The 115343-nt window shown below is 64.9% G+C and carries 104 protein-coding genes, 1 pseudogene and 1 riboswitch (2 of these 106 only partly in view); of the genes and pseudogenes, 53 read left to right on the forward strand and 52 right to left on the reverse strand.

The genetic code is table 11. The annotated features are described in order from the left end of the window. Positions 1-2339 carry the 5' portion of an autotransporter outer membrane beta-barrel domain-containing protein gene (locus tag J7359_RS01610; protein ID WP_209054767.1) on the reverse strand. 12478 nt of this gene lie to the left of the window's left edge, so 2339 of the gene's 14817 nt are visible here — the first part of the coding sequence; it begins with the start codon at positions 2337-2339; the stop codon falls past the left edge of the window. Positions 2340-2875: 536 nt separating this feature from the next. After that, complete coding sequence (locus J7359_RS01615; protein ID WP_209054768.1) at positions 2876-3556, reverse strand: GntR family transcriptional regulator; 681 nt, start codon at positions 3554-3556, stop codon at positions 2876-2878. Between the two features lie 124 nt (positions 3557-3680). Between J7359_RS01615 and J7359_RS01620 the strand changes: the two genes are divergently transcribed. The 6 genes from J7359_RS01620 (at position 3681) to J7359_RS01645 (ending at position 10809) form a co-directional block, all read left to right on the forward strand. Then, positions 3681-4379 (forward strand): aspartate/glutamate racemase family protein, encoded by a 699-nt coding sequence (locus tag J7359_RS01620; protein ID WP_209054769.1) that lies wholly within the window; start codon positions 3681-3683, stop codon positions 4377-4379. Between the two features lie 29 nt (positions 4380-4408). Further along, positions 4409-5764: an NCS1 family transporter gene (locus J7359_RS01625; protein ID WP_209054770.1), complete on the forward strand. Its 1356-nt coding sequence runs from the start codon at positions 4409-4411 to the stop codon at positions 5762-5764. 167 nt (positions 5765-5931) lie between these two features. Then, positions 5932-7188: an imelysin family protein gene (locus J7359_RS01630; RefSeq protein WP_209054771.1), complete on the forward strand. Its 1257-nt coding sequence runs from the start codon at positions 5932-5934 to the stop codon at positions 7186-7188. 34 nt (positions 7189-7222) lie between these two features. Beyond that, positions 7223-8746: a di-heme oxidoredictase family protein gene (locus J7359_RS01635; protein WP_247740130.1), complete on the forward strand. Its 1524-nt coding sequence runs from the start codon at positions 7223-7225 to the stop codon at positions 8744-8746. After that, positions 8747-9736: an imelysin family protein gene (locus tag J7359_RS01640; protein WP_209054773.1), complete on the forward strand. Its 990-nt coding sequence runs from the start codon at positions 8747-8749 to the stop codon at positions 9734-9736. Further along, positions 9736-10809 carry a DUF1513 domain-containing protein gene (locus J7359_RS01645; RefSeq protein WP_209054774.1) on the forward strand — a complete coding sequence of 358 codons (1074 nt, stop codon included), beginning with the start codon at positions 9736-9738 and terminating at the stop codon, positions 10807-10809. The genes J7359_RS01640 and J7359_RS01645 overlap by 1 nt, the downstream gene beginning before the upstream one ends. 52 nt (positions 10810-10861) lie before the next feature. Here the strand turns inward: J7359_RS01645 and J7359_RS01650 are convergent, their stop codons facing one another. From J7359_RS01650 to J7359_RS01660, 3 genes are all read right to left on the reverse strand, one after another. After that, complete coding sequence (locus J7359_RS01650) at positions 10862-12031, reverse strand: nucleotide sugar dehydrogenase (protein ID WP_209054775.1); 1170 nt, start codon at positions 12029-12031, stop codon at positions 10862-10864. 114 nt (positions 12032-12145) lie between these two features. Next, positions 12146-14833, reverse strand: coding sequence for a DNA translocase FtsK (locus J7359_RS01655; RefSeq protein ID WP_209054776.1), 2688 nt, complete (start codon positions 14831-14833; stop codon positions 12146-12148). A gap of 20 nt (positions 14834-14853) precedes the next feature. Next, a complete protein-coding gene (locus J7359_RS01660; RefSeq protein WP_209054777.1) occupies positions 14854-16053 on the reverse strand; it encodes an aminotransferase class I/II-fold pyridoxal phosphate-dependent enzyme in 1200 nt (399 codons plus the stop codon). Between the two features lie 381 nt (positions 16054-16434). Here J7359_RS01660 and petA point away from each other — a divergent pair, with 381 nt between their 5' ends. The 4 genes and pseudogenes from petA to J7359_RS01680 all read left to right on the forward strand — a co-directional run bounded on the left by petA (position 16435) and on the right by J7359_RS01680 (position 20880). Further along, positions 16435-16995: a ubiquinol-cytochrome c reductase iron-sulfur subunit gene (petA, locus tag J7359_RS01665; protein ID WP_209054778.1), complete on the forward strand. Its 561-nt coding sequence runs from the start codon at positions 16435-16437 to the stop codon at positions 16993-16995. A gap of 12 nt (positions 16996-17007) precedes the next feature. Continuing rightward, entirely contained in the window at positions 17008-18330 is a 1323-nt protein-coding gene (gene petB, locus J7359_RS01670; RefSeq protein ID WP_209054779.1) for a cytochrome b, read from the forward strand. Positions 18331-19047: 717 nt separating this feature from the next. Beyond that, a pseudogene (locus J7359_RS19855) lies at positions 19048-19767 on the forward strand (cytochrome c1); the annotation flags it as partial. A 231-nt stretch (positions 19768-19998) separates the two neighbouring features. Then, on the forward strand, positions 19999-20880 hold the full coding sequence (locus J7359_RS01680; RefSeq protein WP_209054781.1) for a ribokinase: 882 nt from the start codon (positions 19999-20001) through the stop codon (positions 20878-20880). Positions 20881-20883: 3 nt separating this feature from the next. On the opposite strand, the gene phoB is transcribed toward J7359_RS01680, so the two are convergent. The 9 genes from phoB to mutS form a co-directional block, all read right to left on the reverse strand. Beyond that, positions 20884-21573 carry a phosphate regulon transcriptional regulator PhoB gene (gene phoB, locus J7359_RS01685; protein WP_209054782.1) on the reverse strand — a complete coding sequence of 230 codons (690 nt, stop codon included), beginning with the start codon at positions 21571-21573 and terminating at the stop codon, positions 20884-20886. Positions 21574-21579: 6 nt separating this feature from the next. After that, positions 21580-22302 carry a phosphate signaling complex protein PhoU gene (gene phoU, locus J7359_RS01690; protein ID WP_209054783.1) on the reverse strand — a complete coding sequence of 241 codons (723 nt, stop codon included), beginning with the start codon at positions 22300-22302 and terminating at the stop codon, positions 21580-21582. Between the two features lie 18 nt (positions 22303-22320). Further along, positions 22321-23118, reverse strand: coding sequence for a phosphate ABC transporter ATP-binding protein PstB (gene pstB / locus J7359_RS01695; RefSeq protein ID WP_209054784.1), 798 nt, complete (start codon positions 23116-23118; stop codon positions 22321-22323). Positions 23119-23139: 21 nt separating this feature from the next. Then, complete coding sequence (pstA, locus tag J7359_RS01700) at positions 23140-24489, reverse strand: phosphate ABC transporter permease PstA (protein WP_209054785.1); 1350 nt, start codon at positions 24487-24489, stop codon at positions 23140-23142. After that, on the reverse strand, positions 24486-25943 hold the full coding sequence (gene pstC / locus J7359_RS01705; protein ID WP_209054786.1) for a phosphate ABC transporter permease subunit PstC: 1458 nt from the start codon (positions 25941-25943) through the stop codon (positions 24486-24488). Before pstC ends, pstA begins: the two co-directional genes overlap by 4 nt. A 66-nt stretch (positions 25944-26009) precedes the next feature. Then, the gene (locus J7359_RS01710; RefSeq protein ID WP_209054787.1) at positions 26010-27053 is read right to left on the reverse strand and encodes a substrate-binding domain-containing protein; all 1044 of its coding nucleotides are present in this window, start codon (positions 27051-27053) and stop codon (positions 26010-26012) included. Positions 27054-27241: 188 nt separating this feature from the next. After that, positions 27242-28831 carry a BCCT family transporter gene (locus J7359_RS01715; protein WP_209054788.1) on the reverse strand — a complete coding sequence of 530 codons (1590 nt, stop codon included), beginning with the start codon at positions 28829-28831 and terminating at the stop codon, positions 27242-27244. Positions 28832-28947: 116 nt separating this feature from the next. After that, a complete protein-coding gene (gene aroC / locus J7359_RS01720) occupies positions 28948-30048 on the reverse strand; it encodes a chorismate synthase (protein ID WP_209054789.1) in 1101 nt (366 codons plus the stop codon). Beyond that, the gene (mutS, locus tag J7359_RS01725) at positions 30045-32675 is read right to left on the reverse strand and encodes a DNA mismatch repair protein MutS (protein WP_209054790.1); all 2631 of its coding nucleotides are present in this window, start codon (positions 32673-32675) and stop codon (positions 30045-30047) included. Before mutS ends, aroC begins: the two co-directional genes overlap by 4 nt. A gap of 100 nt (positions 32676-32775) precedes the next feature. After that, positions 32776-32876: riboswitch (TPP riboswitch) on the forward strand. A gap of 34 nt (positions 32877-32910) precedes the next feature. Here mutS and J7359_RS01730 point away from each other — a divergent pair. Genes J7359_RS01730 through thiQ form a run of 3 tightly spaced genes read left to right on the forward strand, consistent with a single transcriptional unit; the run spans position 32911 to position 36114 of the window. Continuing rightward, a complete protein-coding gene (locus tag J7359_RS01730) occupies positions 32911-33909 on the forward strand; it encodes a thiamine ABC transporter substrate binding subunit (protein ID WP_209054791.1) in 999 nt (332 codons plus the stop codon). After that, positions 33885-35429 (forward strand): ABC transporter permease subunit, encoded by a 1545-nt coding sequence (locus tag J7359_RS01735; RefSeq protein ID WP_209054792.1) that lies wholly within the window; start codon positions 33885-33887, stop codon positions 35427-35429. Before J7359_RS01730 ends, J7359_RS01735 begins: the two co-directional genes overlap by 25 nt. Continuing rightward, complete coding sequence (gene thiQ / locus J7359_RS01740) at positions 35422-36114, forward strand: thiamine ABC transporter ATP-binding protein (protein WP_209054793.1); 693 nt, start codon at positions 35422-35424, stop codon at positions 36112-36114. The genes J7359_RS01735 and thiQ overlap by 8 nt, the downstream gene beginning before the upstream one ends. Here thiQ and J7359_RS01745 read toward each other — a convergent pair whose 3' ends face one another. Further along, positions 36115-36453 (reverse strand): carboxymuconolactone decarboxylase family protein, encoded by a 339-nt coding sequence (locus tag J7359_RS01745; RefSeq protein WP_209054794.1) that lies wholly within the window; start codon positions 36451-36453, stop codon positions 36115-36117. A gap of 246 nt (positions 36454-36699) precedes the next feature. On the opposite strand from J7359_RS01745, the gene J7359_RS01750 reads away from it, so the two are divergent. Beyond that, entirely contained in the window at positions 36700-38649 is a 1950-nt protein-coding gene (locus J7359_RS01750; protein WP_209054795.1) for a calcium-binding protein, read from the forward strand. Positions 38650-38681: 32 nt separating this feature from the next. Here J7359_RS01750 and J7359_RS01755 read toward each other — a convergent pair whose 3' ends face one another. Genes J7359_RS01755 through J7359_RS01765 form a run of 3 tightly spaced genes read right to left on the reverse strand, consistent with a single transcriptional unit; the run spans position 38682 to position 41494 of the window. Next, on the reverse strand, positions 38682-38942 hold the full coding sequence (locus tag J7359_RS01755; RefSeq protein WP_209054796.1) for a DUF2783 domain-containing protein: 261 nt from the start codon (positions 38940-38942) through the stop codon (positions 38682-38684). After that, a complete protein-coding gene (locus J7359_RS01760) occupies positions 38930-40510 on the reverse strand; it encodes an FAD-dependent oxidoreductase (protein WP_209054797.1) in 1581 nt (526 codons plus the stop codon). The genes J7359_RS01755 and J7359_RS01760 overlap by 13 nt, the downstream gene beginning before the upstream one ends. 24 nt (positions 40511-40534) lie before the next feature. Then, positions 40535-41494 carry an MBL fold metallo-hydrolase gene (locus J7359_RS01765; RefSeq protein WP_209054798.1) on the reverse strand — a complete coding sequence of 320 codons (960 nt, stop codon included), beginning with the start codon at positions 41492-41494 and terminating at the stop codon, positions 40535-40537. Positions 41495-41582: 88 nt separating this feature from the next. On the opposite strand from J7359_RS01765, the gene J7359_RS01770 reads away from it, so the two are divergent. Next, entirely contained in the window at positions 41583-42338 is a 756-nt protein-coding gene (locus tag J7359_RS01770) for a helix-turn-helix transcriptional regulator (protein WP_247740103.1), read from the forward strand. A 120-nt stretch (positions 42339-42458) separates the two neighbouring features. Here J7359_RS01770 and J7359_RS01775 read toward each other — a convergent pair whose 3' ends face one another. After that, entirely contained in the window at positions 42459-42881 is a 423-nt protein-coding gene (locus J7359_RS01775; RefSeq protein WP_209054799.1) for a MarR family winged helix-turn-helix transcriptional regulator, read from the reverse strand. Between the two features lie 143 nt (positions 42882-43024). On the opposite strand from J7359_RS01775, the gene hmgA reads away from it, so the two are divergent. The 9 genes from hmgA to J7359_RS01820 all read left to right on the forward strand — a co-directional run bounded on the left by hmgA (position 43025) and on the right by J7359_RS01820 (position 54172). Further along, entirely contained in the window at positions 43025-44386 is a 1362-nt protein-coding gene (hmgA, locus tag J7359_RS01780) for a homogentisate 1,2-dioxygenase (RefSeq protein WP_209054800.1), read from the forward strand. 115 nt (positions 44387-44501) lie between these two features. Further along, positions 44502-45542, forward strand: coding sequence for a glycosyltransferase family 4 protein (locus J7359_RS01785; protein WP_247740104.1), 1041 nt, complete (start codon positions 44502-44504; stop codon positions 45540-45542). Beyond that, positions 45539-46162: a glycosyltransferase family 29 protein gene (locus tag J7359_RS01790; RefSeq protein WP_209054801.1), complete on the forward strand. Its 624-nt coding sequence runs from the start codon at positions 45539-45541 to the stop codon at positions 46160-46162. Before J7359_RS01785 ends, J7359_RS01790 begins: the two co-directional genes overlap by 4 nt. A 212-nt stretch (positions 46163-46374) precedes the next feature. Next, entirely contained in the window at positions 46375-46728 is a 354-nt protein-coding gene (locus J7359_RS01795) for a cupin domain-containing protein (RefSeq protein ID WP_114350713.1), read from the forward strand. 217 nt (positions 46729-46945) lie between these two features. Beyond that, on the forward strand, positions 46946-47506 hold the full coding sequence (locus tag J7359_RS01800; protein WP_209054802.1) for a hypothetical protein: 561 nt from the start codon (positions 46946-46948) through the stop codon (positions 47504-47506). Beyond that, positions 47448-48926: a DNA polymerase Y family protein gene (locus J7359_RS01805; RefSeq protein ID WP_209054803.1), complete on the forward strand. Its 1479-nt coding sequence runs from the start codon at positions 47448-47450 to the stop codon at positions 48924-48926. Before J7359_RS01800 ends, J7359_RS01805 begins: the two co-directional genes overlap by 59 nt. A gap of 8 nt (positions 48927-48934) precedes the next feature. Next, positions 48935-52312 carry an error-prone DNA polymerase gene (locus J7359_RS01810; RefSeq protein WP_209054991.1) on the forward strand — a complete coding sequence of 1126 codons (3378 nt, stop codon included), beginning with the start codon at positions 48935-48937 and terminating at the stop codon, positions 52310-52312. Between the two features lie 235 nt (positions 52313-52547). Then, the gene (locus J7359_RS01815) at positions 52548-53570 is read left to right on the forward strand and encodes an aspartate-semialdehyde dehydrogenase (RefSeq protein WP_209054804.1); all 1023 of its coding nucleotides are present in this window, start codon (positions 52548-52550) and stop codon (positions 53568-53570) included. Positions 53571-53572: 2 nt separating this feature from the next. Next, on the forward strand, positions 53573-54172 hold the full coding sequence (locus tag J7359_RS01820) for a DedA family protein (RefSeq protein ID WP_209054805.1): 600 nt from the start codon (positions 53573-53575) through the stop codon (positions 54170-54172). Positions 54173-54250: 78 nt separating this feature from the next. Here the strand turns inward: J7359_RS01820 and J7359_RS01825 are convergent, their stop codons facing one another. The 4 genes from J7359_RS01825 to J7359_RS01840 form a co-directional block, all read right to left on the reverse strand. Continuing rightward, a complete protein-coding gene (locus J7359_RS01825) occupies positions 54251-55318 on the reverse strand; it encodes a Hint domain-containing protein (RefSeq protein ID WP_209054806.1) in 1068 nt (355 codons plus the stop codon). Positions 55319-55820: 502 nt separating this feature from the next. Beyond that, the gene (locus J7359_RS01830; RefSeq protein ID WP_209054807.1) at positions 55821-56048 is read right to left on the reverse strand and encodes a hypothetical protein; all 228 of its coding nucleotides are present in this window, start codon (positions 56046-56048) and stop codon (positions 55821-55823) included. A gap of 180 nt (positions 56049-56228) precedes the next feature. Further along, positions 56229-56675, reverse strand: coding sequence for a Hint domain-containing protein (locus J7359_RS19860; RefSeq protein WP_247740105.1), 447 nt, complete (start codon positions 56673-56675; stop codon positions 56229-56231). A 137-nt stretch (positions 56676-56812) separates the two neighbouring features. Further along, positions 56813-57460, reverse strand: a complete 648-nt coding sequence (locus J7359_RS01840; RefSeq protein ID WP_209054808.1) for a carbonic anhydrase — start codon at positions 57458-57460, stop codon at positions 56813-56815. A 143-nt stretch (positions 57461-57603) separates the two neighbouring features. Between J7359_RS01840 and J7359_RS01845 the strand changes: the two genes are divergently transcribed. The 3 genes from J7359_RS01845 (at position 57604) to J7359_RS01855 (ending at position 60265) form a co-directional block, all read left to right on the forward strand. Continuing rightward, complete coding sequence (locus tag J7359_RS01845) at positions 57604-57981, forward strand: hypothetical protein (protein ID WP_209054809.1); 378 nt, start codon at positions 57604-57606, stop codon at positions 57979-57981. An 86-nt stretch (positions 57982-58067) separates the two neighbouring features. Then, complete coding sequence (locus J7359_RS01850) at positions 58068-59450, forward strand: leucyl aminopeptidase family protein (protein ID WP_209054810.1); 1383 nt, start codon at positions 58068-58070, stop codon at positions 59448-59450. Continuing rightward, entirely contained in the window at positions 59447-60265 is an 819-nt protein-coding gene (locus J7359_RS01855) for an NlpC/P60 family protein (RefSeq protein ID WP_209054811.1), read from the forward strand. The genes J7359_RS01850 and J7359_RS01855 overlap by 4 nt, the downstream gene beginning before the upstream one ends. Before the next feature lie 44 nt (positions 60266-60309). Here J7359_RS01855 and truB read toward each other — a convergent pair whose 3' ends face one another. The 3 genes from truB to rbfA all read right to left on the reverse strand — a co-directional run bounded on the left by truB (position 60310) and on the right by rbfA (position 62467). Next, positions 60310-61203 (reverse strand): tRNA pseudouridine(55) synthase TruB, encoded by an 894-nt coding sequence (truB, locus tag J7359_RS01860; RefSeq protein ID WP_209054812.1) that lies wholly within the window; start codon positions 61201-61203, stop codon positions 60310-60312. A 69-nt stretch (positions 61204-61272) separates the two neighbouring features. Continuing rightward, the gene (locus J7359_RS01865; protein WP_247740132.1) at positions 61273-61989 is read right to left on the reverse strand and encodes a phosphodiester glycosidase family protein; all 717 of its coding nucleotides are present in this window, start codon (positions 61987-61989) and stop codon (positions 61273-61275) included. Between the two features lie 31 nt (positions 61990-62020). After that, positions 62021-62467: a 30S ribosome-binding factor RbfA gene (gene rbfA, locus J7359_RS01870; protein ID WP_209054813.1), complete on the reverse strand. Its 447-nt coding sequence runs from the start codon at positions 62465-62467 to the stop codon at positions 62021-62023. A 69-nt stretch (positions 62468-62536) separates the two neighbouring features. Between rbfA and dapB the strand changes: the two genes are divergently transcribed. Further along, a complete protein-coding gene (dapB, locus tag J7359_RS01875; protein WP_209054814.1) occupies positions 62537-63373 on the forward strand; it encodes a 4-hydroxy-tetrahydrodipicolinate reductase in 837 nt (278 codons plus the stop codon). A 9-nt stretch (positions 63374-63382) separates the two neighbouring features. Here the strand turns inward: dapB and J7359_RS01880 are convergent, their stop codons facing one another. Continuing rightward, complete coding sequence (locus J7359_RS01880) at positions 63383-63979, reverse strand: SH3 domain-containing protein (protein WP_209054815.1); 597 nt, start codon at positions 63977-63979, stop codon at positions 63383-63385. A gap of 91 nt (positions 63980-64070) precedes the next feature. On the opposite strand from J7359_RS01880, the gene tsaE reads away from it, so the two are divergent. The 5 genes from tsaE to trxA are packed head-to-tail and all read left to right on the forward strand — an operon-like array spanning position 64071 to position 72820. Further along, positions 64071-65480, forward strand: coding sequence for a tRNA (adenosine(37)-N6)-threonylcarbamoyltransferase complex ATPase subunit type 1 TsaE (tsaE, locus tag J7359_RS01885; protein ID WP_209054816.1), 1410 nt, complete (start codon positions 64071-64073; stop codon positions 65478-65480). After that, positions 65468-66136 carry a nucleotidyltransferase family protein gene (locus tag J7359_RS01890; RefSeq protein WP_209054817.1) on the forward strand — a complete coding sequence of 223 codons (669 nt, stop codon included), beginning with the start codon at positions 65468-65470 and terminating at the stop codon, positions 66134-66136. The genes tsaE and J7359_RS01890 overlap by 13 nt, the downstream gene beginning before the upstream one ends. Next, the gene (gene addB, locus J7359_RS01895) at positions 66129-69077 is read left to right on the forward strand and encodes a double-strand break repair protein AddB (protein WP_209054818.1); all 2949 of its coding nucleotides are present in this window, start codon (positions 66129-66131) and stop codon (positions 69075-69077) included. The genes J7359_RS01890 and addB overlap by 8 nt, the downstream gene beginning before the upstream one ends. Beyond that, positions 69067-72441: a double-strand break repair helicase AddA gene (gene addA / locus J7359_RS01900; protein WP_209054819.1), complete on the forward strand. Its 3375-nt coding sequence runs from the start codon at positions 69067-69069 to the stop codon at positions 72439-72441. Before addB ends, addA begins: the two co-directional genes overlap by 11 nt. Positions 72442-72445: 4 nt before the next feature. Then, positions 72446-72820 (forward strand): thioredoxin, encoded by a 375-nt coding sequence (gene trxA / locus J7359_RS01905; protein WP_348524322.1) that lies wholly within the window; start codon positions 72446-72448, stop codon positions 72818-72820. A gap of 65 nt (positions 72821-72885) precedes the next feature. Here the strand turns inward: trxA and J7359_RS01910 are convergent, their stop codons facing one another. Together J7359_RS01910 and J7359_RS01915 are read right to left on the reverse strand one after the other, a co-directional pair. Further along, on the reverse strand, positions 72886-73266 hold the full coding sequence (locus J7359_RS01910; RefSeq protein ID WP_209054821.1) for a cupin domain-containing protein: 381 nt from the start codon (positions 73264-73266) through the stop codon (positions 72886-72888). 22 nt (positions 73267-73288) lie between these two features. Further along, positions 73289-74188 (reverse strand): hypothetical protein, encoded by a 900-nt coding sequence (locus tag J7359_RS01915; protein ID WP_209054822.1) that lies wholly within the window; start codon positions 74186-74188, stop codon positions 73289-73291. A 97-nt stretch (positions 74189-74285) separates the two neighbouring features. Here J7359_RS01915 and hslV point away from each other — a divergent pair, with 97 nt between their 5' ends. The 3 genes from hslV (at position 74286) to J7359_RS01930 (ending at position 76464) form a co-directional block, all read left to right on the forward strand. Beyond that, on the forward strand, positions 74286-74843 hold the full coding sequence (gene hslV / locus J7359_RS01920; RefSeq protein WP_209054823.1) for an ATP-dependent protease subunit HslV: 558 nt from the start codon (positions 74286-74288) through the stop codon (positions 74841-74843). Positions 74844-74919: 76 nt separating this feature from the next. Further along, complete coding sequence (gene hslU, locus J7359_RS01925; RefSeq protein ID WP_209054824.1) at positions 74920-76227, forward strand: ATP-dependent protease ATPase subunit HslU; 1308 nt, start codon at positions 74920-74922, stop codon at positions 76225-76227. Positions 76228-76284: 57 nt separating this feature from the next. After that, complete coding sequence (locus J7359_RS01930; RefSeq protein ID WP_209054825.1) at positions 76285-76464, forward strand: PLD nuclease N-terminal domain-containing protein; 180 nt, start codon at positions 76285-76287, stop codon at positions 76462-76464. Here J7359_RS01930 and J7359_RS01935 read toward each other — a convergent pair whose 3' ends face one another. Together J7359_RS01935 and J7359_RS01940 are read right to left on the reverse strand one after the other, a co-directional pair. Next, complete coding sequence (locus J7359_RS01935) at positions 76465-77088, reverse strand: Smr/MutS family protein (protein ID WP_209054826.1); 624 nt, start codon at positions 77086-77088, stop codon at positions 76465-76467. Further along, positions 77088-77747 carry a Tim44/TimA family putative adaptor protein gene (locus J7359_RS01940; protein ID WP_209054827.1) on the reverse strand — a complete coding sequence of 220 codons (660 nt, stop codon included), beginning with the start codon at positions 77745-77747 and terminating at the stop codon, positions 77088-77090. Before J7359_RS01940 ends, J7359_RS01935 begins: the two co-directional genes overlap by 1 nt. A gap of 112 nt (positions 77748-77859) precedes the next feature. On the opposite strand from J7359_RS01940, the gene J7359_RS01945 reads away from it, so the two are divergent. Genes J7359_RS01945 through J7359_RS01955 form a run of 3 tightly spaced genes read left to right on the forward strand, consistent with a single transcriptional unit; the run spans position 77860 to position 79595 of the window. After that, positions 77860-78408 (forward strand): FxsA family protein, encoded by a 549-nt coding sequence (locus J7359_RS01945; protein ID WP_209054828.1) that lies wholly within the window; start codon positions 77860-77862, stop codon positions 78406-78408. A 57-nt stretch (positions 78409-78465) separates the two neighbouring features. After that, positions 78466-78978 carry a protein-export chaperone SecB gene (gene secB / locus J7359_RS01950; protein WP_209054829.1) on the forward strand — a complete coding sequence of 171 codons (513 nt, stop codon included), beginning with the start codon at positions 78466-78468 and terminating at the stop codon, positions 78976-78978. 11 nt (positions 78979-78989) lie between these two features. Further along, on the forward strand, positions 78990-79595 hold the full coding sequence (locus J7359_RS01955) for an HD family hydrolase (RefSeq protein WP_209054830.1): 606 nt from the start codon (positions 78990-78992) through the stop codon (positions 79593-79595). Positions 79596-79653: 58 nt separating this feature from the next. Here the strand turns inward: J7359_RS01955 and J7359_RS01960 are convergent, their stop codons facing one another. The 3 genes from J7359_RS01960 to J7359_RS01970 all read right to left on the reverse strand — a co-directional run bounded on the left by J7359_RS01960 (position 79654) and on the right by J7359_RS01970 (position 81298). Continuing rightward, positions 79654-80013 carry an H-NS histone family protein gene (locus tag J7359_RS01960; protein ID WP_247740106.1) on the reverse strand — a complete coding sequence of 120 codons (360 nt, stop codon included), beginning with the start codon at positions 80011-80013 and terminating at the stop codon, positions 79654-79656. 28 nt (positions 80014-80041) lie between these two features. Next, a complete protein-coding gene (locus J7359_RS01965) occupies positions 80042-80596 on the reverse strand; it encodes an ActR/PrrA/RegA family redox response regulator transcription factor (RefSeq protein WP_209054831.1) in 555 nt (184 codons plus the stop codon). 72 nt (positions 80597-80668) lie between these two features. After that, positions 80669-81298 (reverse strand): SCO family protein, encoded by a 630-nt coding sequence (locus tag J7359_RS01970; RefSeq protein ID WP_209054832.1) that lies wholly within the window; start codon positions 81296-81298, stop codon positions 80669-80671. Positions 81299-81388: 90 nt separating this feature from the next. Here J7359_RS01970 and J7359_RS01975 point away from each other — a divergent pair, with 90 nt between their 5' ends. Then, positions 81389-82714, forward strand: coding sequence for an ActS/PrrB/RegB family redox-sensitive histidine kinase (locus tag J7359_RS01975; RefSeq protein ID WP_209054833.1), 1326 nt, complete (start codon positions 81389-81391; stop codon positions 82712-82714). Between the two features lie 67 nt (positions 82715-82781). Continuing rightward, entirely contained in the window at positions 82782-84377 is a 1596-nt protein-coding gene (locus J7359_RS01980; RefSeq protein WP_209054834.1) for a PAS-domain containing protein, read from the forward strand. Positions 84378-84401: 24 nt separating this feature from the next. Here the strand turns inward: J7359_RS01980 and J7359_RS01985 are convergent, their stop codons facing one another. The 3 genes from J7359_RS01985 to J7359_RS01995 form a co-directional block, all read right to left on the reverse strand. Then, positions 84402-88880, reverse strand: a complete 4479-nt coding sequence (locus tag J7359_RS01985) for a translocation/assembly module TamB domain-containing protein (RefSeq protein ID WP_209054835.1) — start codon at positions 88878-88880, stop codon at positions 84402-84404. Continuing rightward, a complete protein-coding gene (locus tag J7359_RS01990) occupies positions 88880-90742 on the reverse strand; it encodes an autotransporter assembly complex family protein (RefSeq protein WP_209054836.1) in 1863 nt (620 codons plus the stop codon). Before J7359_RS01990 ends, J7359_RS01985 begins: the two co-directional genes overlap by 1 nt. 115 nt (positions 90743-90857) lie before the next feature. Next, complete coding sequence (locus J7359_RS01995; protein WP_209054837.1) at positions 90858-91784, reverse strand: ROK family protein; 927 nt, start codon at positions 91782-91784, stop codon at positions 90858-90860. Between J7359_RS01995 and J7359_RS02000 the strand changes: the two genes are divergently transcribed. Both J7359_RS02000 and J7359_RS02005 read left to right on the forward strand, forming a co-directional pair. Then, entirely contained in the window at positions 91783-91983 is a 201-nt protein-coding gene (locus tag J7359_RS02000; RefSeq protein WP_209054838.1) for a hypothetical protein, read from the forward strand. The two genes, J7359_RS01995 and J7359_RS02000, sit on opposite strands and share 2 nt — an antisense overlap. 3 nt (positions 91984-91986) lie before the next feature. Next, positions 91987-92415 carry a hypothetical protein gene (locus J7359_RS02005; RefSeq protein WP_209054839.1) on the forward strand — a complete coding sequence of 143 codons (429 nt, stop codon included), beginning with the start codon at positions 91987-91989 and terminating at the stop codon, positions 92413-92415. Here the strand turns inward: J7359_RS02005 and J7359_RS02010 are convergent, their stop codons facing one another. Genes J7359_RS02010 through J7359_RS02020 form a run of 3 tightly spaced genes read right to left on the reverse strand, consistent with a single transcriptional unit; the run spans position 92416 to position 94585 of the window. Continuing rightward, positions 92416-93156, reverse strand: coding sequence for an amino acid ABC transporter ATP-binding protein (locus tag J7359_RS02010; RefSeq protein ID WP_209054840.1), 741 nt, complete (start codon positions 93154-93156; stop codon positions 92416-92418). It lies immediately after the preceding gene. Next, entirely contained in the window at positions 93153-93827 is a 675-nt protein-coding gene (locus tag J7359_RS02015) for an amino acid ABC transporter permease (protein ID WP_209054841.1), read from the reverse strand. The genes J7359_RS02010 and J7359_RS02015 overlap by 4 nt, the downstream gene beginning before the upstream one ends. Beyond that, positions 93827-94585, reverse strand: a complete 759-nt coding sequence (locus tag J7359_RS02020; protein ID WP_209054842.1) for an amino acid ABC transporter substrate-binding protein — start codon at positions 94583-94585, stop codon at positions 93827-93829. Before J7359_RS02020 ends, J7359_RS02015 begins: the two co-directional genes overlap by 1 nt. A gap of 292 nt (positions 94586-94877) precedes the next feature. Between J7359_RS02020 and J7359_RS02025 the strand changes: the two genes are divergently transcribed. From J7359_RS02025 to J7359_RS02040, 4 genes are all read left to right on the forward strand, one after another. After that, positions 94878-95846 (forward strand): TRAP transporter substrate-binding protein, encoded by a 969-nt coding sequence (locus J7359_RS02025; protein ID WP_209054843.1) that lies wholly within the window; start codon positions 94878-94880, stop codon positions 95844-95846. Between the two features lie 7 nt (positions 95847-95853). Beyond that, a complete protein-coding gene (locus J7359_RS02030; protein WP_209054844.1) occupies positions 95854-96360 on the forward strand; it encodes a TRAP transporter small permease in 507 nt (168 codons plus the stop codon). Beyond that, complete coding sequence (locus J7359_RS02035) at positions 96353-97642, forward strand: TRAP transporter large permease (RefSeq protein ID WP_209054845.1); 1290 nt, start codon at positions 96353-96355, stop codon at positions 97640-97642. Before J7359_RS02030 ends, J7359_RS02035 begins: the two co-directional genes overlap by 8 nt. Positions 97643-97727: 85 nt before the next feature. Further along, positions 97728-98069 (forward strand): DUF2853 family protein, encoded by a 342-nt coding sequence (locus J7359_RS02040; protein ID WP_209054846.1) that lies wholly within the window; start codon positions 97728-97730, stop codon positions 98067-98069. Here J7359_RS02040 and J7359_RS02045 read toward each other — a convergent pair. Next, on the reverse strand, positions 98060-98683 hold the full coding sequence (locus J7359_RS02045) for an enoyl-CoA hydratase/isomerase family protein (protein WP_209054847.1): 624 nt from the start codon (positions 98681-98683) through the stop codon (positions 98060-98062). The two genes, J7359_RS02040 and J7359_RS02045, sit on opposite strands and share 10 nt — an antisense overlap. Positions 98684-98759: 76 nt before the next feature. On the opposite strand from J7359_RS02045, the gene J7359_RS02050 reads away from it, so the two are divergent. The 4 genes from J7359_RS02050 to J7359_RS02065 all read left to right on the forward strand — a co-directional run bounded on the left by J7359_RS02050 (position 98760) and on the right by J7359_RS02065 (position 103369). Continuing rightward, positions 98760-100388, forward strand: coding sequence for a DUF2125 domain-containing protein (locus J7359_RS02050; RefSeq protein WP_209054848.1), 1629 nt, complete (start codon positions 98760-98762; stop codon positions 100386-100388). A 102-nt stretch (positions 100389-100490) separates the two neighbouring features. Further along, on the forward strand, positions 100491-101864 hold the full coding sequence (locus tag J7359_RS02055; RefSeq protein ID WP_209054849.1) for a TldD/PmbA family protein: 1374 nt from the start codon (positions 100491-100493) through the stop codon (positions 101862-101864). Continuing rightward, the gene (locus J7359_RS02060) at positions 101851-102633 is read left to right on the forward strand and encodes a 3'(2'),5'-bisphosphate nucleotidase CysQ (protein ID WP_209054850.1); all 783 of its coding nucleotides are present in this window, start codon (positions 101851-101853) and stop codon (positions 102631-102633) included. Before J7359_RS02055 ends, J7359_RS02060 begins: the two co-directional genes overlap by 14 nt. A 268-nt stretch (positions 102634-102901) precedes the next feature. Beyond that, positions 102902-103369, forward strand: coding sequence for a hypothetical protein (locus J7359_RS02065; RefSeq protein WP_209054851.1), 468 nt, complete (start codon positions 102902-102904; stop codon positions 103367-103369). A 98-nt stretch (positions 103370-103467) separates the two neighbouring features. Here J7359_RS02065 and J7359_RS02070 read toward each other — a convergent pair whose 3' ends face one another. The 7 genes from J7359_RS02070 to J7359_RS02100 all read right to left on the reverse strand — a co-directional run bounded on the left by J7359_RS02070 (position 103468) and on the right by J7359_RS02100 (position 110504). After that, positions 103468-104106 (reverse strand): PqiC family protein, encoded by a 639-nt coding sequence (locus tag J7359_RS02070; protein WP_247740107.1) that lies wholly within the window; start codon positions 104104-104106, stop codon positions 103468-103470. Between the two features lies 1 nt (position 104107). Continuing rightward, positions 104108-106465, reverse strand: coding sequence for an MlaD family protein (locus tag J7359_RS02075; RefSeq protein WP_209054852.1), 2358 nt, complete (start codon positions 106463-106465; stop codon positions 104108-104110). Further along, positions 106462-107154, reverse strand: coding sequence for a paraquat-inducible protein A (locus J7359_RS02080; protein WP_247740108.1), 693 nt, complete (start codon positions 107152-107154; stop codon positions 106462-106464). Before J7359_RS02080 ends, J7359_RS02075 begins: the two co-directional genes overlap by 4 nt. After that, positions 107151-107837 (reverse strand): paraquat-inducible protein A, encoded by a 687-nt coding sequence (locus tag J7359_RS02085; RefSeq protein ID WP_209054853.1) that lies wholly within the window; start codon positions 107835-107837, stop codon positions 107151-107153. The genes J7359_RS02080 and J7359_RS02085 overlap by 4 nt, the downstream gene beginning before the upstream one ends. Before the next feature lie 66 nt (positions 107838-107903). Next, entirely contained in the window at positions 107904-109697 is a 1794-nt protein-coding gene (locus J7359_RS02090; protein WP_209054854.1) for a histidine kinase dimerization/phosphoacceptor domain -containing protein, read from the reverse strand. Between the two features lie 12 nt (positions 109698-109709). Beyond that, the gene (locus J7359_RS02095) at positions 109710-110276 is read right to left on the reverse strand and encodes an RNA polymerase sigma factor (RefSeq protein WP_209054855.1); all 567 of its coding nucleotides are present in this window, start codon (positions 110274-110276) and stop codon (positions 109710-109712) included. A 36-nt stretch (positions 110277-110312) separates the two neighbouring features. Further along, on the reverse strand, positions 110313-110504 hold the full coding sequence (locus J7359_RS02100; protein WP_247740109.1) for a NepR family anti-sigma factor: 192 nt from the start codon (positions 110502-110504) through the stop codon (positions 110313-110315). 52 nt (positions 110505-110556) lie between these two features. Between J7359_RS02100 and J7359_RS02105 the strand changes: the two genes are divergently transcribed. Continuing rightward, on the forward strand, positions 110557-111360 hold the full coding sequence (locus J7359_RS02105; protein ID WP_209054856.1) for a response regulator: 804 nt from the start codon (positions 110557-110559) through the stop codon (positions 111358-111360). A 7-nt stretch (positions 111361-111367) separates the two neighbouring features. Here J7359_RS02105 and J7359_RS02110 read toward each other — a convergent pair whose 3' ends face one another. From J7359_RS02110 to J7359_RS02125, 4 genes are all read right to left on the reverse strand, one after another. Beyond that, the gene (locus J7359_RS02110; RefSeq protein ID WP_247740110.1) at positions 111368-112240 is read right to left on the reverse strand and encodes a YihY/virulence factor BrkB family protein; all 873 of its coding nucleotides are present in this window, start codon (positions 112238-112240) and stop codon (positions 111368-111370) included. A gap of 66 nt (positions 112241-112306) precedes the next feature. After that, complete coding sequence (gene dnaQ, locus J7359_RS02115; RefSeq protein WP_209054857.1) at positions 112307-113014, reverse strand: DNA polymerase III subunit epsilon; 708 nt, start codon at positions 113012-113014, stop codon at positions 112307-112309. Further along, positions 113007-113591: a dephospho-CoA kinase gene (gene coaE, locus J7359_RS02120; protein ID WP_209054858.1), complete on the reverse strand. Its 585-nt coding sequence runs from the start codon at positions 113589-113591 to the stop codon at positions 113007-113009. Before coaE ends, dnaQ begins: the two co-directional genes overlap by 8 nt. Beyond that, on the reverse strand, positions 113588-114442 hold the full coding sequence (locus J7359_RS02125) for a shikimate dehydrogenase (RefSeq protein WP_209054859.1): 855 nt from the start codon (positions 114440-114442) through the stop codon (positions 113588-113590). The genes coaE and J7359_RS02125 overlap by 4 nt, the downstream gene beginning before the upstream one ends. A gap of 478 nt (positions 114443-114920) precedes the next feature. On the opposite strand from J7359_RS02125, the gene J7359_RS02130 reads away from it, so the two are divergent. Then, a protein-coding gene (locus tag J7359_RS02130; RefSeq protein ID WP_209054860.1) for a CopD family protein crosses the window boundary here: on the forward strand, positions 114921-115343 show its 5' portion. The gene runs 24 nt beyond the window's last position; the window shows 423 of its 447 coding nt (coding positions 1-423); it begins with the start codon at positions 114921-114923; its stop codon lies beyond the right edge, outside the window.

The following is a 115343-nucleotide window of genomic DNA, read 5'->3' on the forward strand; positions in this document are numbered from 1 at the left end:
ACGCTGCCGGAAAATCCGGGCGCGGTCAGATTGCCGCCGCCGTCGATCGTGCCGACGCGCACCGCGCCGCCCGCGCCACCAGCCGCGCCCGACCCGCCGACGCCCACCGCCAGCGAGCCCGAAACCGGTCCGCCCGATGCCGCCGCCGCGACCGAATAGCCGCCATTGCCGCCGCCGCCGCCCACGGATTGCATCAGGATGCCCGTGGCGTCGTCGCCGCCGGTCTGGACTGAGGCATCGCCGCTGCCGGTCAGGATTGCCGTGCCACCCGCGCCACCGGCGCCGCCGGACCCGCCGACCGACACCGAGGCCGCGCCGAACGCACCCACAGCGACCGACACCGCGCCGCCGCCATTGCCGCCGCCGCCGCCCACTGACTGCACGAAGACGCCAGTTGCGCGGTCGCCTTCGGTCCGGATCTGCGATGGCTGGCTGGCATCCGTGTCGGACAGAGTGACATTCGCGGTGCCGCCCGCGCCACCCGCCGCGCCGCCACCGCCGATGGCAACGCCGACAAAGGCGCCGACTGCACCGGCCGATCCGCCATTTCCGCCGCCGCCGCCGATGGATTGCGCAAGAATGCCCATCGCGTCGTCGCCGCGCGTGGTGATGACACCGTCGTTGACGATGGTCACGGTGTTGCCGCTGCCGCCGCCAGATCCCGATCCGCCGACCGCGACCATGCCCGCCGACGACCCGCCATCGCCGCCGCCGCCGCCGATGGATTGCGCGACGATGCCGCGCGCGCCGTCACCAGTGGTCTCGATACGTCCCAGATTGGTGACGCTGACCGCCGCGCCGCTGCCGCCGCGCGACCCGGTGCCGCCGATGCCGACAAGGCCGAACGCGTTCGCGCCCTGCCCGCCGCTGCCACCGATCGATTGCGCCATGATCCCGTCAGACAGCAGACCGGTCGTGACGATCGACCCAGTGCCGGTATTGGTGACGCTGACCGCGCCGCCCGAACCGCCATTCGAACCCACGCCCCCCAGCGCCAGCGAGACCAGACCGGCCGCCGTGCCGCCCGCGCCGCCACCGCCGCCGATGGACTGCGCCATGATCCCGCGCGACAACGCGCCCTGGGTCTGGATCGCGCCCGCGTTGCTGACATTGACCGCAGATGCGTTGCCGCCGTTGTCGGCGCTGCCGACCAGCGAGACCAGCAGGTTGCCACTGATCCCCGCCGACCCGCCAGAGCCGCCGATCGATTGCGCCAGAATGCCGTTGGCGAAATCGCCGGTCGTCAGGATCGTGGCACCCGCCAAGGTATTCACATCGACCTGCCCGCCGTCGCCGCCAAAGCCGCCGCTGCCGGACTGTCCGACAAGCCCCCACTGGTTGCCGCCGTTTCCGCCGTTGTTGCTGACACTGAGTGCATAGATGCCATGCGCGTTCGTGCCGCTGGTCGAGATTTCGCCAGACTGGTTCACGGTGACATGGCCGCCGTTGGAACTGTGCCCGCCGGTGCCGCCGCCGGGCGCCGCAAAGCCGCTGCCGCCATCACCCGCGCGGCCGCTGCGGCTGTAGGCGAAGATGCCGTAATTGTTGGTGCCGGTGGTCTGGATGGTGCTGGCTGCGCCTTGAGTGGCGATCACCCGACCGCCCGCACCGCCATCGCCGCCGTCGCGACCGTCCCAGAAGCTGAGATAGGAATCGCCGCCGCGCCCACCCGCGCCACCGACGCTGCCGATTTCCCAGCCGATATTCGAGGTCGCATTGACGTCGCTGCTTAGTGTCTGGACCTGGGTCGGTCCCCCAACCCCGTCACCGCCCGAACTGGGCGGCACGAACAGCGCGCCCGCGCGTCCATTGCTGCCGTCGCGACCGAAGACCACTTGCCGCACGCCGTTCGGACCGCTGACATCCACCGGCGGCGTCAGGTCTCCGGGCGTTCCGGTGCTGTTGAAATCATCGTTGAACGCAGTCGTCGTCTGTCCCAGCGGGAAAGCCTGCGTGCCTGTCGCGCCGGGGCTGGAAACCTCGGCGTCGCCGCCGCTTATGCTGCCGATGGTGAAGGCGACGGGCGGACTGTCGCTGTTATAGAACGTCTCGCCCGCCGCCTTGACCAGGAACGTATATCCATCTGCGGTCTGGACGAACGCCGTGTCGCCGGCTGTCGGTGTCCCCGCCGGATCGACCAGCAGCGCGCTGACCGTCGTCTCGGTTCCCGTGACCGGGTTGGTGACCGGATCGCCGACAGCAGATGTTTCGGAGGGATCCGGGGGGGGCGTGGTCTGTGCCTGAAGGGGCTGGGCGCCGGCACCGACCGATATGGCAAGCGCTGTCACCATCAGCGTTCCGGGGGCGTATGCACCCAGCGGAACCAGCGAAGAAAACATCAACAGCGCACCCCGTGCGGTTGTGCAGACGAACCGTTGCATAACAACCTACCGATTTGATTTCGCGGTGTCGCGGCGTTGGGGTGATGCCGCGAACTCGCCTTTCAAAAAGCTCTGCTAAGCGTGCCATGTCAATAAATTTTCTGATAATTCTTCGGATTTTTTAGCTTGAAATCCGCGCAAACACGAATTTTCGCAATCGCGAGTCGCGCCCAGACCTCGGCGGAATGCCGCGCAAGCTGCCTGCGGGGTAAATCCTTTCCCTACATGGGTTTCGCATGATCATGCCAGTGCGCGAAGATACCAGGGCAGCAGAAATCCGCCGCCTTTTTCCGCTGTTGTTTTCAAGAAGCCAGAGAAATTCTGACGCGGGGATGGGTGCTTGGCAGAAGTGACCGAAGCAACACCCTTCGGATGACAGCGCGAAGTCCGCGATTAATCTGCGGGATCGGAAAAGATTATCTCCAGACGATCAAAGAACCCGGTTTGCTGCCAGATTGGCGGTTGCCGTCACCCGCGATGGGCGAGTCGACGGATCAGCCGCGCCAGTCGCCAAGCACGGCCGACAGTGCCCCCGTCGCCGGCGGATTGTCGTCGAACGCAATGCCAGCCTCGATATGGCGCAGATGCTGGTCCAGCAGGCGCTGCGCATCGGCCTCGTCACGCCGTTCAATCGCCTCGACGATCCGCGCGTGTTCGTCTTCGGCGCACAGCGTCGCCTGGCCCGAGGCATAAAGTCCGATGATCAACGAACTGCGCATCGTCAGCTCTTCCAGATAGCGGGCCAGTACCGGGTTTCGTCCGATCCGCCCCAGCAGCACATGGAACCCTCGCGACAGCCTGACAGCGGCCGGGCGGTTGTCGCGGCCCTTCGCGGCGTCTTCCTCGGCCAGATGAGCGCGCAAGGCGATGATGTCGTCATCGGTGGCCTCGCGCACCGCATTGCGGCAGATCACCGTCTCGATGGCGCGGCGGGCCTGGAAGATATTGCGCGCGTCCTGCGGTGTCGGCGTGGCGACATAGGCGCCGCGATTGGGCAGGTGATCAACCACCTGATAGGCGGTCAGCGTCGCCAGTGCCCGGCGCACCTGGGCACGGTTGCAGGCGAACAGGTCTGACAGCGCCTGTTCGCCAAGCTTGGTCCCGGCGCGCAGCCGCTGATCGGCGATCGCGTCCAGGATGCTGTCAACGATGATTGTCTCAAGCGGCTTGTCCATTGGACTCAGATTGCACGCCGGACGGGCGCACGCAACAGCCTCGCGCACAGCGCTTTGGCAGAAAAATAATATTGGATTGTTAACAATCTGTGTTATCAATAATGCGACTCACGGAGGGAAACGCATGAAACTAGTTGTCATCAACCCCAACTCGACCCAGTCGATGACCGACAAGATCATCGCCTCGGCCCGCGCCGCCGCCGGCGATCATGTGCAGGTCGAAGGCCGCACAGCCCATGGCGCCCCCGCCAGCATCGAAGGCCATTTCGACGAGGTGATGTCGGCGGCCCATCTTCTGCGCGAAGTCCAGGAGGCCGAGGCCGCGCATGCCGACGCCATCGTCGTCGCGTGCTTTGACGATCCGTCCATCGGCGCATGCCGCGAAATCGCCACCGGCCCCGTCCTGGGGATCTGCGAGGCAGCCTGCAAGGCGGCCAGCATGATCGCGACATCGTTCTCGGTCATCACGACCCTGCCCCGGTCGGTCCCGATCATCGAGGAACTGGTCCGCAAATACGGGCTGGACCATCAGTGCCGGAAGGTCCGCTCGGCCGCGATCCCTGTCCTTGCGCTGGAAGAACCCGGATCGAATGCCCGCCAGCTTGTCCGCGACGAGATCCTGCGCGCCATCGACGAGGATAACTGCGAAGCGGTCGTCCTTGGCTGCGCCGGGATGTCCGACCTGACCGAATGGCTGTCCCAGGAAACCGGCATTCCGGTCATCGACGGCGTGACCGTCGCCACGAAATTTGCCGAGGCGCTGGTGGGCGCCGGGCTGAAGACCAGCAAGATCGGCGCCTATGCGGTGCCCAACAAGAAATAATCCACATCACCCAAGACAGGGAGTCTGATATGACCCAGACCGATTTCACCGCCGGCGCCGTGCCGGTCGAAGATCACGAAAAGGGCGTGGGCGAGGAATCGCTGGCCCCGCAGCAGACCCGCATCATGGACCCTTGGTCCTACCTGTTCGCCTGGCTGGGCGGCTGCGTGTCGATCGGCACATTCACCATCGGTTCGGGCCTGGTCGGCACGCTGAACCTGTTGCAGACCTTCGTGGCCATCGCCATCGGCTGTACAGTGATCGGCGTCGCGCTGATGATCAACGGCCGCGCCGGCCACAAATACGGCATTCCCTTCATGGTGCAGGCGCGGTCGGCCTTCGGTTTTTCCGGCACGCGGCTTCCGGCACTGGTCCGGTCGGTGCCGGCGATCGTCTGGTTCGGCTTTCAAAGCTGGATCGGCGCGGGCGCGCTGAACCTGGTCAGCGAGACGATGTTCGGCTACTCGAACATCTGGGTCTTCTTCATCGGCTTCCAGTTCCTGCAGATCGGCCTGTCGGTGCTGGGCTTTCACGGCATCAAATGGCTGGAAAACATCGGCTCGGTCTTCATCATCGGATCGCTGGTCTACATGTTCTTCAGCGTCATCAGCAAATACGGCACCGAGATCAGCGAAAACCTGGTCAACGTGGACGGCACCTGGGGGGCACCGTTCTGGGGCGCGACGATGCTGTTCCTGGGCATCTATTCGACGATGATGCTGAACGTGTCCGACTACAGCCGCGAACTGCGCCACGAGGTCGGGTCGGTGCGTCAGGTCGTGATCTATGCGAATTCGATCCTGCCCGCGACGCTGTTCATGGGTCTGATCGGCCTGATGGTGTCGGGCGCCACCGGCCAGGTCGATCCGATCAAGGTTTTCTCCAGCGCCGTGGACAACAAGCTGCTGCTGGTCGTGACGCTGCTGTTCATCGCCTTCGCTCAGGTCACGACGAACATCCTGAACAACGTCGTCCCGCCCGCCTATGCGCTGATGGACATCTTCAAGCTGAACTTCCGCACCTCGGCGGTGGTGGTTGGCCTGCTGGCCTTCTGCACCTTCCCGTGGATGCTGGTCCGTGACGAATCCGCGGCGGGCCTCAGCCTGTTCATCCAGACCTACAGTGCCTTCCTTGGCCCGATCTTCGCGATCCTGGTGGTCGATTACTATATCATCCGCAAGCAGACCCTGAACCTGGGACATCTGTATGACGAGACCGGACCTTATCGGGGCTTCAACCCGGCCGCCGTCATCGCCACGGTGATCGGTGTCGTCGCGGCGCTAATCTTCTCGGGGATCAGCTGGTATGCCAGCCTTGTCCCGGCGGGCGTCAGCTACTGGCTGCTGATGCAGTACCTGCCCGCCGCGCGCCGGTTCCGCGACTGATATCACCTACACGCACAAGTCCGGGCGAGCCTTCCTCCGAAGGCTCGCCCTTTGCTTGCGAATTGCACCGAATTGACCCAGCAAAGCTGTCAGGAATTGACTTGCGCCCCCGAACCGGCCCACAAGTGGCGCAACACGCGCTTGCCGCACCTGACAGGAGGACAGTCATGAAAACCACCCTCGCCATATCCGCACTGGCCTGTGCGATCGCCGCACCCGCCCTTGCCGGCAAGCCGGAAGTGGTCGCGAATTATGTCGCGATCGCCCATGCAAGCTATGACGACAGCCTGACCACCGCCCGCGACCTGCAATCCGCCATCGACGCGCTGATCGCGGACCCGTCGGCCAACAACCTGACAGCCGCGCGCGCCGCGTGGAAGGCGGCGCGCGTGCCCTATATGCAGACCGAGGCGCTGCGTTTCGGCAATGCGATCGTCGATGACTGGGAAGGCAAGGTGAACGCATGGCCGCTGGACGAAGGGCTGATCGACTATGTCGATCCGTCCTATGGCGGCGCGTCCGATGAAAACGAATATGCCGCGCTGAACGTCGTCAGCCAGAAAAGCTTCACCTTGTCCGGCAATCAGGTGGACGCCGAACAGATCACCCCGGAATTGCTGTCCGACACGCTGCACGAGGCCGACGCGATCGAGGCGAATGTCGCGACCGGATACCACGCCATCGAATTCCTGCTGTGGGGTCAGGATCTGCACGGCACCGATCATGGCGCCGGCGAACGCCCCTGGACCGACTATGCGCAGGGCGAGGACTGTACCGGGGGCAATTGCGACCGCCGCGCCGCCTATCTGAAGGCCGCCGCCGATCTGCTGGTCAGTGATCTGGAATGGATGACCGCGCAATGGGCCGACGGCGGCGAGGCCGCGACCGGCCTGACCGCCGATCCCGATGCCGCGATCAGCGCGATGCTGACCGGGATGGGCAGCCTGTCCTATGGCGAACTGGCGGGCGAGCGGATGAAGCTGGGGGTCATGCTGAACGACCCCGAAGAGGAACATGACTGTTTCTCGGACAACACCCATGACAGCCATTACTATGACGGGATCGGCATCCGGAATGTCTATCTGGGCGAATATACCCGCGTGGACGGCAGCGTCGTGACCGGCGAAAGCCTGTCATCGCTGGTCGCCGCCGCCGACCCCCAGATCGACGCCTCGCTGCGCGCGGGCCTGAACGACAGCGTCGCCAAGTTGGGTCGTCTGAAAACCGTGGCCGAAGCCGGCACGTCCTACGATCAGCTTCTGGCGCGCGGAAATCAGGATGGCGAGGCGCTGATCCTTGCCGCAGTCGATTCGCTGATTGCCCAGACCCGCGACATCGAACGCGCGGTGAACGTTCTGGGCCTGCAGGATATCGGATTCGAAGGGTCCGACAGCCTGGATAACCCGGATGCCGTCTTCCAGTAGGATCCCTGCGATGTGGCGGCTGATGCCGCTGGCGATGGTCGCCCTGACGGGCGCGGGGCTGGCCCAGACGCCGGCCCCGACGCTTTCAGATCCGCATCTGAACATGACGGCGCGGACACCCGTAGAAATCGGGCGGATCGCGGATGTCGTCGCCCCGACCGACGACTTCACCAAAGCCGAGCCGTTCGAGGCCAATCCCGGCGGCGCCGCCACGGTGCGCGCCCGCGACGATGCCGACGCATTCTCGCTGTCATCGGCCAATATCTCGTTTCAGGACGAGCTGCGCTTCAAGGTCGGCAACGGGCTGTTTCGCAAGCTGTGGGTCTCATCCCCGTCGTCCACGCTGGCCTCCGACGGGCTGGGGCCGTTATACAACGCGCGCGGATGCCAGAACTGTCACCTGAAGGACGGGCGCGGCCATCCGCCGGACGCGCCGGGCCAGCCCGGTGGATCAATGTTCCTGCGCCTGTCCGTGCCCGCCGACGACAACGCCGAACGAACCCGGATCGAGGATTATCTGGCGGGCACCGGCAATCCCTATCGCCCGACGCGCCCCGATCCGGTCTATGGCGGGCAGTTGCAGGATCTGTCGGTTGCGGGCGTTCCCGCCGAAGGGCGCATGGTCGTCACCTATGCCGAGGAAGCGGTGGAATTGTCGGGTGGCGAGATCGCGCATCTGCGCCGGCCGACCTACAGGATCGAGGATGCCGCCTATGGGCCGTTGCGCGACGACCTGATGATCAGCCCGCGCGTGGCACCGCAGATGATCGGGCTCGGGCTGCTGGAATCGGTGCCCGCCGCCGACATCGTCGCGGGCGCGGACCCGGACGATGCCGACGGTGACGGGATCTCGGGACGGGCGCAGATCACATGGTCGGCGCGCTACGACAAACCGATGCTGGGCCGCTTTGGCTGGAAGGCCGGGATGCCGACGATCGAGGAACAGTCGGCCAGCGCCTTTTCCGGGGATATCGGCATCTCGACGCCGCTGCATCCCGCGCCGTCGGGCGACTGCACCCCGGCGCAGCATCCCTGTGTCAAGGCCCCGCACGGCGATGGCGATGCCCGCGTCTCCGAGATCGACGCCGAAGGGCTGGATCTGGTCACCTTCTACAGCCAGAACCTTGCCGTACCCGCCCGCCGCGACCCGGAGGATCCGCAGGTTCTGCGTGGCAAGCAGGCCTTCTACAAGGCCGGATGCGCCGATTGCCACCGCCCGAAATTCGTCACCGCCCGGATGCAGGACCGGCCCGAACACAGTTTCCAGCTGATCTGGCCCTACAGCGACATGCTGCTGCACGACATGGGCAAGGGATTGGCCGATGACCGCCCCGAGGGGTTGGCGGACGGGCGCGAATGGCGCACCGCGCCCCTGTGGGGCATCGGGTTGACCCGGCAGGTCAACGGGCACAGCATGTTCCTGCATGACGGTCGCGCGCGATCCATCCTCGAAGCCATTCTGTGGCATGGCGGCGAGGGCCAGGTGGCGCGCGACCAAGTCACCAGGATGCCGCCCGAAGATCGCGCGGCGCTGATCCGATTCGTGGAAAGCCTTTAGATGCGCGCAGCCCTTCTTCCCGTCTTCGTCCTTGCCCTTCTGCCGCGGCCCGCCTTGCCGGACGTGACGGGGGCGGTGAACGATCATGTCCTGCCCGCGACCCGGCATTTTGCCGAAACGGCCGGCGCCTTGGCCGACGCCGCCACCGCGGATTGCCGCGCCGTGTCTTTGCGACCTGCCTATCAGGACGCCTTTGACGGCTGGATGGGCCTGTCGCATCTGGGCTTTGGCCCGTTGGAGCAGGACGGGCGCGCCCTGACGATCGAATTCTGGCCCGATCCGCGCGGCCTCGTGGCGCGCACGGTCAGGGGCCTGATGGCGGACGCCGATCCGGTGGTGGACGATCCGCAGGCTTTTGCCGAGGTGTCGATTGCCGGGCGCGGCCTGATGGCGCTGGAGCGCGTGATCCACGGCGACAATGCGGACTACGGGCCTGACGATTATGAATGCCGGTATGCCCGCGCCATCGCCGTCGATCTGGCGGCCATCGCGGCGGCCATCAGGACCGACTGGGCCGATCATGCGCAGTTGATGCTGACCGCCGGCACGGCGGACAACAGCCGCTATCTGTCGGCGAAGGAACCGGAACAGGCACTGTACACCGCGCTGCTGTCGGCCATCGAATTCGACGCGGATCAGCGGATCGGCCGCCCCATGGGCACGTTCGACAAACCGCGCCCGAAATCGGCCGAGGCATGGCGGTCGGACCGCCCGTTGCGCAATATCCGCCTGTCGCTTGCGGCGCTGCGCGATCTGGCGATCCACATGTCCGACACCCCGATCCCGGTGACCGAGGCGGCGTTCGAGACCGCGCAGCAGACGGCGATGGCGCTGGACGATGCACGTCTTGCAGGCGTCGCGGATCCGCAATCCCGCCTGAAGATCGAGATCCTGCAACAGCAGATCCGCGCGATCGGCGATGCGGTCCGGGGCGAGATCGGCGGCGGGCTGGGCCTGACGGCAGGCTTCAATTCACGGGATGGCGACTGATGCGCCGGCGCAGCTTCCTGACCGCGCTGATGGCGGGCGCGGTCGCCCCGCGCCTGTCATGGGCCGACGCCGGCAGCCCGGCGATCCTTGGCGCGGCGCGCGAGGCGGACGGAACCTATGCTCTGTTCGGTCTGACCGCACAGGGCGCGGACACGTTCCGCATCCCGTTGCCGGCGCGAGGCCACGCCGCCGCCGCGCATCCGACCGCCCCCGAGGCCGTCGCCTTCGCGCGCAGCCCCGGCACCTTCGCGCTGGTTCTGAACTGCGCGACGGGCAAGGTCATGGCCCGTCTGCACGCCCCTCAGGGCCGGCATTTCTATGGCCATGGCACGTTCATTGCGGACGGCGACATCCTGTGCACGTCCGAGAACGATTATCAGGCCGGGCAGGGCAGGATCGGACTGTGGTCGCGCAGCCAAGGCTGGCGGCGCGTGGGCGAGATCCCGACCCACGGCACCGGCCCGCACGAGATCCGGCGCATGCCGGGCGATGTTCTGGTCGCCGCGAATGGCGGGTATCGCAACCACCCCGACAGTCCCGGCATCAAGCTGGGCGTGGCAGAGATGCGGCCGAACCTAGCCTATGTCAGCGCCGATGGCGATCTGCTGGACAAGGTGGAACTGGACGAATCGCTGCGGCGGAACTCGATCCGTCATATCGCGCTGGGTCGCGACGGGCTGGTCGCGTTCGGCATGCAATGGCAGGGCGATCCGGCCGAGGGCGTGCCCCTGATGGGCCTGCACCGGCGTGGCGGCCCTGCCGTGCTGGACCGCATGCCGATCCACGAGGCGGTGGCGATGGCCGGCTATGTCGGCTCGGTCGCGTTCGACGCCGCACGGCGGCAGGTCGCGATCAGTTCACCTCGCGGCGGGCGGGTCCAGATCTTCGACGATACCGGCGGACATCTGCGCACCATCCTGCGCGAGGATGTCTGCGGCCTTGCGCCAGCGGGGCGGGGTTTCTTCGTCTCGGACGGGCTGGGCGGGCTGACGCGCGCGGACGACCGGATCACGCCGCTGGCCAAGCGGGGCGGCCGCGCATGGGATCACCATCTGGTCCCGGTCACGGCCTGACGCGGCTCAGCCCCCCGCCGACGCAGCGATCAAATCCACCCCGACGCGGCGATCAATCCACGCCGAACAGGTCGCGGGTATAGACCTTGTCGGCGACATCCGACAGCAGATCGGTGCGGCGATTGGCCAGGATCAGGTCGGCCTCTGCCTTGAACGCATCCAGATCGCGGACCACCCTGCTGTTGAAGAACCGATCCTCTTTCAGCACCGGCTCATAGACGATCACCTCGATCCCCTTGGCCTTGATCCGCTTCATCACCCCCTGGATCGAGCTGTCGCGGAAATTGTCCGATCCCGCCTTCATCACCAGCCGATAGACGCCGACCACACGCGGTTTCCGGGCCAGGATCTGATCGGCGATGAAATCCTTGCGCGTCGTGTTTGATTGCACGATCGCGGAAATCAGGTTTTGCGGCACGTCCTCGTAGTTCGCCAGAAGCTGCTTGGTATCCTTGGGCAGGCAATACCCGCCATATCCGAAGCTTGGATTGTTGTAGTGATTGCCGATTCGCGGGTCCAGGCCGACGCCCTCGATGATCTCGCGCGTGTTCAGGCCGTTGCGGACCGCATAGGTGTCCAGTTCGTTGAAATAGGCGACGCGCAGGGCAAGAAAGGTGTTCGAGAACAGCTTGACCGCCTCGGCCTCGACCGGGCCGGTGAACAGCACCGGCATGTCCTTGCGGATCGCGCCCTCGACCATCAGCTTGGCAAAACGCCGCGCGGCCGGACCGTGATCCCCGACGACGATCCGCGATGGATACAGGTTGTCGTAAAGCGCCCGCCCCTCGCGCAGGAACTCGGGCGAGAAGATGATCCCCTCGTATCCGGTTTCCGCGCGCATCCGCATCACGAAACCGACCGGCACCGTGGACTTGACGATGATGGTGGCATCGGGCGCGAGTTGCCGGGCCCGTTCGATCACCGAAACGACCGTCGATGTATCGAAGCGGTTGGTCGCCGGGTCGTAGTTCGTGGGCGTCGCGACGATGACGAATTCCGCGCCGTCGAACGCCTGCTCGGGATCGGTGGTTGCGGTCAGTTGCAAGCCCCCCGCCGACAGATGCTCGGTAATCTCGACATCCTCGATGGGCGACTTGCCGGTATTGACCGACGCCACGCGCCCGGCATCGACATCAAGCGCCCGCACATCATGCGACTGCGCCAACAGGACGGCGTTGGACAGACCGACATATCCCAGCCCCGCAACGGCGATTTTCGTCATCTTGTCTTCCGCCCGCCTTGTGTCGCCGCCGGTGATGCCACAGGCCGACAGGTGATGTCATGTGCCACCAGCGGTGGCCCGGCAACCGGCCGACCGCCGCCATCTGCGCAAATCTCAGACCTCTGGCACAAGAACTTCGCGCTTGCCGACATGGTTTGCGGACGACACGACGCCCTGATCCTCCATCTGCTCGACCAGCCGCGCTGCCTTGTTATAGCCGATGGCCAGCTTGCGCTGGATATAGCTGGTCGAACATTTGCGATCCTTGGCGACGATCATCACCGCCTGATCGTAAAGCTGGTCGTCGCCGCCGTCGCCGCCGCCAAGCCCCAGAACGGCATCGATATTGTCGGCCTTCTCTTCGTCCGGCCCCTCGACGACACCCGACTGATAGCTGGGCGGGCCAAAGGATTTCAGCTGCGTCACGACCTCTTCGACCTCTTCATCGCTGACGAAGGGGCCGTGGACGCGGGTGATCCGCGCGCCGTTGCCCATATACAGCATGTCGCCCTGACCCAGCAGCTGTTCGGCCCCCTGTTCGCCCAGAATCGTGCGGCTGTCGATCTTCGAGGTCACCTGGAAGCTGATCCGGGTCGGGAAGTTGGCCTTGATCGTGCCGGTGATGACATCGACGGATGGGCGCTGCGTGGCCATGATCAGGTGGATGCCCGATGCACGCGCCATCTGCGCAAGGCGCTGGATGCAGGCCTCGATTTCCTTGCCCGCGACCATCATCAGGTCGGCCATCTCGTCGACGATCACGACGATATAGGGGAAGGTCTCGGGCTGGAATTCCTCGGTCTCGAAGATCGGCTCGCCGGTGTCCTCGTCAAAGCCGGTCTGGACGGTCCGCTTGAACATCTCGTTCTTGGACAGCGCCTCGCGAACACGGCCGTTATAGCCCTCGATGTTGCGCACGCCCATCTTGGACATCTTGCGGTAGCGGTCCTCCATTTCGCCCACGACCCATTTCAGCGCCACGACGGCCTTCTTGGGGTCGGTGACGACCGGGGACAGAAGATGCGGGATACCATCATAGACCGACAGTTCCAGCATCTTGGGGTCGATCATGATCAGCCGACATTCATCCGGCGTCAGCTTGTAAAGCAGCGACAGGATCATCGTGTTGATCGCGACCGATTTCCCCGAACCCGTGGTGCCGGCAATCAGCAGATGCGGCATCTTGGCCAGATTGGCCACGACCGGATCGCCGCCGATATCCTTGCCCAACGCCAAAGGCAGCGGCTGGGTGCCGTCGCCAAAGGCGCGGCTGGCGAAGATCTCGCGCAGCAGCACCTTTTCGCGCCGCGCATTGGGCAGTTCGATCCCGATCACGCTGCGCCCCGGAACGGTCGAGACACGCGCCGACAGCGCCGACATCGACCGCGCGATATCATCCGCCAGGCCGATGACCCTGCTGGCCTTCAGGCCCGGCGCGGGTTCCAGTTCGTAAAGCGTGACGACCGGGCCGGGGCGAACCTCGGTGATCTGGCCCTTGACGCCGTAATCGTCCAGCACCGCCTCCAGCATGCGGGCGTTTTCCATCAGCGCCTCTTCCGAGATCTGCGTCCGGTCGCTGGTCGTGGGCGCGGTCAGCAACGCCAGGGGCGGCCGCTCATACGCGGTCTCGGTCTCGTCGAATCGCAATTGCGGCTCGGCCTCGGCCCGGGCCTGTTTCGAGCTGCCCGAGATGGGCTTGCGGGCAGGCGGCACCACCACGCGCTGATGATCCGCACCGAACGGCACGGGTTCGGCGGGCTCGATCGCGAATTCCTCGTCCTGGGACGGCGTGGCGGCGGTCACCGGCGGTTCGGCGCGGGGCAGGTCGCGCGCGCCTTCGCGTGCAAGGCGCGCGGCCACCGCGGCCAGCACCGAAGGTTTTCCGGTCCGGTTGCGGATCGCGTCGCTGATCCTGCCGCTGACCTCTTCGGCGGACGGTCCGTCGCCATCGTAGTCGGCATCACGCTCGATCAGTTCGGGTTCCGGCATTTCTTCCTGCAGCTCGAAATCCTCTGGCTGCGCCTGTGCCGCACGACGCGCGCGCACACCGATGCGGGGCGACGGCCCGGACCCCGTCCGAGGCGACGTATCCGCCGCGGCCACCGGCTGAGCCCGCCGCGCACGCACCCGCTGCGCCATTCCCGCCGACGCGACCGCGCCGCGCCCTGCCAGCCGCATCGCCACGTCATAGGCGGTGACAAGCCCGATCAGGAAGCGCCGCCAGATGGCGCGGATTTCGGTTCTGTCGAAGCCAAGCACGAACACCACGGCAGCCAGCGCCCCCGCCGCGACGATCAGCGCGGCAAGACGAATTCCGATCTGCGCCTTCATCGGGATGATGGTCAGCATCGCGCCCATCACCATGTCGCCGAAATGACCGCCAAGGCCGTAATTCTGCTGCCAGTCCGGCGTCGGCGTCAGGGTGCTGCAATACACCGATGCCAGCGCGACCGCGATCGGCGTGAAGATCCCGCGCATGATGCGTTCTTCCGACCGGTGCAGCATCAGCCGCAGCCCCCAGACGAACGCCGCCAGAACCAGCACCCACGACCCGTACCCCGCGATCATCATCAGCGGCGAGGCGACATAGGCCCCGAAACTGCCCAGAAGATTCTGCGCCGGGGCATCGGTCGCCGACAGGAAGCTGGGGTCCTCGGCCGACCAGCTGCCCAGCATCATCGCGACCAGCACACCCAGCACGATCAGCCCGGCGCCTGCCAGTTCCTTGCCGCGCCGTTCCAGCGCCGCCTGCGTGTTCTGGTCGAACAATGGATCGCGGTGTTTCGCCTGCCAGCTTGCCATGCCGTTATCCTTCCCCGCACTCAATCCTGATCGTCATCATACAACACCTCTCGCAGCCGCGTCAGGGCGGTCTCGGTCTGATCCGGGCTTGCGACCAGCGCCACCCGGACAAATCCGCGACCGGGGTTCTCACCATCCACCTCGCGCGACAGATACGCGCCCGGCAGCACCTGTATGCCTGCACGACGCCACAATTTCACCGCGGCTTCCTCGCCATCGGCGACCGGTAGCCACAGAAAGAACCCGGCTTCGACCGGACGATAGCCCGGCACATTGCCAAGAACGCGGTCCGCGATGCGGTATTTCTGCTGATACAGCGCGCGGCTGGCCGCGACATGCGCCTCGTCCTGCCAGGCCGCCTCGCTGACGGCCTGGGCCGGCAGCGACAAGGGCGCGCCCGCATAGCTGCGCAACCGCCGCATCTGAGCGATATTCGCGGCGCTGCCAGCAGCAAAGCCCGACCGCAGCCCCGGCAGGTTCGACCGCTTGGACAATGAATTGAACATCACCACACGGTCGGCCAACCTCATCTCGGTCGCGACCGCCAGCGCGCCGGGCGGCGGCGTGTCGCGATAGATCTCGGAATAACATTCGTCGGCGAAGATCAGAAAATCATGCGCCTCGGCCAGCCGCAGCAATGTCTGCAGGTCATCGCGCGACGCCACCGCACCTTGCGGATTGGCCGGCGAACACAGATAGGCGATGGCAACCCGGTCCAGCAGATCGGCGGGCAGCGCGGCATAGTCGGGCAGGTTGCCGGTCGCGGGCGTCGCCGGGACAAAGATGGGGTCGGCCCCGACCGCCGCCGCGGCGACCGCATAGACCTGATAGAACGGGTTCGGAACAAGGATCGCCGGACGCTGGCCGTTCTTCTTTTCGGGACACAGCGCCAGCGCGGCGTTGAACAGGCCCTCTCGGGTGCCGTTCAGCGCCATGATCCGGTCGGCAGACACGGTGATTCCATAGCGACGCTGCAACCAGTGCCCGATGGCCTCTAGCAGGGCAGGCGTGCCCTCGTTGCTGGGATATTTCGCGAACTGGCCGATATGCGCTTCCATGACCCGGCCGACGAATTCCGGCATCTCATGGCGCGGCTCTCCGATGGTCATGACCATCGGAGCATCGCCGGCCCGCAGGTCCGGTTCGATACCCGACAACAGCGCCCGCAGGCGCGGAAACGCGTATTCCGGCAGGTTCGAGAACCGCTCGGGAATTGCCATGACTGCCTCGCTTTCGGGGTCTTGTGCCCCGCTATTGCGATAAACATTAGCGTGATCGCGGGCTTGCGTCCAGCGAAAGCCAAGCCACGGCCGCGATCCGGGTTCGATCGGCAACGGGTCTGGCGCGAAGAACGCCCTTGAACGGGAATCGTCGCATCCGGGGGCTGCGACGCGGGTAACACCATCAGGCCGCGAAGCTGGCGGTCGGCCATCGCCGCGACAAAATTCCAACAGATGCGGCGATATGCGCGCGCATGGACGGGGTTACCGGCTGGACTGACGAAGAATTGACAGCTAGAACCGCCGTCGCGAAGGCTGCGATGATACGCGGCCCGGATTGTCGTATCGGCCGGGCTTCCGGCCCGAATTGGAGAATGACCCGTGTCCCACGCAGATGACCACGTAGGCACCCGGAGGGATTTCCTCTATTATGCCACGGCGGGCGCAGGCACGGTGGCTGCCGGAGCCGCCGCCTGGACGCTTGTGAACCAGATGAACCCATCGGCCGACGTCCAGGCATTGTCCTCGATCCAGGTTGATGTCAGCGGCGTCGACACCGGCACCCAGCTGACCGTCAAATGGTTGGGCAAGCCCGTGTTCATCCGCCGCCGGACCCCCGAAGAAATCGAGGCCGCGCGGGCCGTCGATCTTGGCGAGCTGATCGACCAGAACGCCGAGAACGCCAACAAGCCCGGCGAACCGGCCACCGACGAAAACCGTTCGCTGGACGAAGCGGGCGAATGGCTGGTGCAGATCGGTGTCTGCACCCATCTGGGCTGCGTTCCCATCGGTGACGGCGCGGGCGATTTCGGCGGCTGGTTCTGTCCCTGCCACGGGTCGCATTATGACACGTCCGGGCGTATCCGGCGCGGGCCCGCCCCGCAGAACCTGCATATTCCCGTCGCCGAGTTCCTCGACGACACGACCATCAAGCTGGGCTGAGGAGGGTTCCACATGGCCGGTATTCCGCACGACCATTACGAGCCCAAATCGGGCTTCGAACGCTGGCTGCACCGCCGTCTTCCGGTGGCGGGCATCCTGTACGACACACTGATGATTCCCACGCCCAAGAACCTGAACTGGATGTGGATCTGGGGCATCGTGCTGGCATTCTGCCTTGCCTTGCAGATCATCACGGGCATCGTTCTGGCGATGCACTATACCCCGCATGTCGATCTGGCCTTCGCCAGCGTCGAACACATCACCCGCAACGTGAACGGCGGCTACATGCTGCGTTACCTGCACGCCAACGGTGCATCGCTGTTCTTCGTCGCCGTCTATCTGCACATCTTCCGCGGCCTGTATTACGGCAGCTACAAGGCCCCGCGCGAGGTGACCTGGATCATCGGCATGCTGATCTATCTGTGCATGATGGGCACCGCCTTCATGGGCTATGTGCTTCCCTGGGGCCAGATGTCGTTCTGGGGCGCCACGGTGATCACCGGCCTGTTCGGTGCGATCCCCGGGATCGGGCCGTCGATCCAGACCTGGCTTCTGGGCGGACCGGCCGTGGACAACGCCACGCTGAACCGCTTCTTCTCGCTGCACTACCTGCTGCCGTTCATCATTGCCGCGCTGGTCGTGGTCCATATCTGGGCCTTCCACACCACCGGCAACAACAACCCGACCGGCGTCGAAGTCCGTCGGACCAGCAAGGAAGAGGCGGAAAAGGATACGCTGCCGTTCTGGCCGTATTTCGTGATGAAGGACCTTTTCGCGCTTGGTGTGGTGCTGGTCGTGTTCTTCGCGATCGTGGGCTTCATGCCGAACTATCTTGGCCACCCCGACAACTATATCGAGGCAAACCCGCTGGCGACGCCCGCCCATATCGTGCCGGAATGGTACTTCCTGCCGTTCTACGCGATCCTGCGCGCCTTCGACAGCGAGGTGTGGCTGGTGCAGCTGGTCAGCTTCCTGTCGTTCGGCATCATCGACGCCAAGTTCTTCGGGGTGATCGCCATGTTCGGTGCCATCCTGGTGATGGCGCTGGTGCCGTGGCTTGACACCAGCCGCGTTCGCTCGGGCCGCTATCGCCCGCAGTTCAAGTGGTGGTTCTGGCTGCTTTGCGTCGATTTCGTGGTGCTGATGTGGGCGGGCGCGATGCCGGCCGAGGGGATCTATCCCTATATCGCACTGGCTGGCGCGGCCTACTGGTTCGCCTACTTCCTCGTGATCCTGCCGCTTCTGGGGGTGATCGAGAAACCCGAACCGATGCCCGCGACGATCGAGGAAGACTTCAACGATCACTACGGCGCCAAAGCGCATCCGGCCGAGTAAGGAGAGCCATAGATGACCCTGAGAACCAAGACGCTCACGGCCGTTGCGGCCCTGACGATCTCTGTGGCCGGCTTCGCGATGGCGCAGGACGGCGCGACCACCGCAAGCCCCGAGCAGCAGCCCGAGACGGCACAGACCGCGCCGTCGGGCGAGGCTGAGGCCCCGGCATCGGACGACGCGGCGACCCAAGAGGCAGCGTCCGAGGACGCGGCATCCGAAGACGCAGAAGAGCCGGCGGCGGAAGACGCGGCCGCGCAGGAACCGGCGGCTGAAGAAGAACCGGCAGCGGACCCCCCCGCTGCCGAAGAGCCTGCTGCGGAAGAACCTGCTGCAGACGAAGCAGAGGCAGAGGCGCCCGCAGCAGAAGATGCGGCCGAAGAAGATCAGGCGGCCGACGCGGCGCCGGATGAGACTGTTGCCGAGGAAGAAGCCGCAGAGACACTGCCGGCTGACGAATCGGCCGATCAGCCCGAGGCCGAGGAAGAGGTTCAGGACGAACCCGCCCCTGCCACGGATGAAACCGCGGCCGAGGAAACCGAGGCACAGCAGGAACAGCCCGCAGGCGCTGACGCCGAAACCGCCGTCGAGGCGGAATCGGCCGAGGAGCCGACCGTGGCCGAGGATTCCGCTGCCGAGGACGAGGAACATGCAGCCGAGGCAGAAGCCGAGGAGCACGGCGAAGCCGCAGATCATGGCGACGGCGGTGGCCATGGCGGCGGCCATATCGAGGACATCTCGTTCAGCTTCGAGGGTCCGTTCGGCAAATACGACCAGTTCCAGCTGCAGCGCGGCCTGCAGGTCTATACCGAGGTTTGCTCGGCCTGCCACGGCATGAAGTTCGTGTCGATCCGCAGCCTTGCCGACGAGGGCGGCCCCGCCCTGCCCGAGGATCAGGTCCGCGCCTATGCTGCCGGTCTGGCCGAGATCACCGACGAAGAGAACGGCGAAGACCGGCCCCGCCTGCCGACCGACCATTTCCCGACCGTCAGCGGCATGGGCATGGGGCCGGATCTGTCGCTGATGGCCAAGGCCCGCGCCGGATTCCACGGACCTTACGGGACCGGCCTCAGCCAGTTGTTCAACGGGATCGGCGGACCTGAATACATCCACGCCCTGCTGGTTGGCTATACCGGCGAAGAGATCGAGCAGGCGGGCAGCATCTTCTATGGCAACACCGCGTTTCCGTCGGGCGCCATCTCGATGCCGCCCCCTCTGTCCGAGGATCTCGTGACCTACGAGGATGGCACCCCGGCGACGGTGGATCAGATGGCCCGCGACGTATCGGCCTTCCTGATGTGGACCGCCGAGCCGAAGATGATGGACCGCAAGATGGTCGGCCTCGTGTCGGTTCTGTTCCTGATCGTGCTGACCGCGCTGCTGTATCTGACCAACAAGCGTCTCTGGGCGCCGCACAAGCACAAGAAGCTGGAGCGGTAATACCCGCTTCGGTCGATCAGTGATCGCAGAAAGGACGCGCCCCGGATCGGGGCGCGTCTTTCGTTTGGGCGGCAGCGTTCCGTCATCGGGACCTTGGCGGAAACGCCCCGTGCGCCGACCGGGCACATCCGGGCAAGGAAGAAGCCGGCGTCGCGACGGTGACTTGCCGCGCGGCACTGGACAAGCGACGATGACGGCGATCATCTGGTGCAGGTCCAAAAGGGAAAGCGCATGTCAATCTGGAACCTGGGTTCGATCAATATCGACCATGTCTATCGTCTGGATCACCTGCCGCAGCCGGGCGAGACATCGGCCGCGACGGGCTATGCGGTGGGCTTGGGCGGCAAGGGTGCAAATCAGTCGCTGGCTGCCGCAGGCGCGGGAGCTGTGACGCATCATCTTGGCGCAATGGGTGCGGCGGATGGCTGGGTGATCGATCGTCTGGCAGGGGCCGGGATCTGCACCGCAGCGATCCAGCGGCTGCCGCGCGACGCGACCGGACATGCGATCATCCTGCTGGATGGCGCGGGCGAGAACTCGATCGTGATCCATCCCGGCGCCAACCGGGCGATCGCCCCTGCCCCCCTGCGCGAGGCGATGGCCCTGATCGCGGCGGGCGACACGCTGCTGTTGCAGAACGAAACCAACTGCCAGGTCGAGGCGGCGCGCGCCGCCCGCAATACCGGTGCGCGCGTCATCTATTCGGCCGCGCCGTTCGACATCGAGGCGGTTCGCGATGTCCTGCCCCATGTCTCGATCCTGGCGATGAATGCAGGCGAGGCGGAACGCCTGTTCGCCGAGATGCCGGGACCGCTGCCGGTGGACGGATTACTGATCACGCGTGGCGGCGACGGCGCCGAATATCGCGACCTGCGGGGCGGCAGCACGGAATTTCAGCCGGCCTTCCGGGTGACGCCGGTGGACACGACCGCCGCGGGCGACACCTTCGCGGGGTATTTCGCGGCCTCACTGGACCGCGGCTGCGACATCGCCGAGGCGTTGCACCTGGCATCCGCCGCCGCCGCGCTGAAGGTGACGCGGCCCGGCGCGGGCGACGCGATCCCGAAGCTGGAAGAGGTTCAGGACTTCATCCGCCAGCACGAGGCCGGCTGAGCGTTATCCCAGCGCATATCCGGTGCCACGCACCGTGCGCACCGGGTTGTCGCCGCCGTTCTGCATCAGCGCCTTGCGCAGCCGCCCCACATGCACGTCGATGGTGCGGGTATCGACATAGATGTCGCGGCCCCAGACCCGGTCCAGCAACTGTTCGCGGGTCCAGACACGACCCGGCTTTTCCATCAGCGTGGACAGCAGCCGAAACTCGGTCGGGCCAAGATGCAGCGGCTGCCCGGCCCGGAACACGCGATGTTCCGACGCGTCCAGAATGATATCGCCGAAGCTGAGCCGTTCGCCCATGCTGGCCGGGCGGGTGCGGCGCAGCTGGGTGCGCAGCCGCGCCATCAGCTCGACCACCGAGTAGGGCTTGACGACATAATCGTCGGCGCCGGTTTCCAGCCCGCGCACCCGGTCGGTTTCCTCGCTGCGCGCCGACAGCATGATGATCGGGATGCCGCGGGTCGCGGGATCGGCCTTGACTTGCCGGCAGACCTCGATCCCCGAAACCTTGGGCAACATCCAGTCCAGCACCATCAGGTCCGGCTGTTCTTCCTGCACCAGAAGCAACGCATCCTCGCCATTGTCGGCCACGACAACCTCGAACCCTTCGGATTCAAGGTTGTATTGCAGCACCTCGCGCTGTGCGCCTTCGTCCTCGACCACCAGAACGCAGGGGGTTTGACGCGACATCGTCCCTTAGCCCTCGCCGACGACCGGCGCATCCGATGGAACGCTGTTGGCCTTGGGCCGCGCCTCGTCGGGCAGTTCGCCGGTCACCAGATAGATCACCTGCTCGGCGATCGAGGTCGCGTGATCGCCCATCCGTTCGGTATTCTTGGCCAGGAAATGCAGATGCATGCAGGCGGTGATGTTGCGCGGATCTTCCATCATGTGGGTCAGGAATTCGCGAAACAGCGCATTATACATCTGGTCAACCTCCAGATCGCGCATCCGCACATCCTCGGCCAGATCCGCGTCGCGGCGGATATAGCTGTCCAGCGCGTCCTGCAGCATCTTGTTGACCGCCAGGTTCATCCGGCGCAGCGCCAGTCCCGATCCGTCGATATAGGGCAGCTGCGACAGGACGGCCGTGCGCTTGGCCATGTTCTTGGCATAGTCGCCCACCCGTTCCAGCGACGCGCTGATCTTGATGACCGCAAGGACCATCCGCAGATCCGTCGCCGTCGGCGCGCGCAGGGCGATCAGCCGCGCGGCGTCTTCGTTGATCTGCGTCTCCATCGCATCGATGGCCTTGTCGCGGCGGCGGACCTGTTCGGCCAGCTCTTCGTCGCGCGTCTCCAGCGCGGTCGCGGCGTCGGTGATCGCTGCCTCGACCATGCCGCCCATTTTCACGACCTGCGCCTGGATCGTTTCCAGATCGCGGTCGAAAGCCGAGGATATGTGTTTGTCCCGGTTCATGTGCCTGCCTCCTGCTCGTCAGCCGATTCGACCGGAAATGTACGATTCCGTGCGCGAGTCCTTCGGCTTGGTGAAGATGTCGTCGGTTTCGCCGTATTCCACCAGATTGCCGAGATGGAAGAACGCCGTCTTCTGGCTGACGCGCGCGGCCTGCTGCATCGAATGGGTCACGATCACGACCGAGAACTGCTGGCGCAGCTGTTCGATCAGTTCCTCGACCTGGCCGGTGGCGATCGGGTCCAGCGCGGAGCAGGGCTCGTCCATCAGCAACACCTCGGGCGAGGTCGCGACGGCGCGCGCGATGCACAGGCGCTGCTGCTGGCCACCCGACAGGCCGGTTCCCGGTTCCTGCAAGCGGTCCTTGGCCTCGTTCCACAATGCCGCGCCGCGCAGGCTGCGTTCGACGATCTCGTCCAGTTCGGCCTTGTTGCGGGCAAGGCCGTGAATGCGCGGACCGTAAGCCACGTTGTCATAGATCGACTTCGGGAACGGGTTCGGCTTCTGGAACACCATGCCGACCTTGGCGCGCAGCTGCACCGGATCGACGCGACGGTCATAGATGTCCTCACCGTCAAGGGCGATCTTGCCTTCGACCCGCGCGGCGGCAATCGTGTCGTTCATGCGGTTCAGACAGCGCAGGAAGGTCGACTTGCCGCAGCCCGAGGGTCCGATGAAGGCGGTCACGGTCTTGTCCAGGATGTCCACATCGACATCCTTGATGGCGTGCGTGTCGCCGTAATAGACCTGCACCTTCCTGGCCGAGATCTTGATTTCGTCCTGTCCCACGGCGTTCTCCACTCGATTCATGTCGTACATACTGGCCTCCTTTCGGCCCCGTTACCAACGCCGCTCGAACTTGCGGCGCAGATAGATGGCCAGCAGGTTCATGCACAGCAGGAATACCAACAACACGATGATCGCACCCGAGGCGCGTTCGACAAAGGCCGGATCACCGCGCGTCGTGAAGTTGTAGACCTGCACCGGCAGCGCCGAGGCGGGCTCGAAGAAACCATCGATCGGCCAGCTTGGATAGTCGCGCACGAAAGCGACCATGCCGATCAGCAGCAAGGGCGCGGTTTCGCCCAATGCCTGCGCCAGCCCAAGGATCGTGCCGGTCAGGATGCCGGGCATCGCCAGCGGCAGCACATGATGGAACACCGTCTGCATCTTCGAGGCGCCGACACCAAGCGCGGCCGACCGGATCGACGGCGGCACTGCCTTCAGCGCGGCGCGGGTCGAGATGATGATCGTCGGCAAGGTCATCAGGGTCAGCACCAGACCGCCCACGATGGGCGCCGAGGCGGGCAGGCCCGCATAGTTGATGAACACTGCAAGGCCCAGGATACCGAAGACGATGGACGGCACCGCGGCAAGGTTCGAGATGTTCACCTCGATCAGATCCGTGAAGCGGTTCTGAGGGGCGAATTCCTCAAGATAGATGCTGGCCGCGACGCCGATTGGCAGCGCAAGGAACAGCACGATCAGCATCATGTAGGCCGATCCGACGATCGCCACGCCCAGGCCGGCGGCCTCGGGACGCAGTTCGGATGCGTCGGGGAAGGTGATGAAATCCCAGTTGAAGCGCGTCGTCAGCAGACCCGCCTCGCGCATCCGGTCGGCAAGCTGCAATTGTGCCGGGCTGACATTGCTGTCGCGTTCGGCCGAGGTCATCGAAACGCGGCCCTTGATATAGCCGTCGATGCGGCCGTTGGCCAAGGCCCAGAACTCGACGCTTTCGCCCAGCATGTCGGGATCGCTCAGCACCCGGTCGCGAAGCTGCGCGGGCGCCTCTTTCGACAGCATGTCGCCAATCTCGGTATCCGATATCCCCTCGGTCGAGATGCCGGCCGCCTGAAGCGACGCAGGGAAGGCCGCCTTCATCAGGTTGCCATAGCGCAGCGTGGTGACCTTGCCCATCTCGTCGGGGTTGCGATTGCCTTCCGGGTCCAGCTCTGCGGGGTCCAGCGTCAGCTCGATCTTGGCATAGGTCTGAAAGAACGCCGAGGCGCCGTTTCCGATGACCGAGGTCAGCAACATGACCAGGGCAGCGATGGACAGGCAGATCGCAACGGCCCCGTAAAGCCGGAAGCGGCGTTCGGACGCGTTGCGACGGCGCGTGCGCTGATCCAGGCTCAGCAGCGATTTCCCCGATGGCGCGGGGGTGTTCTGTGCGGTCGCGTCGGTCATTCGTACTGCTCCCGGTATTTGCGGACGATATAAAGGGCCAGCACGTTCAGCCCCAGCGTGAACACGAACAGCGTCAGGCCAAGTGCAAAGGCGACCAGCGTTTCGGGACTTGCGAATTCGGTGTCGCCGGTCAACTGGCTGACGATCTTGACGGTGATCGTGGTCATCGCCTCGAACGGGTTCAACGACAGCTTTGCGGCTGCACCCGCACCCAGCACCACGATCATGGTCTCGCCGATGGCGCGGCTGGCGGCCAGCAGAACCGCACCGACCACACCCGGCAGGGCGGCAGGCAGGATCACCTGCTTGATGCTTTCCGATTTCGTCGCGCCCAGCCCGTAAGACCCGTCACGCATCGCCTGCGGAACCGAGTTGATGATGTCGTCTGACAGCGAACTGACAAAGGGGATCAGCATGATGCCCATGACCAGCCCCGCCGTCATCACCGATGACGAGGAACTGCCCAGGCCAAGCGGTTGCGCGAAATAGTCGCGCAGCGCCGGTCCGACGGTGATCAGCGCGAACAGGCCGTAAACGATCGTCGGGATACCTGCCAGGATCTCGATGGCGGGCTTGGCAAAGCTGCGGACACGCTTGCTGGCGTACTCCGCCAGATAGATCGCGGCCAGCAGCCCGATCGGCACGGCAACCAGCAACGCGATGAACGACACATACAACGTGCCCCACAGCAGCGGCCAGATACCCAGATCCGAACCACCCCGGAACTGCGGGTTCCATGTCAACGACAGGAAGAAATCCTTCGCCGGATACATCCGGAAGAAACTTGCGGTCTCGAAGACCAGCGACAGCACGATCCCGACCGTGGTCAGGATGGCGACCAGGGACGACCCGATCAGCAACGCCATCACCACCCCTTCGGACACGTTGCGGGCCCGGAAGGTGGGATTGATACGGCTGATGGCAAAGGCAAAGCCCGCGATGGCGAACAGCGCCACCCCGGCGCCTTTCAGCAGGCTGCTTGCCTGGATCAACTCGCGACGCTGCTTGGCGGCCTGAAACACGGCAGGCTCGACATCAGAGCCCAGCGCGACACCCACATCGGCCAGACGCCCGCGGACATCCGCCATATCGGCGCGCATCTGCGTAAGCTGATCTTCGGTCAGGGTCGAACGCTGAATCAGTGCATCCAGCCCTTCCGAGATGCGGGTGACATCCGCCATCTTCAGATCAAGCTCGGACCCTGTCGCGCCGGTGGCCTCGACAACGCCGCGCACGCGGCTGTCGATCACGCGAGGCTCGGCCAGCATCCAGACAGCCAGCAACAGCAATGCCGGCACTACCGTGAACAGAAAGACCGACTGGCCATACTGGCTGGGAAGCGAATGAAGCTTGCGGGGATCGCCCGATACGCTGGTCAGCGCGCGGCGTCGGCCCAGATAGAAGCCGATGACGCCCAGTCCGACCACGAACAGCAGGATAAGGCCAATGCTCATGGGGTACCTGTCACAATGGGTGAAGGGGCGACGGCGCTGCCGTCGCCCCAGCTGTGTGGGATGGAATTATTCTTCCAGCGGGCCCATCGGGGTGCGGTTGGCAACCATTTCCTGCGTGGCGGCCAGTTCCGGGTCGGACACCAGGCCGTAATTGGCCAGCGGGCCGTTCGGGCCGGCCATGTCATCGGACACGAAGAACTCGATGTATTCCTGCATGCCGGGGATCACGTCCAGATGCGCGTTCTTCACATAGAAGTACAGCGGGCGCGACACCGGATATTCGCCCGAGGCGATGGTCTCGGTCGAAGGATTGATGCCGGACATGGTCGCGACATTCAGCTTGTCGGTGTTGTTCTCGTAGAACGACAGGCCGAACACGCCGATGGCGTTCTTGTTCGCGTCGATGCGCGCCAGCGTTTCGGTGTAGTCGCCGTCGATATCGACCGACACGCCATCGGTGCGCAGCGAGGTGCACATTGCCTCGGCCTTGTCCTCGTCGCCGCCGTTCTGTTCGGCGAAGACTTCCATGGCGCCCGATTCCTCGCAGCCCGCCAGGATTACCTTCTCGTCGAACACTTCACGGGTGCCGTGCTTGGTGCCGGGAATGAAGGCCAGGATCTGCTGATCGGGCAGGTCGCCGTTCACGTCGGACCAGCTGGCATTGTCGTTGGCCTTGACTTCGCCGTCCACGACGATGTCCTTGGCCAGCGCGTTGAACCAGTCGGCCGGGGTAAAGGCGAATTCGGGACCGTCGATGTCGCTGGCGAAGACGATCCCGTCATAGCCGATGCGGACTTCCATGATCTCGGTCACGCCGTTGGCGGCGCAGGTGTCGATGTCCGACTGGCTGATGCGGCTGGACGAGTTGGCGATGTCGATGGTGTTCTCGCCGACGCCTTCGCACAGCTTCTTGCGGCCAGCACCCGATCCGCCGGATTCGACGACCGGGGTCGGGAAGTCGAAGTTTTCGCCGAACGATTCGGCGACGATGGTCGCATAGGGCAGCACGGTCGAGGAACCAGCGGTCTGGATATTGTCGCGTGCGGCAGCAGCGGTGGCCGAGGCGGCGACGATGGCAAGCGCCGAGACGGTGAATTTCGCGGTGTTCATGGATCTCTCCTGAGTCGGTCATTGCCCAGTATGGGGCTGCTGCTGAACTAGACCCGGCAGGTGACGACTATGCGACTGTTATATGACGATTAGATGACAATCGACCACCTCAGCGATTGCTGGGCGAAATGCGCCCGAACGCGCGGTTGTGCGCGCCCGGATTCATACAACCTGCCGGTTTCAGGCGATCATTTGTGACGTTCGGACCTCAGCGCCAGGAACAGGCACCAGGCCATCGCCAGAACCACGATCGTGAAGGGAATCCCCATCGACACGGCGGCCCCCTGCAGGGCGTTCAGCCCGCCACCCAGCAACAGCGCGATGGCCACCAGCCCCTCGAACGTGCACCAGAAGACGCGCTGCGCCACGGGGGCGTCCATCTTGCCGCCGGCGGTGATCGTGTCGATCACCAGCGACCCGGAATCCGACGATGTGACGAAGAACACAACGATCAGCACCAGCGAGACCGGCGCGGTGATGCTGTAAAGCGGCAACTGATCCAGCATCCTGAACAGCGTCAGTTCGGGCTTGTATGCCGCGACCACCTCGGCCACGCCGTCATAGCCGCCTGCCATCTGGTGCAGCGCCAGACCGCCGAACACCGACATCCACAAGGCGCAGACGAGTGACGGCACCACCAGGACATACAGCACGAATTCGCGCACCGTGCGGCCCTTCGAGATGCGGGCGATGAACATGCCGACAAAGGGCGACCAGGCGATCCACCACGCCCAGTAGAAGGTCGTCCAGCCATGCATGTAGCCATCGTCCTCGCGGCCGATGGGGCTGGACAGCGGTGCAAGCTGGATCAGGTAGTCGCGCAGCACGGCGCCGAAATTCGTCAGCAGGAACAGCGTCGGTCCGACCACCAGGACGAACACGAACAGCACCGCCGCCAGCGCCATGTTGATTTCGGACAGGCGTTTGACGCCGGCATCCATGCCCAGAAGAACCGAACCCAACGCAATGGCGGTAATTCCGATGATCAGCCCGACGATCAGCGTGTTGGACACCGGCACCCCGAACACGTCGTTCAGCCCCGCCGCGACCTGCTGCGCGCCAAGCCCCAGCGTCGTGGTCAGCCCGAACAGCGTCGCGAACACCGCCAGCGTGTCGATGACATGGCCGGGCCAGCCCCAGACCCGCTCGCCCAGGACCGGATAGAAGGCCGAGCGCAGTGTCATCGGCAGGCCCAGGTTGAAATAGAAGATCGCCAGCGCCAGCCCGACCACCACATAGACGGCCCAGGCATTCAGCCCCCAGTGAAAGATCGTGCCGACGATCCCCATCGTCTCGTTGCCCGCAACCGCGGGATCAAGACCCAGCGGCCAGGCATTCAGCTCGGGCAGCGTGTAATACATCGGCTCAAGCACGCTGAAGAACAGCAGCCCGATCCCCATCCCGGCGGAAAACAGCATCGCGATCCAGCCCGGCAGGCTGTAATCGGGCCGCGCGTCACGCCCGCCGATCCTGACCTTGCCCAAGGGGGTGACGGCGATGAAGACACAGAAAAGCAGCAGCAGGTTGACTGACCACATCAGATACCAGTCGAAGGTGCTGGTCAGGAACGGCCGCAACCAGCCGAAGAACGCCGCCGACGCCTCTTGGTTCAACAGCGCGACCACGACGAACAGCACGATCACACCCGCAGATATGACAAAGACCGGGTTGTGGATATCCAGCCCCAGCGGTCGGATATTGTCCTGCCCCAGCTCGTACTCGGTGTCGAAATCCATCACCCTCGGATCCGGATCCAGCATTTTCTTGTTATCGGTCATGTCGTCCCCGCCTGCGAAAAGGGACCGCCCGACTTATCGCCGAGACGGCGGATAAGGCGACAGAACAACATTTTTCGGCCGTGATCACAACCCGGTGAGCCGGCGCGGCAGCCCGATCAGCCGATTTCGCCCCGAACACCGCCGGTCTGTGCGCGATCCATCAGCAGGTGATCCAGGATCACGCAGGCAGCCATCGCCTCGGCCACAGGCACCGCGCGAATACCGACACAAGGATCGTGGCGGCCCTTGGTGATCAGCTCGATCTCTTCGCCCTGCCGGTTGATGGTGCGGCGCGGCGTGGTGATCGAACTGGTCGGCTTGACCGAGAACCGCACCACGATCGGCTGCCCGGTGCTGATCCCGCCCAGAATGCCGCCCGCATGGTTCGACAGGAAGATCGGCCCGTCATTGCCCATCCGCATCTCGTCGGCATTGGCGGTGCCGGTCAGGGCGGCCGCGGCCATCCCTTCGCCGATCTCGACGCCCTTGACCGCGTTGATCGACATCATCGCGGCGGCCAGATCGGTGTCCAGCTTGGCATAGACCGGCGCGCCAAGGCCGGGCGGGCAGCCTTCGACCAGCACCTCGATCGCGGCACCGACGCTGTTCTGATCCTTGCGGATGCCGTCCAGGTAATCCGACCAGGCATTTGCCGCCGTTGCATCGGGCAGGAAGAACGGGTTTTCCGGGATCGCGCGCGCATCGAATTTCGCGCGGTCCAGATGCATGTCGCCCATCTGCACCATGTAGCCGATGATCTTCAGATCCGGCAGCAGATGGGCCAGAACCGCCTGCGCCACGCCCCCGGCGGCGACCCGCGCCGCCGTTTCTCGCGCCGAGGACCGCCCGCCACCGCGATAGTCGCGCAGCCCGTATTTCAGGTGATAGGCGATATCGGCATGGCCCGGACGAAAGCTGGTCGCGATATCCCCGTAATCCTTGCTGCGCTGATCGGTGTTTTCGATCATCAGCTGGATCGGCGTGCCGGTGGTGCGGCCCTCGAAGACGCCCGACAGGATCCGCACCTGATCGGCCTCGCGGCGCTGGGTGGTGTGCTTGCTGGTGCCGGGGCGGCGGCGATCCAGGAATTGCTGGATAAAGTCTTCGTCCAGCGCGACACCGGGCGGCACGCCATCAACCGTCGCGCCCAGCGCGGGGCCGTGGCTTTCGCCCCAGGTCGTGAACCGGAACTCGCGGCCGAATGTGTTGAAGCTCATGGCTGTTCTCCGGTCAGGGCCTTCAGTTCATAGATCAAGTCCAGCGCCTCGCGCGGGGACATCGCATCGGGATGCACGTCTTTCATGCGCGCGTCCAGAGGACCGTCCTTCGCCTTCGACGCCGCGGGTGCGGGCGGCACGGCGCGGAACAGGGGCAGATCGTCGATCAGCGCGGCGGGCCGTGCCGCACCTTCCCGTTCGCCCGATTCCAGGGCGTCCAGAACCTCGCGCGCGCGATCCACGACCGAGGCGGGCAGCCCCGCCAGCCGTGCGACCTGCACACCATAGGAACGGTCCGCCGCGCCCTTGCGGACCTCGTGCAGAAAGATCACGTCGCCGTCCCATTCGCGCACCGCGACGGTGGCGTTCTCGACCCCGTCCAGCTTGGCGGTCAGGGCGGTCATTTCATGGTAATGCGTGGCAAACAGCGCGCGGCATCGGTTGACGGCGTGCAGATGCTCCATCACGGCCCAGGCGATGGACAGCCCGTCCCAGGTCGCCGTGCCACGCCCGATCTCGTCCAGGATGACCAGCGCATGATCGTCGGCCTGATTGAGGATTGCCGCCGTCTCGACCATCTCGACCATGAAGGTGGACCGGCCCCGCGCCAGATCGTCGGCGGCCCCCACGCGACTGAACAACTGGCTGACCATGCCGATATGGGCGCTGCGCGCGGGCACGAAGGCTCCGGCCTGCGCCAGCACCGCGATCAGCGCATTCTGCCGCAGAAAGGTCGATTTACCGGCCATGTTCGGGCCGGTCAGCAGCCAGATCGCGGGGGTATCGCCCGCCGTCAGATCGCAGTCATTGGCGACAAAGCTTTCGGATTTCCGCTTCAACGCGCGTTCGACCACGGGATGGCGTCCACCCTCGATCTGAAAGACCCGGCTGTCATCGACGCGCGGACGCGTCCATCCCTCGCCGGTGGCGATGTCGGCGAAGGCGGCGGCCAGATCGATCTCGGCCAGCGCCCGTGCGGCCTGCCCGATCTGTGCGGCGCGGTCCAGCACCGCATCGCGCAGCCGGGCGAAGATGTTCCGTTCGATCTGCAGCGCGCGGTCGCGGGCGTTCAGGATCCGGGTTTCCAGTTCGGACAGCTCGACCGTGGTGAAGCGGATCTGGTTGGCGGTGGTCTGGCGGTGAATGAAGATATCGGACATCGCCCGCATCCGGTCGGCATGCGTGGTCGTCGTCTCGATGAAATATCCCAGCACGTTGTTGTGCCGGATCTTCAGGCTTTGCACACCGGATTTCGCGGCATAGTCCGCCTGCATCGACGCGATCACGCCACGTCCCTCGTCGCGCAGTCGGCGGGTCTGATCCAGATCCTCGTCGTATTCGGGGGCGACGAAGCCGCCGTCGCGGGCCAGCAGAGGCGGCTCGGCCACCAGCGCATCGTCCAGCAGGTCGATCAGGTCATCATGTCCGGTCAGATCCCGCGCGGCCCAGGCCAGCACCCGGGTTGCATCCGCCGGCATCCGCGTGGCGATCCCGGCGCCCTGTGTCAGCCCGGCACGGATCGCCGCCAGATCCCGCGGCCCACCCCGGTCCAGCGCCAGGCGCGACAGCGCGCGATCCATGTCGGGTACGCGTCCCAGCGCGGCGTGCAGATCGGCCGACAGCCGCGCGTCATCGACCAGCAGCGACACCGCCTCCTGCCGTGCATGGATCAGCGCCAGATCGCGGCTTGGCGCGCTGATACGTCGTTCCAGCAGCCGCGCCCCCGCCGCCGTCACGGTGCGGTCGATGGCGGTCAGCAACGACCCCTCGCGCCCGCCCGACAGGGCCTGGGTCAGTTCCAGGTTGCGACGCGTCGCGGCATCGATCTGCATCGCGCCGCCCGCGTTCTCGCGCAGCGGCGGGCGCATCAGCGGCAGCCTGCCCTTCTGCGTCATGTCCAGGTATTCGACGATCGCGCCCATCGCGGCCAGTTCGGCCCGGCTGAAATTGCCGAACCCGTCAAGCGTCTCGACCCCGTAAAGCGCACATAGACGCCGCGCGCCCGACGCGCTGTCGAAGGTACCGGCGGGCAGATCGGTCAGTGCCGCCCCGGCATCGGAGGCCAGATCGTCCAGCCCCGCATTCTCGACCGCCAGCAATTCGCGCGGGGCAAGCCGCGCCAGTTCCGGCGCAAGCCGGGACAGCGGGCAATCCATCACCTGAAACGCGCCGGTCGAGATATCGACCCAGGCCAGCGCGGCCTGATCGCGGACCTGCGCGAAGGCCGCGAGGAAATTGTGTCGTCGCGCCTCAAGCAGTGATTCCTCGGTCAGCGTGCCGGGCGTGACAAGCCGCACCACATCGCGCGCAACGACGGATTTCGATCCGCGCTTCTTCGCCTCGGCCGGGTCCTCCATCTGTTCGGCGATGGCCACGCGAAACCCCTTGCGGATCAGCGTCAGCAGATAGGATTCGGCGGCATGGACCGGCACGCCGCACATCGGGATGGGCTGACCCTGATGCGTGCCGCGTTTCGTCAGCGCGATGTCCAGCGCGGCGGCGGCGGCGACCGCGTCATCGAAGAACATCTCGTAGAAATCGCCCATGCGATAGAACAGCAGCGCGCCGGGATTGGCGTCCCGGATCGCCAGATACTGCGCCATCATCGGTGTGGGCTGATCGCTCATGGATGTCCTTCGCCTGTCTTTGCCGGCGTTTCTAGCTGTCCGCGGGCGGCTTGGAAACCGCGCTTTCACCTTGCAGCGCGCCGCATTCGCACTATGTTTCCGGGATACCTCGGGGGGCCCTGACCGGCTGAGACGCGACACGCGGACCCGTTGAACCTGATCCGGTTAAAACCCGGCGGAGGGAAGGTGGCGCTGTCCTTTCTTTCGAAACACCGAAGACGAAGGAGGACCGGCGATGACAAGAACCCTGATATCCGTTGCCCTGCTGGCTGCGACCGCTGCGGGCGCATCACCTGTGGCGGCACAGGACAAGCCCGTGCTGACCGTCTATGCGGGCGACTATATCGCCAGCGAATGGGGTCCCGGCCCGAAGATCGAAACGGGGTTCGAGGCGCTCTGCGACTGCGATCTGCAATTCGTGACCGGCGACATCCTGCCCCGCATCCTGATGGAGGGCGAGAATACCGATGCCGACATCGTCTTCGGGCTGAACACCGACGTGACGGCCCGCGCCCGCGCCTCGGGGCTGTTTGCCCCGCATGGTCAGGACACGACCGAGATGACGCTGCCGGTCGAATGGACCGACGATGTCTTCCTGCCCTATAACTGGGGCGAGACGGCCTTCATCTACGACGACACGCGGCTGGAAAATCCGCCCGCCAGCTTCGACGAACTGCTGAATGCGCCCGACGACCTGAAGATCGTGATCCAGGATCCGCGCGCCTCGATCTCGGGACTGGCGCTGCTGTTGTGGGTCAAGGGCGTCTATGGCGATCAGGCGCCCGAGGCGTGGGAAAAGCTGGCGCCAAAGGTGCTGACCGTCACCAAGGGCTGGTCGGAAAGCTATGGCATGTTCACCGACGGCGAGGCCGACATGGTGCTGTCCTACACGACCTCGCCCGCCTATCACATCGCGGCCGAGGACGATCTGACCAAGAAAGCCGCGATCTTTCCCGAAGGTCACTATTTCATGGCCGAACTGGCCGCACAGGTGAATGGCACCGACCAGCCGGAACTGGCACAGCAGTTCATGGACTGGATCCTGACGTCCGATTTCCAGAAGACCATCCCGCTGGCCAACTGGTCGCTGCCCGCCAAGCTGCCGGAAGACGAATGGCCGCAGGTGATGCGCGACCTGCCGCGCCCCGAAAAGACGCTGTTCTACACGGAAGAAGAGGCCGAGGCGCTGCGTCAGCCCGCGCTTGACGAATGGCTGCGCGCGTTCTCGCGCTGAGATCGGGCCTTGGCGGGCCGGCGGTCGCCGCCGGTCTGGGGGCGCTGATCCTTGGCACGCTGGCCGCCGTCGCGTGGCAGGCGCAGGGTCTTTCGGGGCTGGGCCCATGGGACTGGCGCGCGGTCCGCTTTACCGTCTGGCAGGCGGCGCTGTCAGCGGCCCTGTCGGCGGTGCTGGCGATCCCCGTGGCGCGCGCGCTGGCCCGGCGGCGCTTTGCCGGCCGCGGCGCGCTGGTCACGCTGCTGGGGGCGCCGTTCATCCTGCCGGTGATCGTGGCGATCATGGGGCTGATCGCGGTCTTCGGCAGAAACGGCGCGATCAACGAGGCACTGCGCGGCGCGGGCCTGCCGGAATTCATCATCTATGGCTGGCAGGGGGTGATCCTCGCGCATGTGTTCTTCAACCTGCCGCTGTCGGTCCGGTTGATCCTGCAGGGTTGGCAGGCGATCCCGGCGGAACGGTTCCGGCTGGCCGAAAGCCTTGGCTTTGCGCCGCGCGACGTGGCCCGGCATCTGGAACGCCCGATGCTGCGCGCGGTGCTGCCCGGCGTCTGGCTGGCGGTCTTCCTGGTCTGCCTGACTTCGTTCGCGGTGGCGCTGACGCTGGGGGGCGGACCATCCGCCACAACGGTCGAGCTGGCCATCTATCAGGCGTTCCGGTTCGATTTCGACCTGGGCAAGGCTGCGACGCTGGGGCTGGTGCAGATCGGGCTGTGCCTTGCGGCGATGGTGCTGGCGCGGCGGATCAGCATTCCCGCCGCGTTCGGCACCGGGCTGGACCAGACGCAGGGGCCGCGCGGGCCGCGCGGCTGGCGCGTCGGAACCGATGCGCTTGCCATCATGCTGGCGGCGCTGTTCCTGCTGTGGCCGATCATGGCGGTCACGGTCCAGGGCCTGCCGCGCATCCCCTCCCTGCCGCCCGAGGTCTGGACCGCGGCGCTGCGGTCCGTCGTCATGGCACTGATTTCGGCCGGTCTGGCGCTGGCGATGTGCCTGACGCTGGCGCTGGCCATCGCGCGCGGTCGCGCCGCCTGGATCGAGGCGGCCGGGATGCTGCCGATCATCGCCTCGCCGCTGGTCCTTGGCACCGGGTTGTTCATCCTGCTGCGCGGCTGGTTTTCAACGGACGCGCTGGCGCTGCCGGTGACCGTGGCGATCAACGCGATCATGGCCCTGCCCTTCGGGCTGCGCGCACTGATCCCGGCGGCACAGGCCCTGCGCGAGGATTACGGGCGGCTGGCGGATTCGCTGGACATGCGCGGGCTGGCACGGCTGCGGCACCTGACGCTGCCCCGGCTGGCCCGGCCGCTTGGCTTCGCGGGCGGTCTGGCCGCCGCGCTGGCGATGGGCGATCTGGGGGTCATCACACTGTTTGCCACCGATCAGCCGACCCTGCCGCTGAAGCTGTATCAGCTGATGGGGTCCTATCGCATGACCGACGCCTCGGCCTGCGCCGTGTTGCTGATGGCGATCAGCTTTGCGCTGTTCTGGCTGTTCGACCGAGGAGGCCGCCTTGCTTGAGTTTCGCGACACCATCACCACGCGTGGCGATTTCACCCTGCGGGCCGATCTGCGCATCGAACCCGGCCGTCGCGTCGCGGTCATCGGTGCCTCGGGGTCAGGCAAGTCCACGCTGCTGTCGCTGGTCGGCGGGTTCCTAACGCCCGATCAGGGACGCATCTTGTGGGACGGGCAGGACATCACCGACCTGCCGCCGGGCGAAAGGCCCGCGTCGTTCCTGTTTCAGGACCAGAACCTGTTTCCGCATCTGACCGTCGCCCAGAATGTCGGGCTGGGGCTGCGCCCGGATCTGCGGCTGAACGGTGCGCAGCAGGCGCGGGTCTCGCAGGTGCTGGATCAGGTCGGGCTGGACGGCATGGCCCAGCGCCGCCCCGCCAGCCTGTCGGGCGGCCAGCAAAGCCGTGTCGCCCTGGCCCGCGTCCTGCTGCGGGCAAGGCCGATCCTGCTGCTGGACGAACCCTTCGCCGCGCTGGGACCGGCGTTGAAGACCGAAATGCTGGACCTGCTGTCGGGTATCGCGGACCAGACCGGCGCGACGGTGCTGATGGTCACGCATGATCCGCGCGACGCCCGCGCCTTCGCCCCCGACACGGTCCTGATCCAGGATGGCCGTGCCGATCCGCCGACGCCCACGGACCCGCTGCTGGACGATCCGCCGCCCGGCCTGCGCGCCTATCTGGGTTGATCAGCCCTCGGCCAGCTGATCCCACACCGCCATCGCCTTGGCCGCATACATCAGCCCCGGACCGCCCGCCATGTTGATCGCCATGGCGCAGACATCGGCCATCTCCTCGCGACTGGCGCCGGTCTTCATCAGGGCCTCGACGTGGAATTCGATGCAGGGCATGCAGCGCGTGGCGATGGCGATGCCAAGGGCCACGAATTCCTTTTCCTTGACCCCCAGCACGCCGCCTTCCTTGATCGACTTCTGCATCGCGCCAAAGCCGCGTGTCTGATCCGGCAGTGCCCGGTTCAGGTTGCGCAACTGGTCCCGCATCTCATCCATGCTGGCCTTGCTGTCCATGTTCCGCCTCTCCGATACATTCCTTGTCATGAATATTGCATCGACAAGGCACCGGCAAGATCAACGTCTGCGGCTGACAGGCCGTCGAAGTCCATCCGTGTTAGATCGCCAATTTCGACCGATATATAACGGTCTGGACTCGCTAGATATATCGCATCAGTAACATATTTTTCACGGATGTTTCACGCCGCGCCGCGACCCTTGAAGCCCGGTTCAATCCAGACCGAAAACAGGAAAGGAAAGATCATGGTTTTCTGGGTAGGCACTAACGGAAACGACACGGCGCCCAACTCGAACGGCGCCGACCAGCTTTACGGGCTGGGCGGCAACGATCGCATCAACGGGCTGGGCGGCAACGACTATATCAGCGGCGGGTCAGGCAATGACATCCTGACCGGCGGCGGCGGCACCGATACCGTCTATGGCGGTACCGGCAACGACACGATCCGGTCCAGCGGGTTCGGCGTCTATGACGGCGATTCCGGCAACGACTATGTCTATGCGGGCCTCGGCACGCCCGAGACGCTGCGCGGCGGCACCGGCATCGACTGGCTGAACACCACCAGCTTCAGCGGCAATTATACGGTCAACCTGACGTCCGGCGCGACCAACTTCGCCGGCGAAAGCTTTATCGAGTTCGAGAATCTTTATTCCGGCAGCGGCAGCGACAACCTGACCGGCACGACGGGCGCCAACCGCATCTATGGCAATGCCGGAAACGACCGGATCAACGGTCTGGGCGGGAACGACTATATCAGCGGCGGCTCGGGCAATGACATCCTGACCGGCGGCGGCGGCACCGATACCGTCTATGGCGGCACCGGCAACGACACGATCCGGTCCAGCGGGTTCGGCGTCTATGACGGCGATTCCGGCAACGACTATGTCTATGCGGGCCTCGGCACGCCCGAGACGCTGCGCGGCGGCACCGGCACCGATTGGCTGAACACCGCCAGCTTCAGCGGCAACTATACGGTCAACCTGACGACCGGCGCGACCAATTATGCCGGCGAAAGCTTCGTCGAGTTCGAGAATCTTTATTCCGGCAGCGGCAACGACAACCTGACCGGCACATCGGGCGCCAACCGCATCTATGGCAATGCCGGGAACGACACGATCAACGGGTTGGGCGGCAACGACTATATCAGCGGCGGTTCGGGCAATGACAGCCTGACCGGCGGCGGTGGCACCGATACCGTCTATGGCGGTTCGGGCAACGACGCGATCCGGTCCAGCGGGTTCGGCGTCTATGACGGGCAAAATGGCAACGATGTCGTCTATGCCGGTCTGGGAACGCCCGAAACGCTGCGCGGCGGCAGCGGCACCGACCTGCTGGACACGACCAGCTTCAATGGCAATTACCGCGTCGATCTGAACAGTGGCGCCACCAACTTTGCCGGCGAAAGCTTCACCCAGTTCGAGAATCTGCGCGCGGGCAACGGCAATGACTCGCTGTATGGCACGGCGGGCTCGAACCGCATCTACGGCGATGACGGGAATGATCTGATCCAGGGCCGCGGCGGAAACGACTATCTGTATGGCCAGGACGACAACGACCGCGTGTATGGCGGCGGTGGAAATGACGGCATCTCCGGCGGGAATGGCCATGACAGGCTGTATGGCCAGTGGGGCAACGACCGGCTGTATGGCAATAACGGCAATGACTCGCTGGCAGGCGACGGCGGCAACGACAGCCTGTATGGCCAGTCGGGCAGCGACCGGCTGTTCGGCGGCGATGGAAACGACTTCCTGAATGGCGGCACCGCCAATGACCAGCTTTACGGGCAGAACGGCAACGACATACTGGCCGGCAGCAGCGGCGCCGACGCGTTGACCGGCGGCGGCGGCGAGGATGTCTTCCGCTTCTACAGCACGTCGGATTCTCCCTTCGGGAACTCGGCCAATTACGACACGATCCGCGATTTCCAGGGCGCCGGCATCAATCTTGTCTCGGCGACCGAGGATCGCATCGACCTGTCCTCGATCGACGCGAATGTGCACCTGGCGGGCAACCAGGCCTTCTCCTTCAACGGCACCACCGCAGGCGGGGCAGGCACGATCTGGATGCAGAATGTCGGCAACCAGACCTGGCTGCGGGTCAATACCGACAATGACGCGGCCCCCGAGATGACGGTCAGGATCATCGACGGGGTGGATAACGCCAGCGACTACTGGGCCGGCGATTTCATCCTCTGACCCGTGATCGCTTCAGCTTCGGGGCGCGGCCGTCACTGGCCGCGCCCTTCACGCAAGTGGTTCAGCCCTGTCGCGTCAGCGGGATGGGCGTCGGCAGCGGCCTCGCCGGGCCGGGCCAGCGCGATCGCCTGCAGGATGACCTCGGCATCGCCTATATGGTTGGCCAGCAGCAGCACCAGCCGCGACCAGATCCTCAGGCTTTCGGCTTCGGTCCGGCCCTCGTGCAGACGCAGCAGCGCGGCATACAGATCGTCATGAGCTGACAGGTGCACATCGGTTCTCAGTTCGGCCATGGCGTTCCCCCGTTGGCGCGCGACAAGGCCGCCCCGATCCGGTCCCTGTCGGGTTGCATCCATCGCGCGGCGACATACTGATCGGGGCGCACCAGACAGGCCGCGCCTGCCTGCAGTCCCAGCCGCCGCGCCGCCGCCCCGTCGATGGCCACGACGCACAGCCCCGCCGGAACCTCGCCCTGCCATCCGTGGGCCAGCAGCACGAAATCGTCGCCCAGCCGTTCCAGCAGCCAGCCATCCCCAAGCGGCGCGTCCGGAACCGGCGCACCGGGCGCCACGCCGCCCTGCCACGCGTCCTCGTCCGGCGTGGACAGCGGGCTTTCGGGATAGGCGACCGCTGTGGACAGCCGCCCCGAATTCACGAATGGGCGCGCGAATTCATGGTCCTGCGCCAGTTCCAGCACCGCGTCGCGCAGCGCCTGGCTGGCCGGCGATTTCGGCGTCAGGAAATCCGTCGAGCGGGTCGAGTTCAGGATGTTCTCATCCGCCATCAGGACCGCTTCGTGGTCATAGCTCTGGATCAGGCGCCGATCCGCCTTTCCCCTCAGGACCAGGTCCAGCTTCCAGCCCAGATTGTCGATATCGGCGAACCCGCCATTGCAGCCCCGCGCACCGAAGGGCGACACAAGATGCGCCGAATCGCCCGCGAATATCACGTGTCCGTGGACGAACCGGGCCATGCGCCGGCACTGGAACGTATAGACCGAATACCATTCGCGTTCGAATTCGACATCGCCGCCCAGCATGGCGCGGATATAGGGCTCGACATTTTCGGGTCGCGTCGCGGCATCGCGGTCGATATCCCAGCCCAGCTGGAAATCCAGCCGCCAGACATCGTCGGGCTGGCGATGCATCAGTGCCGATTTGCCCGGATTGAAGGGCGGATCGAACCAGAACCAGCGTTCGGGCGGCATCTCGTGGGTCATCCGGATATCGGCGATCAGGAAATTGTCCTCGAAGACGCGGCCTTCGAAATCCAGCCCCATCCGCGCGCGCACGGTCGAGCGTGATCCGTCGCAGGCGATCAGCCAGTCGGCCGACAGCCGGTAATCCGTCCCGGCGGCCAGGATATCCAGTTCCACCCCGTCATCGCGCGGCGTGACCTGTTCGATGCTGTGGCCCCAGCGGATCTCGACATTGGGCAGCGCCAGCAACGCATCCAGCAGAAATTCCTCGACATAGTATTGCTGGATGTTGATGAAGCCGGGCCGCTTCTGGCCCTTCACCGGCAGCATGTCGAACTGATAGATCGGCTGCTGGCCGTCGCCCCGGAAGACTTTGCCGACATTCCACGTCACGCCCTTGGCGACCACCGCATCGCCGACGCCCAGCCGGTCCAGAATGTCCAGGGACCGCTTGGAAAAGCAGATCGCCTTGGAACAATGGGCGATGAAATCCAGCCGCGTGACCACCGTCACGCAATGGCCGCGCCGCCCCAGATCCAACGCCATCGCCAGACCCACCGGACCTGCCCCGGCGATGACCACACCGGCCTGATCGGTCCTGCCGGATGGCGCGGGCGTCGCCCCGATCCGCCTGTAGACGGGGATGTCGTGATGTCCGCTCATGCCCTCTCTCCTCCCGCCACGGGCCTAGTCCTGCAGCTTGGCCCACACCTCGCGGTCGCGTTCGGCCGTCCAGATGCGTGGATGTTCGATCCCGTCGAATTCGTCCCACAGACGCTGCACGTCGAAGGGCAGACAATGTTCAAAGATCGGCCAGGAACCGAATTCAGGCGCCAGCGCGTCGCGGGTGGCCTCGAAGGCCGCCTTCAGCGATCCGCCCGCCTTGTGGACGCGACCGACATTCTCGATCATACCGTGCAGGAACTTGCGGGTCTGTTCGACCGCTGCGTCGGTTTCGGCCACACCGCGCGATACCGGGCCCCGCCCGCCGATCAGATGTTCGGCGCGATAGGCCTTGACGTTGTCCAGCGTCGCGCCGGCCCAGTCGAAATGATAGGCGTCGCCGGTATAAAGCGCGGCCTTGGACTCGACCAGATCGCCCGCGAACAGCGTCCGGGTCTTGTCGTGCCAGACCGCGATATCGCCCCCGGTATGACCACGGCCCAGAAAGCGCAGTTCCAGCCTGCCGCGATCGCCGCCCAGTTCGATGTCATGGTCCGTGGCGAAGGTGATCGTGGGCCAGGTCAGGCCCGGCACCTCGTCGGCGTTCTTGGCAAGGCGCGGCATCCGGCCGAATTCGCTTTTCCAGTCCTGTTCGCCCCGCTCTGCGACCAGATCGCGGCTGGCCTCGGACATGATGATGTCGCCGGCATCGAAGGCGCTGGCGCCCAACACCCGGACGGCGTGGTAATGGGTCAGCACCAGATAGCGCACCGGCTTGTCGGTCTGTTCGCGCAGGATCTTCAGCCAGTCGCGGCTTGCGGCGGGGGTGGCGCGGCTTTCGATGGCGACGACGAAATCCTCGCCCTCGATCGCACCGACATTCGGATCGCCCTCGGCGGTCAGCGCGTAGACTCCATCGCCCAGGATCTCCAGCGTGTCGGTCTTTTCGGATCTGTCGGCCGAGGAAGCGAAGGATTTCGCCATGTCTCTCTCCCATTCTGTCAGGTGCATCTGGTGTCGAGATCATTTCTATTGCAACGAATCGGGGCTGTATGTCATTAGACCTGATGACATGGAACGCGAGGCCGCGATGATCTCCTCGGGCCTGATCGACCCTGACCGCGCCGCGACGCTGCTCGAGGCGCGCGATCCGCTGCTGTTCTCGCAGCGGCTTCTGGACGCCGCGCATTCGGTGGCCGGGATCGAAGAGCTGTTTGCCTATCGCAGCGGCGACGGCGCACCGCAGACCCTGGCATCGTCCAGCGATCTCGACGATGTCGCCGAACGCGCCGAGGCTTATGCAAGGCGATTTCACCGCAGCGATCCCGCCGTCGCGGCCCGCGACGCGGCCGCGCCGGGCAGCGGGTTTCTGTGCCGGGTTCCCGCCGACGCGATCGAGCTTGCAGCCTATCGCCGGCTCTGTTTCGAACGCCCGCGATTTTCCGAAAAGATCTGCTTTGGCTGGCGCTTTGCCGATCACAGCCTTGTCGTCACCTTCTATCACCGGCACAGCGATGCGCAGGTGGACATCGCGCAGCTTGGCGCGCTGGCGCAGCTGGCAATCACCGGGCTGACGGGGCTTGCCCGGCAGCTGTCCTACAAGGCCGGGCTGGTCGATCGGATCACCCGGCGCCTTGCCGCGGCGCACACGATCCTGACATCGCGCGAATGCCAGGTCTGCGCCCGCACGCTTGCGGGCCACACGGCGCGGCAGATCGCTGTTGATCTGGGGCTGGGCCATGGCACCGTGCTGACCTATCGGCAGCGGGCCTATCAGAAGCTGGGCGTCCACAAGGCCAGCGACATGCTGCCCGCGCTGATCGCCTGACGAAAGACCACCGGCCGGGTCGGGGACGCGGGGGCGCAGGCCCCGCCGCCGCGCGGCCCCCTCGATGGGGGCCGGGTGGCGCGCCCGCTTCGTCAGCCGCCGCGCCGCAGCGCCGGACGGTCATCCGCGCGATGCCAGCTGTCGCAAGGCCCGGTCCAGCGCCGCAGCGTCGTCGCCCAGTTCGGACAACAGCTCGGCCTGGAAGCCGGTCGCGACCCGGCCCAGCCGCGCCATCAGGTCGCGACCCGCCGGCGTCAGCTCCATCACGATCAGCCGTCGGTCGGTCTCGTGCCCCGACTTGCGCAGGAAACCAGCCTTCTCCAGGCGCGAGGCCGCCCGGCTGACCATCGACTTGTCCAGGTTGACCCGTGCATGAATGTCCCGCACGCTGACCGCGCCGGAATGGTCCAGATGCGCCAGCACCCGCCATTCCGGGATCGTCAGCCCCGCCTCTTTGGCATAGCGGGCGGCGAATCGGCGGCTGATCTGGCTGGCGGCGACCGACAGGCGATAGGGCAGGAATTCGTCAAGATGGAACGTCATGGTCTCTCCTTCCCTGACAGATCAGCAATATTTCGTTGCCTGTGCAACAGGCAAGCCCGCGCGGATGTCGATGCTTGACGTCGTTGCACAAGCAACGTTATGATCGTTGCATTCGCAATGACATGGTGAGTGGAGGGAATTCGATGGCCACGCAGGATCTTCCCCGGGGCATGATCCGCGCCACCGGCGCGACCGGACCGCATGAAGGCTACATGCCGGGTTTCGGCAACGACTTCGAAACCGAGGCCCTTCCGGGCGCGCTGCCGCAGGGTCAGAACTCGCCGCAGAAATGCAATTACGGTCTCTATGCCGAACAGCTGTCCGGCACCGCCTTCACCGCGCCGCGCGGACAGAACGAACGGACCTGGTGCTATCGGATCAGGCCCTCGGTCAAGCATACCGGCCGGTTCCGCAAGATCGATCTGCCCTACTGGCAATCGGCGCCGAACGTCGAGCAGGACGTGATCTCGCTGGGCCAGTATCGCTGGGATCCGGTGCCCTTGGGCGATCAGGCGCTGACCTGGATCACCGGCATGCGCACGATGACCACCGCCGGCGACGTCAACACCCAGATCGGCATGGCCAGCCATATCTATCTGGTCACCGCCTCGATGCAGGACGAATACTTCTTTTCCGCCGACAGCGAATTGCTGGTCGTCCCGCAAGAGGGGCGCCTGCGCTTCTGCACCGAACTGGGCGTGATCGACCTGGAACCACGCGAGATCGCCATCATCCCGCGCGGCCTCGTCTATCGGGTCGAACTGCCCGACGGTCCCGCGCGTGGCTTCGTGTGCGAGAATTACGGCCAGAAATTCGACCTGCCCGGCCGCGGCCCGATCGGCGCGAACTGTCTTGCCAACCCGCGCGATTTCAAATGCCCCGTCGCCGCCTTCGAGGATCGCGACGCCGCCTCCCGCGTGGTCATCAAGTGGTGCGGCCAGTTCCACGAAACCTTCATCGATCACAGCCCGCTGGACGTGGTCGCATGGCACGGCAACTACTGCGCCTACAAATACGACCTGCGCACCTACTCGCCGGTCGGGGCGATCCTGTTCGATCATCCGGACCCGTCGATTTTCACCGTCCTGACCGCGCCGTCAGGGCAGGAAGGCACCGCGAATATCGACTTCGTGCTGTTCCGCGAACGCTGGATGGTGGCCGAGCACAGCTTCCGCCCGCCCTGGTATCACAAGAACATCATGTCCGAGCTGATGGGGAACATCCACGGCATCTACGACGCCAAGCCCAAGGGTTTCGTGCCGGGCGGCGTCTCGCTGCACAACATGATGCTGCCGCACGGTCCCGATCGCGCCGCCTTTGAACACGGCTCGACCGAACCGATGCAGCCGGTCAAGCAGGACAACACGATGCAGTTCATGTTCGAGACACGCTTCCCGCAGCATCTGACCCGCTTCGCCGCGACCGAGGCGCCCCTGCAGAACGACTATATCGACTGCTGGGACAGCATCGAGAAGAAGTTCGACGGCACGCCGGGCACCAAGTAGCTCCGGCGACGGGCCGCCCTGTTCAGCACCGCCAAGCTTGACTATGCTGACCGGCATGCCTCCCCGGCCGTTCTCGCGGCCGGGGCCTCACCCGTCTCAGCCCCAAGGCCCCCGCTTGACCGACACGCCCCTTGTCATCGCGCCGAACCTGAAACGCCGCCTGTCCGGCGTCACCGCGACGGTGGTGCGGCTGATCCCGGTCCAGGCCCGTCTGATCGCCATCCGCGCGACAGGGCCGGGCCTGCCGCCGGAATTGCCGCATATCCCGCTGTGGCGCGCGGCCACCCTTCCCCGTGACCGCTGGCGGGTCTGGCACGCACGGCGCAACACCGAAATGGCGCTGGGGCTGATCCTGCGCCGCGTCCTGCGCCGCAAATACCGCCTGATGTTCACCTCGGCAGCCCAGCGCCGCCATACCGGCTTCACCCGCTGGCTGATCCGCCAGCAGGATGCGCTGGTGGCGACCACGCCGCAGGCGGCGGGCTATCTGGAACGGCCCGCGCAGGTCATCATGCACGGTGTCGATACAGACGTCTTTCACCCGACGGATGATCGCGCCAAGCTGCGCCGCCAACTGGGGCTGGACCCGGACGCGGTGCTGATCGGCTGTTTCGGGCGGGTCCGCGAACAGAAGGGCGTCGATCTTCTGGTGCAGGCCGGGCTGCACCTGCTGCCCGACCGCCCGCGCGCGCAGATCGTCTTCACCGGCCGGATCACGCCGGAGCATCGCGGTTTCGCCGACGCGTTGCAGGCCCGGATCGACGCCGCCGGCCTGCATGACCGCATCCGCTTTCTGGGCGAACTGCCCTGGGACCGGCTGGTCCAGCATTACCAGGCGCTGGACCTGTTCGCCGCGCCTGCCCGTTGGGAAGGGTTCGGCCTGACCCCGCTCGAGGCGATGGCCTGCGGCGTGCCCGCCATCGGCAGCCGCGTCGGCGCCTACGAGGCGCTGATCCGCGACGGCCGGACCGGCAGCATCGTGGAAACCGGCGACGCCGCATCGCTGACCGCCGCGCTGGCGCATTGGCTGGACGACGACGCGGCCCGCGCGGCGGCAGGCCAAGCGGCGCGCGCGCATGTGGAACAGGACCACAGCATCCAGACCGAGGCCCGCGCACTGGTGCAGATCTATTCCGACCTGCTGGATCGGCCGTGACGCCGCTGCGCTTCTACGCCGCCCGCCTGCTGCGCGACGAACCCGCGCTGCGCCGCATCTCGGTGCCGCAGGGCAATCTGCTGGCCGATCTGGAAGGCAAATCCATCGCCCTGATCGGCAATGCCCGCGCGCTGGCCAAGGGCACAAGCGGGTCCAGGATCGACGCCGCCGATCTGGTCATCCGCATCAACCGCGCGCCGATGCCCTCGGCGGAAAGCCACGGCACCCGCACCGACTGGCTGGCGCTGGCCACGCGGCTGTCGGACGCCGACCGCGCGCGCATCGCCCCCGACCGCATCCTGTGGATGTCGCCCAAGCGCAAGCGGCTGGACTGGCGCAGCGCCAGCAGTCCCGGCTTCTACCTGCACCCGCTGGACGATTACACCGCGCTGCGGGGCCGTCTGGCCGCGCCGCCGACCACCGGCGCGATGATGATCGACCTGCTGATGCGATCGCGGCTGCGCACCCTGTCGCTGTATGGTTTCGACTTCTTCGTTTCGCAAAGCCTGTCGGGCCGCCGCAGCGCCGAACAGGTGCCCCATGACTTTCCCTCGGAATCCGCATGGGTCAACGACCTCGTTCGCACCGATGCGCGCCTGACCCTGATCCGCCCCGCCTGACCACATCCCGGCACCGGTCGCATCGCAGATCCGCAGGATGACCGACACGCTTGTTCACAAACTTGATCATGACCAGGCAGCGAACACCGAAGTTCCTGAACCGAAACCGAGTTTCAGCTTTCAACCTGACAAGGTTTGGAGAGCGGGACGAACTTGCCATTCGCCGCTCACGGCGAGATACCTTGCCAGAGCAAGGGATATGGAGAAAGACGATGCCTCAGGCGGTGAACTTGGCGGCAAAGCTCGCGACATTCGATGAAAAATGGTCACCGCGCACGGTCGCAACCTTCAACGGTCATGACGTCATGGTGGTGAAGGTAGAGGGAGAGTTCAGATGGCATTCGCATGCAGACACAGATGACTTCTTCCTTGTTCTTTCAGGTGAAATCGACATCCAGCTCAGGGACGGGTCCGTCACTTTGAAAGGAGGAGAGATGTTTGTGGTCCCTAAAGGTGTCGAACATTGTCCATTCGCCCGTAAGGAAGCGCATCTTTTGCTCATTGAGCCAACCGGAACCCCTAACACTGGGGATGCCGGGACTGCCGCAGAGCGTAAAGTCATCTGATCGACCGTCGGATAAGGGCTCAAAGCAGGCCCCGCTGCTCCTTGCAGGAATGTCCGCGGTGTCAGTTCAACTGTCCAAGGCTATCGACACCCTTGACTACCCCCGGTCTGTTCTTCGCGCTTCTGGATGTGCATTTGGATGCCGGTCAGCAGTCGCATCGCGGCAGCCCCGGCGGCGCCATTGAGAGGATGCAGGCATCCGGTGTAGATATGGCGTCATGCAGAATGCGTTTTCCGACTCTTTCCCGCTGCGGTCAGGCAGGGTTCACGAGGTCTGCGGGGCCGGGGCCGCAGGCTTTGCGGCGATGGCCGCGGCGCAGGTGACGGGTCACGTCCCGTGGATCCGCGAGGCCTGGCTGCATGATGCGCTGAATCCCGTGGCCCTTGCCGATTTCATCGATCCGGCCCGTATCCTGCTGATGCGATCGCCCGGCCAGACCGACAGCCTTGCCGTCGCGGAAGAGGCGCTGAAGGATACCGCCGTGCGATTCGTGGTGATCCAGGTCACCCGGCCCCTGAATCTGCGCGAAGGACGCAGATTGCAGTTGGCGGCCAAGGCGGGCGGAACCACCGGACTTTGTCTCATTCCCGAAGGCATGGGCAGCAACGCCGCCGAAACGCGCTGGCGGGCGGTGCCGGTCCTGGATCCGCAGCGGCCGGACTCGACTCTGATGCGGTGGGAAATTATCAAGAACAAATCAGGAACAAACGGTGCCTGGCATGTTCGATGGGATGAACAGACGCATCATCTGCTTGTGGTTTCCCCGGCTGGCAACTGAACGGGTTCTACGCACTTGCCCGACTGACGGCCCCTTCGCGCTGACACTGCGGCACGGCAATGCCGAGCGTCTTTATTGCCTCAACCCCCGCGCCGAGGCGGTCGGACTTTGTCGCGACATGAGCCTGGCCGATGCGCGGGCCTATTGTCCCGACCTGCTGACCGGTCCGGCGCGGCCGGATCTGGATGCCCGGTTTCTGGGGACTCTGCGCCGCTGGGCCATGCGGTATTGCCCCTGGGTGGGGTTCGAGGGCCGCGACGGGCTGGTGCTGGATGCGACGGGATCGACACATCTCTGGGGCGGCGAGGCGGCATTGCTGGACGACCTGCGCGGCAGGGCGGCGCAAGCGGGGCTGACCCTGCGGCTGGGGCTGGCCGGCACAAGGGGGGCGGCCTGGGCGCTGGCCCATTATGCGCAGGGCGACGAGCCGCTGGAGGCGCTGCCGGTCGCCGCGCTGCGTCTGGACGGCAAGACCGACATCGCCCTGCAGCGGCTGGGACTGAGCCGAATCGGCGACCTGGTGGCGACGGCGCGCGCGCCCCTGGCGCGGCGCTTCGGGCCGGACCTGCTGGCCCGGCTGGATCAGGCCCTGGGCCAGATGCCCGAACCGGTCGTGCCGCAGCCCGATCCGCCCCGCTACGCGCTGCGCATGACATTGCCCGAGCCGATCGGGCTGACCCGCGACGTGATGGGCGTCACGGCACGGCTGCTGGACCCACTTTGCGCGCGGCTTGGCCGGGACGACATGGGCGCCCGGATGCTGATCCTGTCGCTGCGCAGGATCGATCGGGCCAGCCACCCGATCACGCTGCGCCTGGCCGGGCCGATGCGCGACCCCGCCCGGATCCTGCCGCTGTTCGAACGCGACATAGAGGCGGCCGATGCCGGTTTCGGGATCGACCAGATCCGGCTGGAGGCGGCGGTGGTCGAACCGCTGACCGCCCGTCAGACCGGGATCGACACGAAGGCTTCGGGACAGGACCGGCTTGACGATCTGATCACCCGGATCGGCACAAGGATCGGGCTGGACAACATCCAGCGCTTCCGCCCCGCCGACAGCCATATCCCGGAACAGGCTTTCTTTCTGGTTCCGGCCACCCTGTCCCCCCCGGCCGCCGCTTCGGCCTGGACCCGGCCCGGTCTGCGGCCCGGTCTGCGGCCCCTGCGGCTTTTCCCGCCCGAGCCGATCAGCGCCTCGGGCAGGCAACCGCCCGCCCGGTTCCGCTGGCGGCGCATGTCCTTCACCGCGGCGCGCGCCACCGGACCCGAACGGATCGCGCCGGAATGGTGGGCCCCGAATGACGGCTGGCGCTCGGGCCTTCGGGATTACTGGAAGATCGATACCCGCGAAGGCCGCCGCCTGTGGCTGTTTCACACGCCTCAGCATCCCGGCTGGTTCGTGCAGGGGGAATTCGCGTGACCGGGACCATGCATGATCCCCGCGGCGCCACTCAGGCCGATGACGACCAGCCCGGTCCCGTCCGGGACGGGCCGAACTATGCGGAACTTTGCGTGACCTCGAATTTCACCTTCCTGACCGGCGCCTCTCACCCCGAGGAACTTGTCCTGCGCGCCGTCGAACTGGGGCTGCAGGCCATCGCCATCACCGATCGAAATTCGCTGGCCGGGGTGGTGCGGGCGTGGTCGGCCATGAAGACCCTGCGCAAACAGGCCGAGACGCGCCTTGCCGTGCGATCCACCCGGCGGATCGACCCGTCGTCCCGGCAGGAATTCGGGCCGCGGCGGGATCTGCCATGCGACCCCGCCGCCCGGCTGCCCCGGCTGATCGTGGGCGCGCGACTGGTGCTGCGCGATGGTCCGGTCGAATGGCTGGCCCTGCCCACCGACCGCGAGGCCTATCACCGGCTGGCCCGGCTGCTGACCCTGGGCAAGCGCCGGGCCGGCAAGGCCGAATGCCATCTGGATCTGCACGATCTCGAGGATGGCTGCCAGGGCATGATCCTGATCGCGCTGCCGCCCCGCGATCTGGCGGATGCCGCCGATCCGCTGCGGCGGCTGGCCCGGCGCCATCCGGGGCGGGTCTTTCTGGGCGCTGCGCCGCGCTATGACGGCTCGGACCAGGGCTGGTTCGACGCCTGCGCCGCGCTGGCCCTGCGCGCCTCGACCCCGATGGTGGCCGTCGGCGATGTGCTGATGCATCGCGCCGCGCGCCGTCCGCTGGCCGATGTGCTGACCTGCCTGCGCAAGGGGATCACCATCGACGCGCTTGGCACCCGTGCCCTGCCCAATGCCGAAAGGCGGCTGAAATCGGGGGCCGAGATGGCCCGGCTTTACCGCAACCATCCGGCGGCGATCCGGCGGACGGTCGAAATCGCGGATCGCTGCGCCTTCGATCTGGCCCAGCTCAGCTATGAATATCCGGATGAGATCGCACAGGGCGAAACCCCGCAGGACCGGCTGGAACGGCTGGCCCACGCCGGGCTGGCGCGGCGATATTCCACCGCCCCGTCGGACCGGGTTCTGACGCTGCTGCAGAAGGAACTGACCCTGGTCAGGGAACTTGGCTATGCCGCCTATTTCCTGACCGTCCACGATATCGTGACCGAGGCACGCCGACGCGGCATCCTGTGTCAGGGGCGGGGGTCGGCGGCCAATTCGATCCTGTGCTTTCTTCTGGGGATCACCGATGTCTCGCCCGACATGATCGGCATGGTCTTCGAACGCTTCATCTCGCGGCATCGCGGCGAACCGCCCGATATCGACGTCGATTTCGAACATGAACGGCGCGAAGAGATCATTCAGTGGATCTATGAAAAATACGGCCGCGACCGTGCCGGGCTTTGCGCGACGGTGATCCATTTCCGCTCGCGCGCCGCCATCCGCGAGGTCGGCAAGGTCATGGGCCTCAGCCAGGATGTGACCGCCGCCCTGGCCGGGCAGATCTGGGGAATGTCGAATGACGGCGCCGATCCGGCCCGCATCCGCGAACTGGGGCTGGATCCGCGCGACCGGCGGCTGGCGCAGACCATCCGGCTGATCGGCGAGATCATCGGCTTTCCCCGCCACCTGTCCCAGCATGTCGGCGGGTTCGTCATCACCCGTGGCCGGCTGGACGAGCTTTGCCCGATCGAAAATGCCGCGATGGAGGGCCGCACGATCATCGAATGGGACAAGGACGATATCGACGCGCTGAACATCCTCAAGGTCGATGTGCTCAGCCTCGGGATGCTGACCTGCCTGCGCAAATGCTTCGACATGCTGGAAAGTCATGAAAATACCTTCCTGTGCCTGGACAGCGTGCCGCAGGAAGACCCGGCAACCTATGAAATGCTGCAACGCGCCGATGCCATCGGGGTGTTTCAGGTCGAAAGCCGGGCGCAGATGAACTTCCTGCCCCGGATGAAACCCGCGACCTTCTATGATCTGGTGATCGAGGTCGCCATCGTCCGTCCCGGCCCGATCCAGGGCGGTATGGTCAAGCCCTATATCCGCCGGCGGCAGGGGCTCGAGACATCCGAACCCTTCGGCCCGGCCCTGGCCGAGGTCACGAAAAGGACGCTGGGGGTGCCGCTTTTTCAGGAACAGGCCATGCAGATCGCCGTGGTCGGGGCCGGTTATTCCGCCGAAGAGGCCGATCAGCTGCGCCGGTCTCTGGCCGCCTTCCGGCGCATGGGCACGATCGGCGAACATCGCGACCGTTTCGTAAAGGGAATGCTGGCCAACGGCTATTCCCAGGACATCGCCGAAGCCTGTTTTTCCCAGATCGAGGGCTTTGCCGATTACGGCTTCCCCGAAAGCCATGCGGCGGCATTCGCGATGCTGACCTATGTCTCTTCCTGGCTGAAATGCCACTACCCGGCGATCTTCGCCTGCGCGCTGCTCAATTCCCAGCCGATGGGATTCTATGCGCCCGCGCAGATCGTGCGGGATGCCCGCGAACACGGGGTCGATATCCGCCCGATCTGTGTCAATCGCAGCGCATGGGACAATCTTCTGGAACGGCGCGCGGATGGCAGCCTGGCCCTGCGGCTGGGATTCCGCCAGATCAAGGGGTTCCGCGAAGAAGACGCGGGCTGGATCGTCGCGGCGCGGGGCAATGGCTATCCCGATCCCGAAAGCCTGTGGCTGCGCTCCGGCGTGGCTCCGGCGACGCTGGAACGGCTGGCCGAGGCGGATGCGTTCGCCGGCATGGGCCTGACCCGGCGCGACGCGCTGTGGCAGGTGCGGGCCATCCGGGCACCGGCGCCTCTGCCGCTGTTTGCCGATCCGCTGGATGGCGAGGGGCATCGCGAACCGGCCGTCACGCTGCCCGCCATGCATCTGGGCCAGGAGGTGGTCGAGGATTACCTTTCCATGCGCCTGACGCTTCGCGCCCATCCGATGGAACTTCTGCGCCCCTCGATCCCGGGCCTGACCTGCCATGACCAGTTGCCCGCGACGCCGCAAGGACGTGTCACGGTCTGCGGTCTGGTCATCACCCGGCAGCGGCCGGGCACCGCGTCGGGGGTGATCTTCCTGACGCTTGAAGATGAAACCGGGGTGTCCAACATTGTCGTCTGGCCCAAGGTCTATGCGCAGTTTCGCCGTATCGTCATGGGCGGGCGGCTGTTGCGGGTCAGCGGACGGCTGCAACGCGAAGGCATCGTCACCCATCTGATCGCGGATCGGATCGAGGATCTGTCCCATCGCCTCTCCGATCTCGGCCATCCGCTGGAAGAGGCCGTGGGCGTCACCCACGCCAAGGCGAATGACGCCCCCCGCCCTCGCGCGCGCAGGCAGCCGCCCCGCGCCATGCATCCGCGCGAACAGGCAAAGCGCTTGTTCCCCAGCCGGGACTTTCACTGACCTTCCGCGCAACAGGGCGTACGCAAGCGGTGTACAGGCTGTGCACGCGCTGTGCTGGCCCGGTGCATGCGCGGTGCAGCCCGAAACCCTGCATTTGCTGGCGCTTTTCGCGTCACGTCCCACCTGTTGCGCGACGGGCCGAAGCAACGCCCGCAGCGCTGCGCAACGCCGCGCCCCTTCCATCCGGCCCCTGCCTGCGGTAAATGCTTGCAACCGCAGAAAACAGGAGTCCCCAATGGGCTATAAAGTCGTTGTTGCCGGCGCCACGGGGAACGTGGGCCGCGAGATGCTGAATATCCTCGACGAACGGCAGTTCCCGGTCGACGAGATTGCCGTGCTGGCCTCGCGCCGGTCGCAGGGCACCGAGGTCAGCTTCGGTGACAAGACCCTGAAAATTCAGGATATCGAACAGTTCGACTTTGCCGGCTGGGACATGGCGCTGTTCGCCATCGGCTCGGACGCGACCAAGAAATACGCGCCCATCGCCGCCAAGGCCGGCTGCGTGGTGATCGACAACTCGTCGCTCTATCGCTACGACCCCGACATCCCCCTGATCGTGCCCGAGGTGAACCCCGAGGCGATCACAGGCTATTCGAAGAAGAACATCATCGCGAACCCCAACTGCTCGACCGCGCAGATGGTCGTCGCCCTGAAGCCGCTGCATGAACGCGCCCGCATCAAGCGCGTCGTCGTCTCGACCTACCAGTCGGTCAGCGGCTCGGGCAAGGAAGGCATGGACGAACTGTGGGACCAGACCAAGGGCATGTATGTGCCCGGTCAGGAAGTCGAACCGAACAAGTTCCAGAAGCAGATCGCCTTCAACGTGATCCCGCAGATCGACGTCTTCATGGAAGACGGCTCGACCAAGGAAGAATGGAAGATGGTGGTCGAGACGAAGAAGATCGTCGATCCCAAGATCAAGGTCACCGCGACCTGCGTGCGCGTGCCGGTCTTCGTCGGCCACGCCGAATCCATCAACATCGAGTTCGAGGATTTCCTGGACGAGGACGAAGCCCGCGACATCCTGCGCGAAGCGCCGGGGATCATGGTCGTCGACAAGCGCGAACCGGGCGGCTACACGACGCCGGTTGAATGCGTGGGCGATTATGCCACCTTCATCAGCCGTATCCGTCAGGATTCGACCATCGAGAACGGCCTGAACCTGTGGTGCGTCAGCGACAACCTGCGCAAGGGCGCGGCGTTGAACGCGGTCCAGATCGCCGAGTTGCTGGGCAACCGGGTCCTGAAAAAGGGCTGATCTTGTTCGACGGCATCGCCAGTTTTCTGGAGGGCGGCGGGGCATGGGCCATCGCCGCCCTCATGCTTCTGGAAAACGTCTTCCCGCCAATCCCTTCGGAACTGATCATGCCGCTGGCAGGCTTCAACGCCGCGCGCGGCACCATCCCTTTGTGGCTGGCGATCGGCGCGGGCGCGGCCGGGTCGCTGGCCGGGGCCTATCTGTGGTATCTGGTCGGGCTGATCTATGGCCCCGACCGCCTGCGCAAGCTGGTCCGGCGGCACGGGCGCTGGCTGACCATGACACCATCGGAACTGGACCGCGCGCAGGCCTGGTTCAACCGTCACGGCCGGTCGGTGGTGTTTTTCGGGCGCTTCGTGCCGACGGTTCGGACGCTGATCTCGGTTCCGGCCGGGCTGGCGCGCATGTTTCTGCCGGGCTTCATCCTGTTTTCGGGTCTGGGCAGCCTCATCTGGTGCGCTGCCCTGGCCCTTGCCGGATACTGGCTGGAAGACCGCTATGACCAGGTCAGCAGTTGGCTGAACCCGGTCTCGACCGCCGTGATCGTCGCACTGCTTCTGGTCTATCTATGGCGCGTGATCCGCTGGCGTCCCGGACGCTGATACGGGATCGGTCGCTTTGCCGCCGTAGATTGCAGACAAACGTCGCTGGCCTTGCTGCGACGTTTGTCTGCGAAGGATCTACGCGACCAGCGCGCGGCTTTTGCGGGCGTGACGTTCGGCCATCTCGCGACCTTGACGACCGGTCAGCAGGGTGCGCGCGCCCTCGGGTTGCCGGTCGGGCTCGCGGTCCCGCAGTTCCGGGAAGATCAAGAAAATCTCTTCCAGCGCGGCGGGGCCGACTGATTTCAGGGCCTGAGGTCCGGTATAAAGGCTCTCGGTCTCGGCACCGTTCGAGATCACAACCTGATGGTCCTCCATCAGAAAATGGACATAATCGACCTGCGTCACATCCGTAGCCACATCGATGCCCTCGATCGACAGAAGCTGCTTGGCCGCGACCAGCACTTCGGCGGTCCCGAACATGTTCTGCGCGATCTTCGAGCGCACCAGCACGCGATGCTGGGGCGAGACCAGCAGATCAGAGAACGGCGTGCCCTCGCCAAGCGCGCCGGCCCGGATGCGGATCGGGCGCAGGTTGGGGCGGGCGGCCAAGTCTTCCGCGCTCAGCCTGCGGGAACCAATCCAGCGCACAATCTGATATCCCTCATCAAGGGTCAGCACCGGATCGCCCACCGCCAGCTTTTCGATTGCGACCTCGCCGTCGGGCGTCCTGATCAGCGTTCCAGAGGTAAAGCAGGCGAACTCTACCACCTCACGTTCGGCGGTCAGGCGGCGACCGTTAAAATTATCGCTATTGATCCATGCAGGCGAGGTCAGCGTGATGCTTTCAATTGCCTTGGCTTCCAGCGCATCACCGTAGCTTGATGCCGAAGCGGGAGGGACGATATAGCTTTCACCATTTACGTCCTGTGCAACCTGCAATGTGGTCGTGACAGAAGTTCCGTCGTAATAGGTAATTGTGCCGTCGTAATACTGAAGAGCATCGAACGACTGGGCATTGCCCCCATCGATCTGGAACGTGTCGTTCGAAGTCTCGTTGTCAATATCGTAGTCACTCGAGTTTCCACCACTGTAGTCAATCGCGCTCCAGGTTCGCACTTGCTGATACAGCGGATCCGCCTCTGATCCATAGGTCCCAAGCAGATTGTTCACCGCCGTTTCAGACAACACGCCATTGCCTTCCATGGGATCAATGATGTCAAGTTGACCAAGGTAGATGACATTGAAAGTAGTGCTCTCTGGCATAGCTAGTCGCTCCGCTAAGCAAAGTATTTTGAGCCGGCGGTTCGTGCCCGCTCACGACCAAGAACTGATCTCAGCGATGCCACCCCGGACTATCACCGCTTCGTGAGTTAAGGCCGATCTGCAATAAGCGACGCGCAATTTCAAGAGCGCGGCGTCAATCCGTTCTTAGCGCAACCGTTTGTTTTCTCTGCATAGGAGGGTCCTTTCTTTGTCCAAGTTGCTCGGACATCGACAACTCCTCCATGTGATGCAGGGTTCAGGACAGCGGTAAAGAGGCCGTTCCGGTCAATCCACGCAGGCCACAAGATTGGTCAATCCTCCCTCCTGAACCGGGAAGGGTTACCATTCGCCAATTCCGGAACGCGAAATATGAGACCAAGCTCGGCGCAAGCCGACTAACGGATCCGGAACCTGGCCAGATCCTGCCGTCAGGCGCGTAGGATCAGCCCTGCTGACGCTGGCCTTCCTTGGCACAAAGCGCATCTGCGGTCTCGACCGACATGGCATCGGGGCGAGAGATCGAACGGTCCCACTGAACGAGGCTTTTCGTATAGAGCTGACACACGACCGGGCCCTGGGCCGTATCGAGCGTCACCGGTTCAGATTCATACTGCTTGGGGCTGCATGCGCCCAGAGCCAGCAGTGCGGCAAAAACGATCGTGATCTTCATATTTTGGCTCCCGTTTTAAAGAGTTAGTTTGATGTGCGGGCCTTCTAGCTGCGCTGTTTTCAGCTGTCTGTAGGCGCAATTACCGGGTTTGCGCATCAACCAGCCCGCCGACGCGGATGTGGATCGGGCGCAGGTTGGGGCGGGCGGCCAAGTCTTCCGCACTCAGCCTGCGCGAACCAATCAGTGCACAGGCTGCAGGCCTGCATCGCGCGTCACCACAAGTTCACCCGTCTTGATGTCTTCGATCGCGGCCTCTCGGTCAGCCGTCGCAATCAGCGTACCCGAAGTGAAACAGACATTGGGCGGAAATTCGTCGAAATTTGCGAGGATATTGCTGGTGTATTGCACTTCATCCCAGGTGCCCAGTTCGACACTGGTGTTGTTCTGGTACAGAAAATCCTCGGGTGCCGCGTTGCTGTCGTCGTCGCGCATCCTCACCACCAAATCGCCTTTGCCGATCTGATACACCACAGCCCTGGCCACATAGGTCTGAAGCGCACCGTCGGCATCGATATAGGTGTAGACGCTGTCGTCGAAGATCCGGACTTCGAAGATCTGTCGGTCGACGCCATCCGGTGTGGTGAAACGACCTCCGTTGCCCGGCGCAGGCGAGCCGTTGGCCTGCACTGCAGACAGGTTCCCTTCGCCATCGCCGTCAACCCGCGCGTTTCGATCCTATGGTCCAAGACTATCGCCACCGATCATGGCCTGGCACCCATGCCGCCACCCGGCGCTGATTCACGGGCCGGGTCGGCAATGCCGGATCAGACGACCGTCCAGCGATGCCCCGAATCCTCGGCCTGATACAGCGTGCCTTCGCGAATGTCGTGAACAAGCCCGTGCAGCGACATCTCACCCGACTCGACGGCCGCCTTGACGAAGGGGAATGTCATCAGGTTCTCGACCGAAACCAATACGGCCTCGCGCTCCAGCGCGCTGACCTGCTGATCCTCTGGCAGATCCTTGATGCGCTCATAGCCCGGCCGCAGGATATCCATCCAGCGACCCACGAAGCTGGATTTTTCCTCAAGCTCGGGGGCCTTGCCGGAACACATCGCATGACAACCCGCCACGCCGCCGCAGCTTGTGTGGCCGACCACGATCAGATGCGCCACCTTCAGCGCCGTCACCGCGTATTCCACCGCAGCCGAAGTGCCGTGCTGCTGGCCGTCGGGGGCATAGGAAGGCACAAGATTGGCGATATTGCGGTGAATGAAGAACTCGCCAGTATCCGCGCCGAAGATGCCGGTGACATGAACGCGCGAATCGCAGCACGAGATCACCATCGCCCGCGGACGCTGGCCATCGTCGGCCAGACGCCGATACCAGGCGCTGTTCTCGGCATAGGACGTGGCCTTCCAGCCGTGAAAGCGGCTGACCAGATACTGCGGTAGGGGGCGGACGTTGTGCATGGCTGACCTCGCGCGTTTGGCGGCTTGATATGCTGAGATTGAGGAAAATTCGAGCGGTTTCTTTCAGGGCGGTCAAGCCTTTGTTCATCGCCCGCGGTCATGTTGCCCCGATAGGTGCGGACAGGAATTTGTCGGAGGTGCGGATGGCACAGATCAAGGCGCTGGCGGTATCGGAACCGGTGCGCGTGGACGCAAGGCGCGTCAGCGACATCATCAGCGAACTGGGCGAAACGGCCGCGCAGAACGTCATCGGGCTGGCGCTGGAGCAGCTTGCGGTGGCGCTGGAATCCACCGACCGCGCGCTTGCCGATGGCGATCTTGCGCTGGCCGTCGATCATGCCGACAGGCTGTCGCGGCTGGCCTGGCAGATCGGATTGCTGTCGCTTGCCGGTGTCGCGATGGATCTTGGCGCGCTGGCCGAACGGCGCGAAACGGCGGCACTGGCCGCAGTCCGTGCCCGCCTGATGCGCGTTGGAAACCGGTCGCTGACGGCGATCTGGGATCGCGACAAGTCGGGCTGATGCGGGCCGGCGACGGACGCAGGGCGGGGCCTTGCGGACCCGACAGCAGGATGTAGTCTGGCCCGACGCAGCCAAGGACACCGCAGATGACGCCCGAATTCGCCCCCAGCCATCAGGACGCCCTGCCGATCTGGTCCGTATGGCAGGGCCAGCCGGTTCCGGACGCCGCTGACGCCGGCACATGGCCCGCAAGCTGCGGCTTCGACGGCGCTGCGGGGCAGTTATGCCTGCTGCCCGATGGTCGCGGCGGGGTCGCTGGCGCCCTGTTCGGACTGGGCAACCGGGACCGCGCCGACCGGCAGCGTTTCACCCTGGCCCGCGCCGCCGAGACACTGCCCGAGGGCAACTGGCGCCTGGCGGTCATCCCCGAGGGGATGGATGCGCGGCAGGCGGCGCTTGGCTGGCTTCTGGGTCAGTATCGGTTCACCCGCTACAAGTCCGGCCCCGGCGCCGGGCGCGCCCGCCTTGTCTGCCCCGAAGGGCTTGACGCGCAGGAAGTGCAGGCGATCGCCGCGGCCGAATTCCTGACCCGCGACCTGATCAACACGCCCGCCAGCGACATGGGGCCGCAGCAACTGGAAGACGTGGCCCGCGCGCTTGCAGACCGGCTTGGCGCCTCCATCGAGGTGACCACCGGCACGGCCCTGCTGGACGCAAACCTGCCGATGATCCACGCGGTCGGCCGCGCCGCCCAGGCCCAGCCGCGGCTGATCGACATCCGTTTGGGGGATGGCGACGGCCCGATGCTGACCATCGTCGGCAAGGGCGTGTGTTTCGACACCGGCGGGCTGAACCTGAAGCCCGGCGCGTCGATGGGCCTGATGAAGAAGGACATGGGCGGGGCGGCGACGGCGCTTGGCTTCCTGCAGATGCTGGCTGGCACGGGCGCGGCGCGCGGACGCCGCATCCGGGTGTTGATCCCGGCGGTGGAAAACAGCCTGGCCGGCAATGCGTTCCGGCCCGGCGACGTGCTGACCAGCCGCAAGGGACTGACGGTCGAGGTGAACAACACCGACGCCGAAGGGCGTCTTGTGCTGGCCGATGCGCTGACGCTTGCGGCCGAAGAAAGCCCCGATCTGATGATCTCGTTCGCGACGCTGACCGGGGCGGCACGGGTCGCGCTGGGACCGGATATCCCGCCCTTCTACTGCGATGATGATGCGACCGCGCAGGCAATTCAGGCCGCCGCAATGGACGCGGCGGATCCGCTGTGGCGGATGCCGTTCTGGGCCGCCTATGACAGCGTGATCGAACCGGGAATCGCCGATCTTGACAATGCCCCTTCGGGCGGAATGGCAGGCTCGATCACCGCCGCCTTGTTCCTGCGCCGCTTTGCCCGGGGCGCGGGCAGATATGTTCATCTGGACATCTATGGCTGGCAGCCGACCGCCGCGCCGGGCCGTCCGAAGGGCGGTGTAGGACAGGGCGCGCGCGCCCTGCTGGCCGCCTTGCCGAGTATCCTGCCATGAGCCTTGATCGCCGCCTGACCCCGGCGACCGACCGGATCGCGTTGGCCAGCCTGCGGGGAATCCTGGATCGTCCCGACTATACGCCCGGCACGCCCGCGCGTCTGGCCGTACCTCTGGCGGACCTGCTGAACGCGCCCGATGGACGGCGCGACCGGCAGGTGAATTTCGGCGCCGAGGCGACGGTGATCGACCGGGACGGCGACTGGACATTCGTGCAGATGGGGCTGGACGGCTATTGCGGCTGGTTGCGGGACACCGCCCTGACCCGCGATCTGCCACCCCTGACCCACCGCGTCACGGCGCCCGCCACCCATGCCTATCCCAGCCCGGACATGAAGCAGCATCAGATGCACGCCTTGTCCATCGGCGCGCGGCTGGCCGTCGAAGGGATCGAAGCTGGGTTCGCGCGTCTTGCCACGGGTGGATATGTGCCGCTGCCGCATATCGCCGACCAACCCGCCACCGATCCCGTGGCAGTGGCGGAGCTGCTGATCGGCACGCCCTATCTCTGGGGCGGCAACAGCGACTGGGGGATCGACTGTTCGGGCCTCGTCCAGGCAGCACTCAGCGGTTGCGACATTGCCTGCCCCGGCGACAGCGATCTGCAGCGTGCGGCCTTTCCCGAGGTGACCGACATCCGCCGCGGCGATCTGCTGTTCTGGCCGGGTCATGTCGCGCTGGCGGTATCGCCCGATCTGATGATCCATGCCACGGCATGGAAGATGGCGGTCATTCTGGAACCGATCGCCGAGGCCATCGCGCGCATCGACGCGGCCGGCGATGGCCCGTTCCTTGGCGCCCACCGCCCTCGCTGAGACTTCGACTTTGCGGCAATGCCCGCAATTGCGGGCGGCAGCCCCTACAGATTGAAGACCCGCTCAGGCTGGACCTTGCCGCCCTGATAGCGGCCGATGCAGACTGGCAGGTTGCCGTCGCTGACCCAGACCAGATCACCCCATTCCGCGCCGCCGGTCACCTCGCCGGGATTTCCGTTGCGGATACGGATCGCGCCTTCCGGCGTCGCGCGCAGCTTAGGCAGATCGTCCAGCGCCGATTCCAGCGGCAGAAGCTGTGCCTGCAGCCAGTCCTGCGCCTCGCGGTCCACCTTGTCGAAGGCCACGCCGTCCTCGACCTCAAAGGGTCCCGACCAGACCCGGCGCAACTCGGCGACATGGCCAAGGCAACCCAGCTTGCGTCCCAGATCGCGGGCGATCGACCGGACATAGCCCCCCTTGCCGCAGACCATTTCAAGCCGTGCGGTGTCACGATCCGCATCCATCAGCGTCAGGCTTTCAACCCACAAGGGTCGCGCCGCCAGATCCAGTTCCTCGCCTTCGCGGGCCAGGTCATAGGCGCGCTCGCCATCGACCTTGACCGCCGAGAATGCTGGCGGAACCTGCATGATCTGGCCGATGAACCCTGGCAGCGCAGCTTCGACCGCGGCGCGGTCGGGACGTTCCTCGGCGTTTCGCAGCACTTCCCCCGACGCATCGTCGGTCGTGGTCTCGGCCCCCCAGTTCACCCTGAAATCATAGCATTTCAAGGCGTCCGTCAGGATCGACACCGTCTTGGTCGCTTCGCCCAAAGCGACGGCCAGAACGCCGGTCGCATCCGGGTCCAGCGTGCCGGCATGGCCCGCCTTCTTCGCATCCAGCGCCCAACGCACCTTGTTCACGACCGAAGTCGAGGTGACGCCCGCGGGCTTGTCCACGATCAGCCAGCCCGTGATGTCGCGGCCCTTCTTGCGTGCCATGAGACCCTCTTGGAAAAAATCGAAGCCGGGCAGATAGCCCTCGGGCGGGCGCGGGTCAACCGCGCCGCATCATTCGGTCGTACCGACCAGCCCGATGATCGGGCCCAGACTGCGCCCGAAATCCGCGCGATTCACGCCCGGAGCATAAAGCCTGCTGATCGAGCCGTCGAAATACAGCGCGTCACGCACCTGCAGCCCGTCGCGAAACAGCCGACCGAACTGATGGAAGGTCACCGGACGGTCAGAGATCGCGAACCACGCGGTCTGCCCGTCGGGCGACACGCCAACGCCGTTCCGGATATAGCGGCTGTCGGAATCGACCAGAAAGCGCGGATGCAACGCGCCGTCGATGACCAGCATCGGACCTGATTGGGTGGCCAGTCGGCATTCGGGGTGCGCCTTCGCAAAGGCGCGGCTTTCGATCACCTGAAAGGGCCGCGCGCCACCGGTGCAGAAGACGCCGTTAGGCAGCATCCCGAAATTCCCGCCGCCCGCCTGCGTGTTGATTCCGTGCCGTTCCTGCCCGTCGATCACCAGCAGCCCGACCGGGCGGTAATCGGGATGGAACATGCCCGCGTTCATCGCGAAATCCAGCCTTTCGCCGGACGCCAGGGACTTGCGGACATTGTTGAAATTGTTCAGCGGCTTGCCGTCTTCGTCGTCCTGCCACAGCCGCAGTGCGGGTTCCTGCGCGGCCTCGACCTGACAGACGACATAGCCCTGTCCGTCATGTTCGAGATGGCCACAACCATCCGAGGCGGCAGGCAGCGCGAAGGCAAACATCATTCCCAGCGCGACGCCAAGCTGCCTCTGCACCTCAAGCATCATCGCGATCATCGTGCCCGTCGCGTTCCGATGCGTCGTCGTCGGGCGCCTCGACATCGCGGCGGACCCGTTCATCGGCGAACATCCGGCGGGTATCATCCAGCCGGTCGAAGGTTTCGTCCAGCTGGAACCGCAACTGCGGCGCATATTTCAGCGTCATGGCCTTGGCGACCAGGTGGCGCAGCTCGGGCGCGTTGCGGCGCAGCGCGGCCAACGCCTCTTCGGCGTCATGCCCGCCAAGCGGCAGAACATAGGCGGTCGCGACCTTCAGATCGGGCGAGGTCCGAACCTCGCCGACGGTGATCGAATGCCGGTTCAGATCCGGGTCGTGCACATCCGCGCGCAAAAGCACGTCGGACAGGGTGCGGCGGATCAGCTCGCCCACGCGCAGCTGGCGCTGCGACGGGCCTGAGCCATGGGAAAAGCGGTTCTGTGCCATGCGTTCCGATGTAGGGGGTCGCGGGCCGCGCCGCAACGGGGTATGAGGCGGGAAACGCGGGGGTGATGGATGAGCGATTTCCAACAGACCGAAACCGGGGATCTGCCGGGTATCGTGGTGACCGGTGCCTCGGGGCGGATGGGGCAGATGCTGATCCGGCTGATCCTTGAGAACGGCGACTGTCGGCTGGCCGGCGCGCTGGAACGCGCGGGCCACCACTGGATCGGTCGCGACATCGGCGAGGCGATGGGCGGGCAGCCGGTGGGCGTCATAGTCAGCGACGATCCGGTCGGCGTGATCGCACGGGCCCAGGCCGTGATCGATTTCACCGCGCCGGCGGCCACCGTGGCCTTTGCCGAACTGACGGCGCAGGCGCGCGCGGTGCACGTGATCGGCACCACCGGTCTGGCCGAGGACGACCTGGCGAAACTGGCGGCCTCGGCACGTCACGCCCCGATCATTCGCGCCGGCAACATGAGCCTTGGGGTCAACCTGCTGGTCGGCCTGACCCGAAAGGTGGCAGCCGCGCTTGGCGAGGAATGGGACATCGAGGTGGTCGAGGCGCATCACCGCATGAAGGTCGATGCGCCGTCGGGAACGGCGCTGATGCTGGGCGAGGCCGCGGCCGAAGGACGCGGCGCCGCGCTGGCCGATCTGCGCACCCCGGCGCGCGAGGGAATCACAGGCGCGCGCGAGCCCGGCAGCATCGGCTTTTCCGCCATTCGCGGCGGCGACGTGGTGGGCGAACATGACGTGATCTTCGCCGGTGCGGGCGAACGCCTGATCCTGCGCCACATCGCGACCGATCGAGCCATCTTTGCACGCGGCGCGATCCGCGCGGCCTTGTGGGGCCAGGACAAGGGACCGGGCGAATACGATATGGCCGACGTGCTGGGCTTGACCTGAGATACCACCCTAGTCCGCGATCCGGCAGCACCCCGACAGCAGGCTTGGGGTATCGCCATGGCGGATCAACGTCGCGCGCATCCCGAAGCTGCGATCAGACATCCCGTCAGAACAGATCTGCGGGGTTTCGACCAGCGTGATCCCCTCGGCCACCACGGCACGGGCTGGGTCGCCGAACACGCCCGTGCCCAGGATCGATTGCACCATGTGGCGTTCCTGTTCGATGTCCACACCGCTCAGCACCAGATCGCCGCCGTCGATCCTGACGTCCCAGAAGGGCTCGGTTCCGAAGCAGGCGAACCCGTCCGGCACGGCGCCGTCCTGCCAGACATCGGTGCGATAGCTGAGAAAGCGCATCGACACCCACCCTGCCCGTTCGCCGCTGTTCACCTGCCCCCAGCCATCCTGTTCCTGCACGACCTCGATCCGCGTCGCATCCGGGGCAAGCGCACCGATCACCGGGGCCGAGGCATCGGGCCGTTCGCGAATGTTCAGCACGTCATCCGGGGCGACCTCGGTCACGTCGAACAGGGTCGGCAGGATATATTCCTGCGTGGCAAGGGCCGGATGGGCCAGCAGCATGAAGACAAGGGCAAATCGCAGCATGAGGCGTCCTTTCCACTGGCGGCAGCACCGGACAGATAGTGCCATGACACGGGGCGTTTGCACCAGCCCGACAACCAGCTAGAAGCGGGGCATGACCAGCACGCGACTGACCGCCGACGAAACCATGACCGCCGCCCTTGCACGGATGCTGGCGGCCACGGCGCGGCCGGGCGACACGATCCTGCTGGACGGGCCGGTCGGCGCGGGCAAGACCCATTTCGCGCGCGCCTTCATCCGTGCGCGGCAGGGCGAGGCCGCCGAGGACGTGCCCAGCCCGACCTTCACGCTGGTTCAGACCTATGACGACCCGATGGGAACCGAGATCTGGCACGCCGACCTCTATCGCCTGACCGACCCCTCCGAACTGGACGAGCTGGGGCTGGACGAGGCGCAGGACAACGCGATCTGCCTGATCGAATGGCCAGACCGGATGGAGGCCCTGCCCGAACGCGCGCTGACCGTCTTGATCACCATGAAGGACGACCCGGATCTGCGTGACATCGCCCTGTCCGGCCCGGATGTCATCCGCACCGCGGAACGGGCGCGGTTCGTGGTCGCCGCCGGCTGGGGCGCGGCGCGGGTCCTGCCACTGGCCGGCGATGCATCCGCCCGGCGATATTTCCGCCTGACGGATCAGGCAGGCAGCGCCGTTCTGATGGACGATCCGTCGGGCGATTGTGCCCGCTTTGCCCGGATGACCCGCTGGCTGCGAGATCGCGGCTTTGCGGCCCCCGCGATCCTGGCCGAGGATCAGGCAGCAGGATTGCTGCTGGTGCAGGATCTGGGCGACGATCTGGTTGCGCGCGTGCTGCAGGCCCAACCTGACCTTGCGCCCAGGATCTATCACCGGATCACCGATTTCCTGGTCGATCTGCATCGTCATCCGGCACCCGATTTCGTTTGCGCGCTGGACGGCCCCACCCTGGCAGACCAGGTGGGACTGTTCGCAGAGTGGTATCCGCAGGCGGTCGGCCACCCAGGCGGCGCCGCGCGCGACATTGCGCCCGCCATCGCCCGGCTGCATGCCGAACTGGCGGCAGACATGGCCCCGGTCCTGTCCTTGCGCGATTTCCACGCCGAGAACCTGATCTGGAACGGCGATGCCGCGCTTGGCCTGATCGACTATCAAGACGCGGTGGCCTGCCATCCGGCCTATGATCTGGTCTCGGCGCTGCAGGACGCCCGCCGAGACGTCGATCCCCGGATCGAGACCGACTGCATCGCCCGCTATCTGGCCGCGACCGGTCTGGACCGGGATCGATTCCGCGCCGCCTATGCGCTGCTGGGGGCGCAGCGGAACCTGCGGATCGTCGGCATCTTCACCCGGCTTTGCCTGCGCGATGGCAAGCCGCGCTATCTGGATTTCATGCCACGCGTCTGGGATCATCTGCAGCGCGATCTTGGCCATCCGGCGCTGACGCCGCTGGCCCGGATCATCGCCGACATCCCCGCCCCGGACAGCGCCGCCATTGAAAGGATCCGCCGCCAATGCGCCCGCTGATGATCTTTGCCGCCGGGCTTGGCACGCGGATGCGCCCGCTGACCGACACATGTCCGAAGCCGCTGATCCGGGTCGGCGGACAGACCCTGCTGGATCGTGCGCTGGCGCTGGGACGGCAGGCCGGATGCGCGCCGATTGCGGTGAACAGCCACTATCTGGGCCAGCAGATCGCCGATCATCTGGCCGGGCAGGACGTCGCGATCAGCGACGAACCCGGCACCATCCTCGACACTGGCGGTGGCTTGCGAAAGGCGCTGCCGCTGCTGGGGCGGGGGCCGGTGATGACGCTGAACCCGGATGTGGTCTGGACCGGGCCGAACCCTCTGGCCGCGCTGGCCGATGCGTGGCGCGACGACATGCACGCGCTTCTGGCGCTGGTCCCGCTGGAGGGCGCCACGGCGCGGATCGGCGCGGGCGATTTCGCGCTGGATCAGGACGGGCGGATCAGCCGCAAGGGCGATTTCGTCTATGCCGGGGCACAGATCATCCGGCCCGACCTGCTGACCGACATTCCCGAGAAGGTGTTTTCGCTGAACCGTCTCTGGGATCTGATGATCGCCCAGGGGACCGCGTTCGGCATGATCCACAAGGGCGGCTGGTGCGATGTCGGACGCCCCGACGCAATTCCGCTGGCCGAGGCGCTGCTGCATGGCTGAGTGGCAAAGCGGCCTGTTCGCCCTTCCGCCCGGCGTCGATTTCGCGGCCGAGTTCGTGCACGGTTTTCTGGACCGGATGTCCGGCCAGCCGCCCGAGGCCGTGGCGCGCGTCACGATCTATGCCAATTCCGGCCGCACCCTGACCGCAATGCAGGACGCCTTTGACCGGCACGGCCCGCTTCTGCTGCCGACTCTACGGGTCGTGACCGATCTGGGCGCAGGTCCGGCGGCGGCGGATGGACCGCTTGCCGCACCGTTGGCGCGCAGGCTTGAACTGGCGCGACTGATCGACGGATTGCTGCGCAAGCGCCCCGACCTGGCGGCTGGCCATTCGGTGCCCGCGCTGGCGCATTCGCTGGCCGACCTGATGACCGAAATGCAGACCGAAGGCTGCGGCCCGGATGCGCTGTATTCCATCGACACCGGTGATCATGCGCGCCATTGGCAAAATGCGCTGGAATTCCTGCGCATCGCCGCCGATTTCCACCTGAAGGGAGCGCCGGTCGATCGCGCCGCCCGCCAGCGCATCGCAGCCCAGACCGCCGCCGCCGATTGGGCCCGGGGACTGAACCTGCCTGCCGATCCGGTGATCGTCGCGGGTTCGACCGGATCGCACGGTGCGACGCGGCTGTTCATGCAGGCGGTGGCCGGGCTGCCGAACGGCGCCGTCGTGCTGCCCGGCTTTGACGCGGGCCAGCCGCAGGATGTGTGGGACCGGCTGGACGTCACCGCCGAGGATCATCCGCAAGCCCGCTTCGCGCCCCTGATCGGCGCAGTCGGCATGCCCCGCGCATGGACGGACGCAGCCGCCGCGGCACCCGACCGCAACCGGCTGGTGTCACTGGCCCTGAGGCCCGCCCCGGTCACAGACCAGTGGATCGCCGAGGGACCGTCCCTGCCCGACCTGTTGCCCGCCTGCGATGGGCTGACCCTGATCGAGGCCGACCAGCCTGGGCAAGAAGCCGAAGCCATCGCCCTGGTCATGCGCGACGCTGCTGAACGGGTCACGCCGGTGACGCTGATCGCCGCCGATCGCGACCTGATCCGGCGTGTGAACGCGGCACTGGACCGCTGGCATCTGCGCGCAGATGACAGTGCCGGTCGTCCGTTGCCGCAGACCGCGCCGGGCCTGTTCCTGCGCCATGTGACGGGGCTGTTCGGCGAGGCACTGACCATCGACCGGCTGCTGATCCTGTTGAAACATCCGCTGACGGCGACCGGCTCTTTGATGATCGGTGCGAACGATGCCAGACGTCAGGCACGTGATCTGGAACTGGAGTTGCGCGACCGGGGGCCGGTCTTTCCCACCGGCGACGCGTTGCGAAACTGGGCGACACGGGGCGATGAGGTGCGCAAGCTGTGGGCAGAATGGGCGGCAGACGTTGCAGATCGCTTCAAGGTCTTCGAGACCGATCTGACGCCCCGCCCGATTTCGGACCGGCTGGCGGATCTTCGCCACATGGCCGAGATGCTGGCCGCTGGCCCGGGTGGCGATGCAAACGCGTCGGAACTGTGGAAGAAAAAGCCCGGCCAGCTTGCCAGATCCGTCATTGACCATCTGGCCGAACACGCGGGGGAAGGACCGGATCTGGGCCCGGGCGATTTTGCCAGCCTGCTGTACGATGAACTGCAGGCGCTGGCCGACCGCACCGAGGCAGATTATAATCCACTGCTGAAAATCCGCGGCCCGCGCGAGGCACGGATCGTGGGCGCGGGCCTGGTCATCCTGTCGGGCCTGAACGAAGGCGGCTGGCCGCAGGCACTGACGCCCGACCCCTGGCTGTCGCGCCAGATGCGGCTGCAGTCCGGACTTACCCTGCCGGAACGCCAGATCGGTCTGGCCGCGCATGATTTCCAGCAAGGCATCGGTGCTGCGCGGGTGATCCTGACACGGGCAAAGCGCAATGCGGAAGCCGAGACAATTCCGTCGCGCTGGCTGAACCGTCTGACAAATCTGATGGCCGGCCTGCCGGAACGCAACGGCCCCCAGGCGCTGCACGCAATGCGTGAACGTGGCAGGCAGTGGCTGGCCCTGGCCGAGGCCGCGGCCCGGCCCAACGCACGGCTGGCGCCGGCTGCCCGCCCCTCGCCCATTCCGCCCGCACCCGCCTTCGACGAACTTCCCGTGACGGATATCGCGCTGCTGATCCGCGATCCCTACGCCGTCTATGCCAAGCGGGTGCTGAAACTGCGGCCGCTGAACCCGCTGCGCCCGGAACCCGACGCCGCCCTGCGCGGCCAGACCCTGCACAGCATCGTCGAGGCCTTGTTGCGCACACGACCGTCAGCGCAGACCCCGCCCGACGCGCTGCGCCGGACATTTCTGGCAATCACCGCGCAGGTTCTGGAAAACGAGGTGCCGTGGCCATCGGCCCGCGCCTTCTGGCAGGCCCGGATGGAGGGGATCGCCGACCGGATCGTTTCCGACGAACTGGCCCGGCTGGCCGAGGGCAGCCCGCAGGTAATCGAACAGCGCGGCGCGGTCCGGGTGCCCGGCATGAATTTCCGGCTGACCGCAAAACCCGACCGGATCGACCTGCTGCACGATGGCCGGGCAATGATCTACGACTACAAGTCCGGCAAGCCGCCATCGGACGCGCAGATCGCGCATTTCGACAAGCAACTGGTGCTGGAGGCCGCAATGGCCCGGCACGGCGGATTCCCGGATCTGGGTCCGGTGGACGTGGCCGGGATCCGCTATATCCAGCTGGGGGGCGATGGCGCGACCCACGAACGCGACTTCTCGGCCGTGATCGAGGGGCAGAACTGGGACGGCTTCCTGCGCCTGATCGCGTCATATCTGACCGGCGGAACAGGCTTCACCGCGATCCGGGCGCCGGAATTGCGGGCCTATGCCGGCGACTATGATCATCTGGCGCGCTATGGCGAATGGTCGTTGGCCGATGACCCGCAGCCCGGAAAGGTCGGCCATGACGAATGACGCGACGCTGAACCAGATCGCCGCCGCCGATCCGCTGCGCTCGACCTGGCTGACGGCGAATGCCGGATCGGGCAAGACGCGGGTGCTGACCGACCGCGTCGCGCGTCTGCTGCTGTCGGGCTGCGCGCCCGAACGCATCCTGTGCCTGACCTATACCAAGGCGGCCGCGACCGAGATGCAGAACCGTCTGCTGCGCCGCCTGGGCGAATGGGCGATGCTGCCCGAACCCCGGCTGCGCGCCGCACTGGCGGATCTGGGCGAGGGCGTCACCGCCGATCTGGCACAGGCGCGGCGGTTGTTCGCCCGCGCCATCGAAACCCCCGGCGGGCTGAAGGTCCAGACCATCCACAGCTTCTGCGCGGCGCTTCTGCGGCGCTTTCCACTGGAAGCCGGCGTCCCGATGGGGTTCGCGGAACTGGACGACCGCTCGGCCCGCGTTCTGCGCGCCGAGATCGTCGAGGAAATGGCCCACGACGGCGACCCCGCGATCCGCGACCTGACCGCATTGCATGGCGGCGACAATCTGGACGGGTTCCTGGCCAGCCTGTCCGAGGCCGATTTCGGCGATACCCCCGACGCGGAGGCGATCTGGGCGGTACTGGGGCTGCCGGCCGGACTGACCGAGGATCTGTTGCTGGGCCATGTGTTCGAGGGGGGCGAGGCTGATCTGTTCGATGCGCTGCTGCCGGTCTTTGCGACCGGCGGCACGACCGATGCGCGACTGGCCGCCAAGCTGGGTCAGGGCAACTGGCACGCGCCCGGCATGGCCGAACTGCACCTGCTGATCGGCGCGCTGCTGACGGGATCCGGCGCCAAGGAACCCTTTACCGCGAAAATCGGCAGCCTTCCGACCAAGGGACTGCGGACCGGCCCGTGCGCACCGTTCATGGCCGATCTGGAAGACCTGATGCTGCGTGTGCAGGATGCCCGCGCTGACGCGCTGGCGCTGGCGCTGGCCGGCAAGACGCTGGCGCTGCATCGCTTTGGCCATGAATTCACGCGGCGGCTGGCGCAGCGCAAGGCCGCGCATGGCTGGCTGGATTTCGACGACCTGATCCGCAAGACCGCACAGCTTCTGCGCGAATCCAGCATGGCGCAATGGGTGCTGTGGCGGCTGGATGGCGGCATCGACCATATCCTTGTCGACGAGGCACAGGACACCAGCCCCGAACAATGGCGCGTCGTGCGCAGCCTGACCGACGAATTCACCAGCGGCGCGGGCGCGCAGGACCGCACCCGCACGCTGTTCGTGGTGGGCGACCCGAAACAGTCGATCTATTCCTTTCAGGGCGCCGACATCGCCGTGTTCGAGGAAATGCGCGCCCGGTTCGGCGATGACTTTGCCGCCGTCCAGCGCCCGATGCAGCAGCGCGGTCTGGCACATTCCTTCCGCTCGTCCCCGGCGATCCTGTCGCTGGTCGATGCAGTGTTTCAGGGTGAGGCGGCCGAAGGGCTGGGCGATCCGCCCCGTCATATCGCCTTTCGCGACGCCTTGCCGGGCCGCGTCGATATCTGGCCGCCGCTGGCCGAACCCGACAGACCCGAGCCGGGCGACTGGACCCAGCCGGTCGATGCGCCCGCCGAAAACGCCGCCGACACGATGCTGGCCCGCGCGGTGGCATCCCAGATCAGGGCGATGATCGGCACCCCCTTGCGAGACGCCAAGACAGGCGATCTGCGCGCCATCGGTCCGGGCGATATCCAGATTCTGGTGCAAAGAAGGGCCGGCCTGTTCGAGGATCTTCTGCGCGAATGCAAGGCCGCCGGGCTGCCGGTCGCCGGGGCCGACCGGCTGAAACTGGCCGCCGAACTGGCGGTGCGCGACATCACCGCGACGCTGTCGGTGCTGGCCACGCCCGAGGACGATCTGTCGCTGGCCGCCGCATTGCGATCACCGCTGTTCGGTTTGTCCGAAGACGATCTTTACCGGCTGGCTGTCGGGCGGGGCAAGAAACACCTGAACCAGCAACTGCGTGCCTCGTCTCATACGCACGCGTACGCAGTCTTGTCAGATTTGATGGACAAGGCCGATTACTGGCGGCCCTATGACCTGATCTCGCGCCTGCTGACCCGGCATGGCGGGCGCGCTGCGCTGATCGCAAGACTGGGAGAAGAAGCCGAGGACGGGATCGACGAATTGCTGTCGCAGGCCCTTGCCTATGAAAGTGCCGAGACGCCGTCACTGACCGGTTTCCTCGTCTGGCTGTCCAGCGACGAGGTCGAGGTCAAGCGACAATTGCCGGGGGGCGCGGGCGGGCTGATCCGGATCATGACCGTGCACGGGTCCAAGGGTCTGGAAAGCCCGGTGGTCATCCTGCCCGAAACCAGAAAGCGCCGTCCCGACAGTCGCACCCGCACGGTGCGGATCGATGGCCGCCCGACATGGCGCGGCAGCGCCGCAGAACGCCCCGACGCGGTGGCCGATGCCGTCGCAGAGCAGACGCGGTTGCAGGAACAGGAACGCCGCCGGCTGCTTTACGTCGCGATGACGCGGGCCGAAAGCTGGCTGATCGTGGCGGCGGCGGGCGAGACCGGGGCTGGGCTGGACAGCTGGCACGCGATGATCGCGGACGGAGCCGGCCGCGCGTCGCTGGATCGTGCGGAAATCCCGATCGACGGCATAGGCACCGGCCTGCGGCTGTCATTCGGCGACTGGCCCACCGGCGATGTCGGCACCCAGCCCGTGTCACCCGCCCGGATCGCGGTGCCCGATTGGGCGCGCCTGCCCGCCCCGCAGCCGCCGGAACGCGCGCGCCCCGTCGCCGCGACGTCGCTTGGCGGGGCCAAGGTGCTGACCGGCCCGGTCGACGACGCCGATCCCGAGGCCGCGATGCTGCGCGGCACGCGACTGCACCTGCTGCTGGAACATCTACCGGGTACACCGCCCGAGGCCTGGGACGGGCTGGCCCGGGCCGCCCTTGCCGGGGCCGAAGGCGGGTTGCCCGACGCGGCCGAATTCGCCGACCTGATGTCCGAGGCGCGCGCGGTCATTCAGGCACCTTCATTGGCCCAGGTGATGGATGTGCCCGAAGGCACCACCGTGCTGCGCGAAGTCCGCCTGACCGCGCCGCTGCCCGGATTGGGCATCCTGCACGGCACCGTCGACCGGCTGCTGGTCCGCGACGATCAGGTGCTTGCCATCGACTACAAATCGAATACCGAGGTACCGGCGACGCCCGACGCCACGCCAGAGGGGATCCTGCGTCAGATGGCCGCCTATCGCGCGGCGCTGCAGGCGATCTATCCCGGTCGTGCCATAGGCGCGGCCATCCTGTGGACCGCGACGCGCAGCCTGATGGCATTGCCGGATCCGCTGCTGGACGGGGTGGCCGATACCCTTGACCCCACGCGCCTGCGTCCATAGCTGTATTCCATCCCGCCACGCCGGAACGCCCGGCCCCGCCTTCCAAGGAGAGATCAGCATGGCTACCGTGCACGTCAATGACAGCGAATTCGACGCCGAAGTGCGTCAGGCCGAAACCCCGGTGATCGTCGATTTCTGGGCCGAATGGTGTGGCCCCTGCAAGCAGATCGGCCCGGCTCTGGAAGAGCTGTCAGACGAATATGCCGGCAAGCTGAAGATCGTGAAGGTCAACGTGGACGAGAACCCCGAACAGGCCGCCGCCCTTGGCGTGCGCGGCATCCCGGCGCTGTTCATGTTCAAGGATGGCGAGGTGGTGTCGAACCGGATGGGCGCCGCGCCCAAGGCCGCGCTGAAAAGCTGGATCGACGAATCCGTCTGATCGCCTGACCTTCCTGCGTCGCCGCCCCGGCCCCTGCGCCCGGGCGGCGTTTTCATGTCCGGCTGTCAGTCAGGCTCTGTTTCCGGGTCCGGAAGATCGGTCTGGATCCAGCGCGGCGACAGGTGGATATCCGTCGTTTCCAGCCGTCCCGGACCCAGATTGTGGAACTTGTGCGGCATGTCGCGCGGCCCGAACAGGACATCACCTGCGACCGCCTCGATCTTCTGCGCCCCGATCGTGAACAGCGCCCGGCCCTGACGAACGATGAATACCTCGTCATAGGGGTGGACATGCCATGCCGGTCCCTTGCCCGGCGTGTCTGTCTGGTAGAACAGCACCGTCACATCGGTGCCCAACTCCGCGCCTTCGACATGGCCGCGCCACGCCTCATTCCCACTGGCCCAATCCTTGCGCGACACGCGCATCGGAACCCGCCCATCCGTCATTGTCCAACCTTTCCGATCTCGCCTAGACCGGCCAGCCACCCCGCCGCATCGCGGCCAGCAGGCGCTCATCGGCGTCCGCCGCCATCATATCCATGCTTTGTTCGCGAAGGAACCAGTGCAGATATCCGGCGAAATCCGGCCGATGGCCGGGCGCATCCGCCAGCGCCCGATCCGTGCCGAGTTCGGCGACGTTCAGCGCGATGTGATGAAAATCGACCTGCGCGAAAAGCACCGCCGGTTTGCCCAGAATATAGCCGTCGAACGCAACGGCGCTGTTCTGGGTGGCGACAAAGGCGCAATCGCGCAGAAGTGCCATCGTGTCGCCGCCGATCGCCAGGTTCGGGTGTCGCCGCGCCAGATCCGCAAGCGCGGCGCGGTCGGCGTCGTCATAATGTTCCTTGGGATGCAGCGTTGCGACGCAGGGACGTCCCGTCCGGGCCACCGCATCGACCATCGCGACCGGACTGACCGTCTGAAAGGACCGGTGCTGCCGAATGCGGCCCTGCAGCGGGATCAGCACATGATCCCCAGATCGCGGTTCGGGTCCGGGCAGCACGCGGCGGCACAGACGGTCGGCAAAGGCGCGCGCGGCAGGCGGATCGGCCGCAGGGCAGAATTCGGCTTGCGCGACCGGCCAGCGCCAGCGTTCCGCCACGGGCTCCAGCCGCCAGAATGGATAGTGATAGGCCAGCCGGAAGGTCAGCGCCCGATCATGGGTCGGCTTCTCCATGTGATACAGCGCATAACCTGGAACATCCGGCGCCTCGGCGCGCGCACGCTTGCCCGACCAGCAGATTTCAACCTGCCAGCCGCGCGCGGTCAGCAATCCCTGCATCCTGTTGAGAAAGCCCAGCTTTTCGGCCCGCGCGGTGTGCAGGACCGGCGGATGCAGATAGATGCGCAGGAACCGGGACTGGCTCATTCCGGCAGGCTAGAACCGGCCCGGATCGGGCGCAACTTCTTGCGCTGGGACGCTTGCGCCCATATCTGACCCGAAACGAGACGACGGAGGCCCTTTGATGGCGGACGACAAGTTTCCCGGCTGGCACGGCACCACGATCCTTGCGGTGCGGCGCGGCGGCAAGGTGGTGATCGCGGGCGATGGTCAGGTCAGCGTCGGGCAGACCGTGATGAAGGGTACCGCGCGCAAGGTCCGTCGCCTGCAGCCCGGCGGGCGCGATGTCGTGACCGGCTTCGCGGGGTCCACCGCCGATGCCTTCACCCTGCTGGAACGGCTTGAAAAGAAGCTGGAAGGCGCCCCGGGACAGTTGCAGCGCGCCTGTGTCGAACTGGCCAAGGACTGGCGCACCGACAAGTATCTGCGCAATCTGGAAGCCATGCTGCTGGTCACCGACGGCGACCAGATCTTTGTGGTGACCGGGGCGGGCGACGTGCTGGAACCCGAACACGACGTGGCCGCGATCGGATCGGGCGGCAATTTCGCACTGGCCGCCGCGCGCGGCCTGCTGGAAACCGACTTGGACGCCGAGCAGGTGGCACGCAGGGCGATGGCCATTGCCGCCGATATCTGTGTCTATACCAACGGAAACCTGACGGTCGAGATCCTGGAAGGCTGAGGGGCGCTGCCCCGTCGCCGCTCCGGCGACTCCCCCGGGATATTTTTGCAAAGAAGAAGCCAGTGAGGCGAAGAGCATGAGCGATTTGACACCGCGCGAGATCGTGTCCGAACTGGACCGTTTCATCATCGGGCAGAAAGAGGCCAAGCGGGCGGTTTCCGTCGCGCTGCGCAATCGCTGGCGCCGCAAGCAGTTGGGCGACGATCTGCGCGACGAGATCTACCCCAAGAACATCCTGATGATCGGGCCGACCGGCGTCGGCAAGACCGAGATCAGCCGGCGGCTGGCCAAGCTTGCCAATGCGCCCTTCATCAAGGTCGAGGCCACGAAGTTCACCGAGGTGGGCTATGTCGGGCGAGACGTCGAACAGATCATCCGCGATCTGGCCGACACCGCCATCGTCGATACGCGCGAGCGGATGCGCGACGAGGTGAAGGCCAAGGCGCATCATTCCGCGGAAGAGCGGGTGATCGAGGCACTGGCCGGTGAGGGCGCCCGAGACGGCACCCGGCAGATGTTCCGCGACAAGCTGAAGCGGGGCGAGCTGGACGATACGGTGATCGAGCTGGAACTGCAGGACAATTCAAACCCGCTTGGAGGAATGGAGATGCCGGGCCAGCCGGGTCAATCGCTGGGCGGCATGATGGATCTTTCGGGGCTGATGAAGGCGTTCGGCGGGCGACGTGTGCGGCGCAAGGTGACTGTCGCGGAAAGCTATGACCTGCTGATCGCGGAAGAGGCCGACAAGCTTCTGGACGACGAGGTGGTCAAGGCCGCCGCGCTGGAATCGGTGCAGGAGAACGGCATCGTCTTCATCGACGAGATCGACAAGGTCAGCGCCCGGTCCGATGCGCGCGGCGGCGATGTCAGCCGCGAAGGCGTGCAGCGCGACCTGTTGCCCCTGATCGAGGGCACGACGGTCAGCACCAAATACGGCCCGGTCAAGACCGACCATATCCTGTTCATCGCCTCGGGCGCATTCCATGTCGCGAAACCCAGCGATCTGCTGCCCGAATTGCAGGGCCGACTGCCGATCCGGGTCGAACTGCGGGCCCTGACCGAGCAGGATTTCATCCGCATTCTGACCGAGACCGACAATGCCCTGACTCGACAATACACTGCCCTGATGGCGACCGAGGGCGTGACCGTCAGCTTTACCGACGACGGGATCGCGGCGCTGGCAAGGATTGCGGCCGAGGTGAACGGTGCCGTCGAGAATATCGGCGCAAGACGTCTTTATACGGTGATCGAGCGCGTTTTCGAGGAACTGTCCTTCACCGCACCGGATCAGAGCGGCGACAGCGTCAGCGTCGATGCCGCCTATGTCGAACGGCACCTGGGCGATCTGGCACGGTCGGCGGATCTGTCGCGTTACGTCCTGTAACGGAACCCGTTCCCGCGATCCGGTGTTGGCCTTGTCGGATCAGCAAGGAAAGCCGCCATGGAATATATCTTCGGGATCATCATCTTCGTTCTGGACATCTGGGCGATCGCCCAGGTCATCAACACGAACGCAAGCACGGGCACCAAGATCCTCTGGATCGCACTGATCGCCATCCTGCCGGTCATTGGCCTGATCATCTGGTATTTCGCGGGCCCGAAGGCGAATTACTCTGCCTGATCAGCCGGCGGGCCGCCTGAGATAGACGTAGTATGCTCCCTCACCCCCGTGCCGGTAATGCGCGGGGGTGACCTGTTGAACGACCGGGGACAGCGGTGCGGTATGCAACCAGTGCGGCACCTGATGCCGCAAGGCGCCGGGGCGAGTGGGCAGCGGACCATGATCGCCCCTGCCCTTTCCCGTGATCACCAGAACCAGCCTGTGTCCCTGCGCATGCGCGGACAATATGAAGTGGATCAGGTGCGGATGCGCGGCTGCAAGCGTCATGCCATGCAGGTCCAGTCGCGCCTCTGGCCGGATCTTGCCGCGCGACATGCGCTTGTGCACCTTGTGATCCATGCGCAACGGGGCGGCGGCAAGCCGTTCCGCAGGGCTGGGCACGCGGCTGTGCTCCGGCCCGGACGCCCCAGCGGCCTGACCGATCCGAAAACGGGGCGTTGGCGAAAATACGGTCTGCGGCTTGATCCGTGGCACGGGATCCTTGCCGGCGGTGTCGTCGCGATCATCATCCGATGCGACACCGCCCTTCTGTCTGATCCGCGCGGAAAGAGGCGTCGCGGTGTCGGCAACACGATGCCAGAGCGCCTTTTCCTCTGGCGTCAGTCCCCGACGACGACGTGACATCAGCCAGTTGCGACCAGTTGCCAGTTCGGGTCGGCTTGGCCCATATCGCGCGCAAAGGTCCAGACGTCCCGCTGCTTGCGGGCAGCCTTGGGATCGCCGTCGACGACATTGCCTTCTGAATCCTTGGTCGCCGCGATCAGCTCACCCACGAACCGCACCGAAACCTCGGCGATCACGGTCGAATGATCGAACTCGGCCCCTGCCAACCCGGTGTCTCTCAATCCCAGGAACTGCGCCTCGACGGTCTGTCCCTGCGCCTTGCGGGCATCAATCACCGACTGGAACGCATCCGCGACAGGATCGGCCAGAAACGGCCGCACCTCGGACAGATCGCCACGTTCGAACGCCATCAGGATCATCTCGTATGCGGATTTCGCGCCATTCAGGAAATCCGCCACACCGAAGGACGGATCAACCTCCTTCATCGCGGCCAAGGCCTCGGCGGTCGGGCTGCCCGGTTCGGCGTGATCGAAAATATCGTGATCGGGCTCGTCGGCGGTTCCCTCGATCACCTCGAAGCGGCGGCGCGCGGGTTGGGCGTCCTCATCCACCTGTGACGGTTCGAACCCATCGCGTGTGCCCAGCACATTGCGAAGCCGCAGGATCAGGAAGATCGCGATCGCGGCCAGCACAAGCAGCTGGATCAGCGGGTTGGACATGGAGACGGCCTCAATTCTGGTAAGATCGGTTGGTATCGTCGCTCTGCGTTACTATGTAGGGATCGGATCGGCGCAAGTCCAGTTTGTGCGCCCGTCGGGAAGGGGATTTCGCATGTGGCTTTTCTGGCTGTTCGTCGCGGTGCCGATCATCGAGATCGCGCTTTTCATTCAGGTCGGCGGACTGATCGGCCTGTGGCCGACGCTGGCGATCGTGGTCCTGACCGCCATCATCGGAACCACCCTGATGCGCAGCCAGGGCGCGCATGCATGGGGCGAGGTGCAGCAAAGCTTCAACGAGATGCGCGATCCCACCCGGCCGCTGGCCCACGGCGTGATGATCCTGATTGCGGGCATGTTGCTGCTGACACCCGGGTTCTTTACCGATGCGCTGGGACTGTCGCTGCTGATACCCGGCGTGCGCGATGCGGTCATGCGGCAGGTCGCCAAGCGCGTCCGGGTTGCGCGCTTCGAGATGAACAGTGCATCGATGCGGTCCGAGCCGCATCGCCCGCCCTACGGCGACGGCGTCATCGACGGCGATTATGTGGTCGAAGAGGATGATCCGCGCACGGCCCGCCCACAGACGCCGCCGGATCTTCCGCCCGAGCTGCCGCATGATCCGCCGGGACGGCGCGGCGGATCTGGCTGGACGCGGCATTGAGGCCACCATGCGCGCCTGATAGAAGCTGTCGCAAGTCCGAACTTGCGAGGAAAGATCATGGCTGACGAAAACACCCCGAACGGCGAGGCGCAGGCGCAACCTCAGGTGCGCATGCAGATCCTTGCACAGTATATCCGCGACCTGTCATTCGAGAACGCGGTCGCGACCAAGGGCGCGCCGCAGGGCGACGTGCAGCCCGAAATGACCGTTCAGGTCAGTCTGGACGCCCGCAAGCGCCAGACCGAAAACCAGTACGAGGTGATCTCGAAGTATCGGGTGACATCGACCAACAAGAGCGACGGGCAGACCATGTTCCTGGCCGAGCTGGATTACGGCGGCGTCTTCCACATCGACGGCGTTCCGGAAGATCAGTTGCATCCGTTCCTGATGATCGAATGCCCGCGCATGCTGTTCCCGTTCGTGCGGCGCATCGTGTCGGACCTGACCCGCGACGGTGGTTTCCCCCCGTTCAACATGGATCCGGTCGATTTCGTCGCGTTGTATCGTCAGGAACTGGCGCGCCGGGCGCAGGCGCAGCAGGGCGCGCCCGCAGATCAGAAACTGTCCTGACGGCGGCGCCCATGCCGCCGCGATCCCGGCGGGCCTGGCAGCGCATGCTGTCGGGCCGACGCCTTGACCTGCTGGACCCGACCCCCTTCGACATCGAGATCGAGGACATCGCCCACGGGCTTGCCTTCGTCGCGCGCTGGAACGGCCAGACACGGGGCGACTGGCCCTATTCCGTCGCCGAACACTCGATGCTGGTCGAAGACATCTTCGCGAAGATGAACCCCGGCTGCGACGTGGCATGGCGGCTTGCCGCGCTTTTGCACGACGCGCCGGAATATGTGATCGGTGACATGATTTCACCGGTCAAATCGGCGCTGGGACAGGAATATGGCGCCATGGACGAAAGACTGACGGCGGCGATCCACAGACGCTTTGGACTGCCCGCTGCTCTGCCGGTCGCCATCAAGAAGAAGATCAAGAAGGCAGACCGTATTTCGGCAAGACTTGAAGCGGTTCAGATCGCCGGCTTCACAGAAACAGAGGCGAAGAAGCTTTTCCCGCTGGAAAGCGCAGGGATCGTGTCCGAGCTTTCACTTACATTGCGCCCACCTGCGGATGTGCGCGCTGCGTTTCTTGAACGCTTCAACAATTTGATCCGATCAATCGACAAAAGCTAAACTCAGGGTTGTGCCTTATTGGCAAGAAGGCCGTTACTACGGCCTTCTTGCTGACATATCAGATCAGCAAATCGTCCAGCTCTTTTCCCTTTTCGAGATTTTCCTGAACCCAGCGCGGCTTACGCCCCCGTCCGGTCCAGGTCATCGTCGGGTCTTCGGGATTGGCATATTTCGGCGGGACGGTTCCGGAACGACGCGGCTTTCCGCCGGTCAGTTCCGCCAGATTGAAGCCATGCTCGCGGGCAGCTTCCTCGATCGCAACCAGAGCCTCGCGGCGCTTACGATCCTCGTAGGAATTGATCGCCCGATCAAGTTTCGCGCGAAGATCCCGCATTTCCTTTAGCGTCATCTTATCGAAGTCTACGTTCATTTCTTGGGTTCCAATTCGTCTTGATAATTCGAGAACTATATCAGCCAAGAAAAGTTTCAACCTAATATTTTCGTAACTATCTCGGCCCGCGTTTGGCAAGAATTCGCTGAAGTGTGCGTCTGTGCATGTGCAAACGGCGCGCTGTTTCACTGACATTCCGGTCGCATTGTTCGTAAACACGTTGAATATGTTCCCATCTCACGCGATCGGCGGACATCGGGTTTTCCGGCGGCGGCGGCAACAATTCGCCGGATGCCAGCAATGCCGACGTTACGTCATCTGCGTCGGCGGGCTTGGCCAGATAATCCGTCGCCCCCATCTTGACCGCAGCGACGGCCGTCGCGATGGCGCCGTATCCGGTCAGAACGATGATCCGCGCGTCCTCGCGGGCCTCGCGCAGGGCCTCGACCACGTCCAGCCCGCTGCCATCCTCAAGCCGCAGGTCGATCACGGCGAAGGCAGGTGCCGCCTCGCCGATCAGGCGCAGGGCATCCGTCACGCTCAGCGCGGTCCTTGGCTGAAAACCTCGTTTTTCCATCGCGCGTCCCAGCCGCGTGACGAACAATTCGTCGTCATCCACCAGCAAAAGAGACGGGTCCGGCCCGATCTGGCCGTCAGATTGATCATCCATGACATTTCCTCGCATGCCGTCCTGTCGTGGCATGTTTGGGCGGGAATACACGTCAGTGCAAGAGAATGCGGGTCAGGCGGCCGCGTCCAGGAAGCAACCCAGCTTGTCCGCCATCTCGGCCGGAGAAGTATCGCGCGGAAAATACTCGACCGTGCGATTGCCCGGCATGACCAGGTAGGTATTGGTCATGTGATCGACCAGATAATACTCATCGTCCTCTTCGTCATTGACCTTGTAGTAATTGCGCCAGCCCTTGTTCACTGCCGCGATTTCCTCATCGCTGCCGGTCAGGCCGATCATGTCGTCCGAAAACAGATCGGTGAAATCGGCAAGAACCTCGGGCGTGTCGCGTTTGGGATCGACGGTCACGAAGACAAGCTGAACATCCTCGCCCTGCTCGGCCAGAATTGCCTGCGCCTCGGCGTTCCGGGCATTGTCCAGCGGACAGACATCAGGGCAGAACGTATATCCGAAATACAGAAGCGATGGTTTGGTGAAAACCTGTTCGGCGGTGACGCGCTGCCCGTCCTCGGCGGTCAGCGTGAAATCGGTTCCGAAACTGTCCAGCCCGCCCGCAACGGTGCCCGCGCGACATTGGGCGAACTGATCCCCGCCGGACCCGGCCGACAGGTAAACGCCACCCGCGACAAGGACGGCGACTGCGGCGGCGGTTCCGATCATCAGCAGCTTGCGGTCGGCCATGGCTCTTTCCTCGGTGTTGGTCGTTGCGCGCATTGATCGCCGATCCGCGGACGGGTATCAAGGCGCGCAATGTCGCAGCGGGAGACGCAGATGAGCGCGCCGAACGGACAGATCCCTCCCGAACCCTCCGGCAACAAGGCGGCCGGGGCCGAACCGATCCGGATGCGGACCCTGGTTCTGCTGCGCTGGGTGGCGATCGGCGGCCAGCTTTCGGCGGTAATCGCGGCCTGGGCGATGGGCCTCGAGTTCGCGCGGGTGCCGGTGCTTTCACTGATTGCCGCGGCCTGTGCGGTCAACACCTGGCTTTGGCTGAATCCGCCACGCCGCGTATCGCCGCACCGTGCGGTGGCGCAGCTTGCCTTCGATCTGGTCCAGATTTCGGCCTTGATCGCATTGACCGGCGGGATGTCGAACCCCTTCGCGCTGTTGATCCTGGCGCCGGTCACGGTCGCCGCGACATCGCTGAATGCACGGCAGACGGTCGCGATGGGCGCGGCGACGATGGTAATGATTTCGCTTGTCGCGGTGCTTGCGGTTCCCCTGCATGATGCACATGGCGATCAGTTGAAGCTGGCGCCGATCCTGACGCTGGGTCACTGGTTCGCCCTGGTCATCGGCGTGGCGTTCTTTGCGGGCTACGCGCATCGGGTGACGGCCGAGGTGGCGGCGACATCGAACGCGCTGTTCGCCACGCAGATGGCACTTGCGCGTGAACAGCGGCTGCAACATCTGGGCGGGGTCGTCGCCGCCGCCGCGCACGAGATGGGAACACCGCTGGCAACGATCAAGCTGATTGCAGGGGAACTGGCCGACGAGTTGCGCGACCGGCCGGAACTGCGCGACGATGCCTTGGCATTGCGCGAATCCGCCGACCGCTGCGCCGGCATCCTGCGCAGCATGGGTCAGGCCGGCAAGGACGATCTGCTGCTGCATGCCGCACCCTTGCGCGCCGTGCTGGAAGATGCCGCCGCCCCCCATGCAGAGCGTGGTCCCCTGCTGCAGATCATCGCGGAAGGCCCAAGCATCCGGCGCGATCCCGCGATCATTCACGCGCTGCGTAACCTGATCCAGAACGCCGTGGACTTCGCCCAGTCACGGGTGGTGATCGAAGCCGAAATCAGCGGCAGCCATCTGACCGTGACGATCCGCGATGACGGGCCAGGCTATCCGCCCGCACTGTTGCAGCGCATCGGTGATCCGTATCTGACCAGCCGCCGTGGTGGCGCGCAACGCAAGGGTTACGAGGGGATGGGGCTGGGCCTGTTCATCGCCAAGACGCTTCTGGAACGCTCGGGCGCGCGTGTTGGGTTCGCCAATGGGGGCCCGGGCGCGGTCGTCACGGTGCGCTGGCCGCTGTCGCGCATTATTGCGGATCAGCGCGGTGCCCTTGGCGACAATCCTATGCAGTCGGTCTGATATTGCCTTAACCTTTCATTAAGGCTGACCGGACTAATGTCGGCGAAATGACCGGAGGCAGGATTCTGTGGCGTTCGAAGGTTGGTTCGTGGTGCTGACGGCACTTGCTGCCGGGACCGTTTCGGTTCTGGCGGCGATCGGGTTTCTGCGTCTGTGGGACCGGCACCGCGCCGGTGCCGCGATCCGCTTGCGCGGGGACCGGCTGGAACCACGATTGCAGCCGATGGTATTCCTGTTCCGCGACCGCCGGCTGGTCGATGCGACGGCGCCTGCGCGCGCCCTGCTGAGCCGCGTCGCTGGCCCCGACGATGACTGGGGCAAGCTGCAGCAATGGATCGGTCCACGCTTTCCCGATCTGGACGGCGATCTGGAGAGGATCAGCCGGACCGGGCGGATCGACATCCAAGGCACCCGCGGCACCGGCAGCGCAGCCTTGCGCCTGACGGTCGAGGATCTTGGTCAGTCCCTGCTGCGGATCGCCGTTACCGACCCCGAGGCGGATCATGCTGGGATCGTTGTCGATTCCATGTCGCAACAGGCCATGGAAGAGGAATTGGACCTGTTGCGGCGGGCTTTGGACCAGACCCCCATGCTGGTCTGGCGCCAGGACGCCGACGAACGGGTGACCTGGGCGAACGCGGCGTATCTGCGGCGCGCCGAGGCGCGGGTCGATGGCGAACTTGGCTGGCCGCTGCCTCGGCTGCTGGACACCCCCAAACCGGTGCCGGGTGCGGGAACGGCAACGCGACGCGCAGCGCTGGACGATAACGGCATCGTCTCATGGTATGACTGTCACAGCCACCGGATCGGCGATCAGACGATGATGTTTGCCCTTCCCGCCGATGCTGCGGTGAGGGCAGAGCGCAGCCTGAGGGAATTCGTTCAGACCCTGACCAAGACATTTGCCGATCTTCCGATCGGCCTGGCGATCTTTGACCGGCAACGAAATCTGCAATTGTTCAACCCGGCGCTGATCGACCTGACCGGCCTGCCGACCGGTTTCCTGACCGCAAGGCCGACGCTGTTCGACCTGCTCGACAAGCTGCGCGAATTGCGGATGGTGCCCGAACCCAAGGATTTCCGCAGTTGGCGTCAGCAGATGGCCAAACTGGAAAGCGCCGCCGCCACCGGTCACCATGCCGAGACATGGTCCCTGCCCGGTGGACAGACCTATCGCGTGACTGGCCGTCCGCATCCCGATGGTGCGGTGGCGTTCCTGTTCGAGGACATCACCTCGGAAGTATCACTGACCCGCAAGTTTCGCGCCGAATTGCTGCTTGGGGCGCATGTGCTTGACGGAATCGAAGACGCGCTTGTGGTCTTTGCACCGAACGGCCAGGCGCTGATCCACAATCAGGCCTATCGCAGTCTTTGGGGTGACAAGGCTGAAACGCTTGCCTCTGCCATCGACCAATGGGAATCGAAGATCGCTGCGGGTCCGGGCTTCGAAGCCTTGCGGGCCAGGTTGACCGGCAGCGCAGAAGATGCCCGCGACAGCGGCGCGATGGTCGGTCCCGATGGTTCATTGCTGGGATGGAGTGTGTTGCGTCTGAACGGCGGCCGTCTGATGTTGCGCTTCCGTGGCCCCGAGGCGATGCGCGACGGGGTGGCGGCAGAGATCGACAGTATCTCTGATCTGGTCAGTGCGGTCGGGGCAGACTGACCCCGACCGATCCGAAATCCCTGATCAGTAGTCGCGCTCGAAATAGATGCCCAAGGTGTTGTCGCCATCGCTGCCGACCGAACCGCGCGCGCGCAGCGTCTCGGAGATGTCGAGATTGAGATTGATCGTGCTTTTTCCATCATCGCCGACCGAGACATCGGTATAGACATTCTCTGACAGATATTTCCCGGCGCGAACCTGCACGTTGCCGTCATCGTCGGTCTGCAGGTCAAGATCATCCAGCCCGACCTGGTTGCGCAACCGGCCCACGATCCCCTCGCCGCCACGTCCGGCAAGAACCGCCAGCGCGTTTGCAAGCTGTGCGGCCTGCAGCGGACTGATATTGTCCAGACCACGCCCGAACAGCAATTGTGACAGAACCTCTTCCTCGGGCATCTCGGGCGAGGATTCGAAACTGATTTCGGGGTCGCGCGCCTCGCCGTCGATGATGATGCGGGTCGTGACGCCATCCTGACTGGTCTGTGCGACAAGCCGGATCACAGGCATCATGCTGCCTTGCAGCTCGACCAGCCCCTCGGTCAGATCGAAGCGTTTGCCCAGAAGATCGACCCGCCCGCGGATCAGTTGGAAATGCCCGATCGGCACGACGTTGCGGGTGGTGCCCTGAACCTGCAATTCCCCGCCCATTTCCGCATCGACGCCACGGCCCCGGATGAAGATCCGGTTCGGGGCGTTGATCTGCAGATCCAGACGCGGCGGGTTCGCCGGCGGGGTCGAAGCCGGTCCGCCCATTCCGGCATCGCGAGATGCCGCGCTGGGATATTCTTCCAGTCCGGCCTTGGCGCGCGTGGCCCGCATCGGGCGCGTATCGTCCACATGACGTATCTCGGGTATCGACTTGGCGCCGCCCATCCCGGTCGAGGGAATGCGGATCTCGGTTTCGCCCAGCGTGATGCGGCCAGAGATCAGCGGCCCCGCCTGCATCTGCCCCGCAAAGCCGACCTGCCCACTTATCTCGGTCTGGTACAGGTTCGGATCGCGCGCCACGACGCGATCCAGCCGCACATCCAGATCAACATTTCCGCCGGCAAGATCGAGGGGACCGCGAACCGTGATCCGGCCGCCCGCGGCGACATTGGCCGCGGCGTCAATATTTATGCTGCCGCGCTGGAATCCGGCCGTGACATTCATCTGCTCAAGCCGCAATCCCAGTCCCGGTTCGGACAATTCGCCGCCCTGCAGGACGACCTGACCGCCAAGCGCCTGCAATCCCGGCGGTCCCTGAAGGGTCAGGTCCAGCCGCAGCGGTCCCTCGATCGTGCGGGTGCGGACAAACCCGTTGGCGATCGAGGCATTGCTGGTTCCGCTGATCGACAGATCGGTCGTCGAAAAGTTGCGCGCCGCCGAGCCTGAGACCCGGATATTGGTCTGACCGGGTGCAGTCGCTGCCAGATCGACCACGAAGTTCGCGCCAGCCTCGCGGATGGTGCCGTTCACCGTCGCGGGTCCGGGCAGTTGCGGCTGAATCTGTCCAAGGTCGTTCAGCCGGGCCTGCACGTTCAGGCCGCTGGCCGTATCACCGCTGGCATCAACCCGCAGTTGCGGGTTCGTGATATCGACGCGCTGGATCGACAGCCCGCTGGCCGATTGCGTGGCCGCCAGATCGAAATTCGTCTGGCCCCGCAGCAGCGGATCGACCTTTGGCTGCCCGACGGACAGGCCGCTGGCCGTGCCCCGCGCAGTAATCCGGCGCAGATCGTTTTCTTCCACCAGCCGCGCATCGGCACGCACCGCGCCGTTGATCCCGTTGCCCAGGAATCGCAGGTCGCCGGCGTTCAGGGTCGCGCTCAGATCCGTCTGGCCGCCACCGACCTTGCCGGTCGCGCTGCCGGTCAGGCGCGGGTTCTCGACCTGTGCCTGTTCGATCGTGAAGACACCGTCGCTTTCAGTCGCAGTCACCTGCAGGCGCGTCTCGCCCGCCAGCGCACCGTCGATCTGGGCCTGCCCGAACGCCAGGTCCCGGCCCGTTCCGGCAAGCTGCAGCCTGCGCACCCCGTCACCCGCCTCGCGGAAACTGCCATCTACATTCACCGCACCACGCCAGCCGGGGCCCATGAATGCCAGTGATCGCGCGTCGATGGTCGCGGCGATATCGGTAACCCCCTCGCCATAGGTGCCATCAGCCGTCACTTCCAGCTGATCGTTGGTCAATTCCACGTCCCGCAGGGTGATGACGCCCGATTTCTCCTCGGCCTGTACCGTCAGGCGGGTGGTGCCGGTCAGCGCGCCATCGACGTTCTGTTGCCCAAGGCTGAGATTCTGTCCCGTTCCGGTCAGATCGACGAAACGCGTGCCGTCCTGTTCGGACAGCTTCGCACGAGCCTGGAAATCGCCGGACCAGTCAGGGCGGATCGCGCCCAGATCGAACAGCTCGAACTGGGCTGTCGCATCCAGCGCACCGGCGGCAAAACTGCCTTCGCCCTCGGCCTTCAACTGGGGATTGGCCAGTTGGAATGTCTCAAGCTGATAGGCACCGTCCTGGGTCTGACCCGCGATCACCGCAAGGTTCGTGCGGCCCTGAAGCGCGTTGTCCAGTGCCTCGATGCCAATCCTCAGGTCGTCGGCTTCGCCACTGACGCTCAGCCTGCGTTGCCCGCTAGCACCGTTCAGTTTTGCCTCGGCCTGCAACGAACCGGCATAGGCGGGATCCGCCGATTCCAGGGACGGCATCGAAATCTGCGCGGTCACGTCGCTGGACAGGCTGTTCAGATACCCCTGCGCCTCGGCGGTCAGACCCTGCGCATCGACGGAAAACCGGGTGATCTCGATTCCGGCTTCGTCGCGACGTGCCCCAAGCCGGATCTTCGAGTCACCCTCCAGCAGTCGGTCAAGCTGGGGCTGGTTCAGGGCGATGTCGGTTCCGGTGACCTCGGCCTGCAAATCGAAACTGCGGTTCAGGACCCTGTAATAGCCGCTGGCGGAAAGGTCCGCGGCGCCGGTAATGTCCCGTCCGGCCAGCGCCGACAGACGGCCCAGATCGTCATAGCCCGCATCGACATCCACAGACAGCAGGAACCCGCCCGACAGGCCCGACAGCAGGAAATAGCCCGACAGCCCGTAATCCGTGCCGTCAAGCGTCAGTTCCTGAACCTCGAACGCATGGCCGGGTGTGAAATCGAAATTCGCCCTGCCCTCGACCTGCTCGCCGACGGCCTGCGCCATCGCGGGATCGTCGAATCCAAGCTGTCGGCCGCCGAAATCGATCTGCCCGGTGACCCCGGCAAGGGCTCCGTTCTGGGTGGCGATCTCGCCCGAGCCGTCCAAGGTAAGCGCACCGATCCGCATGTCCCCCTGATCCAGTTCGCCGACCCGACCGGTCAGCGTCCAGCCCTGCCCCTCGGCCGCATCGAAATGCAGATCCAGCTTGCCGGATTCCACCGTGGCATTGTCTGCGCCCGGCAACGCCACCGGTATCTGGGTGGCATTCGCGTCGCGACCCAGAAGGATCTGAAGATCCAGATTCTGCGGCGCCGATTGCGCGTTGGTCGCCATCGAACCTGCAACGGACAGCGCCTCGGTGTCGATCTTCAGTTCCGGAAGGTCGATCCGGCCATCCTCGCCGCGCCAGCCGCGTGCCAGAAGCTGGGTGTTCTGACCGAAGAACGTCCGATCCTCGGGCGGCAGCAGCGTTGCCACATCACCCCCCAGTTCCAGCCGGAACGCCGTTCCCGGACTGCCGTCCTCGCCCGGCGCGGCATTCGCGCTGGCCTGCCCGGTGACACGGGGCTGGCCATTCGTCGCGAGGCTGATATCGGCGGTGAAGTCCTGAACCGCGCCCTCGCCAGTGATCTGCGCGGAAACCGAGGGTCTGTCGTACAGGTCGACCAGGTTGACCAGCAGCCCATCCGCCGCCTCGTCCAGAGACAGGTTCAGACGCAAAACCTTGGTTTCGTTCGCGTATCCCGCGTCCAGGACGAATTCGCCGCGCGGTCCGTCGAGCCGGTCGATGGTCAGGTCGACATCGCCTTCGCCACCGGCAAGGCTCATGCTGCCGGACAGGCTGATGGCGGCTTCGACACCGATCACCGGCGCGCCCAGTTCGACCCGTTCGGCGTCGATCTGTTCAATGTTGATCGATACCGGCAGTTCGGGCAGGGCAAACTCGGTCGCCTCGGCCTTGGGGGCATCCCCGCCGGCCGCAGGCAGACGCGGCAGCAGGATTTCCGCCGCCGACAGTTCCGCGATGCTGACCCGGCCGCGCAGCAACGCGGCCCGGTTCCACTGGATCGCGCCGTCCTGCAGCGTCAGCCAGACCCCCTCGGTGTCCGCAATCGTCATCCGGTCAAAGGTCGCACGCGACGACAGCGCGCCTTGAAACCCGTCGATCGTCACCTGCCGACCGGTGCCCGACAGGTTCTTTTCCAGAAGTCGTGTCAGGAATCCACGATCGTCATCAACCTCTTCCGAGATATCGGCCGCGCTTTGCGCCAGCACGATGGCCGGGAACAGCACTGCAAAGAATATCGTGACCAGTCTGCGCATCAGAATGCCTGCCCCAATCCCAGATAAAGCTGCACGCCATCGTCGGTGTCGCCGTTTCCGACCGGCGCGCCGATGTCGAAGCGCAACGGCCCGATGGGCGTCGCATAGCGCACCCCTGCCCCTGCCCCGGCATGCCAGCGACTGACACCGCCCCACGCATCTTCGGTCCAGACACGGCCATAATCGGCGAACAGAACCAGCCCGATCTTCTCGCGCACCTGAAAGCGGAACTCGGCACTGGCATTGGCCACGCTCATCCCGCCGGTCTTGATCGGCCCGTCGGGGCCGACGATCTCGTTCACGCCAAGCGACTGATAGGATTGCCCGCGCACCGTGCCGCCACCGCCCGAGAAGAACAGATACTCGCGTGGCGTGTTCTGGATCTCGCTGCCCAGAATCGTGCCGATCCGGGCGCGTCCGGCCAGGGTGAACCTGTCATCCTCGCCCATCGAATGATAGGCGCGCCCCTCGCCCAGAAGCCGCGCCCCGGAATCGGTGTCATCGAACCCCTTGAAGGGCGTCGCCTCTGCGCTGAGGTAATAGCCCCGCTTGGCGTCCGTCGGCTCGTCCCGGCGGTCCCAGGTCACGTCCATCGGGAATGCCAGCGCCTTGAAATCGCTGGTTTCTCCCTGATCGTTCACCCTGGACTGGAAATACTGGATCGCAAGATCGGCGGTCAGGCGGTCGCTGAAGATGTGGTTGAAACCCAACGCGATGCTGCCCGAGTCCGAATCGTAATCCTCTTCGCGCATCCGGGCGAGTTTCGTCTCGATATAGGCCGTCGTGTCGGGTGTGATCGTGGCCGGCCGGTCGATGCGCAGCGTCAATTCTTCGTCCCGACCGCTGGTGTCGGACCCGATATCGGACATTTCCGCATCGATGCGCAGCCGTTCGCCGCCGCCAAGCAGATTGCGATGCATCCAGTAGGCCGAAACCTGTGCGCCATCGGTGGTCGATATCTCGAATCCGGCACCGATGCGGCGCGGCTTCTGTTCAACCACCGTCAGATCGACATCAAGCGTGTCGTTGGCATTCAGATACTCTGCCTCTTCCAGCGTGATCGCCGAAAACACGCCGGTGCGCCGAAGACGCTTGCGCACCGTTTCAAGATCCTCGGGGTCGAAAGCCTGGCCTTCGGGGAACCCCGCGATCTTGCGCAGGCGCCGCGGGTTCATGCGGTCATAGCCGGAAATGCTGAGCTTGCCGAAGGTGACGGCGGGACCGGGCGCCAGCGCGATCCGGCTGTCGATCGTGTTGACATCGTGATCTGCGACAATCTCTTGCCCGCCGACGTCAGCCTTGGCGTGACCGTAGTTTCGCCAGCCTTCGACGCCCGCAAGCGCCGCCGACTTGATCGTGCCGGTGCCGCCTGTCTCGCCCCTGGCATATTCGCTTGGGATATCGCTTTCGGGGGCGACGGGCGCGATCTGGGCACGCGAGAACTTGAACACCGGTCCCGGATCGACCGTGACAACGACCGCATTCACGACCGAGGGCGCGTCCAGCGGCGCAATCTCGGCAGCCTCGACCCCATCAAGCGTGATGTAGATCAGCGCCGAATAATGGCCTTCGTCGTAAAGTGCGCCAAGGATCCGGGCATAGTCGGCGCGCGCGGCGGCCAGCACGTCCTGTCCGGTGGTGCGCCCTTCCTGCAGGGCACCCGCCACCAAAGAGGTGTTTCGTATGGTTTTCTTCAGATCGCCGTCGTCGCCCTGGACGCGGATATCCAGCGACACCGGGCCTTCGGCCTCGCTGCTGCCGCCAAACAGCCCCGAAAACGGAGACGACGACTGCCCCAGCGCCATTCCGGCAAAACCGAGGGCCGTAGACACGATCAGTCCCGCCCGAAGATAAGCCCGCATCATTCCTGCCCTGCCATGCTCGCTTTGCAGCGAGTTGAACAGGAATGAGGCGTGAATTCCAGCAATTCATTCGGGAATGGCAGGCAAACCACCACCTTTCGCCGATGTGTGGCGCTTACGACAAAGCGGCAAGACAGCCGTGCAGCGCCGCCATGTCGTCGCGGATCAGGAAGATCGGCGTATTCTCGGGGATATGGCGCATAAAGGGATCGTCCAGAAAGCCGCGCTGGAAAATATCGACTCGGTCGGCAATGCTGCGCCCGACGCTGCCGGCGAGGAACAACCCCTCAAGCGGCATGAACCGCAGCGCCAGTTCACGACAAAGCTGTCCGACCATCTCGGTGAACAGGTCATAGGTCTCGATGGCCTGCGCATCGCCGGCGGCTGCGGCGCGGGCGATGTCCTCGCTGCGGATCGGGTCTGTTCCGGTGCGGGCGGCATGCAGGCGCGACAGACCGCGCCCCGCAAAGGTTTCCTCGGTCGAGGTGAACTGCGTTGCCGCGTCGTCCCCCAGCAGGCGCACAAGACGTTGATAGATATTGGCGGGAAGATTGGTGTGACCCTCTTCCGCCTCCAGCGCCGTGATCGCGCCGCCCTGCAGGACGCGCACCGCGCAGACATTGAAGCCGGTGCCCAGTCCGACTACCAGCGCCTGTCCGTTGCGGGCACGATCCTCTGGTGCGTCGCGCAGCATCGCGACCCCGTCGCCATGAAGGGCAGGGGTTGCGTAACCCAGCGCGGTCAGATCGTTGATCAGCCGGACCTGATCGGCATCGGTCAGCCGGGCCAGGCGGTCCTCGTCGAAATCCCAATCGCGGTTTGTCAGTTGCGCCTTGCCGCCGCTGACCGGTCCTGCGACCGCGATGCAGACCGACGTGATGCGCGGCTGGTCCTGTTCCTGCAGAAAGCGGCGCACCACGTCGTCGAAACTGGTGAAATCGTCGCCGCGAAACCGGGTCACGGTTTCCTCGTCGATCACCTGATTCCGTGCGATCGCCAGTCGGGCATTCGTTCCGCCCACATCCCCAAGAAGCATCGCCATGGCCGTTCCCCGCACGCTGTTCGCCGTGTTTCATTCACTAGGGCAGAATATCCGACTTTTCGAGAGGGCGCATGATAGCGGAAACGTCTTTCTTGCGGCCATCGACGATGACGGTTGGCCGCCAACCTTGCCGTTCGCAGGAACTTCGCCCCGCGCCGATGCGTTTTCTGGTCGAACGATGACAAAGGGAAAGGTCTGAACCATGGCCCGCATCGCAAACCGTATCGCACGCCTGACGATTGCCGGCAGCCTTGCACTGCTGACCGCAGCGCCGGCCCTTGCCGTATCACGCGCCGATCAGCCGGTGCAAAGCTGGTCGGCCATGCAGGGCATCGACGTGCCGGAACTGCTGGATCAGGCGCAGGACATGCCGACATCGGACATGGCGCTGGGTGATCAACCTTACTGTGCCGACAACCCCGAGATCCGCCAGACATTGCAGCACGACTTCGCCGAACAGCCCGTCGATTCGTCGCATGCCGGCACGCAGCTATGGGCGTCCGACCAGATGGGCACATGGACCCTGGTGGCGCCGCGCGCTGACCAGACAAGCTGCATCATCGCCTCGGGGATCGGCTATCATCCGGAAAAGGATGTCGAGGTTTATTACCAGACCGCAGGCCTGAACTGATTAACCCACGCGCCGCAGGAAGCTGCGCGTGCGATCGTCCTGGGCATTGCCGAAGATCTGGCCGGGCGGCCCCTGTTCAACGATCCGTCCACCTTCCATGAACACGACGCGGTCCGCGATTTCACGCGCAAACTGCATCTCGTGCGTCACGATCAGCATCGTCTGCCGCCCATCCGCAATCTTCCGGATCAGGTCCAGAACCTCGCCCACCCATTCGGGATCAAGGGCGCTGGTCGGTTCATCAAACAGCATCAGATCGGCGTCCAGCGCCATCGCACGCCCGATCCCCACGCGTTGCTGCTGTCCGCCCGACAGGCCTGATGGATAGCTGTCGCCGCGATCGCCCAGACCGATCTGGGTCAGGATCTGGTCGGCGCGATCCTGTGCCTTTTCCTTCGACCAACCGCGAACGGTCGTCAGACCCTCCATGATGTTCTGGCGCGCCGTCATGTTGGCAAACAGCGCATAGCCTTGAAAAACGAACCCCGTCCGCCGGCGCAGTGCAAGGATCTGGGCGTTGCCGGCCTTGGCGGCATCGACCGTCAGATCGCCGATGGCGATTTTTCCCTGATCCGGCCGGTCCAGATAGTTCAGGCAGCGCAGCAAGGTCGATTTGCCGGTGCCCGAAGGGCCGATGATCGCCACGCGCTCGCCCGGTTTCAGGCACAGGTCTATCCCGTCCAGAACGGTGTTGGCTCCGAACCGCTTGACCAGCCCGCTGACGTCGATTTCGCAACTCATCGCGCCACCGCCTTTCCAAGATGCGCTTCCATCCGGCGCTGACCCACCGACAGCACCTCGACGATGGCCCAGTAGAACAGCGCGACGACCAGAAACGCCTCGAGATAGAGGAAGCTGCCGGCAGCCTCTTTCTGCGCGGCACCCATCATCTCGGTCACGCCAAGGGTGAACGCCAATGAAGTGCCTTTGATCATGTCGATGAAATAGTTCATCAGCGTCGGCGCCGCCACGCGGGCGGCCTGCGGCAGAATGATCCGCCGCAGCAACTGGCCCTGGGTCATGCCGATGGACTGCGCCGCCTCCCACTGGCTGCGATCGACGCCAAGGATCGCGCCGCGGATGCTTTCGGCCATATAGGCCGAAAAATGCATCGTCAGCCCGAAGATCGCGGCGGTCACGCCATTGATGCTGGTCAGAAAGCTCAGCATCTGGGGCAGCCCGTAATAGAACAGGAACAACTGCACCAGCAGCGGAGTCCCCCTGAAAAAGCTGATGAACACCGCCACGACCCGGTCCAGGATCGGCACGCGAAGAACCCTCACGATGGCAAGGATCGCAGCCAGAACCAGCGCGGCGATCATCGAGATGACCGCCATGAACAGGGTCAGGGGAACATACCCGGCGATCACCGGCACCAGATCCCACATATAGGCGATGTCCAGCGGGCGCATTATTCGCCGTCAGCCGGTTGCGTCACATCGGCATCCAGCCATTTCTGCGAGATCTCGGCCAGCTTGCCGTTTTCCTTCAGCGTCGTGATCGCGGCATCGACCTTGTCGCGCAGGGCTTGCCCGGCCTCGTCGTTGCGAAACGGCAGGGCGTTCCGGATCTCGTCGAAGGGCTTTCCGGCCAGTGCCAGCGGCAGCGGGCTTTTCGCGATCACCTGCGCCGAGGATACGCGGTCCATCACGAAGGCATCGACGCGACCCAGCGCGGTGTCCTGTTCGATATTGCTTTCATAGGTGCGGATGTCGATCTGGTCGGCATAGGGCAGGTTGCGCAGCAACTCTTCGAAATTCGAGCCCAGATTGACCGCCACCGATTTGTCTTTAAGGCTTTCCGGGCCAGTGATCTGGTCTTCGTTCCCGGCTTTCACGACAACCTGCGCACCGTCATAGACATAGGGCTGGGTGAACGCGAATTTCGCCTCACGATCCGGGGTGATGGTGATCTGATTGGCGATCGTGTCGATCCGGCCCGATTCCAGCGCGCCGATAAGTCCGGAAAAGGACATGGTGACGAATTCGACATCATCGCCCGTCTCGGCGCCGATGGCGTTCAGGAAATCCACCTCGAAGCCCTGCAATTCGTCGGTTCGGGTGAAGGTGAACGGAAAATAGCCGCCGGACATGCCGACGCGGATCGTCTCGGCTGCCGCGGGCAGGGCGGTGGTCAGGGCGAGGATCGCTGTCAGGATCGTCTTGCGCATGGGAAACTCCTTTAAATCTTCGCCCACTAGATGCGGCCTTGAACCAGATGCGACAACCTGCGCGGGGCAGGGCCTGCAAAATAAGAACAGCGTCGAAGGGCTGGCCGCAAGAGATGGAACGGATCCGTTCCAGAAAAGCCGCAAACCGGGAATTTGTTCCGGCCCATATTGCCGGATTTATAATTTTCGGAACACGTTCCCGACCCAGAAACGCCAAGGGAGGCGGGTTCCGGGTCATTGCGCTTTACCTGCATGTCGCGCAAACTCTGCCCGAAACGAGGGAGGAAACCAGATGAAGCACCTGTATGCCGCCGCGCTGATCGGTGCGGCCGTCGCCGCGCCCGCAGCCGCGCAAGAGATCAAGATCGGCTACGCGCTGGCCGAGGATAGTCATTACGGCGTGGCCGCCAAGGCGTTCGAGGAATCGCTGAAAGGCAGCTTGGGCGACCAGTTCACGTTCCGCCATTTCCCGTCATCGGGTCTGGGCGGCGAACGGGAAGTGGTCGAAGGCATTCAGCTTGGCACCGTCGAGATGACCATCGTTTCGACCGGCACGCTGTCGAACTTCGTGCCCCAGGTCGGCGTCTTCGACGTGCCATTCCTGTTTACCAGCCTTGATCACGCGCGGAAGGTCCTGGACGGCGAGATCGGTCAGGACATGCTGGCAAAATTTGATGACGCCGGTCTGCACGCGCTGGCATGGGGCGAACAGGGCTTCCGTCACATCACCAATAATCGCGGCGCGATCCAGACGCCCGCCGACACCGAGGGTCTGAAGATCCGCACGATGGAGAACCCGGTTCACATCGAGGCGTTCAAGGCGCTTGGCGCGGCACCGACCCCGATGGCATGGCCCGAGGTGATCGGCGCGCTGCAGCAAGGTGCGATCGACGGGCAGGAAAACCCGTTGTCGGTGATCGTTTCGGCCAAGCTGAGCGAGGTTCAGAAATACCTGACGCTTGATGGGCATGTCTATTCGCCGGCGGTCATCCTGATCTCGCCCGCGCTGTGGGGTCAGCTGGACGACGACCAGAAGGCCGCATTCGATCAGGCCGCCGCCGACGCAGTCACCGCGATGCGCGGCTATGTGGACGATGTCGAGGCGTCCGGCGTGGCCACGCTGAAAGAACAGGGGATGGAGGTCAACGAGCTGTCGCCCGAGGAAAAGGCGGCATTCCGCGACGCGCTGGCCGAGCCCTACAAGGATTACGAGGCCCAGTTCGGCAAGGAACTGATGGACCGTATCCAGGCCGCCGAATAACGGCACGATGCGCCGTATCGAACGCGCATTCGTCATCCTGAACGGCACCGCCGTCATCGCGGGACTTGCGTTGATGGCGGTGGTGGTGGGCTGGAACGTGGCCGCCCGCTATCTGTGGGCGGGCGCGCTGCCGTGGGCTGACGAAGTAGCGCGCTATACGATGATCTGGCTGACATTTCTGGGCAGCGGCCTTGCCCTGCGCGAGGGCGCGCATGTCGCCATCGCCAACGCGCAAGAGGCGCTGCCCGGCCCCGCGCAGCGTGGGCTGCGCTGGCTGATCCTGCTGATCCTGTTCTTCTTCTTCGCGTTCATGGTGTGGGTCGGCATTGACTATATGAGCCGCATGGCGATCCAGAAATCCGCCGCGCTGCGGCTGCCGATGAAATGGGTCTATGCGGCCATGCCCACGGGGTTCGCGCTGATGATCCTGCATCTTGCGCTTGTCGCGCCACGCTATCTGCGGGCCGGATTCCAGGCGACGGAACAGGCAACCGACGAGGCCGTTCGTGGTTGAGATCCTGATCGCGGCGTTCCTGATCCTGATGCTGATCGGCGTGCCGGTCGCCTTTGCGCTGGCGCTGGCCGCATTTGCCGCCGTTGGCCTTGGCGGACATTATCCGCTGGTCGTCGTCGTGAAGGAGATGTTCACCGGGCTGGACAGCTTTCCCCTGCTGGCAGTGCCGTTCTTCATCCTTGCCGCAGAGATCATGTCAACGGGCGCGATCTCTGCGATGCTGCTGCGCTTTGCCTCGCAGTTCGTGGGTCACCTGCGCGGCGGGCTGGGCTATGCCAACGTGCTGACCTCGACGCTGTTTGCGGGGATTTCGGGATCGGCACTGGCCGACGCAGCCGGGCCGGGCGCGATGATGGTGCGGATGATGGAAAAGGGCGGCTATGACCGTGCCTATGCCGGGGCGCTGACCATCGCGACATCGGTCGTGGGTCCGATCATTCCGCCCTCGATCACCATGATCATCTATGCTCTGCAGGACCGGAACGTGTCGGTCGGATCGCTGTTCATGGCGGGTATCCTGCCGGGGCTGCTGATTTCGCTGGTAATGGCCGGGGTCAACTGGTGGATCAGCCGCAAGCGCGGATATCGCAGCGCCGAGGCGCGGCCGCATCTGCGCCAGATGGTCCGCAACACGGTCGCGGCGCTGCCCGCGCTGGCCCTTGTGGTGCTGATCGTTGGCGGCATCCGGGGCGGCGTCTTCACCCCGACCGAGGCTTCGGTGATCGCGGTGGGATACGCGATCGTCGTCAGCGCGGTCATCTATCGCGGGTTCACGCTGCGGGATCTGTGGGGCGCGTTCTGGCGGGCGGGCATCATGTCGGTCGCCGTGCTGATGATCCTGGCTGCGGCGCGGGCCTTTGCCTGGGTGCTGATCATCGAGGGCGTGCCGCAGGCCATGGCCGACGCGGTGATCGCGATGAACCTGTCGCCCATCGCCTTTCTCTTGATGGTCAACCTGCTTCTGCTGGTTTTCGGCATGTTCATGGACCCGCTGCCGGGGGTGATGATCCTTGTGCCGATCCTTGCCCCCATCGCGCACAGCCTTGGGATCGCCGCCGATCATTTCGCCATCGTGGTGATCGTCAACCTGACCTTCGGCCTGATGACGCCCCCGGTCGGTGGGCTGATCTTCGTCGTCGCCTCGGCCACCCGGCAGCGTCCGTCCGAACTGATCCGCGAATTGCCGCCATTCTTCGTGGCCGCCATCGCGGCGCTGTTGATCCTGACCTTCGTTCCGGCGCTGTCCACGTGGCTGCCCGGGATCAGCGGGTTCGCGCGCTGAGCATGGGCAGAACTGCGGACTTGATAAAAATGCCCTTGCCCAGCATTCTTTCAACCATTGAAAACAGGTCCGGGGGACATGGGACATGGGAAAGCGCGACGATCTGATCGCGAAATACGCGGCCGATATTCAGGACAAGCTGGGACAGGCGCCCGACATGGACCTGCTGACAAAGGTGACGATCGGTTGCGGGCCGTCGATCTATGACGACGACGCCTCGACCGTCGCTTCCAGCGACGACGCCGAGCTTGAGCGGATCAAGTCCAGCTATCTGATGAAGAAGCTTGGCCTGCCTGACGGCCCGAACCTGATGGAAGGTATCAATGCGGTGATCGACGCATATGGTCGGTCCAACCGGAACAAGTATCGCGCCGTGGTCTATTACCTGCTGTGCCGTCACTTCGGCAAGGAATCTGCCTATCTCTGACCTGCCATCGCCTTGATGGCGGTGACGTGATCGGGCGTGGCCGCCAGACAGTCGGCGACCAGCGCCTCGGCATGGCGCATCAGATCGGTCGGCCGCACGATGCGGTCGATCAGGCCCCATGACAGTGCCTCGGGCGCCTCGATCCTTTCGCCGGCCATCAGGATCATCCGCGCGCGCGACGGACCGACAAGCTGTGTCAGGCGGCGCGGGTCGCTGGGTTGTGGCAGGAATCCCAGCTTCATGACCGGATAGAAGAACTTCGCGTCAGGCACGGCGATCCGCAGGTCACAGGCCAGCACCATGCCGAACGCACCGCCCGCCAGCGTGCCGTTCAGCGCGGCGATGGTCAGGCAGGGCATCGTCGCCATCCGCGCCGACAGCCTTTCCCATTCGGGCGACTTCGCCAACCCGGCTTTTGCTTCGTCCAGATCGGCCCCGGCCGAGAAGACCCTGCCGGTCCCGGTCAGGATCAACGCCCGGCTTTCGGGATCGGCGGCGGCGTCATCCAGCGCGGCAGTCAGATCGCGCAGCATCGCCTCGGTCAGGGAATTGGCCTTGTCGGGCCGGTCGATCACCAACAGCGTCAGACCGCCGCGCCGTTCGTTTCGGATCACGGAATGTTCCCTTTCCCTTGGCGCGCCGCTGTGTCAGACATTCGGCAGTTTACTGGCATTTCGAAAGGTATCCGGCATGTTTCGTTCGCTTGCAACCTCGGCCGTGGCGCTGATTGCCGCCGCATCGCCCGGCCTGACAGAGGTGACCCCCGCGCAGGTCTGGGATGACCTGGCCAGATCCTATACCGACATGGGCTACGAGGTGACGGTCGGCAGCCGTGACGAGGCAGGCGATACGCTGAGCCTGTCAGACGTGACCGTCTCGGTCGATGGTGAAACCAGCGATGTCAGCTTTGCCATTCCGGGCATCGTTCTGCGTCAGACCGGCGACGCGAAGGTGCGGACGGTCATCGAAGGCGAGATCACCGGCGAGGCGGTCGCCGAAATGCCCGATCAGGACGACACCAACATGCAGTTCCTGATGACCATGCCCGGCAACGAGATGCTGTCTTCGGGCAGCGCCGATGACATGCTGCACGAGATGAGCTATCCCGAGCTGACGCTTGCCGCACGTTTCGGCGCACAGCCGGAGGATGCCGGGGCGGCACAGGACATGCCGTTGCGGATCAGCCTTGCAGATGTCGCCGGAACCTATCGCAACACCAAGGCCGCCGACGGCACCGACACCACCTACGACATGACAGCAGGCAATCTGGATCTGGCGATCGAGATGACGGATGTTGCCGCCGACGATCAAGACGGCGCGTCGGCGGGCAGCCTCAGCGCCCGGAGCGTGGTTGACGGGCTGACCATGACGGGGCGCATGAAGACGCCGTCCGGCCAGATGGACATGACCGACAACCTGCATGTCGCGTTGAAGGACGGGCTGCGCATCGACGGCAACTTCGCGATGGGCCCGATGACCGGCAGCGCCGAATTCTCGGGCACCGATGCCGAAGGCGTGCAGAAATCGGGCGACGCCACCTTCGGCTCGGACAGCAGCGAATTGTCGGTCGTCATGTCCCGCGATGCGCTGATCTATCGTGGCAGCGCCAAGGGCACCCGGGCCGAGATGAACATCGCGGATCTGCCGTTCCCGATCAGCTATGCCGTTGAAAGCGCCGCGGGCGGCCTGACCCTGCCGATCTCGAAGTCGGACGAATCCCAACCCTTCAAGTTCGACTATGCGCTGGCCGGTCTGACGCTTGCGGACGGGATCTGGAACCTGTTCGATCCGAACGGCCAACTGCCGCGCGATCCGGCCAGCCTGACCATCGACATCGAAGGCATGGCAAAGGTCAGCGAAGATCTTCTGGATCCGGCGATGGCGCAGCGGATGGAAGAGGCGGCGGAAGCGCAGGCACAAGCGCAGCAGCAGGCCGAGGCGGCACCGGACGCCGAAGACGGCGCAGCAGCACCCGCGGACGTTCCGCCGATGCCCTCGCCGCTGCGGCCCGAGACCGTGCGGATCAACCAGTTCACGCTGGACGCGGTGGGTGCGAAGGCCGATGTCACCGGCGATCTGACCATTCCCGAAGGCGCCGAGCAACCGGTCGGCAAGGTCGAGGGCAGCTTTGCGGGCATCAACACGCTGCTGGACACGCTGGTGTCGATGGGTGTGGTCCCGCAGGAACAGGTGATGGGCGCGCGCATGATGATCGCCATGTTCGCCCGTCCGGCGGAAGGTGATCCGAACACCCTGAAGACCGAGCTGGACTTCCGCGAAGACGGCTCGATCTTTGCGAACGGCCAGCAGGTCAAGTGACCTGAAGCGCGCAGGGGCAGGGACCGGACATCCGTCCGGCCCCTTTTCGTTTGCGCCGGGCGTGCTGGCGCGTGAAAAAGGGCCAAGCGACAAGAGGACGGGATGAGCAGCGAACAGACCTCTGGGGAACATGCGGCGCAGCTGCGGGATCTGGCCGAGGCGCTGATCGCGGCTGCGCGGCGTGCCGGCGCCGATCAGGCGGATGCGCTGACCATGCGCGGCCAGTCGGTCAGCATCGATGTGCGCGGCGGCGGGCTGGAACATGCCGACCGGGCCGAGGGCGTCGAGATCGGTCTGCGCGTGCTGATCGGGGGACGGCAGGCCTGTGTCTCTGCGTCTGATCACAGTCCCGACAGCATCGCCGAAATGGCGGCACGCGCCGTGGCCATGGCGCGCGAGGCGCCCGTGGACGACTATCTTGGTCTGGCCGATCCCGGACAGCTGGCAAGCCAGCGCGACGCGGTCGCGTTGCAGATCTGCGACGACCGTCCCGACCCCGCGCCCGACCACCTGCAAGACGCGGCACTGCGGGCAGAAGCCGCCGCACTGCAGGCCGCAGGCATCAGCCAGGTCGAAAGCGCCAATGCCAGTTTCAGCCGCCGTCATCTTTGGCTGGCGGCCTCGAACGGGTTCTCGGGCGGCTACAGTCGCACCACGCATGCCATATCGACCGTTGCGATCACCGGCGAGGGGCTGGGGATGGAACGCGATTATGCCGCTGAATCGCGGGTCTGGGCAGACGACCTGCCCCAGCCCGAAGAGATTGGCCGCCTTGCCGCCGAACGCACATTGGCGCGTGCGGGATCGCGCAAACCGCCGACCGGCGCCTTTCCGATCCTCTATGACCGACGTGTGGCGGCGTCGCTGATCGGGCATCTGCTGTCGGCTGTGAATGGCAGTTCGGTCGCGCGTGGCGCAAGCTGGCTGCGCAAGGCGATGGGCGAACCGGTTCTGCCGTCGGGAATGGATCTGATCGAAGATCCGCTTCGGCCACGCTATCCCTCGTCGCGACCCTTCGACGCCGAAGGTCTGGCGACCCGCCAACGCGGCATCGTGGCGGATGGTGTTCTTCAGGGCTGGACACTGGATCTGGCGACCGGACGCAAGCTGGGCATGGACAGCACCGCATCGGCCGCGCGGGGGATGGCCTCCGCGCCATCGCCAACCAACAGCAACGTGATCCTGACATCCGCCGATGCCGGCGCGGACGACCTGATGGCCGAGATGGGCACCGGGCTGGTGGTGACGTCGATGCTGGGTGCCTCGATCAACGGTACCACGGGCGATTATTCACGCGGCGCGGCCGGGTTCTGGGTCCAGAACGGCAGGATCGCCTATCCGGTCAACGAATGCACAATCGCCGGAAACCTGCGCGACATGCTGATGACATTGCGGGCTGGCAAAGATGCGTTGCCATGGCGAGGCGCCGAGGTGCCCAGCCTGCTGGTTGAAGGAATGACCGTTGCGGGCGCCTGACGACGATCTTTCATTGCTGGTCGATGCCGCACGCGCGGCAGGCGACATCGCGCTGCGATATTGGCGTCAGGATCCGCAAAGCTGGGAAAAGCCCGACGACGCCGGTCCCGTAACCGAGGCCGACCTGGCCGTGAACGACGAACTGCAGCGGCGTCTGACCGGCATGCGGCCCGATTACGGCTGGCTGTCCGAAGAAAGCGAGGCCGATCCCGCACGTCTGGACGCGCGGCGCTGCTTTATCATCGACCCGATCGACGGAACCCGCGCCTTCATCGCAGGGCAAGAGGGGTTTTCGCATTCGCTGGCCGTGGCGGAAGGCGATCGGATCGTCGCGGCGGTCGTCTATCTGCCGGTCAGCGGCCGTTGCTATACGGCGGCAGCGGACGGACCGGCACAGATGAATGGCCAGCCGATCACCCCCAGCGACGCCGGAATCGATGGGGCCAGTGTCCTGACCTATCGTGCCGCATCCGATGCGGCGCACTGGCGCGGCGGAATCGCGCCGGGATTCATCCGCGAATTCCGCCCGTCTTTGGCCTGGCGGCTTTGCCTTGCCGCGGAAGGCCGGTTCGATGCCGCCCTGTCGCTGCGCGCGGCCTGGGAATGGGATATCGCCGCGGGCAGCCTGATCGCCGAACGGGCAGGCGCCGCGGTCACGGACCGACGCGGACACCGGATGCGATTCAACAGTCCCCGCGCGATGGTCGACGGGCTGATCGTCGCGGGACCGCGGCTGCACGGCGAATTGCTGGACGCGCTGCAGCCCTGATCGCTGCGGCTGATCGTTCGATCCACACGGTATCAGGCAGTCACGGAATATCGCCTCCGGAACGGCTCACGCCGCTCTGACGCGCTTTTCTGGGTTGTGACCCGCAAGAATCGCGAAATTTCCGTCGTATTTTGGTCATTTTCACGCCCGTGGGGCCTGATCTTTCACACCGTTTTCACGACCCCCATGGCAAACAGGCCCAACAGCAATGCGAGGAAGCAAAAGGGGACAACCCGACCCGCAAGCCAACAGAGAGAGTTCCCAGACCATGTCCGCGCAGCAAAAGCAGAATGTGAACACCGTGATCGCCGCACTTCAGCTTCTGGGCGCGGCGCCGGGGGGTGCAGAGAATGAACCGGCCCGCCGCGCGCTGGAAAGCCTTGGGGCGGCGATGCCGGGGCGGTCCGATCCGGAGGCTCCTCTACCCGGATCGGACCGCCCTACATGGGCCGCATTCAGACGGCTTGAGCGCGAAAACCAACTGCTGATCGACCACGCCGAGATGCTGGCCTGCGCGCTGGGGGCGTGTCCGAATTGCTGGGGTACGATCCTTGACTGCGAGGAATGCGGAGGTGTCGGCAGGCCCGGCGCGTTCAGGCCTGATCGCAGTTGCTTTGACCGTTTCGTCCTGCCCGTCATCGCCCAGGTCATGGGCGGCGACGGGGCCGAACAGGACACACAGATCCCGATCGCGCGGTTGTGCGACCGGGACCACCCGCAGGGCACGTCAGTTTAACGAGTTTCTCCCTGCTCAGTCCCGCCCGCGGGTGGATTGGCGGATGGCCCCCAAAAGGTCATCCGCCAAACTTTTTCAGGCCAAACTGGCGTCAGGCGCTAGAACAGCGGATCAAGCGCGAAGGGGTCGTTGGTGGCAGCGCGTGTCGCAATCGTGCGCCCGGGCCCCGACAATGTCGCGATCTGCACCGCCAGCTGCGAGATGGCCTGTGACAGCGCCGCCGCGATCGCGGCAGGCTGATCGCTGCTGGTCATCGGCACCGAAATATCAAAGCTTCGCGCGTGATTGGCACCACCGCTGCCACTGTCCGAGACGAAATATCGCCCACTTAGCCGATACGTGCCGTTCGACTGTGCCAAGGCCTTTTCGACCCGCACCTCCAGCGCGCGCTGCGGCGGTTCGGCCAGCGGCCATGGTTCGCCGATCACCGTCGCGCCGGACTGGTCCGAGATCGCGCGGGCCAGCGCCAGCGTGAAGGCGCGCTGCGGATTGTCGGCCCACAGATTGTCGGGGGTCGAACGCACGGCGCCATCGGCGGTCTGCCACATCACTTCCTGATCCGAGGCGTATTCCGGCAGGGACACGTCCTTCAGCTCGGCCGTGCCAAGCCGGTTGGGCACCTGTGCCCCGGACACCGGCGGGTCGATCAGGTAACGGCCGGTCTTTTCGGGATTTGAACAACCGGCCAGGGCCATGGCGGCCAGCAAAGTCGCGGCGGAAATGGATTTGATCATCATCTTAGCGTCCCAGAATAAAGGCGCGGGGGTTGCGTTCGATCATCCGCGCCAACGAGCCGAAGCTGGCCGTCGCGCGGCGCAGTTCGCGCAGCATGCCAATCGCCTCGCCGTTGAAGGCGGACCGGTCGCCATAAGCCGCCAGAACCGCATCGGCGCGTGCCGCCGTGGTCTGCAGGCGCTGGATCAGCTGTGGAAGCTGCTGCACCGATTTCGCCACCTCGTCCGCGGCGACGCTGGCCGAATCCAGCGCATTGTTCAGGCTTCCGGCGGCATTTCCATCGCGAAGATCGTTCAGCAGACCCGACGCCGCCTGCAGCGTGTCGGACAGATTGCGGGGCAGGCGTTCGGCGTCTTCGCTGCCCAGCATGGCGCGAAGATCGGCAAGAATGCCTTCGGCTTGCGCGCTGATCTGGGCGAAATCGACCTCGTTCACCTTGGCGGCTGCGGCGTCGATCTGATCCACCATGTCGGGCACATCGACCGCAGCTTCCTGCACCGACTGGAAAGCCGAGGTGGCTTCGTCAATCATCCGGCCCAGATTCTCGCCCGCTCCGGACCGCTGAATATCGCCCGCCAGCGCATCCACTTGCGCCGCCGCGCTGTCCAGCGTGGCGACAAGGGTGCCGATCTTTTCGGGCAGGGCCTCGGCCTCGGGGGTGCCGATCACGTCACGAACGTCCTGCAACGTCGCGTCAAGCTGCGCCCCGATCGACGCGAAATCGACATCCTGAACCGAAGCCGACGCCGTCTGCAGGGATTCCAGAATGGCCGGCAGACGGTCGGCGGCCTCGTTCAGCTTGGCCGCGACTTCGCTGGCCGATGCCAGCGCGGTCCCGGCGTTGTCGGCCGCGCCGCTGTCGCGGAAATCCTGAACCATGGTGCGAATATCGGTCAGCGTCGTCTGCGCCTCGTCTATGGTCTTGCGCAGGCTTTCGGGGATCGCCCGCGATTCCTGCGAACTGGCCAGCTCGGTGACGCTGTTCATCATGTCGGTGGCCGATTTCAGCACTTCCTCGATCGGAAGATCGCCGATCCGGGTCAGGAATCCCTGCGCCGTCTGGGTAAAGTCCGAGATGTCGCCTTCGACCGTGGGCACGATGGGATAGGGCTGGCCGTCCATGTCGATCTGCGCCTCGGGCGCGTCGGGGATGTTGACCAGTTCGACGATCAGCGAGCCGCCGAAGAAGCCCGCACTTGCCACCCGCGCGCGCAGACCCGCCTGCACCGCTCCGCGCAGAAACTCCAACGCGTCTTCTGGGGTGGCATCCTCCGCCAGGCCAAGCCTGCTGGGAGAGATCGCGATCGACACCTGTTGCAGCGCCTGTGGATCGACGCCGTCCTGCCCTTCTTCGACGCGCACCGCCAGTTCGGTCACCTTGCCGACGCTCAGCCCCTGAAACTGCACATCGGCGTCCTTTTCCAGCCCGCTGACGGTGCTTTCGACCAGAACGCTCAGCTTCAGCTGACCTTCCCTGTCGGCCACGAACAGATTGTCGCGGGCGGCCTCTTCGTCAGGTTGCAGGGTGAACACGTGGCCGTTCTCGACCTGCTGGCCACCGCTGACCAGCGTATCGAAGGTGATCCCCCCCTGCACCAGCGACGACAGCGAATTGACGTTGAAGGAGATTCCATTCGCACCAAGCGAAAGCGAAAAACCCGAGGTGTCCCAGAAGACCGTCGATGTGGTCAGCCGTTCGTCATGCGGTGACTCGATGAACGCATCAGCAACAACGTTGTCATCATCGGGCGACAGGCGCAGGTTTTCCATCCGGCCCACCTGAACGCCCCGATACAGGACCGGCGCGCCCTCGCTGAGACCGTCTGCACTGTCCATCGACAGCGTGACCCAGGTTCCCTTCGCGTCCTCTCGGATCAGGGGCGGGCGATCCAGGCCGACGAAATGCGTTTGCCGCGGATCGGTCTTCGCATCCCAGTAGCCTTCGATGAACGAGCCGGTCAGAACGGTATCCAGGCGCGTGACCCCCTGCGCCGTGACCTGCGGGCGCACGATCCAGAACTGCGCATCCGCATCGATATAGTCGGCGATGTCATTCTCGACGCGGATTTCGACCACGACCTTGGAGAGGTCCGGGGTGAAATGCACGGCCTCGACCTGCCCCACGGTGATCTCGCGAAAACGCAGCGTCGTCTCGCCGGGTGTGATCCCCGTGGCGTCGGCGAATTCCACCTCGATGATCTGACCGCGATCCGAATAGGCGTTCCAGGCAACGCCAAGTGTCACGATCAGCGCGATGATCGGCACAAGCCAGACGACATTGACGCCAGCCTGGGCGGCGCGCACGGCGGTTTTGCGGACGGGGCTTGCCGGCTTCAGCGGCGGCGGTGGCGTATCGCTCATTCTGTCTTGTCGTTCCTGCCGTCGTCTTCGTCGTTAGAACGGCGGCGCAGCGGCAAGCCGCGCCAGATCAGCCGTGGGTCAAAGCTTTGCGCGGAAAGCATCGTGAAGGCAACCGACAGCGCAAAGGAAACCGCCGCCGGTCCGGGATGGATGGATGCGACGAAACCCAGCTGAACCAGCGCGGACAGGATCGCAACCACGAACACGTCGATCATCGACCAGCGGCCTATGAACTCGACCACCTCGAACATCTTCAACCTTGTATGCGCCTGTTCGACGGTGGCGGGCTTTCCGGCGACCAGCGCCAGCCAGGAGATCGCGATGAATTTCGCGATCGGCACGACAATCGAGGCAAAGAAGACAATCGCGGCAATGTCATAGCTGCCGTGATCGATCAGCTGCATCACGCCCTCGAAGATCGTCGCCTCGGAACTGCCCTGCAGCCCCGCGAAGGTCTGCGTGCTCATCATCGGCAAGAGATTGGCGGGGAAATACATGACAACGCCGGCGATCAGCCACGCCCATACCGCCTGCAGGCAGCGGCGGTCCGGCGGGGAAAGGCGGGCGCCACAGCGGGCACAGGCGGTCGTGTCTTCGGGCCAGACCCTGCCGCAGCTTCGGCACCCGACCAGCCCGGCGCGATGCGCCGTCATGATGGGGCCGTCATGGATTTGCGCGCCGCCGCTCATGTCCCGGCCTCGGGCGCTTCGACCAGTTCGCGGCCATCGGTCTTCAGCCCGCCATCCTCGATCGCGTCCCAGATCGTCGTCTGGCACATGAAGCCGCGCGAGGCGGCGTTGACGATGATAAGTGCGCAGAATGCCCAGAAGGCCGGACCCAGATGCACGGTCGCAAGCCCGGCGACCTTGACCAGCGCGACCGAGGTACCGATCACGAAGATCTCGGCCATCGACCAGGGTCGCAGCACCTCGGACCAGCGGAATGCGGTCGCGGCGTGGCGATGCGGCGGCCGCCCCTGCGCCAGCGGCACCAATGTGTAAAGCAGCAGGAACGCGCGTAGAACCGGCAGACCGACGATCATGACCAGCACCGCGACGACCAACGGCAGCAAGATGCCGTCCGCGAAGGCCAGGGCGACGCCGAACAGTGATGTGGCATTGCCGAATCCCATGCGCGAAATTTCCAGAAACGGAAAGAACACCGCGCCCATAAGCAACACCATCGAGGTGAACGACAGGGCGATCAGCTGGCCGAACGCGCCGCTGCGCGGTTTCGCAAGCACCGTTCCGCAGCGCACGCAGCGCGCGGTCTCGCCGCTGGTCAGTTCCTCGTCGACATGCAGCGCATCGCAACGCGGACAGGCCAGAAGGCCTTCGCCTGTGCTCAGATCAAGGGTGGTGCGCGAGGTCATGGCGTCAAGATAAGCCGCCGTCTGCGAGGCGCAAGCGTTGTCGCGCGGCAATGGGGCGAATACCGCCTAGTGCCGGGCGCCATCGCGCGCCGCCGAAGTCAGCACCACCTTGCGGTCGTCGGTTCCGGGCGGGCGCGTCGCGGCTTCGATCGCGAAGGTCAGTTCAAGGACATAGCTTCCATCCTCGAACGCCGTCCGGGCCTCGCCCTCGAGTTGGGTCGAGAACGCCTCGATCAACTGGCTGCCCAACCCCGTGCCTTCGTCTTCCACTTCCCGGTCGCCGGTCGAATTAACGATCCGCAACACACCGCTTCCGGTTTCGGGCGAGGTCAGATGAACCCTGACCCACGGACCATCTTCACCTGCCGGAGTTCCCGCGTATTTCAAGGCGTTGGTGAACGCCTCGGTCGCCAACAGGGACAGCGGTACCGCCTGATCGGGCAGCAATGTCATCGGTTGCAGCTTCGTCTCGACCCGCAGATTACTGCCCGGACCGACCGAAGCGTTGACCATCTGGTTGATGATGTCGCCGATCAGCCGATCAGCCTCGACAGCGTCCAGATGTTCGGCCTGATACAGGTTTCGGTAAATCGTCGCCAGCGCCGCCACCCGATCCTGAACCGACCGCAGCACCCGCTTTGCGTCGTCATCCGAGATCACGCGGCTTTGCATGTTGATGATCGAGGCGATCAACTGAAGATTGTTCTTCACGCGATGGTGAACTTCTTTCAGCAGCACGGTCTTTTCGGTGACTGCATCCTCCATCGCCTCTTCGTCGCGGATCAGGATCCGCGCCATGTTGTGGAAGGTCTGGCTGACATCGTGGATTTCGGTGGGCGCGTCGGTCAGGATCGGCGGCGGCTCGTCACGGTTGCCGATCGCGAACCGACGCATCTGACCCCGCAGGACGGTGATATGCCGCAGGACCAGCCGGAAAACAGCGAAATATGCCACTGCAAGCGACACCAGCCACAGCGCGGCCGGAAACAGGAACGCACCGAACCGCGTCAGTTGGAACAGTCCCACGCCGGCCAGTTTCGGGCTCCAGCTTCCCAAGGCATAGACCAGTCCCGGCACCACGGGAACCACAGTGAACACGCGCATTTCGCCCGTGTTGGCGCGGGCGCGGAACGTCGTCTCGTTGCGCGACAGCAGGCTGAGCAGCGACACACCAGCGGGAAGGATGTCATCCGGCGAGCCCTCATCCGCGCTATCCGAGGTCAGGATATTGCCGCGGTGATTGAAGGTCAGGATCCGCGCACCCTCGGTGCCGAAATTGATCGAATGCGTGGATCGCAGCAATTCGTGGGTCAGCGAGATCCCGATATATCCCTGCAATTCGCGGTCGCGATACAAGGGGTGCATCACCAGCACCACAGATTGCCCGCTGACCACACCCTGTTCAAGCGATGTGACCAGCGTCCCGGGTTCGGCCATGAACTCCTGAAAGGCGGGCGATTGACGCATGTCGGCAACCGCGCCGACATCGGGGTTGGAATTGCAGGTGCTGAGACCGCTCAGCGGCACGAATCCCGCGTAGATATAGGTGGCGCTGCGCTGGATGAAGTTGCGCATCAGGTCGCTGCAATCCGCGGTCCGGTCCAAGGCGTCCAGAACCGCCGGCCCAAGCGCATCGGCCGATCCAAGCGCGCTGATCAGCAACGCCCGTTCCCCGGCGGCAGCCGAGGCCGTACGGCCAAGCAGGGCAATTTCGGCGCTGCGCTGAACCTCGCGGGACATGTGCAGGTTCTGCGCCAGCGAGATCAGGCCAAGCGGCAGGATCGCGACGGAAAGAAGGGCGCCCAGACGAAAGCCCAGACGCCGCGTAAAATCCAGCCTGTCGCGCAATCGCCTCAGCATATCGGGTTCTGTCTAACGGGAAACGGTCTGATTTGACGCCATCACGGCCATGGTCGCCTGATCGGTCAGGTCCAGATCGTCGGCGCCGCTTAGCTGCAGCAACTCTGCCAGCTTGCGACGACCGCGGTTGGCGCGCGATTTGACCGTGCCGACCGCAACCCCGGTCATGTCCGCCGCTTCTTCGTAGGAAAAGCCCGACGCGCCGACCAGAATCAGTGCTTCGCGCTGTTCGTCGGGCAGTTGCTGGAACGCGGTACGAAAATCGCGCAGGGCCAGCTTGCCGTCGTGATCCGGCTTCGTCGCCTGCCGCGCTGCGTGAATGCCGTCCGTGTCACTGACCTCACGCTTGGTCTTGCGTCGCGCCGAATAGAATGTGTTCCGCAGGATCGTGAACAACCAGGCGCGCAGATTCGTGCCCGGCTGGAACTTGTCCATATTGGTCCAGGCCTTGACGATGGTGTCCTGCACCAGATCGTCAGCGGACGCGCCCTCGCGCGTCAGGGACAAGGCGAAAGCCCGAAGCGCGGGCAGATGATCCACAAGCTGGTCGCGCGGCTCGGTCGAGTCGGATTTTTTCATGAGTGTATCGTAGCGCCTTCCCGCAAGGGTTTGGTGTCAGTCCTGCTCGCGCAGCTGCTTCAGCAGGTCGAGAAAGCGATCCGGAATCTGCTCGGTCACGTCCTGCTCATACACTTTGCGCAGATTCTCGTCGATCTGCTTTTCGACCGCCTCGCGCCGGCCGTCTTCTCTCTTTGTCGTCATGTTTTTGTTAATCCCGGAAATCTTGTGCGCACGGGATGCAACCATTAGTGCTTTGTGAAAGTTCCGCAACGCATGCGAAATTCTGAGGATATCGAAAATGGCTTCTGCCGATCTGGCCCAATCCATCGGGCGCGAGCTTCCCTACCTGCGCCGTTACGCCCGCGCACTGACCGGAAGCCAAAGCGCCGGTGACAATTATGCCGCCGCAACGCTTGAGGCGATCCTGTCGGATCGTTCGGTTCTTGACGGTGACGACGACACCAGGCTGGGCCTGTTCCGCGCCTTCCACGCGATCTGGCAAAGCTCTGGTCAGCCAGTGGCCGAAACAGACCAGACAACGCGCGAACAGCGCGCCCAGGATCATCTGCGTCGCCTGACCCCGAATTCGCGCGAGGCACTGTTGCTGCGCACGATCGAGGAACTGCGCTATGACCAGATTGCCCGCATCATGCAGGTGGATCAGGGCGAGGCCGAGGAGCTGGTGCAGATCGCCCTGAACGAGATGAGCAGCGCGCTGCGCGGCAAGGTCATGGTGATCGAGGACGAAATGATCATCGCCATGGACCTGAAGGGCATCGTTCAGGCGATGGGCCACAGCGTCACGGGCGTTGCCCGTACCCACCGTCAGGCAATCGATCTGGCGGGGAAGGACCGGCCGGACCTGATCCTTGCAGACATCCAGCTGGCCGACGGGTCTTCGGGCATCGACGCGGTGAACGAGCTGCTGGCCGATATGGGCGATATTCCGGTGATCTTCATCACCGCATTCCCCGAACGGCTGCTGACCGGTGACCGCCCCGAGCCGGCCTTCCTGATCTCGAAGCCCTACAGCGAAGAGCAGGTGCGGTCTGCCGTCAGCCAGGCGATGTTCTTTGCCTCGACCGAAGGGATGGAGGCGTAATTCGCCTTCAGCCCTCGGGCACCGTCTCTCGCACGGCCCGCGCGGCGCGGACACGTCTGCGCCGCGCCAGCTCCACATTGATCAGCGCGCCCAGCATCACCGAAAAACCGGCAAGATAGAACCACATCAGCAAGGCCACGACCGTGCCGATGGATCCGTAGATGCGGTTGTAGCTGTTGAAGCTGGAAAGATAGGCCGAGAAGGCGACCGATGCCGCGGCCCACAGGATCGCCGCGAACAGTGCGCCCCAGGTGAAGACCGGTGTGCGTGGCGTCTTCACGTTCGGGCCGTACCGATACAGGATTCCGATCCCGATGATCACCAGGGCGAACATCGCCGCCCATGGCAGGCCAGCCACCAGCCAGGCCCGCGCCGGACCAAGCACCAGAAAATTCAGCACCACCGGCACGATCACGATGGTCGCCAGACCCGCCAGCGACACACCGACGATCGCCAAGGTCAGGCCATAGGCCAGGATAAAGCCGAAAATCGTCGAATGCGCGCGCACCCCGTAGGCGGCGTTCAGGCCGCGCACCAGCGCGTCGACCCCCGCCCGCGCGGCTATGGTCGCCACCATGAATGAAATGAAGGATGCCCATCCAACGCTGGTCCGTCCGCCCGCCGTCAGCGATCTGATCTGGGAATCGATCAGCGCGGCTGCGCCGTCGGGCAGGAATTCATGCGCCACATCGACATAGGCCATGATCACGTTCGGATCGAACCAGAGGCTCCACAACGCGATGATCGCGGCAAGTCCCGGAAAGACCGCGAACATGGCATAGAAAGCCACCCCCGCGGCGATCAGGCCCATGTGGATCTTGTCCATCCGCTCGAAGATGGACGACCAGAAGTCCCAGAATTCACGGAATAACTGCGGCATGCCCATCCGTTCGCCTTTTTCAGGCAGCATGTGCCGTGCCCGAACGCGGCGCAAGTCCCGTATCGCCTAGGTTGAATATCTGGCCCAGACCGCGTGTTCGCCCAGCTTCGCCATGAATTCGACATGCGCCTCGGCCTCGGCCTGGGTCAGCCGTGACGGCAGGGGTGCGGGACGCGCAGCGCGGCGTGACCCGGCGGTGCCGTCGTCGCCCCCGCCAGATCCCACCGACAGGCCCGGCGCGTCCAGCACCAGATCCGGCTGCCGTCCGCCGATCAATTCAAGATAGACCTCGGCCAGAAGCTCGGAGTCGAGAAGAGCGCCGTGAAGTTCCCGGCCCGAGTTGTCGACACCGAACCGCCTGCACAACGCGTCCAGCGACGAGGGCGAGCCGGGAAATTTCTCGCGCGCCAGGGCCAGTGTATCCAGGGCGCGGCTGAACGGCAGGGTGGGGAACCCCGCGCGGCGCAGTTCGGCATTCAGGAATTTCATGTCGAAGCTGGCATTGTGGATCACCAGTTTCGCATCGTCGGCCACGAAATCCATGAAGCCTTCCGCGATCTCGGCAAATTTCGGTTTGTCGCGCAGAAAATCGTCGCCCAGGCCATGCACCTCGAACGCGCCTTGCGGCATCGATCGTTCGGGATTGATATAGACGTGATAGGTTCGCCCGGTCGGCAGATGATTGATCAGCTCAAGCGCGCCGATCTCGACGATACGGTCGTCCTTGTCGGCATCGAAACCGGTCGTCTCGGTATCCAGGACAATCTCACGCATGCATGATCTCCTTGCAGATCGCGTCCACGGACTTGCGCGCATCTTCAAGCGTGTCGGTGGGTATCACCCAGTCAGCGCGGACGCGTTTGTCCTTGTCGGGCAGTTGCCGCGCCAAGATCATCCTGAATGTCGCCTCATCCATGTCCCTTCGCGCCAGAACACGGTCGCGCTGGGTCTGGGCATCGGTCGAAACGACGGCCACGCCATCCAGCCCCGCGGTTCCGCCCTGTTCGAACAGAAGTGGAATGTCCAGAACGACGATGGCGTGGTGATCATGGTTTCGCACGAATTCGGATCGGTCGGCGGCGACAAGCGGATGCACGATCCGTTCCAACCGGTCCAGCGCATCAGGATCGGCTGACAGCGCAGATTTCAGCGCCTGACGGTCGATGCCCCCATCGCGCAGCGCTGTCGGAAACGCCGCGGCGACGCGCTCGACCGCGGCGCCGCCCGGCGCATACAAGCGGTGCACGGCAGCATCGGCGTCCCAGACCGGATGGCCTAGGTCGCGAAACATCTGCGCCGTTGTCGATTTTCCCATACCGATGCTGCCCGTCAGCCCCAGGATATAGGTCATTCCAGCACGACCCGACGGGTTTCGGCGTCAACCTCGGGCCGCCTGCCGAACCATCGCTCAAAACCCGGCGCGGCCTGATGCAGCAACATTCCCAGCCCATCGACGACATGGCAGCCGCGGGACGCGGCCTCGGTCAGAAACGGTGTCATCAGCGGCGTATAAACCAGATCGGTCACCAGCGCATCCGATGACAGCGCGTCCAATGGCACGCGCAACGGTTGTTTGCCCGTCATCCCCAGCGAAGTCGCGTTCACGACGGTTGCCGCATCCTCCAGCATGTTGCCGGCCTGCGCCCAGTCATAGACCACAAGCCGCGCCCCGAATTCGGACTTGATCTGTTCAGATCGCAGCCTGGTCCGGTTGGTGATCCGCAACTCCTTCACGCCGCTGTCCAGAAGTGCGGCCACGACCGCGCGGGCGGCCCCGCCTGCCCCTATCACGGCGGCGGGTCCGGCATCGGGCTGCCAGTTCGGCGCGTGTTGCCGCAGGTTCGCGATGAACCCGTATCCATCCGTATTGTCGGCGTGAATCTTGCCGTCCGGGCGAAAAATCAGCGTATTGGCGGCCCCGATCAGCGCCGCGCGATCGGTCACCGCGTCAGCCAGCGCCAAGACGGCCTCTTTGTGGGGGATCGTCACGTTCACCCCGACAAAGCCCGCCCGAGGCAGGATTCGCAGAACCTCGGCAAGATGTTCCGGCATGACAGGCAGCGGCACGTAATGGCCGTTGATGCCATACCGACGCAGCCAGTGGCCGTGCAACTGCGGGGAACGCGAATGCGCGATCGGCATGCCGATGACGCCGGCAAGCGGCGCGTGTCGGATCGGGGACTGTGAACTGTCTTCGGTCATCGACGATGTCATTTCTGGCCTGTCAGGAGGCACAGAGTAGGCCGGGATCGAGGCAGAAAAAAGCCCCGGCCGTGCGCTTTCGCAACGCTGCCACCGGGCCCTGTGGATGAAAGCAGGGAAAACCCGGTGTGAAAGCTGTGCCCGATTTGCCGCCATTCGCCAAGGCTGCCACTTCCGCCTTGAACGAAAGTGGAACGCAACGACCTTTTCCACAGGTGGACAAGTAGCGGCCTCGCCCTTGTGCCTTTGTGGACACATTGCCGCCGCGACAACAATCCACAAATTTATACACAGCCTAATATGTTGATTTATATGTGTTTTTTTATACTTTCCGAGCTGTCTGCGCGATCTTTCCACAGCCCGTCAAACTGTGTATGGGGCGGTGGAGATCATCTTGATTCAGGCATCCACAGCCCCAACAACAACATCATTCCTATTTCTTTTCTTTTTATTTAATTGAAGAGGAAGTGAGGAACACATGATCGATCTGCTTGCCGCGTCCTATCCCTATCTCAAGGCATTCCATGTCATGTCCGTCATCTCCTGGATGGCCGGGCTGTTCTATCTTCCACGGCTATTCGTCTATCATGCCGAACGTGCGGCGACCGGCACCGAACCCGTCGCCAGCTTTGTCATCATGGAAGACAAGCTGCTGCGCGTGATCATGCGCCCGGCGATGATCGCAACCTGGATCAGTGGGCTGTGCCTTGTCCTGACGCCGGGTATCGTGGATTGGTCGATGGTCTGGCCGTGGGTGAAGGCGGCCTGCGTGCTGGCGATGACATGGTTTCACGGATGGTGTGCCGCCGAGCGTCGCCGCATCATCGATCAAACGCCGTTGCCAGGTCGTCGATATCGGATGATGAACGAGGTTCCGACGCTGCTGATGATCGGCATCGTC

It is taken from the genome of Paracoccus sp. R12_2 (assembly GCF_017744015.1).
Taxonomy (GTDB): domain Bacteria; phylum Pseudomonadota; class Alphaproteobacteria; order Rhodobacterales; family Rhodobacteraceae; genus Paracoccus.

What these genes read in the sequence shown, in the direction of transcription:
- J7359_RS01615 (WP_209054768.1), bottom strand. Translation starts at nt 3,556, where the DNA reads ATGGACAAGCCGCTTGAGACAATCATCGTTGACAGCATCCTGGACGCG.
- J7359_RS01620 (WP_209054769.1), top strand. Translation starts at nt 3,681, where the DNA reads ATGAAACTAGTTGTCATCAACCCCAACTCGACCCAGTCGATGACCGAC.
- J7359_RS01625 (WP_209054770.1), top strand. Translation starts at nt 4,409, where the DNA reads ATGACCCAGACCGATTTCACCGCCGGCGCCGTGCCGGTCGAAGATCAC.
- J7359_RS01630 (WP_209054771.1), top strand. Translation starts at nt 5,932, where the DNA reads ATGAAAACCACCCTCGCCATATCCGCACTGGCCTGTGCGATCGCCGCA.
- J7359_RS01635 (WP_247740130.1), top strand. Translation starts at nt 7,223, where the DNA reads ATGGTCGCCCTGACGGGCGCGGGGCTGGCCCAGACGCCGGCCCCGACG.
- J7359_RS01640 (WP_209054773.1), top strand. Translation starts at nt 8,747, where the DNA reads ATGCGCGCAGCCCTTCTTCCCGTCTTCGTCCTTGCCCTTCTGCCGCGG.
- J7359_RS01645 (WP_209054774.1), top strand. Translation starts at nt 9,736, where the DNA reads ATGCGCCGGCGCAGCTTCCTGACCGCGCTGATGGCGGGCGCGGTCGCC.
- J7359_RS01650 (WP_209054775.1), bottom strand. Translation starts at nt 12,031, where the DNA reads ATGACGAAAATCGCCGTTGCGGGGCTGGGATATGTCGGTCTGTCCAAC.
- J7359_RS01655 (WP_209054776.1), bottom strand. Translation starts at nt 14,833, where the DNA reads ATGGCAAGCTGGCAGGCGAAACACCGCGATCCATTGTTCGACCAGAAC.
- J7359_RS01660 (WP_209054777.1), bottom strand. Translation starts at nt 16,053, where the DNA reads ATGGCAATTCCCGAGCGGTTCTCGAACCTGCCGGAATACGCGTTTCCG.
- petB (WP_209054779.1), top strand. Translation starts at nt 17,008, where the DNA reads ATGGCCGGTATTCCGCACGACCATTACGAGCCCAAATCGGGCTTCGAA.
- J7359_RS01680 (WP_209054781.1), top strand. Translation starts at nt 19,999, where the DNA reads ATGTCAATCTGGAACCTGGGTTCGATCAATATCGACCATGTCTATCGT.
- phoB (WP_209054782.1), bottom strand. Translation starts at nt 21,573, where the DNA reads ATGTCGCGTCAAACCCCCTGCGTTCTGGTGGTCGAGGACGAAGGCGCA.
- phoU (WP_209054783.1), bottom strand. Translation starts at nt 22,302, where the DNA reads ATGAACCGGGACAAACACATATCCTCGGCTTTCGACCGCGATCTGGAA.
- pstB (WP_209054784.1), bottom strand. Translation starts at nt 23,118, where the DNA reads ATGTACGACATGAATCGAGTGGAGAACGCCGTGGGACAGGACGAAATC.
- pstA (WP_209054785.1), bottom strand. Translation starts at nt 24,489, where the DNA reads ATGACCGACGCGACCGCACAGAACACCCCCGCGCCATCGGGGAAATCG.
- pstC (WP_209054786.1), bottom strand. Translation starts at nt 25,943, where the DNA reads ATGAGCATTGGCCTTATCCTGCTGTTCGTGGTCGGACTGGGCGTCATC.
- J7359_RS01710 (WP_209054787.1), bottom strand. Translation starts at nt 27,053, where the DNA reads ATGAACACCGCGAAATTCACCGTCTCGGCGCTTGCCATCGTCGCCGCC.
- J7359_RS01715 (WP_209054788.1), bottom strand. Translation starts at nt 28,831, where the DNA reads ATGACCGATAACAAGAAAATGCTGGATCCGGATCCGAGGGTGATGGAT.
- aroC (WP_209054789.1), bottom strand. Translation starts at nt 30,048, where the DNA reads ATGAGCTTCAACACATTCGGCCGCGAGTTCCGGTTCACGACCTGGGGC.
- mutS (WP_209054790.1), bottom strand. Translation starts at nt 32,675, where the DNA reads ATGAGCGATCAGCCCACACCGATGATGGCGCAGTATCTGGCGATCCGG.
- J7359_RS01730 (WP_209054791.1), top strand. Translation starts at nt 32,911, where the DNA reads ATGACAAGAACCCTGATATCCGTTGCCCTGCTGGCTGCGACCGCTGCG.
- J7359_RS01735 (WP_209054792.1), top strand. Translation starts at nt 33,885, where the DNA reads ATGGCTGCGCGCGTTCTCGCGCTGAGATCGGGCCTTGGCGGGCCGGCG.
- J7359_RS01745 (WP_209054794.1), bottom strand. Translation starts at nt 36,453, where the DNA reads ATGGACAGCAAGGCCAGCATGGATGAGATGCGGGACCAGTTGCGCAAC.
- J7359_RS01750 (WP_209054795.1), top strand. Translation starts at nt 36,700, where the DNA reads ATGGTTTTCTGGGTAGGCACTAACGGAAACGACACGGCGCCCAACTCG.
- J7359_RS01755 (WP_209054796.1), bottom strand. Translation starts at nt 38,942, where the DNA reads ATGGCCGAACTGAGAACCGATGTGCACCTGTCAGCTCATGACGATCTG.
- J7359_RS01760 (WP_209054797.1), bottom strand. Translation starts at nt 40,510, where the DNA reads ATGAGCGGACATCACGACATCCCCGTCTACAGGCGGATCGGGGCGACG.
- J7359_RS01765 (WP_209054798.1), bottom strand. Translation starts at nt 41,494, where the DNA reads ATGGCGAAATCCTTCGCTTCCTCGGCCGACAGATCCGAAAAGACCGAC.
- J7359_RS01770 (WP_247740103.1), top strand. Translation starts at nt 41,583, where the DNA reads ATGGAACGCGAGGCCGCGATGATCTCCTCGGGCCTGATCGACCCTGAC.
- J7359_RS01775 (WP_209054799.1), bottom strand. Translation starts at nt 42,881, where the DNA reads ATGACGTTCCATCTTGACGAATTCCTGCCCTATCGCCTGTCGGTCGCC.
- hmgA (WP_209054800.1), top strand. Translation starts at nt 43,025, where the DNA reads ATGGCCACGCAGGATCTTCCCCGGGGCATGATCCGCGCCACCGGCGCG.
- J7359_RS01795 (WP_114350713.1), top strand. Translation starts at nt 46,375, where the DNA reads ATGCCTCAGGCGGTGAACTTGGCGGCAAAGCTCGCGACATTCGATGAA.
- J7359_RS01800 (WP_209054802.1), top strand. Translation starts at nt 46,946, where the DNA reads ATGCAGAATGCGTTTTCCGACTCTTTCCCGCTGCGGTCAGGCAGGGTT.
- J7359_RS01805 (WP_209054803.1), top strand. Translation starts at nt 47,448, where the DNA reads ATGTTCGATGGGATGAACAGACGCATCATCTGCTTGTGGTTTCCCCGG.
- J7359_RS01810 (WP_209054991.1), top strand. Translation starts at nt 48,935, where the DNA reads ATGCATGATCCCCGCGGCGCCACTCAGGCCGATGACGACCAGCCCGGT.
- J7359_RS01815 (WP_209054804.1), top strand. Translation starts at nt 52,548, where the DNA reads ATGGGCTATAAAGTCGTTGTTGCCGGCGCCACGGGGAACGTGGGCCGC.
- J7359_RS01825 (WP_209054806.1), bottom strand. Translation starts at nt 55,318, where the DNA reads ATGGAAGGCAATGGCGTGTTGTCTGAAACGGCGGTGAACAATCTGCTT.
- J7359_RS01830 (WP_209054807.1), bottom strand. Translation starts at nt 56,048, where the DNA reads ATGAAGATCACGATCGTTTTTGCCGCACTGCTGGCTCTGGGCGCATGC.
- J7359_RS01840 (WP_209054808.1), bottom strand. Translation starts at nt 57,460, where the DNA reads ATGCACAACGTCCGCCCCCTACCGCAGTATCTGGTCAGCCGCTTTCAC.
- J7359_RS01845 (WP_209054809.1), top strand. Translation starts at nt 57,604, where the DNA reads ATGGCACAGATCAAGGCGCTGGCGGTATCGGAACCGGTGCGCGTGGAC.
- J7359_RS01850 (WP_209054810.1), top strand. Translation starts at nt 58,068, where the DNA reads ATGACGCCCGAATTCGCCCCCAGCCATCAGGACGCCCTGCCGATCTGG.
- J7359_RS01855 (WP_209054811.1), top strand. Translation starts at nt 59,447, where the DNA reads ATGAGCCTTGATCGCCGCCTGACCCCGGCGACCGACCGGATCGCGTTG.
- truB (WP_209054812.1), bottom strand. Translation starts at nt 61,203, where the DNA reads ATGGCACGCAAGAAGGGCCGCGACATCACGGGCTGGCTGATCGTGGAC.
- J7359_RS01865 (WP_247740132.1), bottom strand. Translation starts at nt 61,989, where the DNA reads ATGATGTTTGCCTTCGCGCTGCCTGCCGCCTCGGATGGTTGTGGCCAT.
- rbfA (WP_209054813.1), bottom strand. Translation starts at nt 62,467, where the DNA reads ATGGCACAGAACCGCTTTTCCCATGGCTCAGGCCCGTCGCAGCGCCAG.
- dapB (WP_209054814.1), top strand. Translation starts at nt 62,537, where the DNA reads ATGAGCGATTTCCAACAGACCGAAACCGGGGATCTGCCGGGTATCGTG.
- J7359_RS01880 (WP_209054815.1), bottom strand. Translation starts at nt 63,979, where the DNA reads ATGCTGCGATTTGCCCTTGTCTTCATGCTGCTGGCCCATCCGGCCCTT.
- tsaE (WP_209054816.1), top strand. Translation starts at nt 64,071, where the DNA reads ATGACCAGCACGCGACTGACCGCCGACGAAACCATGACCGCCGCCCTT.
- J7359_RS01890 (WP_209054817.1), top strand. Translation starts at nt 65,468, where the DNA reads ATGCGCCCGCTGATGATCTTTGCCGCCGGGCTTGGCACGCGGATGCGC.
- addB (WP_209054818.1), top strand. Translation starts at nt 66,129, where the DNA reads ATGGCTGAGTGGCAAAGCGGCCTGTTCGCCCTTCCGCCCGGCGTCGAT.
- addA (WP_209054819.1), top strand. Translation starts at nt 69,067, where the DNA reads ATGACGAATGACGCGACGCTGAACCAGATCGCCGCCGCCGATCCGCTG.
- J7359_RS01910 (WP_209054821.1), bottom strand. Translation starts at nt 73,266, where the DNA reads ATGACGGATGGGCGGGTTCCGATGCGCGTGTCGCGCAAGGATTGGGCC.
- J7359_RS01915 (WP_209054822.1), bottom strand. Translation starts at nt 74,188, where the DNA reads ATGAGCCAGTCCCGGTTCCTGCGCATCTATCTGCATCCGCCGGTCCTG.
- hslV (WP_209054823.1), top strand. Translation starts at nt 74,286, where the DNA reads ATGGCGGACGACAAGTTTCCCGGCTGGCACGGCACCACGATCCTTGCG.
- hslU (WP_209054824.1), top strand. Translation starts at nt 74,920, where the DNA reads ATGAGCGATTTGACACCGCGCGAGATCGTGTCCGAACTGGACCGTTTC.
- J7359_RS01930 (WP_209054825.1), top strand. Translation starts at nt 76,285, where the DNA reads ATGGAATATATCTTCGGGATCATCATCTTCGTTCTGGACATCTGGGCG.
- J7359_RS01935 (WP_209054826.1), bottom strand. Translation starts at nt 77,088, where the DNA reads ATGTCACGTCGTCGTCGGGGACTGACGCCAGAGGAAAAGGCGCTCTGG.
- J7359_RS01940 (WP_209054827.1), bottom strand. Translation starts at nt 77,747, where the DNA reads ATGTCCAACCCGCTGATCCAGCTGCTTGTGCTGGCCGCGATCGCGATC.
- J7359_RS01945 (WP_209054828.1), top strand. Translation starts at nt 77,860, where the DNA reads ATGTGGCTTTTCTGGCTGTTCGTCGCGGTGCCGATCATCGAGATCGCG.
- secB (WP_209054829.1), top strand. Translation starts at nt 78,466, where the DNA reads ATGGCTGACGAAAACACCCCGAACGGCGAGGCGCAGGCGCAACCTCAG.
- J7359_RS01955 (WP_209054830.1), top strand. Translation starts at nt 78,990, where the DNA reads ATGCCGCCGCGATCCCGGCGGGCCTGGCAGCGCATGCTGTCGGGCCGA.
- J7359_RS01965 (WP_209054831.1), bottom strand. Translation starts at nt 80,596, where the DNA reads ATGGATGATCAATCTGACGGCCAGATCGGGCCGGACCCGTCTCTTTTG.
- J7359_RS01970 (WP_209054832.1), bottom strand. Translation starts at nt 81,298, where the DNA reads ATGGCCGACCGCAAGCTGCTGATGATCGGAACCGCCGCCGCAGTCGCC.
- J7359_RS01975 (WP_209054833.1), top strand. Translation starts at nt 81,389, where the DNA reads ATGAGCGCGCCGAACGGACAGATCCCTCCCGAACCCTCCGGCAACAAG.
- J7359_RS01985 (WP_209054835.1), bottom strand. Translation starts at nt 88,880, where the DNA reads ATGCGCAGACTGGTCACGATATTCTTTGCAGTGCTGTTCCCGGCCATC.
- J7359_RS01990 (WP_209054836.1), bottom strand. Translation starts at nt 90,742, where the DNA reads ATGCGGGCTTATCTTCGGGCGGGACTGATCGTGTCTACGGCCCTCGGT.
- J7359_RS02000 (WP_209054838.1), top strand. Translation starts at nt 91,783, where the DNA reads ATGGCCGTTCCCCGCACGCTGTTCGCCGTGTTTCATTCACTAGGGCAG.
- J7359_RS01995 (WP_209054837.1), bottom strand. Translation starts at nt 91,784, where the DNA reads ATGGCGATGCTTCTTGGGGATGTGGGCGGAACGAATGCCCGACTGGCG.
- J7359_RS02005 (WP_209054839.1), top strand. Translation starts at nt 91,987, where the DNA reads ATGGCCCGCATCGCAAACCGTATCGCACGCCTGACGATTGCCGGCAGC.
- J7359_RS02010 (WP_209054840.1), bottom strand. Translation starts at nt 93,156, where the DNA reads ATGAGTTGCGAAATCGACGTCAGCGGGCTGGTCAAGCGGTTCGGAGCC.
- J7359_RS02015 (WP_209054841.1), bottom strand. Translation starts at nt 93,827, where the DNA reads ATGCGCCCGCTGGACATCGCCTATATGTGGGATCTGGTGCCGGTGATC.
- J7359_RS02020 (WP_209054842.1), bottom strand. Translation starts at nt 94,585, where the DNA reads ATGCGCAAGACGATCCTGACAGCGATCCTCGCCCTGACCACCGCCCTG.
- J7359_RS02025 (WP_209054843.1), top strand. Translation starts at nt 94,878, where the DNA reads ATGAAGCACCTGTATGCCGCCGCGCTGATCGGTGCGGCCGTCGCCGCG.
- J7359_RS02030 (WP_209054844.1), top strand. Translation starts at nt 95,854, where the DNA reads ATGCGCCGTATCGAACGCGCATTCGTCATCCTGAACGGCACCGCCGTC.
- J7359_RS02040 (WP_209054846.1), top strand. Translation starts at nt 97,728, where the DNA reads ATGGGAAAGCGCGACGATCTGATCGCGAAATACGCGGCCGATATTCAG.
- J7359_RS02050 (WP_209054848.1), top strand. Translation starts at nt 98,760, where the DNA reads ATGTTTCGTTCGCTTGCAACCTCGGCCGTGGCGCTGATTGCCGCCGCA.
- J7359_RS02055 (WP_209054849.1), top strand. Translation starts at nt 100,491, where the DNA reads ATGAGCAGCGAACAGACCTCTGGGGAACATGCGGCGCAGCTGCGGGAT.
- J7359_RS02065 (WP_209054851.1), top strand. Translation starts at nt 102,902, where the DNA reads ATGTCCGCGCAGCAAAAGCAGAATGTGAACACCGTGATCGCCGCACTT.
- J7359_RS02070 (WP_247740107.1), bottom strand. Translation starts at nt 104,106, where the DNA reads ATGATGATCAAATCCATTTCCGCCGCGACTTTGCTGGCCGCCATGGCC.
- J7359_RS02075 (WP_209054852.1), bottom strand. Translation starts at nt 106,465, where the DNA reads ATGAGCGATACGCCACCGCCGCCGCTGAAGCCGGCAAGCCCCGTCCGC.
- J7359_RS02080 (WP_247740108.1), bottom strand. Translation starts at nt 107,154, where the DNA reads ATGAGCGGCGGCGCGCAAATCCATGACGGCCCCATCATGACGGCGCAT.
- J7359_RS02085 (WP_209054853.1), bottom strand. Translation starts at nt 107,837, where the DNA reads ATGACCTCGCGCACCACCCTTGATCTGAGCACAGGCGAAGGCCTTCTG.
- J7359_RS02090 (WP_209054854.1), bottom strand. Translation starts at nt 109,697, where the DNA reads ATGCTGAGGCGATTGCGCGACAGGCTGGATTTTACGCGGCGTCTGGGC.
- J7359_RS02095 (WP_209054855.1), bottom strand. Translation starts at nt 110,276, where the DNA reads ATGAAAAAATCCGACTCGACCGAGCCGCGCGACCAGCTTGTGGATCAT.
- J7359_RS02100 (WP_247740109.1), bottom strand. Translation starts at nt 110,504, where the DNA reads ATGGTTGCATCCCGTGCGCACAAGATTTCCGGGATTAACAAAAACATG.
- J7359_RS02105 (WP_209054856.1), top strand. Translation starts at nt 110,557, where the DNA reads ATGGCTTCTGCCGATCTGGCCCAATCCATCGGGCGCGAGCTTCCCTAC.
- J7359_RS02110 (WP_247740110.1), bottom strand. Translation starts at nt 112,240, where the DNA reads ATGCCGCAGTTATTCCGTGAATTCTGGGACTTCTGGTCGTCCATCTTC.
- dnaQ (WP_209054857.1), bottom strand. Translation starts at nt 113,014, where the DNA reads ATGCGTGAGATTGTCCTGGATACCGAGACGACCGGTTTCGATGCCGAC.
- coaE (WP_209054858.1), bottom strand. Translation starts at nt 113,591, where the DNA reads ATGACCTATATCCTGGGGCTGACGGGCAGCATCGGTATGGGAAAATCG.
- J7359_RS02125 (WP_209054859.1), bottom strand. Translation starts at nt 114,442, where the DNA reads ATGACCGAAGACAGTTCACAGTCCCCGATCCGACACGCGCCGCTTGCC.